Annotated in this window: 83 protein-coding genes and 1 tRNA gene (1 of these 84 cut by a window edge); 33 read left to right on the top strand and 51 right to left on the bottom strand. The window is 58.3% G+C overall.

The annotated features are described in order from the left end of the window. Positions 1-81: 81 nt before the first annotated feature. Positions 82-1,758, top strand: coding sequence for a glycosyl hydrolase family 18 protein (locus tag OOT55_RS13820; protein ID WP_265366433.1), 1,677 nt, complete (start codon positions 82-84; stop codon positions 1,756-1,758). 46 nt (positions 1,759-1,804) lie between these two features. Here OOT55_RS13820 and OOT55_RS13825 read toward each other — a convergent pair whose 3' ends face one another. From OOT55_RS13825 to OOT55_RS13840, 4 genes are all read right to left on the bottom strand, one after another. After that, complete coding sequence (locus OOT55_RS13825; RefSeq protein WP_265366434.1) at positions 1,805-3,097, bottom strand: hypothetical protein; 1,293 nt, start codon at positions 3,095-3,097, stop codon at positions 1,805-1,807. 92 nt (positions 3,098-3,189) lie between these two features. After that, positions 3,190-4,197, bottom strand: coding sequence for a GNAT family N-acetyltransferase (locus OOT55_RS13830; RefSeq protein WP_265366435.1), 1,008 nt, complete (start codon positions 4,195-4,197; stop codon positions 3,190-3,192). 94 nt (positions 4,198-4,291) lie between these two features. Further along, positions 4,292-6,121 carry a glutamine--fructose-6-phosphate transaminase (isomerizing) gene (gene glmS / locus OOT55_RS13835; RefSeq protein WP_265366436.1) on the bottom strand — a complete coding sequence of 610 codons (1,830 nt, stop codon included), beginning with the start codon at positions 6,119-6,121 and terminating at the stop codon, positions 4,292-4,294. 184 nt (positions 6,122-6,305) lie between these two features. After that, positions 6,306-7,070 (bottom strand): DeoR/GlpR family DNA-binding transcription regulator, encoded by a 765-nt coding sequence (locus OOT55_RS13840; RefSeq protein ID WP_265366437.1) that lies wholly within the window; start codon positions 7,068-7,070, stop codon positions 6,306-6,308. 191 nt (positions 7,071-7,261) lie between these two features. Between OOT55_RS13840 and OOT55_RS13845 the strand changes: the two genes are divergently transcribed. Next, positions 7,262-8,773 (top strand): tryptophan halogenase family protein, encoded by a 1,512-nt coding sequence (locus OOT55_RS13845; protein ID WP_265366438.1) that lies wholly within the window; start codon positions 7,262-7,264, stop codon positions 8,771-8,773. Between the two features lie 25 nt (positions 8,774-8,798). Here OOT55_RS13845 and OOT55_RS13850 read toward each other — a convergent pair whose 3' ends face one another. From OOT55_RS13850 to mnmG, 21 genes are all read right to left on the bottom strand, one after another. After that, positions 8,799-10,334, bottom strand: coding sequence for a tryptophan halogenase family protein (locus OOT55_RS13850; RefSeq protein ID WP_265366439.1), 1,536 nt, complete (start codon positions 10,332-10,334; stop codon positions 8,799-8,801). A 63-nt stretch (positions 10,335-10,397) separates the two neighbouring features. Continuing rightward, positions 10,398-13,463, bottom strand: coding sequence for a TonB-dependent receptor (locus OOT55_RS13855; RefSeq protein ID WP_265366440.1), 3,066 nt, complete (start codon positions 13,461-13,463; stop codon positions 10,398-10,400). Between the two features lie 141 nt (positions 13,464-13,604). Next, positions 13,605-16,178: a family 20 glycosylhydrolase gene (locus tag OOT55_RS13860; protein ID WP_265366441.1), complete on the bottom strand. Its 2,574-nt coding sequence runs from the start codon at positions 16,176-16,178 to the stop codon at positions 13,605-13,607. 92 nt (positions 16,179-16,270) lie between these two features. Continuing rightward, a complete protein-coding gene (locus OOT55_RS13865; RefSeq protein ID WP_265366442.1) occupies positions 16,271-17,602 on the bottom strand; it encodes a phospholipase D-like domain-containing protein in 1,332 nt (443 codons plus the stop codon). Between the two features lie 325 nt (positions 17,603-17,927). Next, positions 17,928-18,809 (bottom strand): hypothetical protein, encoded by an 882-nt coding sequence (locus OOT55_RS13870; protein WP_265366443.1) that lies wholly within the window; start codon positions 18,807-18,809, stop codon positions 17,928-17,930. Positions 18,810-19,052: 243 nt separating this feature from the next. Further along, positions 19,053-19,682, bottom strand: a complete 630-nt coding sequence (locus tag OOT55_RS13875) for a hypothetical protein (protein ID WP_265366444.1) — start codon at positions 19,680-19,682, stop codon at positions 19,053-19,055. A gap of 148 nt (positions 19,683-19,830) precedes the next feature. Further along, on the bottom strand, positions 19,831-21,198 hold the full coding sequence (gene glmU / locus OOT55_RS13880) for a bifunctional UDP-N-acetylglucosamine diphosphorylase/glucosamine-1-phosphate N-acetyltransferase GlmU (RefSeq protein WP_265366445.1): 1,368 nt from the start codon (positions 21,196-21,198) through the stop codon (positions 19,831-19,833). Positions 21,199-21,323: 125 nt separating this feature from the next. Beyond that, complete coding sequence (locus OOT55_RS13885; RefSeq protein ID WP_265366446.1) at positions 21,324-21,755, bottom strand: F0F1 ATP synthase subunit epsilon; 432 nt, start codon at positions 21,753-21,755, stop codon at positions 21,324-21,326. 54 nt (positions 21,756-21,809) lie between these two features. Next, on the bottom strand, positions 21,810-23,195 hold the full coding sequence (atpD, locus tag OOT55_RS13890) for a F0F1 ATP synthase subunit beta (RefSeq protein ID WP_265366447.1): 1,386 nt from the start codon (positions 23,193-23,195) through the stop codon (positions 21,810-21,812). 103 nt (positions 23,196-23,298) lie between these two features. Beyond that, the gene (gene atpG / locus OOT55_RS13895; protein WP_265366448.1) at positions 23,299-24,165 is read right to left on the bottom strand and encodes a F0F1 ATP synthase subunit gamma; all 867 of its coding nucleotides are present in this window, start codon (positions 24,163-24,165) and stop codon (positions 23,299-23,301) included. 52 nt (positions 24,166-24,217) lie between these two features. Then, positions 24,218-25,762, bottom strand: a complete 1,545-nt coding sequence (gene atpA, locus OOT55_RS13900) for a F0F1 ATP synthase subunit alpha (protein WP_265366449.1) — start codon at positions 25,760-25,762, stop codon at positions 24,218-24,220. Positions 25,763-25,778: 16 nt separating this feature from the next. Further along, positions 25,779-26,315, bottom strand: a complete 537-nt coding sequence (locus OOT55_RS13905; protein WP_265366450.1) for a F0F1 ATP synthase subunit delta — start codon at positions 26,313-26,315, stop codon at positions 25,779-25,781. A 12-nt stretch (positions 26,316-26,327) separates the two neighbouring features. After that, complete coding sequence (locus tag OOT55_RS13910) at positions 26,328-26,798, bottom strand: F0F1 ATP synthase subunit B (protein ID WP_265366451.1); 471 nt, start codon at positions 26,796-26,798, stop codon at positions 26,328-26,330. Between the two features lie 97 nt (positions 26,799-26,895). Next, entirely contained in the window at positions 26,896-27,132 is a 237-nt protein-coding gene (atpE, locus tag OOT55_RS13915) for a F0F1 ATP synthase subunit C (protein WP_024461771.1), read from the bottom strand. Between the two features lie 48 nt (positions 27,133-27,180). Then, on the bottom strand, positions 27,181-28,113 hold the full coding sequence (gene atpB / locus OOT55_RS13920; RefSeq protein WP_265366452.1) for a F0F1 ATP synthase subunit A: 933 nt from the start codon (positions 28,111-28,113) through the stop codon (positions 27,181-27,183). A 28-nt stretch (positions 28,114-28,141) separates the two neighbouring features. Next, complete coding sequence (locus OOT55_RS13925) at positions 28,142-28,558, bottom strand: ATP synthase subunit I (RefSeq protein ID WP_265366453.1); 417 nt, start codon at positions 28,556-28,558, stop codon at positions 28,142-28,144. Between the two features lie 171 nt (positions 28,559-28,729). Then, a complete protein-coding gene (locus OOT55_RS13930) occupies positions 28,730-29,632 on the bottom strand; it encodes a ParB/RepB/Spo0J family partition protein (RefSeq protein WP_265366454.1) in 903 nt (300 codons plus the stop codon). Between the two features lie 45 nt (positions 29,633-29,677). Continuing rightward, complete coding sequence (locus OOT55_RS13935; protein ID WP_265366455.1) at positions 29,678-30,478, bottom strand: ParA family protein; 801 nt, start codon at positions 30,476-30,478, stop codon at positions 29,678-29,680. A 152-nt stretch (positions 30,479-30,630) separates the two neighbouring features. Then, a complete protein-coding gene (locus OOT55_RS13940) occupies positions 30,631-31,374 on the bottom strand; it encodes a hypothetical protein (protein ID WP_265366456.1) in 744 nt (247 codons plus the stop codon). A 343-nt stretch (positions 31,375-31,717) separates the two neighbouring features. Next, entirely contained in the window at positions 31,718-32,362 is a 645-nt protein-coding gene (gene rsmG, locus OOT55_RS13945) for a 16S rRNA (guanine(527)-N(7))-methyltransferase RsmG (protein ID WP_265366457.1), read from the bottom strand. Next, positions 32,359-34,254: a tRNA uridine-5-carboxymethylaminomethyl(34) synthesis enzyme MnmG gene (gene mnmG / locus OOT55_RS13950; RefSeq protein WP_265366458.1), complete on the bottom strand. Its 1,896-nt coding sequence runs from the start codon at positions 34,252-34,254 to the stop codon at positions 32,359-32,361. Before mnmG ends, rsmG begins: the two co-directional genes overlap by 4 nt. Positions 34,255-34,850: 596 nt before the next feature. Here mnmG and OOT55_RS13955 point away from each other — a divergent pair. After that, a tRNA-Thr gene (locus OOT55_RS13955) sits at positions 34,851-34,926 on the top strand. Between the two features lie 35 nt (positions 34,927-34,961). After that, positions 34,962-35,522: a DUF924 family protein gene (locus tag OOT55_RS13960; protein ID WP_265366459.1), complete on the top strand. Its 561-nt coding sequence runs from the start codon at positions 34,962-34,964 to the stop codon at positions 35,520-35,522. 5 nt (positions 35,523-35,527) lie between these two features. Here the strand turns inward: OOT55_RS13960 and mnmE are convergent, their stop codons facing one another. Genes mnmE through rpmH form a run of 5 tightly spaced genes read right to left on the bottom strand, consistent with a single transcriptional unit; the run spans position 35,528 to position 39,403 of the window. After that, positions 35,528-36,892, bottom strand: coding sequence for a tRNA uridine-5-carboxymethylaminomethyl(34) synthesis GTPase MnmE (gene mnmE, locus OOT55_RS13965; RefSeq protein WP_416140962.1), 1,365 nt, complete (start codon positions 36,890-36,892; stop codon positions 35,528-35,530). Positions 36,893-36,895: 3 nt separating this feature from the next. Then, positions 36,896-38,584 carry a membrane protein insertase YidC gene (gene yidC, locus OOT55_RS13970; RefSeq protein WP_265366460.1) on the bottom strand — a complete coding sequence of 563 codons (1,689 nt, stop codon included), beginning with the start codon at positions 38,582-38,584 and terminating at the stop codon, positions 36,896-36,898. A gap of 2 nt (positions 38,585-38,586) precedes the next feature. Further along, positions 38,587-38,835 (bottom strand): membrane protein insertion efficiency factor YidD, encoded by a 249-nt coding sequence (gene yidD / locus OOT55_RS13975; protein WP_265366461.1) that lies wholly within the window; start codon positions 38,833-38,835, stop codon positions 38,587-38,589. A 4-nt stretch (positions 38,836-38,839) separates the two neighbouring features. After that, positions 38,840-39,223 carry a ribonuclease P protein component gene (rnpA, locus tag OOT55_RS13980; RefSeq protein WP_265366462.1) on the bottom strand — a complete coding sequence of 128 codons (384 nt, stop codon included), beginning with the start codon at positions 39,221-39,223 and terminating at the stop codon, positions 38,840-38,842. A 45-nt stretch (positions 39,224-39,268) separates the two neighbouring features. After that, positions 39,269-39,403, bottom strand: coding sequence for a 50S ribosomal protein L34 (rpmH, locus tag OOT55_RS13985; protein WP_024461782.1), 135 nt, complete (start codon positions 39,401-39,403; stop codon positions 39,269-39,271). 375 nt (positions 39,404-39,778) lie between these two features. On the opposite strand from rpmH, the gene dnaA reads away from it, so the two are divergent. From dnaA to OOT55_RS14010, 5 genes are all read left to right on the top strand, one after another. Then, a complete protein-coding gene (gene dnaA / locus OOT55_RS13990) occupies positions 39,779-41,323 on the top strand; it encodes a chromosomal replication initiator protein DnaA (protein WP_265366463.1) in 1,545 nt (514 codons plus the stop codon). Positions 41,324-41,384: 61 nt separating this feature from the next. Next, positions 41,385-42,488 carry a DNA polymerase III subunit beta gene (gene dnaN, locus OOT55_RS13995; protein ID WP_265366464.1) on the top strand — a complete coding sequence of 368 codons (1,104 nt, stop codon included), beginning with the start codon at positions 41,385-41,387 and terminating at the stop codon, positions 42,486-42,488. 22 nt (positions 42,489-42,510) lie between these two features. Next, entirely contained in the window at positions 42,511-43,620 is a 1,110-nt protein-coding gene (recF, locus tag OOT55_RS14000; RefSeq protein WP_265366465.1) for a DNA replication/repair protein RecF, read from the top strand. A gap of 15 nt (positions 43,621-43,635) precedes the next feature. Then, positions 43,636-46,056: a DNA topoisomerase (ATP-hydrolyzing) subunit B gene (gene gyrB, locus OOT55_RS14005; RefSeq protein ID WP_265366466.1), complete on the top strand. Its 2,421-nt coding sequence runs from the start codon at positions 43,636-43,638 to the stop codon at positions 46,054-46,056. Between the two features lie 293 nt (positions 46,057-46,349). Continuing rightward, entirely contained in the window at positions 46,350-48,287 is a 1,938-nt protein-coding gene (locus OOT55_RS14010; protein WP_265366467.1) for a sialate O-acetylesterase, read from the top strand. 17 nt (positions 48,288-48,304) lie between these two features. Here OOT55_RS14010 and OOT55_RS14015 read toward each other — a convergent pair whose 3' ends face one another. Continuing rightward, a complete protein-coding gene (locus tag OOT55_RS14015; RefSeq protein ID WP_265366468.1) occupies positions 48,305-48,775 on the bottom strand; it encodes an Lrp/AsnC family transcriptional regulator in 471 nt (156 codons plus the stop codon). Between the two features lie 276 nt (positions 48,776-49,051). Between OOT55_RS14015 and leuA the strand changes: the two genes are divergently transcribed. The 7 genes from leuA to ltrA all read left to right on the top strand — a co-directional run bounded on the left by leuA (position 49,052) and on the right by ltrA (position 64,140). Further along, positions 49,052-50,725: a 2-isopropylmalate synthase gene (leuA, locus tag OOT55_RS14020; RefSeq protein WP_265366469.1), complete on the top strand. Its 1,674-nt coding sequence runs from the start codon at positions 49,052-49,054 to the stop codon at positions 50,723-50,725. Between the two features lie 258 nt (positions 50,726-50,983). After that, the gene (locus OOT55_RS14025; protein ID WP_265366470.1) at positions 50,984-53,755 is read left to right on the top strand and encodes a TonB-dependent receptor; all 2,772 of its coding nucleotides are present in this window, start codon (positions 50,984-50,986) and stop codon (positions 53,753-53,755) included. A gap of 116 nt (positions 53,756-53,871) precedes the next feature. Continuing rightward, positions 53,872-55,644, top strand: a complete 1,773-nt coding sequence (locus OOT55_RS14030) for a diguanylate cyclase (protein ID WP_265366471.1) — start codon at positions 53,872-53,874, stop codon at positions 55,642-55,644. A gap of 51 nt (positions 55,645-55,695) precedes the next feature. Then, the gene (locus OOT55_RS14035; RefSeq protein WP_265366472.1) at positions 55,696-55,950 is read left to right on the top strand and encodes a YidH family protein; all 255 of its coding nucleotides are present in this window, start codon (positions 55,696-55,698) and stop codon (positions 55,948-55,950) included. A gap of 576 nt (positions 55,951-56,526) precedes the next feature. Beyond that, entirely contained in the window at positions 56,527-59,796 is a 3,270-nt protein-coding gene (locus OOT55_RS14040; RefSeq protein WP_265366473.1) for a TonB-dependent receptor, read from the top strand. A gap of 84 nt (positions 59,797-59,880) precedes the next feature. Next, positions 59,881-62,220, top strand: coding sequence for a hypothetical protein (locus OOT55_RS14045; protein ID WP_265366474.1), 2,340 nt, complete (start codon positions 59,881-59,883; stop codon positions 62,218-62,220). A 531-nt stretch (positions 62,221-62,751) separates the two neighbouring features. Continuing rightward, the gene (gene ltrA / locus OOT55_RS14050; protein ID WP_265366475.1) at positions 62,752-64,140 is read left to right on the top strand and encodes a group II intron reverse transcriptase/maturase; all 1,389 of its coding nucleotides are present in this window, start codon (positions 62,752-62,754) and stop codon (positions 64,138-64,140) included. 83 nt (positions 64,141-64,223) lie between these two features. Here the strand turns inward: ltrA and OOT55_RS14055 are convergent, their stop codons facing one another. After that, entirely contained in the window at positions 64,224-65,147 is a 924-nt protein-coding gene (locus OOT55_RS14055; RefSeq protein ID WP_265366476.1) for a sugar phosphate isomerase/epimerase family protein, read from the bottom strand. Between the two features lie 157 nt (positions 65,148-65,304). Between OOT55_RS14055 and OOT55_RS14060 the strand changes: the two genes are divergently transcribed. Both OOT55_RS14060 and OOT55_RS14065 read left to right on the top strand, forming a co-directional pair. Beyond that, complete coding sequence (locus OOT55_RS14060; RefSeq protein ID WP_265366477.1) at positions 65,305-67,026, top strand: GMC oxidoreductase; 1,722 nt, start codon at positions 65,305-65,307, stop codon at positions 67,024-67,026. Between the two features lie 9 nt (positions 67,027-67,035). After that, positions 67,036-67,587, top strand: coding sequence for a gluconate 2-dehydrogenase subunit 3 family protein (locus OOT55_RS14065; RefSeq protein ID WP_265366478.1), 552 nt, complete (start codon positions 67,036-67,038; stop codon positions 67,585-67,587). Here the strand turns inward: OOT55_RS14065 and OOT55_RS14070 are convergent. Beyond that, positions 67,576-68,517 (bottom strand): alpha/beta hydrolase-fold protein, encoded by a 942-nt coding sequence (locus tag OOT55_RS14070; protein ID WP_265366479.1) that lies wholly within the window; start codon positions 68,515-68,517, stop codon positions 67,576-67,578. The two genes, OOT55_RS14065 and OOT55_RS14070, sit on opposite strands and share 12 nt — an antisense overlap. Positions 68,518-68,650: 133 nt before the next feature. On the opposite strand from OOT55_RS14070, the gene OOT55_RS14075 reads away from it, so the two are divergent. The 3 genes from OOT55_RS14075 to OOT55_RS14085 all read left to right on the top strand — a co-directional run bounded on the left by OOT55_RS14075 (position 68,651) and on the right by OOT55_RS14085 (position 73,579). Next, positions 68,651-69,973 carry a GGDEF domain-containing protein gene (locus OOT55_RS14075; RefSeq protein WP_265366480.1) on the top strand — a complete coding sequence of 441 codons (1,323 nt, stop codon included), beginning with the start codon at positions 68,651-68,653 and terminating at the stop codon, positions 69,971-69,973. A 315-nt stretch (positions 69,974-70,288) separates the two neighbouring features. Continuing rightward, on the top strand, positions 70,289-72,268 hold the full coding sequence (locus tag OOT55_RS14080; protein ID WP_265366481.1) for a pectate lyase family protein: 1,980 nt from the start codon (positions 70,289-70,291) through the stop codon (positions 72,266-72,268). A gap of 126 nt (positions 72,269-72,394) precedes the next feature. Next, positions 72,395-73,579 carry a pectate lyase family protein gene (locus OOT55_RS14085; RefSeq protein ID WP_265366482.1) on the top strand — a complete coding sequence of 395 codons (1,185 nt, stop codon included), beginning with the start codon at positions 72,395-72,397 and terminating at the stop codon, positions 73,577-73,579. A gap of 44 nt (positions 73,580-73,623) precedes the next feature. Here OOT55_RS14085 and OOT55_RS14090 read toward each other — a convergent pair whose 3' ends face one another. The 5 genes from OOT55_RS14090 to def form a co-directional block, all read right to left on the bottom strand. After that, the gene (locus OOT55_RS14090) at positions 73,624-75,069 is read right to left on the bottom strand and encodes a TrkH family potassium uptake protein (protein WP_265366483.1); all 1,446 of its coding nucleotides are present in this window, start codon (positions 75,067-75,069) and stop codon (positions 73,624-73,626) included. Positions 75,070-75,082: 13 nt separating this feature from the next. Next, the gene (trkA, locus tag OOT55_RS14095; protein ID WP_265366484.1) at positions 75,083-76,471 is read right to left on the bottom strand and encodes a Trk system potassium transporter TrkA; all 1,389 of its coding nucleotides are present in this window, start codon (positions 76,469-76,471) and stop codon (positions 75,083-75,085) included. Between the two features lie 91 nt (positions 76,472-76,562). Then, positions 76,563-77,879 (bottom strand): 16S rRNA (cytosine(967)-C(5))-methyltransferase RsmB, encoded by a 1,317-nt coding sequence (rsmB, locus tag OOT55_RS14100; RefSeq protein ID WP_265366485.1) that lies wholly within the window; start codon positions 77,877-77,879, stop codon positions 76,563-76,565. Beyond that, positions 77,876-78,862, bottom strand: coding sequence for a methionyl-tRNA formyltransferase (fmt, locus tag OOT55_RS14105; protein WP_265366486.1), 987 nt, complete (start codon positions 78,860-78,862; stop codon positions 77,876-77,878). Before fmt ends, rsmB begins: the two co-directional genes overlap by 4 nt. A 30-nt stretch (positions 78,863-78,892) precedes the next feature. Next, positions 78,893-79,402 carry a peptide deformylase gene (gene def, locus OOT55_RS14110; protein ID WP_265366487.1) on the bottom strand — a complete coding sequence of 170 codons (510 nt, stop codon included), beginning with the start codon at positions 79,400-79,402 and terminating at the stop codon, positions 78,893-78,895. Between the two features lie 284 nt (positions 79,403-79,686). Between def and OOT55_RS14115 the strand changes: the two genes are divergently transcribed. From OOT55_RS14115 to OOT55_RS14130, 4 genes are all read left to right on the top strand, one after another. Next, a complete protein-coding gene (locus OOT55_RS14115; protein WP_265366488.1) occupies positions 79,687-80,721 on the top strand; it encodes a LysM peptidoglycan-binding domain-containing protein in 1,035 nt (344 codons plus the stop codon). 86 nt (positions 80,722-80,807) lie between these two features. Continuing rightward, positions 80,808-81,944 carry a DNA-processing protein DprA gene (dprA, locus tag OOT55_RS14120; protein WP_265366489.1) on the top strand — a complete coding sequence of 379 codons (1,137 nt, stop codon included), beginning with the start codon at positions 80,808-80,810 and terminating at the stop codon, positions 81,942-81,944. A gap of 57 nt (positions 81,945-82,001) precedes the next feature. After that, complete coding sequence (locus OOT55_RS14125) at positions 82,002-82,574, top strand: L-threonylcarbamoyladenylate synthase (protein WP_265366490.1); 573 nt, start codon at positions 82,002-82,004, stop codon at positions 82,572-82,574. Positions 82,575-82,702: 128 nt separating this feature from the next. Next, positions 82,703-86,284 carry a family 16 glycoside hydrolase gene (locus OOT55_RS14130; RefSeq protein ID WP_265366491.1) on the top strand — a complete coding sequence of 1,194 codons (3,582 nt, stop codon included), beginning with the start codon at positions 82,703-82,705 and terminating at the stop codon, positions 86,282-86,284. 277 nt (positions 86,285-86,561) lie between these two features. Here OOT55_RS14130 and OOT55_RS14135 read toward each other — a convergent pair whose 3' ends face one another. Beyond that, on the bottom strand, positions 86,562-87,665 hold the full coding sequence (locus OOT55_RS14135) for a Gfo/Idh/MocA family protein (protein ID WP_265366492.1): 1,104 nt from the start codon (positions 87,663-87,665) through the stop codon (positions 86,562-86,564). 345 nt (positions 87,666-88,010) lie between these two features. Between OOT55_RS14135 and hemF the strand changes: the two genes are divergently transcribed. The 7 genes from hemF (at position 88,011) to OOT55_RS14170 (ending at position 96,019) form a co-directional block, all read left to right on the top strand. Continuing rightward, complete coding sequence (gene hemF, locus OOT55_RS14140; RefSeq protein ID WP_265366493.1) at positions 88,011-88,931, top strand: oxygen-dependent coproporphyrinogen oxidase; 921 nt, start codon at positions 88,011-88,013, stop codon at positions 88,929-88,931. A gap of 18 nt (positions 88,932-88,949) precedes the next feature. Beyond that, positions 88,950-89,786: a shikimate dehydrogenase gene (aroE, locus tag OOT55_RS14145; RefSeq protein ID WP_265366494.1), complete on the top strand. Its 837-nt coding sequence runs from the start codon at positions 88,950-88,952 to the stop codon at positions 89,784-89,786. Positions 89,787-89,880: 94 nt separating this feature from the next. Then, a complete protein-coding gene (locus OOT55_RS14150; RefSeq protein ID WP_265366495.1) occupies positions 89,881-90,606 on the top strand; it encodes a FadR/GntR family transcriptional regulator in 726 nt (241 codons plus the stop codon). A 27-nt stretch (positions 90,607-90,633) separates the two neighbouring features. Further along, the gene (locus OOT55_RS14155) at positions 90,634-92,373 is read left to right on the top strand and encodes an IlvD/Edd family dehydratase (RefSeq protein WP_265366496.1); all 1,740 of its coding nucleotides are present in this window, start codon (positions 90,634-90,636) and stop codon (positions 92,371-92,373) included. Beyond that, complete coding sequence (locus tag OOT55_RS14160; RefSeq protein WP_265366497.1) at positions 92,373-93,140, top strand: SDR family NAD(P)-dependent oxidoreductase; 768 nt, start codon at positions 92,373-92,375, stop codon at positions 93,138-93,140. Before OOT55_RS14155 ends, OOT55_RS14160 begins: the two co-directional genes overlap by 1 nt. Before the next feature lie 389 nt (positions 93,141-93,529). Then, positions 93,530-95,104: a sodium/sugar symporter gene (locus tag OOT55_RS14165; RefSeq protein WP_265366498.1), complete on the top strand. Its 1,575-nt coding sequence runs from the start codon at positions 93,530-93,532 to the stop codon at positions 95,102-95,104. A gap of 3 nt (positions 95,105-95,107) precedes the next feature. Beyond that, positions 95,108-96,019 (top strand): SMP-30/gluconolactonase/LRE family protein, encoded by a 912-nt coding sequence (locus tag OOT55_RS14170; RefSeq protein WP_265366499.1) that lies wholly within the window; start codon positions 95,108-95,110, stop codon positions 96,017-96,019. 74 nt (positions 96,020-96,093) lie between these two features. On the opposite strand, the gene OOT55_RS14175 is transcribed toward OOT55_RS14170, so the two are convergent. The 7 genes from OOT55_RS14175 to OOT55_RS14205 form a co-directional block, all read right to left on the bottom strand. Further along, positions 96,094-97,599: a YifB family Mg chelatase-like AAA ATPase gene (locus OOT55_RS14175; RefSeq protein WP_265366500.1), complete on the bottom strand. Its 1,506-nt coding sequence runs from the start codon at positions 97,597-97,599 to the stop codon at positions 96,094-96,096. Positions 97,600-97,707: 108 nt separating this feature from the next. Further along, positions 97,708-99,096 (bottom strand): DUF1552 domain-containing protein, encoded by a 1,389-nt coding sequence (locus OOT55_RS14180; protein ID WP_265366501.1) that lies wholly within the window; start codon positions 99,094-99,096, stop codon positions 97,708-97,710. Between the two features lie 15 nt (positions 99,097-99,111). Next, positions 99,112-104,775 (bottom strand): PQQ-dependent sugar dehydrogenase, encoded by a 5,664-nt coding sequence (locus tag OOT55_RS14185; protein ID WP_265366502.1) that lies wholly within the window; start codon positions 104,773-104,775, stop codon positions 99,112-99,114. 482 nt (positions 104,776-105,257) lie between these two features. After that, positions 105,258-105,494 carry an accessory factor UbiK family protein gene (locus tag OOT55_RS14190; RefSeq protein ID WP_265366503.1) on the bottom strand — a complete coding sequence of 79 codons (237 nt, stop codon included), beginning with the start codon at positions 105,492-105,494 and terminating at the stop codon, positions 105,258-105,260. A 56-nt stretch (positions 105,495-105,550) separates the two neighbouring features. Further along, on the bottom strand, positions 105,551-106,372 hold the full coding sequence (locus OOT55_RS14195) for an ABC transporter permease (RefSeq protein ID WP_265366504.1): 822 nt from the start codon (positions 106,370-106,372) through the stop codon (positions 105,551-105,553). Then, positions 106,369-107,349 (bottom strand): ATP-binding cassette domain-containing protein, encoded by a 981-nt coding sequence (locus OOT55_RS14200; protein WP_265366505.1) that lies wholly within the window; start codon positions 107,347-107,349, stop codon positions 106,369-106,371. The genes OOT55_RS14195 and OOT55_RS14200 overlap by 4 nt, the downstream gene beginning before the upstream one ends. A gap of 79 nt (positions 107,350-107,428) precedes the next feature. Beyond that, a complete protein-coding gene (locus OOT55_RS14205; protein WP_265366506.1) occupies positions 107,429-109,129 on the bottom strand; it encodes an EAL domain-containing protein in 1,701 nt (566 codons plus the stop codon). A 351-nt stretch (positions 109,130-109,480) separates the two neighbouring features. Here OOT55_RS14205 and rep point away from each other — a divergent pair, with 351 nt between their 5' ends. Beyond that, on the top strand, positions 109,481-111,490 hold the full coding sequence (gene rep / locus OOT55_RS14210; RefSeq protein WP_265366507.1) for a DNA helicase Rep: 2,010 nt from the start codon (positions 109,481-109,483) through the stop codon (positions 111,488-111,490). Positions 111,491-111,631: 141 nt separating this feature from the next. Here the strand turns inward: rep and OOT55_RS14215 are convergent, their stop codons facing one another. From OOT55_RS14215 to OOT55_RS14235, 5 genes are all read right to left on the bottom strand, one after another. Next, positions 111,632-112,063, bottom strand: a complete 432-nt coding sequence (locus tag OOT55_RS14215; protein ID WP_265366508.1) for a c-type cytochrome — start codon at positions 112,061-112,063, stop codon at positions 111,632-111,634. 126 nt (positions 112,064-112,189) lie between these two features. After that, on the bottom strand, positions 112,190-112,879 hold the full coding sequence (locus OOT55_RS14220) for a DUF3313 family protein (RefSeq protein WP_265366509.1): 690 nt from the start codon (positions 112,877-112,879) through the stop codon (positions 112,190-112,192). An 86-nt stretch (positions 112,880-112,965) separates the two neighbouring features. Continuing rightward, positions 112,966-114,354 (bottom strand): alanine/glycine:cation symporter family protein, encoded by a 1,389-nt coding sequence (locus tag OOT55_RS14225; RefSeq protein WP_416141006.1) that lies wholly within the window; start codon positions 114,352-114,354, stop codon positions 112,966-112,968. After that, positions 114,354-114,578 carry a DUF2007 domain-containing protein gene (locus OOT55_RS14230; RefSeq protein WP_265366511.1) on the bottom strand — a complete coding sequence of 75 codons (225 nt, stop codon included), beginning with the start codon at positions 114,576-114,578 and terminating at the stop codon, positions 114,354-114,356. The genes OOT55_RS14225 and OOT55_RS14230 overlap by 1 nt, the downstream gene beginning before the upstream one ends. 26 nt (positions 114,579-114,604) lie before the next feature. Further along, positions 114,605-115,343, bottom strand: the 3' portion of a protein-coding gene (locus tag OOT55_RS14235) for a sensor domain-containing diguanylate cyclase (RefSeq protein WP_265366512.1). 338 nt of this gene lie beyond the right edge of the window; the window shows 739 of its 1,077 coding nt (coding positions 339-1,077); the start codon falls outside the window, past its right edge — the gene reads right to left on this strand; the stop codon is at positions 114,605-114,607.

Consider the following 115,343-nt stretch of genomic DNA (forward strand, 5'->3'; position numbering starts at 1 on the left):
TCGATGTCCCTCTGCTCTCAACCGGTCCAACGACGGCCCGGCCGCATATCCCTTGAACCATAACAATCCGGGAGTTTCTGCATGAAAATCCGTCTACTTTTGATCATTCTGGCCCTGGGAGGCCTGGCGGCCACCCCAGCACTGGCCTATGACTGCTCCTCCGTGCCGGCCTACGCGCCGGATGCGACCTACGACAGCGGCGACCTCGCCCGAAACCTGGGCAATGCCTATCAATGCGATGTCGGTGGCTGGTGCTCCACTGGCGGGGCCTATGCACCCGGTGAGGGTTGGGCCTGGGAAGAGGCCTGGAGTCTGCTGGGTCAATGCGATGGCGACAGTTCCAGCTCCAGCAGTTCGCTCAGTTCCAGCGCTTCATCCTCCAGTAGCGCCGCTACCGGTGAAGGCTGTGAGGGACTGGACACCTGGAACGCCAACAGCGTCTACACCCAGGATGACCGGGTTGAATACAACGTTGTCGAGTATCGGGCGCGCTGGTGGACTCAGGGGGATAACCCCGAACAATCCGGCGACTGGGGCGTCTGGGAAAATCTGGGCGCCTGTGAACCGGCCTCTTCCAGCAGCTCATCGGAGTCCAGCAGCAATTCCAGCTCGGAGTCGAGCAGCAGTTCCTCCAGCAGCAGCGCCCCCGGCAACGGTGACGAGCTGGTGGTGGGCTATTTCACCCAGTGGGGCATTTACGACCGCAACTACCACGTGAAGAACATCCACACCAGCGGCTCCGCCGAGAAACTCACTCATATCGTGTACGCCTTCGGCAACGTCCAGAATGGTCAGTGCGTGGTGGGCGACTCCTATGCGGACTACGACCGGGCCTATGGCGCCGAGGAAAGTGTGGACGGGGTGGCCGACACCTGGGAGCAGGGCGCCTTGCGCGGCAACTTCGGGCAACTCAAACGGTTGAAGGAAATGTACCCGCACATCAAGGTGCTCTGGTCCTTTGGCGGCTGGACCTGGTCCGGCGGTTTTGGCGAGGCGGCCCAGAATCCGCAGCAGTTCGCTCAATCCTGCCATGACCTGGTGTTTGACCCCCGCTGGGACGGCGTGTTTGACGGTATCGACATCGACTGGGAGTACCCCAACGAATGCGGCCTGACCTGTGACAACAGCGGCTTTGATGCCTACCGGGAACTGATGCAGGCGCTGCGCAGCGAGTTTGGTGACCAGTTGGTGACCGCCGCCATCGGCGCGGGTGAAGCCAAGCTGAACGCGGCCGATTACGGTGGCGCCGCCCAGTACCTGGACTTCTATATGCTGATGACCTACGACTACTTCGGAGCCTGGGAAGCCCAGGGGCCCACCGCGCCACACTCACCGTTGAACAGCTACAGCGGCATTCCGCAGGCCGGCTTCCACAGCGACAACAGTGTGCAGATCCTCAAGGGACTGGGTGTGCCGGACGAAAAGATCCTGCTCGGCATCGGTTTCTACGGCCGGGGCTGGACGGGCGTCAGCCAGGCGGCCCCGGGTGGCTCCGCCAGCGGTGCGGCCAATGGGACCTATGAGAGTGGCATTGAGGATTACAAGGTCCTGAAAAACACCTGCCCGGCCACCGGTACCGTCGCCGGTACCGCCTATGCCCACTGCGGCGATGACTGGTGGAGCTACGACACCCCGGCCACCATTCAGGACAAGATGAACTACCTGAAACAACAGGGGCTCGGCGGCGCCTTCTTCTGGGAGCTCAGTGGCGATACCGAAGACGGTGAATTGATCGACGCGATCGACAGCGGACTATAGTTGAGTCATCCGCTTGTGAGAGTAGACAGCAGCCCCCGGCTGCTGTCTATTTCTCCCTGAGGTAGGCCTCTTCAATATCGGCATAATCAACCGGTTGAATGACGTAGCCCCCATTCTGAAAACGTTGAAGCTGCAGCCGGTCCTCCCCCACCGAATACACCACCCCCTCCAGGATGTGTCCGTTGGTGAGTCGAAGTTCCACCGTGGCATTGGCGGCGTTACGCAGTGTCTCAATGGTAATCCGACCTTCATCGTCTTGCGCGGGACCACCAGCATCAGTCGCCTGCTCCGCTTCACTGTCCGAATCAACGGCCCGCTCCCGTCGCGCTTCCCGCCAGGCTTCCGCTTCGGCCTCATCCATGACCGACAGGTCCAGCCGGTTCATTGACCCCTGATTCACCGATAGCTCCATGGGCAGGTAATAGAGCATCAGCTCCGTCGACAGGCCACTGAGGTCTTCAGCTTGCAGGCTTCCGCCGGGTTTGATCTGCAGGCGGAATTGATCCGGATTGGACAGGAATTCCCGATAGGCATCAACCATGGTCGGCCCGGCCGTCAAACCAAACTGATGCCAGATGTCCTGCCAGGCGCTCAGATGTTGGGCAAGAAAGGCCTCCCGTTCCAGCCCGGTTTCTTCGGTGCAGAAATCCAACACACGCCGGGCATAGCCCTTGTCCTGATAATCGATCATCACGCTCAGAAGTTGGGCATTGGGCATGGCCATCGCAACGGCCGGCGCATGACGTGACGGTGCGCCAAGAGAAAAGTCCATCTCAACCCGCGTGTTGTTCATTTCCCGCATCAGGGTATCGACGGTCACGCTGAGGAGCTCTCCATCACCCACCAGCCGATAGTCCACCCGCGTGTCCATCACAAACTCGGAATAGCCCATTTTCACAATATCCAGAGCGCTGAAACCGGTCCGACCACCACAGCCAGCGGCGGCGAACGCATCGGTCACGCCCGGGTTCCCGGATTGAGTGACGCCGGACAGGGGGATGCGGATGCCGTCAAACGACACACCCAAACGGGTAGGCAATAGCTGCTCTCGTGCGTCCATGGCCAACCGGTGGACTCCCATGAGTCCACCGGTATGCAGGGAAGCCCGGTCGATGCTGACAGCGCTGGGCATTCCGGGTACCCGCAACTGAATATCCTCCACGCGAATATCGCCAGACAGGCCGATGACCACCTCCCGATACTCCAGGTTGCCACCCATCTGGCCCAACAGACGGGCGGCACTCTCCACCCGCTTCTCCACTTGCCGCTCGTAGTAGTAATGACCGCCAAGCGCTGCGGTCGCTACAATCAGTAATAATCCTATGAGTATTCGCTTCATAATATTCCCTGCGTGTTACACCCTGTCAGTAAATGGACCCTGTACTTTAATCGGGCCTGCGCTTTTGTGCCGAGACTCCCATCACTGCCTGATCATAAAAAGTACCGGTGTAACAATAAACCGGCACACACCGTCCAGAGCGCCAGGCTGAACATCGGCAGGACAATCATCACCCGTACGGTAACGGAGGCCGTTCCCGTCTTCCGGTCAAGATAGGAGGGAATGGAAGGCAACATGCCGGCCAGCGCGTCATCAAAGCGGCGCAGATTCTTTTTATGGTGATTCAGGAACGCGAGCCCCGACTTCAACTTCAGATAAAACATTATATTAACGACAAACCCGAAGACCACCAACACACTGACAATCCAGTTGTTGGTGGTGGTTGGATCCCGCTCCAGCAAGAATGCGAATGCGGTGAGCATCGCGGTCATAAACGTGACCAACATACCCAGCTTGGTCCAGTTCAGGTTGTCCTCATGCATATAGAGGTTGACCGTCCCCTGTTCTTTCTCGATCAGATGCTGCACCAGCTCTGAACGGTCCACTTGCGCCATGCGAGTCTGGGGTCGGGTACCGGTTTTGGAGTAAAACCAGATTGAGCGGGTGCGGGTCACGCCATCGTAGTCGGCTGGGGGGAGCAGATCCCACAAATGGCCGAAGCCCAGCTTGCGATGGTACTCGATCGATTTGGTGTTCAGGGGCTCGTTGACTACCGCGGCGAGCGCCAGATCGGTATCCATTTCCTCAAAGAGCTTTTGGTACAGTGCCGAGGCGGCGCCACGCACCTCGCCGCTGCTGCAGATCTGCTTGATCAGGGTAAACGGCTCAATCACGGAATAGCGCAAGCACGAATTGATCACCTCTTCCGGCTTGATCGATTCGCTTTTATAAGCCAGCAGAAATCCACCCAGCTTACCGTCTTCCTCGGCTACCCAGAAGTATTCCGCACTATCCACATAAGCTTTGTAAACATCGAGGGAAAAGTTGGAAATCAGAAAACCGGTATTTTCCGGGTCTTTCAGATTCTCCAGCAGAAACCGCTCGGCAAGCGCATGCAGCGCCGGCACATCATCGTACGTGGCCCGTCGTATTGTGATCATACTGCTGTCTACCTCTGCGTTATTGTTGGAGAGCCGAACCATCAAAGTGACACTTGATGATTCGGCTCTCCCCAGAATCCACAAAAGCGACAGGTTACTCGACCGTCACACTCTTCGCCAGGTTGCGCGGCTGATCCACGTCGGTGCCTTTGATGATGGCCACGTAGTAGCTCAGCAACTGCAGGGGCAGGGTGTAGAGAATCGGCGCCAGCCAGGGGTGGCAGTGGGGAACGTTGATGACCCGCATGGTCTCGTCCGAGGCGAAGCTGGCTTCTACATCGGCGAACACATAGAGGATGCCTCCGCGGGCACGGACTTCTTCAACGTTGGATTTGAGTTTTTCCAGCAGCTCATTGTTCGGTGCGACCACAATAATGGGCATTTGGGCGTCGATCAACGCCAGGGGGCCGTGCTTGAGTTCGCCGGCGGCGTAGGCTTCGGCGTGAATGTAGGAAATTTCTTTGAGTTTGAGCGCACCCTCCATCGCAATCGGGTACTGATCGCCCCGGCCGAGGAACAGCGCATGATGTTTGTCGGCAAACTCCTCGGCCAGATCTTCAATACGCTCCGCGAGCGACAGTGACTCTTCGAGCTTGGCCGGCAGACCTTTCAGGGCCTGAACCATATCGGCCTGCTGTTCGGCGCTCAGGCCGTTGTATTTGCCCAATGCCAGCACCAGCATCGCCAGGCCCACCAGTTGGGTGGTGAACGCTTTGGTGGAGGCCACACCGATCTCCGCACCGGCGCGGGTCATAAAAGCCAGGTCGGATTCGCGCACCAGGGAGGAGCCCGCCACGTTGCAGATGGTCAGGCTGCCGAGATAACCCAGTTCCTTGGCGAGGCGCAGAGCGGCGAGGGTGTCGGCGGTTTCGCCGGACTGGCTGATGGTGACCACCAGGCTGTCGGGCTGGACCACAGATTTTCGGTAACGGAATTCACTGGCGATTTCCACGTTGCAGGAGACATTCGCGAGGGATTCCAGCCAATAGCGGGCGACCATGGCCGAATGGTAGCTGGTACCACAGGCAACGATCTGGACGTGTTTCACTTTCTTCAGCAGCTCGGCAGCACCGTTGCCGAAGGTTTCGTCCAGTACGCTCTCTTTGCCCAGACGGCCTTCGAGGGTGTTGGTCACCGCGTGGGGCTGCTCGTAAATTTCCTTGAGCATGAAGTGACGGTATTGGCCTTTGTCGCCGGCGTCGTAGCTGACGGTGGACTCATGCTCTTCGCGCTCAACGGCGTTGCCGTCTTTATCAAAGATGCGCACGCTGGCGCGGGTGATTTCCGCCACGTCACCTTCTTCCAGGAAGATAAACCGACGGGTCACCGGCAACAGGGCCAGCTGGTCCGAGGCGATAAAGTTTTCGCCGATGCCCAGGCCGATCACCAGCGGGCTGCCGGAGCGGGCCACCACCAGGCGCTCGGCGTCGTTGGCGTCCATCAGGACGGTGCCGTAGGCGCCGTCAAGCTGTTTCACGGCCTTCTGCACGGCACTCAGCAGATCGCCGGTTTCTTTCCGCGTTTGGTGCACCAGATGGGCAATGACTTCGGTATCGGTCTGGGAGTCAAACCGGTAGCCGTCGGCTTCGAGCTGCTTCTTGAGCGCACTGTGATTCTCGATGATGCCATTGTGCACGACGGCCAGTTGATCGTTGGAGACGTGTGGGTGGGCGTTGCGCTCGCTCGGTTCGCCATGGGTGGCCCAGCGGGTGTGGGCAATGCCGGTACCGCCCGGGGTTGGGCTGGCGGCCACGGCGTCGGCCAGTTCTTTGACTTTGCCCAGCCGGCGCAGGCGTTTGAGTTCGCCGTTGTTGACCACGGCCACACCAGCGGAGTCATAGCCCCGATACTCGAGGCGCCGAAGGCCTTCGACCAGAATATCCACCACATCCCGCTGCGCTACGGCGCCTACGATGCCACACATAATTTTTCTCCTTTGAGAAAATTCTAAATTCGTTTTGGGGGTAGGAGTTGGGTAAGGCCTTCACGGACACGCCGTGAATACGTCCCTGTAGGCTCGACGCCGGAATCCCGCCGGCGACGGTCCGTGAAGGCCTTACCCAACTCCTGTCACGTATTTCAATTCTTAAAACTTTCCTTTGTCGGTTTCAGGAAGCCCGGATAACATCGACTCCCAAGGTCTCCAAACGTTGTTTTGCCTCATCAGGGAAATCCGAATCCGTTACCAGATACGCAATCCGCTCCCAGGGCAATTCCAGGTTGTGGATCTTCCGACCCAATTTATCCGACTCCGCCATCACGATGACCTCTCGGGCCACCTCGGCCATTACCTGGCTCAGGCTGTACAGCTCATTAAAAGTGGTGGTCCCGCGCTCCAGGTCCAGGCCATCGGCGCCAATAAACAACTGGTCAAAGTTGTAGGAGCGCAGCACCTGTTCGGCCAACTGCCCCTGAAACCCCTCGGACTGCGGATCCCAGGTGCCACCGGTCATCAGCAGGGTGGGTTCGTTTTCCAGCTCACGCAGGGCGTTGGCGATGTTCAGAGAGTTGGTCATCACCACCAGCCCCTGCTTGTGGGACAGCTCCGGCAGCAGGGCGGCGGTGGTGGTGCCACTGTCGATGATGATGCGATTGTGGTCCAGAATCAGGTCCGCCGCGGCTTTGGCCATGGACTGCTTTCGTTCCGAAACTTTTTCGGTGCCCGGATCGACGATCATTTCCTGGGGCAGGGGCACGGCGCCGCCGTAGCGGCGCAGCAGCAGGCCATTGTCTTCCAGGGCCGCCAGGTCCTTGCGTACTGTCACCTCGGAGGTACCAAAGTGCTGGGCCAAGTGCTCGACACTGACCTCACCCGCCTGGGTGAGCATGTCGATAATGGCGCGTCGGCGCTGTTGGGTGTTGCGTTTGTTCATCCTGGACGCTCTTGATAAAACTTTTGAAACGAAAGGTATTTTAATACAACGAAAGTTATATGCAAGACATCTTTCGGAGCGGAATTCCCCCTCCTGACGGAAGGCGAGCGGCTTCGATCGAAAAGACAACGTTGTTTCAGAGTTGGCGAGTCTGTGTCTATAATGCAGACTGACTTCAGACGGGGAGCACCATGGGCAATTCAGCGGTCAATCAGGTCGTCATTCTCGGGGGTGGCACCGCGGGCTGGATGGCGGCCGCCAGCCTGGCACGTTACTTCGAGGGGCGACAGGCTCAGATCACTCTGGTGGAGTCGGCGGATATCGGTACCGTGGGCGTGGGGGAGGCGACCATTCCCAGTATCCGGGACTTCAATGCCTCGCTCGGCGTTGATGAACGGGATTTCATCCGTGCCACCGATGCCACGTTCAAGCTGGGCATCGAGTTCTGTGATTGGCGAGCCCCCGGCTCGGCGTTCTTTCATCCTTTTGCCGACTTTGGTCAGCCTCTGAACGGCGTGGCATTTCACCACTACCTCAACCGATTGCGAGGCGACGACCTCGGCCACTCACTCGAAGATCATTGCTTTGCGGTGCAACTGGCCCGCCGAGGCCGTTTCGCTCAGCCCCACGAGCAACCACCCACCCCATTGGCCGACTACGGCTACGCCTACCATTTCGATGCGGGACGCTATGCCAGTTTTCTGCGCCGGTATGCGGAAGCCCGGGGCGTTATTCGCCGCGAAGGGAAAGTGACGCATGTGGAGCAGGACCCGAACAACGGGTTTATCACCGCACTGCACCTGGACGACGGGGGACGCGCCGAAGCTCAGCTTTTTATCGACTGCTCCGGCTTCCGGGGCGTGCTCATTGAGCAGACCCTGCAGGCCGGCCATGAAGACTGGCGGCAGTGGTTACCCTGCGACAGTGCGATTGCGGCGCCCGGTGCGGCGATGGCGGAGCCGCCCCCCTACACCCGCTGCACCGCGCTTGACGCGGGTTGGCAGTGGCGTATTCCCCTCCAGTCCCGCACCGGCAACGGGTACGTGTACAGCCAGGCGTTTGTCTCGGATGAGCAGGCCAAACAGACACTTTTGAAGCAAATGGCCGAATCACCCCTGAAGGATCCTAAAACATTCCGCTTTGTTGCGGGCCCCCGGAAATCCATCTGGGAAAAGAACTGTTTTGCACTGGGATTGGCGTCCGGTTTTCTTGAACCTCTGGAGAGCACCAGCATCTCGCTGATTCAGACCGGTATTGCCAAGCTGCTGCGCCTGTTCCCGGAGTCGGGTTTCCATGAAGTCGACCGGGCCGAAGCCAACCGCCAGCACCACCACGAATTTGAACGTATCCGCGATTTTCTGGTACTGCATTACAAAACCACACAGCGGACGGATACCCCATTCTGGCGGCACTGCCAGGCCATGCCGATACCGGACTCGCTGGCCCATAAGCTGGAGCTGTTCAGGCATCGCGGTGAGCTGGTCAAGATGGAGCCGGAGGCATTTGAACCCGACAGTTGGTTGGCCATCTATTCCGGCATGGGTGTACAGCCGACACACTACGACATTCGGGCGAATAAGGTACCAGAGACCACGCTGACCGATGAGCTGGGCAAAATGCGCGCGATGATAACGCAGGCGGCGGAGCAGGCGCCTTCCCACAGCGCATTTATCCGTCAACACGAACTGGACCGTCAATCTTGAGGATCAGAGAAGATCCGGATTTTGGTCAGCCGGTGCGGTTCAGCGATTGCAGATAATCGTTGTGGGTCGGCGCCTGGGCGACCGCGTCGGCCACTGACTGACGCATTGCTTTCAGGGCCTCCTTCAGGTACTGAAGGTCCAGACGATCCACCCCCGGGTGATAACGCTCGGGCAAAACGCCCAATCCGGAATAAATGGCCAGCCAGCTTGCCGGGCCAAAGATTTCAGCGCGATAGCGAAGCAGCTCACCGTGCGCCCGGAATGCGTCCACCTTCTCCCGCAAGGTGTCCGGTATTGGCATTGCGCGGCAACGCTCCCAGAAGGGTGAGTCCGTTCGACCATTCAGCTTGTAATGCAGGATGATGAAGTCCCTGACCCGCTCATACTCCAGTGCGGTGTCTTCATTGAACCGGTCTGTTTCAGCCTGTGTGTACCAGGGTTTTTGAAACGCCCGACGAATTTTGTGGATGGCGGTTTCCACCAGGGCAATACTGGTACTCTCCAGCGGCTCGAGAAAGCCCGCTGACAGACCGACCGCGATACAGTTCCGGTTCCAGGCACGCCGACGTCGACCGGCCGTGAATCGGAAGGGTTTAGGGTCGTTCAAAAGCGGACCGTCTATATGATCAACCAGCGTTGAAGTGGCCTCGTCATCGCTAACGTGGTCGCTGCAGTATACATAGCCGTTTCCCTGTCGCGTTTGCAACGGAATTCGCCACTGCCATCCGGCCGTCTGGGCGCGGCTGACCGTGTAGGGTGGTGCCTCACCGAATCGTTCACTTTGAACCGCCACCGCCCGATCACAGTGCAACCATTCGCTCCAGTCACAGTAACCGGTGTTCAGGGTCTGCTCGATCAATAGCGCACGGAAGCCGGAACAGTCGATAAACAGGTCACCACCGACGACGTTACCCGAATCCAGATACAGCGCCTCGATATCGCCTGTCTCAGGATGCTGTCTGACCGACTCGATTCTGGCATCCAGCCTCTCTACGCCATGACGCTCGGCGTAACCCCTCATCAGGCGCCCGAAGGCCGCAGCATCAAAATGCAGCGCCCAATCAAATACCGATAGCTCTGATGGAGGTTGGGGAGAAGGAGGCGTAAAGCGTTGGCGGCGAGCCAACTGCAACCCCAGCGAGTAATCCGCCAACTCAGAGGTATCACCGTGCTGACGAAGCTTCAGCCAATAGTGGTGAAAGTCGATGCCGTTGGCTTTTTGTCCGAACACACCAAAAGGGTGAATGAAGTCACTGCCGGGTTCTCGCCACTGTTCAAACTGAATGCCCAGTTTGACGGTGGCTTGCGTCGCGCGCATCACCTCGGTATCGGTCATGCCGAGATCCGCATAAAACTGGCGCAGGGTTGGAATGGTTGCCTCCCCGACACCCACGGTTCCAATATCCGAGGATTCCACCAGGGTTATTCGGATGTCCGTTTTACGGAAGTGCCGGGCCAGACGGGCCGCCGTCATCCAGCCAGCGGTACCCCCACCGACAATAACCAGCTGCTTGAGTGTGTGCCGGATCACCGAAACCTCCTCAACGGAAAAAACCGCCACGATCACTCGCGGCGGCACAACGATCGGGCCTCCATGCCCTTACTGAGTCAGATGACACCCAACTTAAAATGTGTAACGCGCACCCAGTGCCCAGCGAGCCTCGTAGATATTCTGGAAGGCCTTCTGGTCTTCAAATTCCAGGTAGGTCTGCTGGAATTCCTCGGTGATGTTGGAACCGTTCACGTACAACGCCAACTCATCGGTCACATCCCAGGTCACGTTCAGGTCGAGCTGACCGTAATCATCCTGGTACAGCGCCTGTTCGGCCAAGGCCGGGCCGCCGACGCTGATCAGGCGGGGCGAGCGGAAGTTATAGGCCAGGCGGGCTGACAGATAGTTGTTTTCAAACCAGCCGACAATGTTGTAAGTGTCCTCGGAGTTATTGACGAACGGCAGTTCTTTGCCTTCCACACCAACCGCGTCTTGCGAACTCTCGGACAAGGTATAGTTGACGTCAAAACCGAAATTCTCCAGCGCACCGGCCGTGAAATCACCGAAGGCCACTTTGGCGGCGAGTTCCAGACCATTGACCTTGCCACCCGTGCCCTGAACCGGCGCGGTGAACTCCCAGGGACCGCGACGAATGCCATCGGCGTCGGGCTCGTCAATGATCACGGTACCGCTCTGGACAAAACTGTCAATTTCAATCTGGAACAGGGTTGCGCTCAGCACCGAAGCATCCCCCGCATACCATTCCGCTGACAGATCGTAATTTTTCGCCCGTGTCGGATCCAGCTCCGGGTTACCACTCAGAGAGCCACCGGTCACTCGCATGCACTGGCAGTCGTCATTGAATACTCGCCCGACGCTTTTCGCACCCCCCCAGGTCAACAGATCCAGCGGTTGCATCGTTTCGCCATAACCCAAGCGGAACTTGAGGGTATCGGTGGCATCCCAGGCAACGTTCAGGCTGGGTAGCACGTCAGTGTAACTGCGGCGCGTGACGACATCACCGATATCGTAGCTCACCCCCGAGTGCGGCACACCGCCACCGACTTCGTTCTGAACCACGGTCAGATCGGTTTCGACAACTTTGACACCCAGGTTACCGGTGATGTCATCACCTACGGCGAAGTTGGCCTGTGCAAAATAGCTGAACTCATCCAGACCGACGCTGTAGGACTGACCTGGCTGGGGGAAACGGATCTGCTCCCCGAAGACACTCTCCTGATAGGCAAGAGTATCGTCCAGGGCACGGGGATCCACCGCCCACACACCCGGTACACCGGAAACCGGACCAAGGTCATCCACCCAGACGATGTCGTTGTACTGATCGATCGCGATCGGGGGAATCAGGGTGTAGTTTTCGAAGACCTGATTGCCATCGTCGTCCAGTACCGGGTCGCCGTTCTCGTCGACCAGGAACTCACCCTGCTGTCTGTCCGGATCACATTCACTGGTACCGGCGAACTGGTCCACCGCCTTCCACTGGGCTTGACACCCGGTATCATCAAACTCCGCGAAGTACGAGAACACTTCGTGCTCCACCGTTCGCTCGCTTTGACGCAGACCGAAATCAACACTGGTGATGAAGGGACTGTCGGAGAACTCGTAGTTCCAGCGGGTACTGAAGGTGTTCATTTCACCTTCATCATTGGTGTTGTTTTCCGAGGACATGGCGCCGACATGATAGGCTCGGGGATCCGCCATGTAGTCGGCAACGCTCATTTCTCCAAGGCCGCCACTGACGGTCTGGTCAAAGCCGGTGAATACCGGATGCTCGCCAGAGGCATCGTAGCCAATCAGGAAGTCACTGTCCTCGATACTGTAGGGTGAATATTGAACAAAGCAGCCACCATCTTCACCGACGGCGGTACCGGGCACGGCGTTGTCTCCGGTACAGTCACCCGCCGGCCTCAGGCCGCCAGGTCCGGTGACCAGTGTGCCCTGATCAATACTCATCAGGTCACCTTCCACATAACCGTGGCGCATCTTCGCCTCGGCAGTCGCTCGGGTAACCCGGACCTGACCGGTCAGTGCGCCACCGTTATCGAAGTTCAATTCGGCGCTACTGTTGTTGGACTCTTCTTCGTTGTAGTTCACCTGACTGAACGACTGCAACCGGTAGGGCCTCGCTTCAAACGCGTTTACCGTACCCCACTCCTGTCCGTTGTAATCAAAGCGGTCACGAACCAGGCTGCCTTCCTGGGCAAACGCGTAGTTATTGAACGTCTGCCAGCGGTTGTTGTGAGACATGCCGGCCCGCCGGTTCCAGCGATCCTGCTTGCTGTAAAAGTGATCAACCACCAGCTCAACCCCTTCGGACAGCCGAGCCTGGAAGGACAGGTTCAGGCCATCGCGCTGGCGTTCTTCAACTTTGTTGAAAGCGGCAAAACCCTGAGGTACCACGTGGTACACATCCTGATTAACAGGAGGTGCGCCCCAGGTGTAGTTGTTGTTCGCCGCACCGATACCGCCGTTTTCAGAGGTATCGAAGTAACCGTTGTAGTCCGTCGCCAGGTTCTTCTCGGTGGTCACGGCGCTGACCAGAAAGCCAACGTTGTCATTGTTCCACCCAATCAGACCGCTGACCGTGGGATCGGTCTCCTCACTGATGGAACCGCGATCCACTTCGACCGACGCCGATGCGGTAAAGCCGCTATCGAGATCAAACGGACGGCGGGTTTTCAGATCCACGGTGCCGGAAATACCCAGGGTGCTCAGAGTGGCCAGCGGCGATTTATATACGTCGGCGCCGGAAAACAACTGGGAGGGGAGGTCACCAAAGTCGGCGCCGGAGGAGTCAATGGTGGTGGCACTCAGAAAGGTTTCACCGTTGAGCGAGGTGGCAACATTGGCCAGGCCGCGAATCTGGACCGGACCACCTTCACCGGCGGTGCGCTCCACCTGAATACCGGGAATCCGCTGGAGGGAGTCGGCGATGGTGACATCCGGCAGCTTACCGATGTCTTCGGCGGAAATGGCATCGACGACCGAGGCCGCATCACGTTTGGTGTTCACCGCGTTGAGCTGGGAGGCGTACACGCCGGTGACCACAATTTCTTCCAGCATGGGCTCATCCTGCGCCTGCACCAATGCGGGTGCGATCAGCAGTGATGAAATGCTGGATGCGAGCAGGGTTTTTCTGAAACCCTTGGGTTTATTGAATGCTTTGCTGCGAGTTTCCATGACGACCTCCTAACGGATCTTATGTTGTTTTGATGGACGTTGTTGGTACTACGGTTTTCTAGCCTATGCTCTTTTTACGCCCAACGGGACAACGTTGTCAAACACTTTTTTGTAAAAAGTTGTTCCGCTACCACCCGCCGGTCAATCCAGGCGGGTGGAGCGACTGACGTTGTTGTCCAGACGGGTGCGCAACATCACCGGTGCCTGTTCAGCCGATACCGACGGCTGGAAGACTTGCCAATCCAGACCATTGGTGCTGACCTCGACTGTCAGGCCGGGCAGGGCGGTATTCACCTGCAATTGGCCGTTTTCCCACCGGGCACCCGGAGGGGCCAGATACGCCTGGACACCGGCTTCGGCGAGGCGCGGTAATTCGCGCTCCGCCAGGGTTCGGGCGAACACCGCAAATTCCCGGGCGCGGGCCTCGGCACTGGAAGAGTCTCCTTCCCATTCGGCTCTGTGCCAAGCGCGCTCGGCCAAGGCGAGCAGGCGGGGGTAGACCATGCGCTCGAGCTGCTCCGGGGTACGGATGGTTTCGGTCCAGACCTGGCCCTGAATGCCGAGGATGTTGTCCGGTTGTTTCAGGGGCGGCAGGGCGCGCCCCACTAGCGCCTCGAGGTTGTCGATGGGCGCGCCATTGCGGGTGGTGTTGGCGTTGGCATAGAGGTGTTCGGGCATGTATCCGAACACTTTGCGGGTATCGGTGTACCGGGTCGCCCAGTAGTAGCCACGCTCTTCGGGGTGTGCCTCGTAGGGATGATCGAAATAGAGGTGAGTACCGTGGGAGAGCACCACTTCATAGCCGGCGTTCGCCAGGCGGTAGGCCCGGTCGGCCACGCCCCATTCCCAGATGTTATCCCAGGCGTTGGCGATGACCCGATCGTTGTCAAACTGGCTCCGATTGAACGGATTGTTCGCGTCGTACATCAGGCCGTCTTCCCAGCCCGCGAGGGCCAGGCCCCGCTTTTTCGCCAGGGCGGCAACGCGGCTGACAAAGTAGGGCTTCAGATCTGCAACACCGGCAACGCCTTCGCGCTCGGCAATCAGATCCCGACAGGCGGGGGAGCCAGTCCAGGAGCCTTTGCCCACCTCATCGCCCCCCATATGGAAGATGTTCAGCTTGAGGCCGGCATCCCGGTACATCTGCTGCAGCTCGTACATCACCTTGTCCACAAAGGCATAGCTGGAGTCCAGGCAGACGTCGATGGAGTTGTCGGTGTAGTTCTGCACGGTCATGTAATCCGAGGTGTCTTCGGGGTGAGACAGCAGGTACTGGCGAGCGGCCTCCGGTTGTTCCGCAGCCATCAAACGGCGGTAACGGGCGTCCATGGACTGGATGGCCGCCCGGGCATGACCGGGCATATCAATTTCGGGGATGACTTCAATGTGCCGCGCGGCGGCGTACTCGAGAATCTCGATAAAGTCGTCCCGGGTGTAATAACCATTGCCACTGCCACTTTTATGCGGCCCCGTGCCCAGTTGGGTGAGCAGGCACTCGGTCTCTTCCGGATCAAAGCAGCGTTCACCTCCCACCTCGGTCAATTCGGGCAGGCCGGGGATTTCCAGGCGCCAGCCTTCGTCCTCGGTCAGGTGCAGATGCAGCTTGTTGAGCTTGTAGCGGCCCATCTGTTCGATCAGGCGCAGGGTCACGGCCTGGCCGTGGAAGTTGCGGCCCATGTCGTAGTGCATCCCCCGCCAACCGGCGCGGGGCGCATCGAGCACGGTGAGATTGGGCAGGGTGACCGAATCGCTGTTCATGGTCGCCGGCAAGAGTTTCAATAAACTCTGCAGGCCATAGAAGGCACCGGCATTGTCCCGACCGGTGATGCGGATCTGGTCGTCGTCGATTTCCAGCCGGTAGCTTTCCGCCTGTTCCGGCAGATCGGTATCCTCAGACGCCACCCTCAGGCTGATTCTGGGGCCCGAGACCGACTCATGGTCCGCCGCACGCGGGAATTCAGCATTGAACAGCGTCGAGAGCTGCTCCGCCAGGTAGTCAGCCTCTGAGCTCAGACGACCGGCGTAGTGAATGGTCCAGTCCGGCGAGAGAGTCGCGCTGCCCCAATGGGTTTCCAGGGACAGCGGTTTGGGAATGATGCGCTGGCGCACCGCCTGATCGGACACCCGCTGCGAGTGGATGGCGCGGTTGCGTTCGTAGCGGCGCTCGGCGGTGGCAATCGGCACCTGATCCTGGGCCGAGCGACGCTGCTGGGCCTCCCGGTCGAATACATCGACAAAGCGGCTCATGTCTTCGGTGTCGGTATTGACAAACACCGCAGGTTCGCTACCCGGGCGATGAATAAAGGCGCGGGGCATAAAATCGGTATAGGCCGCCATGGCCGAGGAGGGTTCATAGAACAGCTCCAGGGACTCTCCCGGGGCGAGGCCCGGGAAGTCCTCGGTCGGCGCAACCCGGTGTAAATCCCCCTGGACATGGGTCAAATGCAGGCCGGACACGGTGGTGTCACTCACCCGACGCACCGAGTGGAAATACAACCGCCAGTCACCGGTCCCCTCCGGCAGTGCCACGTCGGAACGGTTGTGCAGCCGGATTCGCGCTTCCGGGCCATCTTCACCGATGTTGCTGACCACGGCAAAACGCCATTCGGTCTGGGCCGCAAATGCCTTCAATTGGGCGTCGCTGAGCGGTTGGGCAAGGCTGCCCACACTGGCAAAAAGCGCGACTGACAGGAGCAGGACGGTACGTACTATCATTATTGATCTCCACTTGGGGCATGGTCCAAGATGGAGCATAGCTTACAACGGACAACGTTGTCTAACTAATTATGGATTCTTTCCTGGTTAGGTCAGAAAGTGCTTATCCCAGTTGCCTCCATGGTTCGATACAGCAGTCGGGGCCACAGACTTTCATCGGCGTAGGCAGCGTAATCCAGGCTGTACTGCTTTCCGGATCGGTTATGCCAACGGTCATCAAACCACTGGGCGGCCGCGGTTAACGGCTCAGAGTCGGAAGATCCCCGCAGTACGACACTGGTTTCGAGATTCAGGTTGTGCAGGTTGCGGCGAGTGAAATTGGTGGAGCCCAACAACATCCGTGCCTGGCTCCGGGTGTCTTGATGCATCAGCCATTTGGAGTGGCACTGCTCACCGTGTGTGTCACACCACCGCACCTGTACCCCGGCGTTGACCAGCTCGTGGGCGACCGGGCGGTTGGGCACGCCATTTTTTTCGCGCCCGAAAGCGTCTTTGTTCGGGTCGAGCAACACCCGTACGTTGACGCCGCGCTGGGCGGCCTCCTGCAGAGCCCGAGCCAGGTGTCGATCCGATAAATAGAACATCGCCAGGTCCAACCGCTCCCCCGCGGCTGCGCCATTGATGATGTCCAGAGCGGCTCGCTCGACAGCACGCTCGGTCACCACCTGGACCGACAGAGGAGAACCGGCGACCTCAACGGTGGGTCGATCCAGGGACGGCCTAGGCTCGGGTCCGTCCGAGAAGGCAAGCACGGCGGCTTCACTGTCCAGCAGGTCCCACGCCGCCGGACCACCGAAGCGCAAGGCGACATTGCCGTGGGCGCTGCTTCCGTCGTGGGGGTTGGCGGATGTGACCAAGGCGGTCAGCTCGTTATTCTGATCGGCGATGATCAGTTTGCGATGGTTGGCCTTGAAGTTGATCAACGCCAGGTAACTGCGCAGAGACACCCGGCCCTCCCCAAACGGATTGGGTAAAGTATCCGTTTCGGTGTTTCCCCAGGGCTGAATAAAGGGACGCCAGAACGCGGAGTAGAGGGGATTGCTGTCGCGCAGCCTGGTGAGGTCGGTCAGGGTCACCGAGATGCCGGCGGCCTCCAACCGTTGGAAGTGAGGGGAGGGCAGACCACCGTACAAGGTATTCAGGGGATCGCTGATCACCAGAACCTGAATCTCTGGGTGACGGCGTTTTTGGGCGATAAGCCGGTCGGTCAGCTCGTCGGACAGCGCCCGGTGCGTGTCGGTCATCTGCCCCTGGTAGGCATTGAACAGAAACATGTCCACGAGAATGAACCGTTCCGCCTGAGCGACCAGACGGAAGACCTCGTCAAAAATTCGCTGCTCGGTCTGTCGCTCCCCCTGCGGACCGATATAAGTCCGATCGGCCAGAAACTGGACCCGGGTCGCCCCTCGGGCGGGCGCTTCCATGTTAATTCCGCTGGGCAGGGGTTTTAGAAACCCGTAAGAACCAACAATAAAAGCGAATAAAATCGCTACGGAAATCAACCAAAAAATAGATCGACAAACCTTAAAGCTTCTACGTTCTAACAAGTCCACTTAGTATTTCCATAATAAAGGGGTTCCAGTTAGACATCATATTTTCAAAAAACTATTACATTGGAAGTAATGTGGCATGAAAGAAAAAACAAGAAGCAGTAATCAGATCAAAATCTACTCGGATAGAACCGGCTACGTAATACACCATTATAATTTAGCTAGCTTCACTTTGAAGTTTGTCAATCCTAACTATTGGTCAACCTAGAAACTTTCTTAATCTTGTCTGACCAGACTTATTTTTTAGCGATCTTGCTAGAGCTTGCAACTCCTCACCTTCAATTTTAAGGCCACTGTCTTCAACCAAAAACCTAGCTAAATTGTACGCTGATTTTTCAATATTACTATCCTGCCGGCGTTCCAAATCGGTTATAATACTTTCAATTCCTTCACCTTCTCTTTCTCTGATCTCTTTTTTGAAGTCATTATATATATTTTTCGGAATCCATATAACATTTTCATCCAACACATTCTTTATATAATTATTAAAATCCTGTTGGGAGTAGTTGTCAGGTGCCCAATCAGGAGTTCCAACCCTTGAATACAAATTCCCCACCAGCCATCCAAGCTTTGATCTGAAAGTAGGTTCCAGCTGCACGGTTTTCGCGTCAAGACACTTCTCATAGTGTTCATTTGCTCTAATTGCTATTGATAGATGAAGAAAAGTACAACTATCCTCATATAATTTCATTTTTTGATCGGATTTCAGGAAAAAGTAATCTTTATGGTTGTTATTCATGAGGACTCTAAGAAAATCTGTGATCTTTTGTCGTTTACTTTCACTGCAAAAACTATCGCCTTGAAATTTAGTAACACTATTTTTCCCGAGCTCCCTAGACAGCACATCACTTAAAGGTCGGACGGCAGCTAACGTAATGTAGTTAGAAGAGCACTTATTTCCATTTCTTTTGACAAGATCACAACTTTGAGTAAGTACTTGGAAGTGCGTGTAATTTTCACTATTTGAATAGTGAGGATGTACTTGATTAAGCAAACTGTCTAAAGCTGGGGTTTTCGACAGAACATCCCCTTGCTTTAGACAGCTTTTATCTACAGATTCTGAGTAAGTGAAATGAACCATCGACTTCCACTTTATAATATTCTAATTTAAAAAGCGTTCGATATTTTTTTGTTCAAAGCCTTTAGACGATCAGCCTTTCTTTTACTGTTAGTTGATTTGAATACCTCAGAATATTCAATAGAAGAAGTTACTTGAATATCAGTTTCGCTGCTAGAAGGAAAATCGTCGTAGTATTTTGGAATAAAGTAATTGGTATCTTCACTCATAAAGTAGTCATTTGTGTTTTCTAAAATCGAAATAGAATTAGTCGTCTTCATTTACAAGCTCCCTTAACAGTCTTTGTGTTGAGTTATAATATTCGTCAATAATGTCGCTTGTTAGATACTTTGCACACTCTCCTGGAGTATGAGAGTCATGATGGAAATTAAAATTTATTACCACCAAATCATCTTTGTAAACTGTTTTTAAATTTAGTACCACATCGTTGCTGAATCTTAAAGATCTTGAGATTTCAATTATTTCAGCCTCATACTGACTTTCTATAATACCACTATCATCAGTTTTAAACTCATCAACAGTTACCAGTTGATCGCCTTGATACTCAAAACCAAAATTAACTCCCATCCCGTTGATTGGAGTGTGAATTAAAAGCTCTAAGGTTTTCTTTGCAACTTCCCCAACCTTCTTAAGATCATCAACGCTATCCAGACTATCGCCATTACATGCAAAACGTAATGTTTTGGTAGTGGCCTCCAATAGGATATTTTCAAATTCTATTCGGGGTGGCAACTGGGTATTACCTACAGGATACAAAAAAGATATCTCGGAGCTGGTGTTCTCACATAGATTCTCAGAGATCCAGTTTTGAGTAAAAATTTGTGGATTCCACCCACCAGCTAAAACCACTGAAAAAGAGTTCTTTATTGCGGACATTGTTTACTATGCTCTCTTTGAGCTAGGGAGATTCAAAACCCCTTTATATAACTTTTAGTTATATAAAGGGGTTTTGATTTCCTAGCATTTAACCATACTTTAACAAGAGGAACCATCTAGACTAAACGACACGTCAGTTGGTTCCTCGTTACTTTCGAATGGGTCTCTGCCAGCCCTGAATGTTGCGCTGGCGGCCGCGGGCAATCGCCAACTCTTCATCGGGAACGTCTTTGGTGATGATCGACCCGGCACCCACCGTCGTGTTCTTGCCCAACTTGACCGGCGCCACCAGCGCGCTGTTGGAACCGATAAAAGCATTGTCCCCGATTTCCGTGAGGAATTTGTTGACCCCGTCGTAGTTACAGGTAATCGTGCCGGCGCCGACATTCACACCGGAGCCGACCTTGCTGTCGCCGATGTAGCTCAGGTGATTGACCTTGCTGCCCTCGCCAATGGTGGCTTTCTTGACTTCCACAAAGTTGCCGATCTTGGCGCCGTCAGCCAGCAGAGTACCGGGGCGCAGACGGGCGAAAGGCCCGATGGCGCAGTTGCTGGACACGCGTGCCCCCTCGATGACCGAGTTGGCTTTGACTTCAGTACCAGCCCCAATCACGCAGTCTTTCAGGTAACAGTTGGGTTCAAGGTGAACGCCATCTTCCAGCATGACTTCGCCTTCAAACACGCAGTTCACGTCAATCACGACGTCGCGACCGACGGTGATCCTGCCGCGGCAGTCAAACCGCGCCGGGTCCATCAGAGTCACCCCCTGAACCATCAATTCCTCGGCCTGAAGGCGTTGGTAGTAGCGCTCCAGAGCCGCCTGTTGCTGGCGATTGTTGATGCCTTCCACTTCCTCCGGGGTGTCCGGTTGAGCGGCATGAATCGTCAGCCCACTTCGCCGAGCCATGGCGATAATGTCGGTCAGATAGTATTCGCCCTGGGCGTTGTCGTTGCTCAGTGCGGGCAACCATTCGCGCAAGTGCTTCGCCTTGGCGGCCATGATGCCGGTATTGATTTCGGTGATTTTTCGCTGCGTCTCGCTGGCGTCCTTGTATTCGACAATGGCTTCCACTTGGCCATTCTGGTCGCGCAGGATTCGCCCGTAGGCACCGGGGTCTGGCAGATTGACGGTGAGTAGCCCGATGGTGGTGTCGGATACCGCCTGAGCCAGTTTTTCAAGCGTCGCGGCCCGGGTCAGGGGCACATCACCATACAGAATCAGTACCGTGGCGTCGTCCCGGAAATGGGGCAGGGCCTGCAGAACGGCATGCCCGGTGCCGAGCTGTTCGGTTTGGGCAACAAAGCGGATGTCGTCGGCCGCCATGCGGGCCTCCACCTGTTCGGCGCCGTGGCCAACCACCACCAGAATCTGGTCACTCCCCAGCGCCCGGGCGCTATCGATCACATGCTGTACCAACGGGCGGCCACCCACGGGATGAAGCACCTTGGGCAGATTGGAACGCATCCGGGTGCCTTTACCGGCAGCGAGAATCACGATATCGAGTGGGGTGGTCATGACGCTACTCCTTCAACAAACCGTTGATCAGGATACTACTGAGAAAATTCTTTGTGGCCAGGACGCAAAAAAAGGGCGGCCGATCAGCCACCCTTTTCTGTTGCCAATGCCATACACGGCGAGGCCTACTTGTTGCTGCCCAACTTCTTGCGAATGGACTGCAGAGTACGCAATTGAGCGGCGGCTTCCGCCAACTGAATCGCCGCCTTGGAGTAGTCGATCTCGCCAGACTGGTTGGTGAGCTCTTTCTGGGCGGCTTCTTTGGCTTCCTGGGCGGCTGCTTCATCCATATCATCGGCGCGCAGGGCGGTATCCGCCAACACGGTGACGTGGTAAGGCTGCACTTCCAGATAGCCACCGGAAACGTAGTAAATCTCTTCCTCACCATTGTCCTTGACGATGCGCACCGGGCCCGGCTCCAGGCCGGTCAGCAAAGGAGCGTGACCATAGGTCACACCCAGGTCACCCAGTGAACCGGTGGCCACGATCATCTTCACCAACCCGGAGAAGATTTCCCGCTCTGCACTGACAATATCGCAGTGAACTGTCATAGCCATATTTCTGCCTCTAACGCTTCAGGGCCAGTGGCCCGGCACTGCCGGGCCGGCGGGTTACTTTTTCTTGGCCTTGTTGGCTTTCTCGATGGCTTCTTCGATGGTGCCAACCATGTAGAACGCCTGCTCCGGCAGATCATCGTACTCGCCGTCGAGAATGCCTTTAAAGCTGCGAATGGTGTCCTTGAGGGACACGTAAACGCCCGGAGAACCGGTGAACACTTCGGCCACGTGGAACGGCTGGGACAGGAAACGCTCGATTTTACGGGCCCGGGATACGATCAGCTTGTCCTCTTCTGACAGCTCATCCATACCCAGAATGGCGATGATGTCCTTCAGCTCTTTGTAGCGCTGCAGTACGGTCTGAACACCGCGAGCCACTTCGTAGTGCTCCTGGCCAATGATCAGCGGATCCAACTGACGAGAGGTGGAGTCCAGCGGGTCAATGGCCGGATAAATACCCTTGGAGGCAATATCCCGGCTGAGTACAACAGTGGAGTCCAGGTGGGCAAAGGTGGTCGCCGGAGACGGGTCAGTCAGGTCGTCCGCGGGTACGTATACGGCCTGTACCGAGGTAATGGAGCCGGTCTTGGTGGAGGTAATACGCTCCTGCAGAACACCCATCTCTTCAGCCAGGGTCGGCTGATAACCTACCGCGGATGGCATACGACCCAGCAGCGCCGATACTTCGGTACCCGCCAGGGTGTAGCGGTAGATGTTGTCGATAAACAGCAGAACGTCCTTACCTTCGTCACGGAACTTCTCGGCCATGGTCAGGCCGGTCAGTGCAACACGCAGACGGTTACCCGGTGGCTCGTTCATCTGGCCGTAAACCATCGCTACCTTGTCCACAACCTTGGAGTCGGTCATTTCGTGGTAGAAGTCGTTACCTTCACGGGTACGCTCACCCACACCGGCAAATACCGACAGACCGGAGTGCTCTTTGGCGATGTTGTTGATCAGTTCCATCATGTTCACGGTCTTGCCCACACCGGCACCACCGAACAGACCAACCTTACCGCCCTTGGCGAACGGGCATACCAGGTCGATCACCTTGATGCCGGTTTCCAGCAGCTCGTTGGACGCGGCCAGTTCTTCGTAAGCCGGGGCATCGCGGTGAATCTGCATGCGCTCGTCTTCACCGATGGGGCCGGCCTCATCAATCGGGTCGCCCAGTACGTTCATGATACGACCCAGGGTTTTCTGGCCCACCGGAACCTTGATCGGCTCCTTGGTGTTGCTCACATCCAGACCACGACGCAGACCTTCAGAGGAGCCCAGGGCAATGGTGCGTACCACGCCGTCGCCCAGTTGCTGCTGCACTTCCAGAGTCAGGTCTTGCTCGGTGACTTTCAGTGCATCATAGATTTGCGGCACGGCATCGCGCGGGAATTCCACGTCGATCACGGCGCCGATAATTTGTACGATACGTCCGCTACTCATTTCCGGTTCCTCTTGGTTTCAGATCCGGCCGACTGTCAGTGAATGACGAGGGCAGCCTGAGACTGAAGGTTTTAACTCAAAAAAGGGTTCTCAGCTCTGGGCCTTAAGAGGCCACGGCGGCGGCACCGCCCACAATTTCCGACAGCTCCTGGGTAATCGCGGCCTGACGGGCTTTGTTGTACACCAGTTGCAGGTCACTGATCAGGTCGCCGGCATTGTCGGTGGCGCTCTTCATGGCCACCATACGCGCGGCCTGCTCACAGGCGCCGTTTTCAACCACGGCCTGATACACCTGAGACTCGATATAACGAATCAGCAGACCGTCGAGCAGTTGCTCGGCGTCCGGCTCGTACAGGTAATCCCAGTGGTGCTGAAGTTTTTCGTCTTCCTCGGCCACCAGCGGCAACAGCTGCTGAACTTCAGGTTGCTGAGTCATGGTGTTGATGAATTCGTTACCGACCAGGTAGAGCTTGTCGATCTTGCCTTCGCCAAACGCATCCAGCATGACCTTGACGCTGCCAATCAGGGAAGCGACGGTCGGCGCCTCACCCAGATCACGAGCGCTGGCTACCACATTGCCGCCATGGCTGTTGAAAAACGCACCGGCTTTGGCACCCAGCAAGCACAGATCCACTGCGACACCCTGGTCGGACCAGGACTTCATGGACTTCAGTGCCGCCTTGAACACATTGATGTTCAGGCCACCACACAGGCCGCGATCACTGGAGACAATGATGTAACCAACCCGTTTGACCTCGCGCTCTTCCATATAGCGGTTTTTGTATTCCGGATTGGCGTTGGCCAGGTGACCGACCACGGCACGCATACGCTGGGCGTAGGGCTTGCCCCGCTCCATGCGTTCCTGAGCTTTACGCATCTTACTCGCGGCGACCATTTCCATCGCGCTGGTAATTTTCTGCGTGCTTTTAATGCTCGAAATCTGCGTCCGAATCTCTTTTGCGCCTGCCATACTCAAAGGCCCTCAAGCGTGAATGAAGCGGTGCCTTGCGGCACCGCCGGTCTTACCAGGTCTGAGTGGATTTGAACTTGTCCACCAGGGCTTTCATCTTGCCTTGCAGCTCATCGTTCCAGTTGCCGGTTTCGTTGATTTCTTTCAACAGGTCGGCACCTTCACTTTCAGCGTAGGAGAGCAGGGCGTGTTCAAAGTCCAGAACCTTGTTGACTTCCACGTCTTGCAGATAGCCTTCGTTGGCACAGAACAGAACCAGAGCCATCTGGGCAATACTCATCGGCGAATACTGGTTCTGCTTCATCAGTTCGGTCACGCGTTCACCGTGTTCCAACTGAGCCTTGGTGGCCTCATCCAGGTCAGAGGCAAACTGGGAGAAAGCCGCCAGTTCGCGATACTGAGCCAGAGCGGTACGAATACCACCGGACAGTTTCTTGATCACTTTGGTCTGTGCGGAACCACCCACACGGGATACCGAGATACCCGCGTTCATCGCCGGTCGGATACCGGAGTTGAACATGGAGGTTTCCAGGAAGATCTGACCGTCGGTAATGGAGATCACGTTCGTGGGTACGAACGCCGATACGTCACCGGCCTGGGTTTCAATGATCGGCAGCGCGGTCAGAGAGCCGGTTTTGCCTTTCACTTCACCATTGGTGAACTTCTCGACGTAATCGGCACTGACTCGTGCAGCGCGCTCGAGCAGACGCGAGTGCAGGTAGAATACATCACCCGGGTAGGCTTCACGGCCCGGCGGACGACGCAGCAGCAGGGAGATCTGGCGGTAGGCCCAGGCCTGCTTGGTCAGGTCATCATAAATGATCAGTGCGTCCTGACCGCGATCGCGGTAGTACTCACCAATGGTACAACCGGCGAAGGCCGCCAGGTATTGCATGGCCGCCGGATCCGATGCGGTGGCAGCCACCACAACGGTGTGATCCATGGCGCCATGCTCTTCCAGCTTGCGAACCACGGACGCAATGGAGGAGGCCTTCTGGCCAATGGCCACGTAGATACACTTAATGCCGGAGTCTTTCTGGTTGATGATGGCGTCCACCGCAATGGCGGATTTACCGATCTGACGGTCACCAATGATCAACTCACGCTGACCGCGGCCGATCGGCACCATGGAGTCAACCGCTTTCAGACCCAGTTGAACCGGCTGGTCAACGGACTGACGCCAGATAACACCGGGAGCCACTTTTTCAATGGCGTCGGTTTCTTTGGTGTCGACCGGACCCTTACCATCGATCGGGTTACCCAGTGCGTCGATAACGCGGCCTTCCAGCTCGGGGCCTACCGGCACCTCCAGAATACGACCGGTGCACTTACAGGTCTGGCCTTCGGCCACACCCAGGTAGTCGCCCAGAATTACCGCACCGACGGAGTCGCGCTCCAGGTTCAGTGCCATACCGAAACGACCGCCTTCAAATTCGATCATCTCGCCGTACATCACGTCCATCAGGCCGTGGATACGCACGATGCCGTCGGACACGGAAACCACCGTGCCCTGGTTGCGGGCTTCGGCGGACACATCGAGTTTGTCGATGCGCTGCTTGATAATGTCGCTAATCTCGGATGGATTCAGCTGCTGCATGCTTTTTTCCTCAATCCTACGAATTGATTGCTTTGGCGAGTTTTTCTAACCGACCGCGCATCGAGCCGTCGATGACCAAATCACCTGCTTTAACGATAACGCCCGCCAGAAGCTTCTCGTCGACCTGGGCCCGGACGCTGATTTTGCGCTTGAGCTTGTCGCTGAGTGCCTGAGCCAGTTTTTCCTGCTCCGCGTCCGCCAACTTGAAGGCGGTCGTCAGCTCGACATCCACCGACTGTTCCTGGGCGTGCTTGAACGCCTCGAACAGTTGTTGAATTTCCGGCAACAAAATCAGACGCTTGTTCTGGGCCAGAAGCTGAACATAGTTGCGCACTGGCTGGCTCAGTTCGTCACCGCAGGCCTCGATCAGAACATCGGCCTGTTGTTGGGCCGACAGTGACGGTGACGCGATCCGCTCGGCCATGGTGCCGTATTGGCTGGCGCCGGCCAGAGTCGCCAGTTGCTGGGCCCAACCGCTCAGATCCTGCGCTTCCAGCGCGTATTGAAACGCGGCTTTGGCATAGGGTCGGGCGAGGGTAGTCAGTTCAGCCACAGTTCACCTCACTTAAAGATTGGCAGCCAGTTTGTCGATCATGGACTTGTGCTTGGATTCGTCAATTTCCGCTTCCAGCACTTTCTGTGCACCGAGCAAAGCCAGCTGGGACACTTGGCCACGCAGTTTCTCTTTGGCACGGTTCACTTCCTGCTCCACTTCGGCTTCGGCCGCTGACCGGATACGCTCGGCTTCTACCCGAGCCTGGTCTTTGGCTTCTTCAACAAGCTTGGCGGCGCGCTTATTGGCGGACTCGACGATACCGGCCGCTTCCTGTTTGGCGTCGCGCAGGGTCTTGGCGGCTTTTTCTTTCGCCAATTCCAGATCCTTGTCGGCGCGATCCGCGGCGGCCAGGCCATCCGCAATGCGCTTCTGACGCTCGGCCATTGCGTCGGTGATGAACGGCCACACGTACTTCATGCAGAACAGCACGAAGAAAATAAACGCGATGGACTGTCCGATTAGGGTCAAATTAATGTTCACGCCGATAACCTCTGTTCCAGTAACGCTTTTGGCTTTAACCGTGTGCAATCACAACCGGTGATGCACACGGATCGGGTTTCTGGGAGTTCGCGAGGTCTTACGCCAGGCCCGGTACGGTAACGAACAGGATGTACATGGCGATACCCACACCGATCATCGGAACGGCGTCCAACAGACCGGCGATCAGGAACATCTTGCCCTGCAGCATCGGAGCCAGCTCCGGCTGACGCGCAGAACCTTCCAGCAGCTTACCGCCCAACAGAGCAAAGCCAATGGCAGTACCCAGTGCGCCCAGGCCAATCAACAGTGCAACAGCAATCAGTGCCATACCCATGGTAGTTCTCCTCAGTTTTAAAAAAAGATAAGTGAGTTGTTCAAAACGTTAGTGCGTAAACTGGTCTTCGTCTTCCACATGGTGCGCCATGGCCATGTACACAATGGTCAACACCATGAATACGAAAGCCTGCAGGGTAATCACCAGAATGTGGAAAACCGCCCAACCCCACTGCAACAGGCCGCCGAAAATACCAATGATCAGGCCGGCCGAGTACATGGTGGCAATCAGGATAAAGATCATTTCACCCGCGTAGAGGTTGCCGAACAGTCGAAGCCCAAGGGAAATCGGCTTGGCAATCAGGGCGATGGACTCCAATGCAAAGTTGATTGGAATCAGAAACAGGTTCACATACCACTTGTCAGTATGGAACGGGTGCAGGGTGAGCTCTTTGACAAAACCCATGAAACCTTTCTTGACGATACTGAAGCCGATCATCAACAGGAAGACAGTGAAGCCCATGGACAGGGTGATGTTCGGATCGGTGGTGGGCACGATCTTGAAGTAGAAGTGACTGTCGCCGGCGATCCACATGGCCAGGGAGGGAATCCAGTCCACCGGCACCAGGTCCATCAGGTTCATCAGGAACACCCAGACAAAAATGGTCAGGGCGAGCGGGGCGATCATGGCGTTTTTGTGTTGGAAGCCGTCTTTGACGGTTTTATCGATGAACTCGATGATGATTTCAACAAAATTCAGCAGGCCGGTGGGCACACCCGAGTGGGCTTTTTTGGCCGCCCAGCGGAAGATACCAATAAACACCAGACCGAGCCCGATGGACCAGGCCATGGAGTCGAGGTGAATGGCGTTGAACCCCATGGCGGACATGGCTTCGGAACATTTCGCCACCGTCCAGCCGGTGGTTTCCTGCACCTGGTATCCGTCACAATAGGAGCCTTCTGGCAACTTGCCATAGGTCCAGTTGGTCAGGTGGTGCTGAATATACTCGGTAGTTGTGGGAGTGTACTCTTCCGCTGCCATCCAAATAGTCTCTTTGTGTGAGTTCAACCTAGCCCTGGTGACGCGCCAGGGTGCGGGCGGTAACCAGACTGGCGCCCAGGTGTGCACCGACAAATGCGATAAAAAATGCCGCCAGATGAATCTCTTTCACCTGCATAAACACAGCCGCGAACAGTGCCGCCGTGAGTAAAAACTTGATGGTTTCCGCCCGGTAAATGGCCTGTACTGCGGCCCCGGACTGCCGGGCGCCGCCCACGCGACGAAAACTGTACCAGGCAAAACAGGCGCCGGGGAGGGCACTGACCGCAATCCCCCAGAGCACTGACAGACCCAGCCGGGTCTCAAACAGCCACACCCCGACGGCTGCGCTCAGAAGCAGCATCCAGAACAGCAGCAGGCGCGAAAGGACCGGAGGCCGGGCAATCGACGTTGTGCGGCGCTGTCGTGATGGCGTGGTGTTTATCAAAAGCTCGTCTGTTCGACCAGAGTGTCCAGCCCAGACGCCAAGCGACCGGGCCGCAGCATTATAGGGATAAAGCCCCCCCGCTTCAACCAACGAAAAAGCGATTTCTGACGCCGCCCGTCGCCCAATTGATCCAATATTGCAGCCTCGCGTCTTTTGGTGCCAGATCAGCGATCACTTGATATGGGCGAGAATACCGTCGAGCTCATCCAGATTATTGTAATTGATCACCAACTTGCCCTTACCCTTGGCCGTGTGCTGAATATTCACACCTGCTCCCAGAGTTTCGGACAGTTGCTCCTCCAGGCGACGGATATCCGCCGAGGGCGCTGCGGGCTTCACGGTGTTCTTGTGCTTCTGTTCCTGAAGATTGCGCACCAGGGTCTCGGTCTGACGGACCGATAGCGCCTTACCGACGACCTGTCGGGCGGCGACTCGCTGATCTTCGGGTTCCAGAGTGAGTAGCGCGCGGGCGTGACCCATCTCGAGGTCGCCATGTTCGAGCATGGTTTTGACCTCTTCGGTCAGGGCGATCAGGCGCAACAGATTGGTCACGGTAGTCCGGGATTTCCCCACGGCCTGGGCCACTTCGCCCTGGGTCAGTTCGAACTCCTCCTGCAACCGCTTCAGCGCCATGGCCTCTTCGATCGGGTTGAGGTCTTCGCGCTGGATGTTTTCAATCAACGCCATCGCAATGGCGGCTTCATCCGGCACATCCCGGATGACGGCCGGAATCTTGTCCAGGCCGGCCAGTTGAGTAGCCCGCCAGCGACGCTCCCCGGCAATGATTTCGTATTTATCCGGTGCGACCAGACGAACCACAATGGGCTGCATGACGCCCTGGGCCCTGATGGAGTCCGCCAATTCTTCCAGCGCTTCCGGGTGCATATCCCGGCGGGGTTGGTAGCGGCCTCGCTGGATTTTTTCCACGGGAATGTGGGCCAGCCGGCCGTCCGCTAACGCTTCCTCGACGGCCTGGGGCGAATCCGGAGTGGGTGTGTCCGCCGGAGCCGGCGTCACGCCTGCCCCCAAAAGGGCATCCAAGCCTTTACCTAAGCCTTTGCGTTTTCCCGCCATTACCTTGCCCTGCTGATGGTTTGCTGTAATTCAGTGAAGTTCGAGTCAGGAGTGCGCTGCCTGTGCGGCCGCCTTCTCTTCGTTTTCGTTGCGTCGGATAATCTCGCCCGCCAGCGCCAGATAGGCAATCGCGCCCTTGGACTGGCGATCATAGCTGAGCACTGGCTGACCGTAACTGGGCGCTTCGGCCAGACGCACATTTCGCGGAATGCAGGTCCGGTAGAGCCGATCACCGAAGTGCTGGGACAACTGAGCGGACACGTCATTGGTGAGGCTGTTGCGCGGGTCGTACATGGTGCGCAGCAGGCCTTCGATTTTCAGATTGGGGTTCAGGACTTGCTGAATCCGGCCTATGGTATTCATCAGGGCCGAGAGTCCTTCCAGCGCATAGTATTCGCACTGCATGGGGATTACCACGCCATCGCAGGCGGTCAGCGCGTTGACGGTGAGCATATTGAGCGAGGGTGGACAGTCGATGATGATGTAATCAAACTCGTCTTTGATCGGCTGCAGGCCTTCCCAGAGCAGGCGCTCTTTGCCGTCGAGGGATAACATTTCCACTTCCGCCGCGGTGAGATCACCATTGGCGGGCAGAAGCTTGAACTGACCCGATTCGGAAGTCTGTAGGCACTCGCGGGCACTGGCCTGACGGGTGAGTACGTCGTAAATGGTCAGCTCCAGCTCGCTTTTGTCGACTCCGCTGCCCATGGTGGCGTTGCCCTGGGGATCCAGGTCCACCAGCAGGACGCGTTTTTTCGTCGCCACCAGGGAGGCGGCCAGGTTGACGCAGGTGGTGGTTTTGCCCACCCCGCCTTTCTGGTTGGCTACCGCGTAGATTCGGGTCAAAGCGTTATCCTTTGGATTATTCGAGAAACAGGATCAAAGCCGGGTATTGTGTGGCAAGCGAGGGCTGGGGACAAGTCCGGATGTGAACGTAAAGCGTCGAGGAGGTGTCGCGACCGACTCTGAGAGGAAGCCTGCTTCCCGGACCCAGGTATTCAGGGGGTACTGACATCTCCCAGGAGATCGACCGTTTTGTCTCTTCCGAGATACCAGGTCGCGATCCCAGACTCTACCGAGTAATTGCCCAGGAAAGTCGCGTAATTCAACCCTTCATCTCCTTGGATCACAGCAGTCTGAAGCCGCTTGTAAACCTCCATCATGGCGTCAGGAGACCTGATATCAACGTCTATCCGACAGCGGACCGACCGACATTCAATCGATTTGATGGGCGTTCCCGAAAGAATCTCGTCGTTAGCGAACACTTCGTACAACGCCGTTTCATAATCGTAGGCCCAAAGGCCATCGACCGGCTCTTCCTCGAACACTTGCTCCAGATGATCGCTGACTCCGCGTTCGCTGTCCATCAGACCTTTTTCCTCAACGGTCTCATTGAAAGATTCGCGCATTTGGGAAACTTCTTCTTTCGAACCAAACTTTTCTATCAGTTTTTGGTGATCCATCGAACTCGGCTCAGTGCGGCTGATCGCCCCTTGACTACTGACCTGCTGGATGGGGTTTTCCTCAACCATACGGGGCTTATCAAACGCCGGTAGACTACTCCGCTCCAATGATCGTATTTCCAGCGGTTGTTCAAGTAGGGGGGCCAAATACCCGTCATCCCTATCAGTTACAGTCTCCGAACCACCTTTCTCGTTCATAAGGAAAAAAGCGACCGCCATCGCGACGAGCATCCCCGACAGGGCAACAAAAAAGTGATTAGGGGGAAAAACCGCTTTCATTATCAATCACCGCTCGCTCAATACGATTACAGACCTAAAAAGAGAGAACTCGTTCACACCCCATAAAGCGAGACTGCATTGCAACTGTTGTGCCGTCACTTCCACGTAAAGCCCAAACTTCCGTTATACACGAAACAGTTCCGTCAGGGGTCTGATAATTGTTAATGATTCTTTCAACCAAGTGCCATTTAGCGGCATGAGCTAACGATGACGAAAAGCAAATTGAGAAAAGGAATATAGCAGCAATTATTTTATTTAACTTACGCATAATTTTTACCTCCATGTAAGTGAATATTTTTAGTAAATAAACAAAATTCGATTGGATCAAATTATTATCTTCTGGTCAACTGACTGCCTTCCGCAACTCAAGAACACATCGACTCCCGCCCACACCCGGCACTGCCAGAGTTTGGTGGGATACCAAAGTGACGCGCCCTTCAATTTCCGCCAATTCCGCCTCGGGATAAACGCCTTTCATGGCCATAAACAGGCCTTCTGGTGCGAGTAAGTGCTCACATCCGGATACCATATCCGCCAAACTGGCAAAGGCACGGCTGATCACGATGTCGAAGGGTTGGTCGGGCCGGAACTGTTCGACGCGGCGGTTTTCCACCGCGACGTTGTTCAGCTTAAGCAGAGTCTTGACGTGGAACAGGAACCGGGTTTTCTTGCCGTTGCTGTCGAGCAGGGTGATCTGGCAATCGGGTAAAGCGATGGCCAGGGGGATACCGGGCAGGCCGCCGCCGGTACCCACGTCGATCAGCCGCCGGGGGGTTCTGGCCTGCACATGGGCCAGTACGCTCAGACTGTCGAGCAGGTGCCGGTCGAGCATGGCGTCGATGTCGCGCACGGCGGACAGGTTGTAGGCCCGGTTCCACTTGTGGAACTCCTGCAGGTAAGTCAGCAGCTGCTCCGTTTGAGTCTCAGTAATGGCAAGGCCCAGCTCGGCAATGCCCGCTTTCAACCGGGCCTTCAGGGGGTCGCTCATGAGGCTTGGGAGGTCTCCCGCTGCAAAAGGCCGCGCTTTTTCAGGTGAATCAGCAGCAGTGACACCGCTGCCGGAGTCACGCCCGGTATGCGCGAGGCGCGCGCCAGGGTTTCAGGACGGGCGGCACTCAGTTTCTGCTTCACTTCGTTGGACAGGCCCTCGACCTTGTCAAAATCGAATTCGGTCGGGATCAGGGTCTGTTCGTGGGCGCGCAGGCGATTGATTTCGTCCTGCTGCCGATCGATGTAACCGGAGTACTTGGCATCAATTTCTACCTGCAGCGCGACGCGCTCGTCCGCCACCGGCTCGCCTTTCAGGGCCGCCACATCCGGATAATTCAACTGCGGGCGCTTGAGCAATTCAAACAGGCTGTATTCCCGGTTGAGCGGGGCGTCAATTTTACTTTCCAGCGCCTTGGCGGCGTCGGAACCGGCCTGAACCCAGGTGGTTTTCAGACGTTCCTGTTCGCGGGCGATCCCGTCGCGCTGTTCGCAAAACTGCGCCCAGTGATCATCAGCGATCAGGCCCATGGCCCGCGCCTGCTCGGTCAGACGCAGATCGGCATTGTCTTCGCGCAGCAGCAGGCGATATTCCGCCCGGCTGGTGAACATCCGGTAGGGCTCCTGGGTGCCCATGGTGATCAGGTCGTCGACCAGCACGCCGATGTAGGCTTCATCGCGGCGTGGGCACCAGGCGTCGAGATCCCGGGCGCGGCGGGCGGCGTTGATGCCCGCGAGCAGCCCCTGGGCGCCGGCTTCCTCGTAGCCGGTGGTGCCGTTGATCTGCCCGGCAAAGTACAGGCCTGAAATGGCCTTGGTTTCCAGGCTGTAATTCAGGTCCTGGGGATTGAAGTAATCGTATTCAATCGCATAGCCCGGGCGGGTGATGTGGGCGTTTTCAAAGCCTTTGATCGAACGCACCAGTTCCAGTTGCACATCGAACGGCAGACTGGTGGAAATGCCATTGGGGTAGAGCTCCCGGGTGTTCAGACCCTCGGGCTCGATAAAGACCTGGTGCGAGGATTTGTCCGCAAACCGATGGATTTTGTCTTCGATCGACGGGCAGTAGCGCGGGCCAATCCCCTCGATCACTCCGGAATACATGGGGGAGCGGTCCAGCCCGCCACGGATGATGTCGTGGGTGCGCTCGTTGGTATGGGTGATCCAGCAGCACACCTGCTGTGGGTGCCAGTCCCGTGAGCCCCGGGCGGACATGACCGGTCTGGGCTCGTCGCCCCATTGCTCCTGAAGCTCACTGAAATCCACACTTTTGGCATCGATTCGCGGCGGGGTGCCGGTTTTCAGGCGATCAACGCGCAGAGGCAGCTCCCGCAAGCGGGCCGCCAGAGTCTGTGCCGGCGGATCACCCGCGCGGCCACCGGCATGGTTTTCCAGACCAATGTGAATCTTGCCGCCAAGGAAGGTCCCGGTCGTCAACACCACGGTAGGCGCCAGAAATTTCAATCCCATCTGGGTGACGACGCCCTCGACGGTGTCACCGTTGACGATCAGATCATCGGCCGCCTGTTGAAAAATACTCAGGTTCGGCTGGTTCTCGAGTTGGTTGCGGATCGCGCTTTTGTACAGTGCGCGATCGGCCTGTGCTCGGGTGGCTCGAACGGCGGGTCCTTTGCGGGAGTTCAATACCCGAAACTGGATACCGGCGCGGTCGGTTGCCATGGCCATGGCGCCACCCAGGGCATCAATTTCTTTCACCAGGTGGCTTTTCCCGATCCCACCAATGGCCGGATTACAGGACATCTGCCCCAGAGTATCGACGTTGTGGGTGAGCAACAGGGTTTTACAGCCCATACGAGCGGCCGCCAGACAGGCTTCGGTGCCGGCGTGACCGCCGCCGATGACGATGACGTCAAAGCGCTCGGGGTAAATCATAGCTGGAGGCCTCCGGGGCCGTACCGGTGAAAATGGGCGAGCATTATAGGGCCTGAATCGGATTTGTACAAAAGTTGTTCAGTTTCTAAACAAATGCAAAATAATCAGTTATACAGATAAGTATTAAGTAATTAAGTTAATAGATAAGTTAGTTAAGTATTTAATGCTGTTACTACTAATGGTGAGCGACAATTCTGTGTAGAAGTCCGGAAACTGTTTATCTAACAAAGACTTAGCGTGATAGTAACCCACGGGACAAAGCGCGGGTAACGGGCTGACAAGCTGACCGCAAGCTGGTGACGAAAAGGCAAGTTATACAGAAAATCCGGAATGGCCGAGTTATCCCCAATTTCATCGCCAGCTTTTACCCCCAGGCGTTCACAGGGTTATCCCCAAGACTTCAGTGAATTCACGGTAAATCAATCAGTTATGGGTGAAACCTGTGAACAAGTGTGGATAACCGTTGTAAGTTTACCCTATTGATGGATCTCCAGCTGTGGATAACTGTTGTCCACAGTTGTGTGTAAGTGGGCGATTGGCGTTTTGCGCTGTCGGGGATTGAATACCGCCTCCGGCTACTATTAAATAAATCCAGCGCCGCAATAGCTCAGTCGGCAGAGCAACTGATTCGTAATCAGTAGGTCGGAGGTTCGATTCCTCTTTGCGGCACCACCCGATTCACCGTCATTGACTCCATAGGAGAGGCCATGTCATCCGCCAATGCACGACCGGACGCCGAGGCGGTGTACCAGTTCTGGTTTCAGGAACTGACGTCCAGGCAGTGGTTTACGAAGGATCCCGCGCTGGACGAGACAATTGGTGCCCGGTTTGGACACCTTTTGGAGCAGGCGAAGTGTGGCGAGCTATGGGCTTGGCGAGACACGCCAGAAGGTCGGCTGGCGGAGGTGATCGTGCTCGATCAGTTCTCCCGCAATATTTACCGGGAGCGTCCGGAGGCCTTTGCCCAAGACGCCCTGGCGCTGGTGTTGGCGCAGGAAGCGGTCCGGCAGGGGGCGGATCAGGCCCTGGAGCCTCAGGCCAGGGCCTTCCTATATATGCCTTATATGCACAGCGAGTCGCGGGCGATTCATCAGGAGGCGCTGAAACTGTTTGATCAGCCTGGATTGGAGTACAACCTCAAGTTTGAGATTCGCCACTGGGAGATCATTGAGCGATTCGGGCGTTACCCTCATCGCAATGAGATACTCGGGCGGAAAAGTACGAAAGAGGAATTGAGGTTCTTGCAGGAACCCGGATCGTCCTTCTGAAGCTTTTATTTGCCGATACAGAAGGATGAGAAGATGCGCCCCAGCAAGTCGTCGGGAGTAAACTGACCGGTGATTTCACTCAGGCATTCCTGGGCCTGACGCAGATCCTCGGCGAGCAGTTCCCCGGCGGCGTGGAGCTGCAGTTGCTCCCAGCCATTGTCCAGCGCAGCCCGAGCTCTTTCCAGGGCATCGAGGTGACGGCGCCGGGCGGTAAAGGTGCTCTCGCCCGCGTCTTCAAAACCCATGACGGTTTTCAGGTGCTGCTTCAGCGCATCGACTCCGGCCCCGCTGGCGGCACTGATGGCCAGACAGACCGGGGCCTCGTGACGCACGCCTGGCGGCTCGCCGGTCAGATCAATTTTGTTGCGAATCAACGTCAGCTTGTCGGGGTCCGGTAATTGCTGGACAAACTCCGGCCAAAGCGCGGCCGGATCGGTCACGTCGGTGCTCTGGCTGTCCACCAGCAAGAGGATTCGATCGGCGCGGTGAATTTCCTGCCAGGCCCGCTCCACACCGATTTTCTCCACCTCGTCCGGGGTGTCCCTGAGACCGGCGGTATCGATAATGTGCAGGGGCATACCATCGATGTGGATATGCTCGCGCAGTACGTCCCGAGTGGTGCCTTCAATATGGGTGACAATGGCACTGTCCCGACCGGAGAGGGCATTGAGCAGGCTGGATTTACCCGCATTGGGTTTACCCGCAATCACCACATTCATCCCGTCGCGCAACAGTGTGCCCTGGCGCGCTTGGGCAAACACAGCGTCCAGCCGCTGGCGAATGTCGGCAAGGTCGCCGGCCACTTTGCCATCACTGAGAAAGTCGATTTCTTCCTCGGGAAAGTCAATGGCGGCCTCCACGTAGATGCGCAGGGCAATCAGGGCTTCCACCAACTCATTGACCTTGTGCGAGAAAGCGCCTTGGAGTGAGTGCAGGGCACTGCGGGCGGCCTGCTCGCTGGAGGCGTCTATGAGGTCCGCAATGGCTTCGGCCTGGGCAAGGTCCAGTTTGTCGTTGAGGAAGGCGCGCTCGGAAAATTCCCCGGGGCGGGCCAGTCGGGCGCCCCGCTCGCAGGCACTGCGCAACAGCCAGTCGAGAATGACGGGACCCCCGTGTCCCTGCAGTTCGACGACGTCCTCGCCGGTGAAGGAGTGGGGGCCCGGGAAAAACAGTGCAATGCCCTGATCCAACGCTTCGCCCTGGGTATTGAGAAACGGGAGGTAATGGGCGTGGCGGGGTTTGAGGGGCTGGGCGGTGATCTGTTCGCCAATAGCGCGCGCCTTGGGGCCCGACAGGCGAATGATACCGACACCACCGCGACCGGTGGCGGTGGCGATGGCGGCGATGGTGTCGGTGGGGGTCAGGTCCACGAGTTAGCTTTTTACTCCTTCGCGTTCAATCTGACGGGTAATAATGTACTGCTGGGTAATGGACAGGGTATTGTTGGTTACCCAGTACAGCACCAGACCCGCCGGGAAGAACAGGAACAGGAAGGTGAACACAATGGGCATCAACTGCATGATTTTCGCCTGAGTCGGATCCGGCGGCGTCGGGTTCAGCTTGAACTGAATGAACATGGTCAGACCCATAAGCAATGGCAGGACATAGTAGGGGTCTTTGACTGACAGATCCTGAATCCACAGGAAGAAGGGCGCATGACGCAGCTCGACACTTTCCATCAGTACCCAGTACAGCGCCAGGAACACCGGCATCTGGATCAGAATGGGCAGGCAGCCCCCCAGCGGGTTCACTTTTTCCTTTTTATAGAGCTTCATCAACTCCTGGGACATTTTCTGGCGATCGTCGCCGTAGCGTTCTTTCAGCTCCGCCATTTTCGGGCTCAGCTTGCGCATTTTCGCCATGGACCTGTAGCTGGTGGCGCTTAGCTTGAAGAATGCTGCCTTAATTATAATTGTCAAAGCAATAATTGCGAGCCCCCAGTTGTTCAGGAAGCCGTGCAACCAGTCCAGCACGGTGAACAGAGGCTTGGCAATCCACCACAGCCAACCGTAGTCGACGGTGAGGTCCAGGTAGGGTGAGATGGTCTCCAGCTTCTGGGTGTCTTTGGGACCGGTGTAGAACTGGGCGGAGATCTGGCCTTGAGTACCGGGCGCTACTTCGGTGCTCGGGCTGGTGAAACCGAGCAGGTACATGTCGCGGTTTCCCAGTTGACGAAGGTGGTAGTTATGGGTTTTTTCCGCGTCCGGAATCCAGGCGCTGACAAAATAATGCTGGACCATGGCGACCCAACCACCTTCTTTCTGGGTTTTGAAGGTCTGTTCGCTCAGGTCATCAAAATCCAGTTTTTTGTACTTTTCCTCATCGGTGGTGATCGCGGCACCCAAAAACGGGTTGAGGGCGAAGAGTCCGCCCGGTCCGGCGCCGGCAGCGGAACTGTCGCGCTTGATCTGTCCGTAGAGGTTGGCCTGCCAGGGCTCGTCGCTCTGGTTATCGACCAGGTAGTCGAGTCTGACCAGGTACTCACCACGCTCGAAGGTGTATCGCTTGGTGATGGTCACGTCACCCTGTTGATAGGTCAGGTCGACCTGCAGTTGGTCCGCGCCGTCTGCCAGTTGGTATTGCTGCTGACTGGACTGAAAGACGGGCCGTTCGCCGTCCCGGGTGTCGGTAGCATTGCGCCCCACCAAACCACTTTGCGCGACATAGGTTTGTGCGTCGGTGTTGTTGAGCAGCACATAGGGTTCGTCGGGTTTATTCAGGCGGGCGTAATGCTGACGTAGGGCCGAGTACACCAGGTCGCCGCCGCGGGGATCGATTTCCACGATCAGGGTATCGGTTTCCACGCGAATGGGCTGGCGTGCGGCGTTGTTTTGGCTGGGCACCTCGACATCGTTGGCCGTGTCTCCCGGAGCCGAGGGCAGTTCGCTCGCGGTATCGGTTGCGTCCGGAATATCGTTGTCGTTCTCAGGGGAAGAGGTCTGCTCCGAACGGGGTTGACTGGACTGTTCGGCGAGGCTCTCCTGGAAGTCGTTGTAGCGGATAACCAGAGTGAACACGACGGCGCACATGGCCGTGATTAACAGGGTTTTTTGCCAATCCATCTTTATTTACTGCCATCAGTAGGGTGTGAGTGATTGGGGTGGGCCGGAACAGGATCCTCGCCCCCGGGATGCCACGGGTGGCATTTTAATAGTCGGCGAACGGTCAGATAACCCCCGCGAAGAACACCGTGACGGGCAATGGCCTCCTCGGCGTAGTGGGAGCAGCTTGGATAGAAACGGCACTGATTGCCTACCCAGGGACTGAGTAGATAACGGTAGAGCCAAATCAGTCGAAGTGCCAGCCAACGCATGGGGTCAACCTGTCGATTCGGGGGTGGACGCCGCCAGGGCTTTGCGGGCAATGCGCAACCACTGTCGGTCCAGCTGATCGATAAGGGTGCGATTATCCAGACTGTCCATACCCTTTCGCGCCAATACAATAACATCAATACCGGAAAAGGTCGGTGGTTGGCGGCGAAAAGTTTCCCGAATGAGGCGTTTCATCCGATTGCGTTCGGTGGCCAGACGGATGTGTTTTTTGGCGATGATTAACCCGAGGCGAGCAGAGGAGTGCTCATTGGGCCGTGCCAGTATCAGGAAATGCTTGTGGGAGGCGCGAAACGGGGCGTCCGCAAAAACCGCTTGAAAGTCGTCAGAGGTAAGCAGCCGGTGTGCTTTGGGGAAAGCCTGGGAAGCCACTTAACTCTGACAACTAAAAACGGTGCAGCGCAAAGGCGGGCACGTTTATACGGCCAGAGCCTTGCGACCTTTGGCACGACGACGAGCCAGTACAGCGCGACCGTTTTTGGTGGCCATGCGAGCACGGAAACCGTGGGTGCGCTTACGCTTCAGTACGCTGGGCTGAAATGTTCTTTTCATGGAAGTAACCTGCCGTTCGAATTCCTGGTAAACCCGCACCTGGCGGGAAAAGAGGCGCGATTTTATAGAAAATCGAGGCTAAAGGCAACGGATTGGTGGGGGTTTCTCGGTATTTCTCCCGATAAAGCGGTAAATTTGCGGTTATTCCTGTTTATGAGGTGCTTGTCAATAGGTTAACAACAGGATATCCACAGGTATTGGTTAATAAATGATCGGTTTTGGTGGTCGTATCTGTGGGTAAAGGTAGAGCAAGCGTTCAGATAACTTATTGAAAAGACACTGTTAATAATAAAAATTATGCAGAAAAAAAGATTCCCGGACTGTGGATAACTACATTTATAGAGAGTACACTAGCTTCCGTTTTTTTGGATAATAATGCACCGGGGGGAAGGGGTTTTGCCGGAATCTGTTTGGAAACTTTGCGCGTCGAGTTTACAGGATGAGCTGCCTCCCCAGCAGTTCAACACCTGGATACGGCCGCTGCAAATTGATGCCAGCGCGGAAACCGGACAACTTCGGCTCTTGGCGCCCAATCGGTTTGTCTGCGATTGGGTGAATGAGAAGTTTCTGCATCGTATCCGCGAGCTTGTCGAGGACTTCCAGTCGGGTCAGGCTCTCAGTGTTGAGGTGGGTATAGGCCCTCGGCCTGGTGGTGTCGGCGCTCGACGTCCGGCCAATCAGTCTGCCGCTGCGTCCGTCTATCCTCAGGGGCAACCCGGCACGGGTGCGTCTTTCAGTGGCGGGGACAGGGGGGCGGCGTCGGACTCGCTCGCGTTTGGTCGCGCCGGCGGGTCAGCGCCCGAAGAGACTCGAGGGGGCGGCGGGGTTGAACCGCCGCCCAGATCAGAGCCCTCACCCCCGGTCAATAGCACAGTCGAGGTTGAGGGGGCGCTAAAGCACAACAACAACCTCAATCGCACCTTCAATTTCACCAGCTTCGTGGAAGGCAAGTCCAACCAGTTGGGTCTGGCTGCGGCTCGACAGGTCGCGGAAAATCCCGGTGGTTCCTACAATCCGCTGTTCATCTATGGCGGTGTAGGACTGGGTAAAACCCACCTGATGCAGGCGGTTGGCAATGCTCTGGTGGATAAAAATCCGAATGCCAAGGTGATTTACCTTCACTCGGAGCGGTTCGTTGCGGATATGGTCAAGGCGTTGCAGCTCAACGCCATCAACGACTTTAAACGCTACTATCGTTCGGTGGATGCGCTACTGATTGATGACATCCAGTTTTTTGCCGGCAAGGAACGCTCCCAGGAAGAATTTTTCCATACCTTCAATTCGCTGCTTGAAGGTGGCCAGCAGATTATTCTCACCTGTGACCGTTACCCCAAAGAAATCAACGGCCTGGAGGAGCGCCTCAAGAGTCGGTTCGGTTGGGGGTTGACGGTCGCGGTAGAGCCGCCGGAGCTTGAGACCCGGGTGGCGATTCTGATGAAAAAGGCCGATCAGAGTCACGTCGATCTGCCTCATGAAGCGGCGTTTTTTATTGCCCAGAGGATCCGCTCCAACGTGCGTGAGCTGGAAGGCGCCTTGAAGCGGGTTGTGGCGAATGCCCAGTTCACCGGAAGGCCTATTGACGTGGACCTGGTGCGTGAAGCCCTCAAGGACCTGCTCGCCTTGCAGGACAAGCAGGTGGGCATAGATAATATCCAGAGGGTGGTGGGCGAGTACTACAAGATCAAGCTGAACGACTTGCTGTCCAAGCGGCGCAGCCGGTCGGTGGCTCGTCCCCGTCAGGTGGCCATGGCCCTGGCGAAGGAACTGACGAACCACAGCCTGCCGGAAATTGGCGAGGCGTTTGGAGGTCGGGATCACACCACCGTCTTGCACGCCTGTCGCAAAATAAAACAGATGCAGGAAGAGGATGCGGATATCCGGGAGGATATGAAGAATCTGCTGCGCTCCCTGACGACTTGATTGTTCACCGTGAATCTCTGATTCAGGAAAACGCCTAACAGGAATAACAGGAAGAGACCCAATGAAATTTGTCGTGTCCCGCGAAGCTTTGTTGAAGCCCCTGCAACTGGTGGGAGGGGTGGTTGAGCGCCGTCAAACACTGCCGGTGTTGTCGAATGTATTAATGGTGATTGATGGTGAACAGCTGTCTCTGACCGGTACCGATCTCGAGGTGGAAATCGTTGCCCGAGTGGCCCTGGAAGCGCCTGCTGACGCCGGGGAAGTCACGGTACCCGCCCGCAAGTTGGTTGATATTTGCCGGTCTCTTCCAGAGGGAGCGAGCATTGAGTTTGCTCAAGATGAGCAGCGGATGGTGGTCAAAAGCGGACGCAGCCGGTTCACCTTGTCGACCTTGCCGGCCAGCGATTTTCCCAATGTGGAAGACGGCCCGAGCGATCTGCAGTTTGCCTGTCCTCAGCGTGAGATCAAACGATTGATCGAGCGAACCGCATTTGCCATGGCCCAACAGGACGTTCGTTATTACCTCAATGGTATGTTGTGGGAGGTCAAAGAAGGCCAGTTACGGGCGGTGGCGACGGATGGGCACCGCATGGCGATGTGTACCCGCCCCGTGCCGGTGAGCGTCCAGGATACCATCCAGGCCATTCTGCCGCGTAAAGGGGTATTGGAGTTGTCCCGCCTGGTGGATGATATCGACGCTACCGTTGACGTCACCCTGAGCGCTAACCATATCCGGGTGGCCACGGGTGATTACACCTTCACTTCCAAGTTGGTGGATGGCAAGTTTCCGGATTACGAGCGAGTCTTGCCCCGCGGTGGGGATAAGGTAGTGTTTGGTCCGCGCTCTGAGTTGAAGCAGGCCTTTGGACGCACCGCGATCCTGTCTAATGAGAAGTACCGCGGTGTACGCTTGTTGCTGGACGATGGGGTAATGACCATTGTGGCCAACAACCCGGAGCAGGAAGAGGCGGAAGAGCAGGTCGCGGTGGATTACAGCGGCGACTCTCTGGAAATGGGGTTCAATGTCAGCTACCTGCAGGACGTGGCGAACGTTATTTCAGCCGATCACATCAAAATGACCCTGTCTGACGCCAACAGCAGCGCTCTGCTGGAGGAGCCCGAAGATGGAGACTCGCTGTACGTCGTAATGCCGATGCGCCTCTGATAGAGGCGTTTCGGCGCCCTTTATGTCTGTTTCCCGCCTGAGTATCCAATCTTTGCGAAATCTGGAGAGCGTGAGCCTGACTCCCTCTCCACGTACCAATCTCATCTACGGCCAGAATGGTTCCGGCAAAACCAGTGTGCTGGAGGCGGTTCATATTCTCGCCCTGGGCCGGTCATTCAGAAGCCACAAGCATAAGCCGCTGATTCAGTGGGGCAGGGAGCAATTTACGGTGTTTGCCGAAATCCAGTATCAGGGAAGCTGTGTTCCGGTCGGACTGCAGCGTTCCCTGAACGGGGAGGTCAGCTTCAAAGTGAATGGTAGAGCGGTCAGTTCATTGGCTGAGCTGGCGTCAGTGCTGCCGCTTCAGGTGATAGATGCCCATACATTTCTGTTGCTGGAAGGGAGCCCGAAAGTCCGCCGACAGTTCATGGACTGGTTGGTGTTCCACGTGGAACCTTCCTTCTTTCCCGCCTGGAAGGCCGCACAGCGCTGTCTGAAACAACGCAATAGCCTGTTGCGACGTGATAGAATAGAAACCAGTGAGTTGAGCGTTTGGGACCGAGAATTGTCCAATTTGACTCAACAGATCCACGAGTGTCGCGAGAGAGCCATAGAGCGTTTTCGGCCGGTATTTCTCACGTTGCTCGAAGAGTTTATTCGCATCCCCGGCGTCAGCCTGACCTACCAAAGAGGGTGGGATAAAAACCGCTCCTACCAGGAAGTGCTTGCGGATAACTTCGAACGGGACCGCCATATGGGGTATACCCAATCCGGCAGTCATCGGGCTGACCTTCGAATTAATGTTGAAGGGCAACCCGCTGGGGATGTTCTGTCTCGAGGCCAGCAAAAACTGGTGGTCTGTGCACTAAAGATTGCGCAGGGCTATGTGTACGCACAGGAAACGGGCGGACGTTGTATATATTTGGTCGACGACCTGCCGGCAGAGCTTGATGCCGACCACCGAGCCACCCTGGTGAACTGGTTGGACAAGCTGGAGACCCAGGTCTTTATCACCGGTGTTGATAAGCCGTCGCTACTGGCGGATTGGCAAGACCGGCCAGAAGCTATAACCAGAGTGTTCCACGTGGAACAGGGCACTGTCACCGCGGACGTGAATACCGAACAGCAGTGAAATCGGAGCTAGTTTATGTCAGAAGAGAAAAATTACGACTCGTCCAGTATTAAGGTCCTCAAGGGCTTGGACGCGGTCCGCAAACGGCCCGGTATGTACATCGGCGACACGGACGATGGTTCCGGCCTGCATCATATGGTGTTTGAGATCGTGGATAACTCCATTGACGAGGCGTTGGCCGGGCACTGTTCGGAAATTCGCGTTGTTATCCACCCGGATGAAACCGTATCGGTGTCTGATAACGGTCGCGGTATCCCTACCGAAATGCACGAAGAGGGCGTGTCGGCGGCCGAGGTCATCATGACCGTCCTCCATGCTGGTGGTAAGTTTGATGACAACACCTATAAAGTGTCCGGTGGTCTCCACGGTGTGGGGGTATCGGTGGTGAACGCGCTGTCTGAAGACCTGAAGCTGACCATTCGTCGCGGTGGCAAGGTCCATGAACAGGTTTATCACCACGGGGTACCCCAGTCGCCATTGGCGGTCGTGGGTGAAACCGACAGCTCGGGCACGGAGATCCACTTCAAGCCGTCTGCGGAGACCTTTACCAACATCAAGTTCGAATACGACCTTCTGGCAAAGCGCCTGAGGGAACTGTCGTTCCTGAACTCCGGTGTGAGGATTGTCCTGAAGGATGAGCGCTCCGGTAAGGAAGAGGTTTACCAGTACGAGGGTGGCCTGAAGGCCTTTGTGGAGCACCTCAACGCCAATAAAACGCCGATCAACAAGACGGTCCATATCGTCTCCGCTGAGCGGGAAGACGGTATTGGAGTCGAAATTGCCCTCCAGTGGAACGACTCGTTTCAGGAAAACCTGTTCTGCTACACCAACAACATTCCCCAGCGTGACGGCGGCACCCACCTGGCGGGCTTCCGGGCGGCGCTGACCCGTACCCTTAACGCTTATATTGAGCGTGAAGGCCTGTCCGCCAAGGCCAAGGTAGCCACCACCGGTGATGATGCCCGGGAAGGTTTGACGGCCATTATTTCCGTGAAGGTGCCTGACCCGAAATTCTCTTCCCAGACCAAAGACAAACTGGTGTCCTCGGAGGTAAAGACCGCCGTCGAGCAGGAAATGAACCAGATCTTTGGTGAGTATCTGCTGGAAAACCCGAACGAAGCCAAGGCGGTCGTGAGCAAGATGATCGATGCCGCCCGCGCCCGTGAGGCGGCCCGTAAGGCCCGGGAGATGACCCGTCGCAAGGGGGCTCTGGATATTGCCGGTCTGCCCGGCAAGCTGGCGGACTGCCAGGAGAAAGATCCCGCGCTGTCGGAAGTCTACCTGGTGGAGGGTGATTCCGCCGGCGGCTCTGCCAAGCAGGGCAGGGCGCGCAAGACACAGGCGATTCTGCCCCTGAAGGGTAAGATCCTGAACGTTGAGAAGGCCCGGTTTGATAAAATGCTGTCCAGCGCGGAGGTGGGTACGCTCATCACCGCCCTGGGGTGCGGCATTGGCAAACAGGAGTTCGATCCGGACAAGCTGCGTTATCACCGCATTATCATCATGACGGATGCCGACGTGGATGGTTCTCACATCCGCACCCTGTTGCTGACCTTCTTCTTCCGTCAGATGCGCGAGCTGATTGAGCGGGGCCACGTCTACATCGCCCAGCCGCCGCTGTATAAAATCAGCAAGGGCAAGTTTGAGCAGTACCTGAAGGATGAAGCGGCGCTGACCGCGTTTTTGACCCAGTCCGCCCTGGAAGGCGCCAGCCTGCACGTCAACGCTGATGCCCCGGGTATCAGCGGTGAAGGGCTGGAGAAGCTGGTGTACGAGTACCGCTCCGTTATGGACACTATTGAGCGCCTGTCCCGTCTGTATCCACGCGAGATTCTTGAGCAGATGGTGTACCTGCCGTCCCTGACGCCGGAGCATCTGACTGACCAGGGACATATCCAGCAGTGGTGCGATCAATTGCTGGCCCGTTTGAGCCTGGATACCCGCGACGGCAGTCAACGGTATCTGATCACCGTGCGGGAAGACACCGAGCGCCACCTGTTTCTGCCGCAGATCGAAATCATCGCCCACGGTCTGTCACACCACTATCCGTTCACCCATGAGTTCTTCCACTCCGGTGAATACAAAGCGATCATGTCCCTGGGCGAGAAACTGGTTACCCTGATTGAGGACGGCGCCTATATCCAGCGTGGTGAAAAAACCCAGGCCATCAGCAGTTTCGATCAAGGTCTGGAGTGGTTGATGAAAGAGTCCCGCAAAGGCTACAACGTCCAGCGCTATAAGGGGTTGGGTGAAATGAACCCTGAGCAGTTGTGGGATACCACCATGAACCCGGAAACCCGGCGTATGCTGAGGGTGACCGTGCAGGATGCCATTGCCGCCGATCAGATCTTTACCACCCTGATGGGTGACCATGTGGAGCCGCGCCGAGAGTTCATTGAATCCAATGCACTGGCGGTCGCGAATCTGGACGTTTAAAAATCAACCTCAACTCCCAGTGATCTTCGTAGAAAACGGCGGGTAGAATCTCTACCCGCCGTTTTTTTTAGGGTGACTGATTGTTTATTCGGGTCGTTTCAACAAGATCGCTGTGGGGCGCACTCGATCCACGGCGTCGCATTGTCTTCTTCCGCTCCACCGTTGTGTTTTAGTGCGAAGGGACGTGTTGAGGTGGTGTAAAGAGACAGCCTTGTTATAATCAGTACGACTATAACGGTCTGGTCCTTGATGTGTACCGGTGCCACCTTTAATTCCAGGAGAGATCAATAACGATGAAATACCCGATTGGAGCATTTGTGATTGGGGCGGCGCTCAGTAGTGCTGCCGTTCAGGCCGAGGTGACCCTGCCGCGCTTGATCAGCGATGGCATGGTACTTCAACGAGACACGGAAATCCGGGTATGGGGCTGGGCCGATCCGGACGAGGCAGTGAGTGTTCACTTTCAGGGTTTCACGTGGCAAACCGTGACCGCCGACGACGGGCGCTGGCAGCTGACCTTGCCAGAAATGAAAGCCGGCGGCCCCTATGAGCTGACGGTCAAAGGTGAGAACACCCTCACCTTGGAGAATGTTCTGGTGGGGGACGTGTGGCTCGCCTCCGGTCAGTCCAATATGGAGCTGACCATGGCCCGGACCAAACCGCTCTACGCCGAGGAAATGGCCGAAGCCAATTGTCCCGAGATCCGCTTTTTTGAAGTCCCTGACCGCTATCAATTCAAACACCCCGAGCCGGATCTGGACGGCGGTGAATGGCTGTCGGTGTCTCCCGAAACCCTGCCGGGTATTTCCGCAGTGGGTTACTTTTTCGCCAAGGACCTGCATCAGCAATATGACGTTCCGGTGGGTGTGATCAATGCGGCTCTGGGAGGATCACCGGCCGAAGCCTGGTTGAGTGAATCCGCCCTGAAAGCCTTTCCCCATCACCTGGAAGAAGCCAAGCGCTGGCGGGATGATGACCTGATCGAGCAGGTCAGCTCGGCGGATAACGCCCGAGGTCAACAGTGGCGTGAGCGTCGGGATGAACTGGACCCCGGTTTCAAGAACGGTGACGCCCTCTGGGCCAAGCCGGATCTGGACGACAGCGACTGGGAGACAGTGACGCTGCCCGGGTTCTGGGGTGAGGAGGGCAAGGCTAACGGCGTCTGGTGGCTGCGCAAAACCATTACCTTGCCGGAGGACTGGGCCGGTGAAGCGGCCTTTCTGGAAGTGGGCCGTCTGGTGGACGCCGATGTCACCTACCTCAATGGCGAGCGGGTGGGACAAACCGGCTACCAATACCCTCCGCGCTGGTACGAGGTGCCCGAAGGCCTGCTCAAGGCGGGTGAAAACGTATTGACCGTGCGCCTGACCAGTGAAAACGGTCGCCCGGGTTTTGTGGAAGACAAACCCTATGAGCTGCGCCGGGAAGATGACGTCATCGATCTGACCGGTGAGTGGAAGGTCAAGCAGGGCGCGCAATTGGACAACCTGGATCCGCCCACCTTCATCCGCTGGAAACCCATGGGGTTGTACAACGGCATGATTGCACCGCTGACCGATTACGCCATCAAGGGCGTCATCTGGTACCAGGGCGAATCCAATGTCGGCCGTGAAGCGGAGTACAACGAATCCTTCCCCGCCGTGATCAACGAGTGGCGTCGTCAGTGGGAGCAACCCGACCAGCCTTTCCTTTTTGTGCAATTGGCGAATTATCTAGAAGATCGGGATGAGCCGGTGGACAGTGACTGGGCCCGCTTGCGCGAAGCGCAATTGAACACCTTGCGTGTCCCCCACACCGGGATGGCGGTCGCCATCGACGTCGGTGAGTGGAACGATATTCACCCGCTGGACAAACGGACGGTGGGCGAACGGCTGTCATTGGCGGCGCAGGCGGTAGCCTATGGCGATGATCTGGTGGCCTCTGGCCCGATCTATACCGGAATGGAGGTCGAGGGCCGCCTGGTCCACCTGAACTTTGATCATACCGGCTCGGGCCTCGCATCCTGCAACGGTGAACCCCTGGCCGAGTTTGCCATCGCCGGTGAAGACCGCGAATTTGTCTGGGCCGATGCACGCATCGAGGGTGATACCGTGATGGTACAGAGCGCTGAGGTTCGCCGGCCGGTGGCGGTGCGCTATGCCTGGGCGGACAATCCGGATCAGGCCAACCTGTGCAATCGCGAAGGTCTGCCGGCGAGCCCCTTCCGGACCGACGACTGGCCTCGGGAGTAATCGCTCACTAACCGGGTTTATTCCACGGGCAGGGCGGTGCTGTTAATCGGACTTTTCAACACGAAGGACGAATGCACACCGCTCACTCCCTCGATCCGTGTCAGTTTCTGCAGCAGAAACTGCTGGTAGGCATCCATATCCCGCACAATCACCTTGAGCAGGTAGTCCGCAGTCTGGCCGGTGATCAGATGACATTCGAGCACTTCCGGATAGGTGGCAATCGTGTCTTCAAAGGCGGTAAACCGGTCCGGGGTGTGCTTGTCCATACTGATTTCGATAAACGCCATCAGGTTGAGCCCCAGTTTGCGAGCGTTCAGTAGCGCCACGTAGCCATCAATCAGCCCGTCTTCTTCCATCTGCTTCACCCGTCGCAGGCAGGGCGAGGGTGAGAGGCTGATGGCCTCCGCCAATTCCTGGTTGGTGATGCGCCCGCGATGTTGCAGGGTGTCGAGGATCATGCGGTCGTAACGGTCGAGTTTATTGGCCATAGGGGTACGATATTCGGTTCATGTTTGTTTTTTTGGCATAAAATGCCAAAACCTGTTCTATCCGGGTCATCTTAGCAATTTATTGGCGACCTGTAAGCCATATACTATCCCCAATGCCTGATAACGGACGAGCGGCGGGCCACAAGCCCACCCCGGGGATGTCTCTCACTGCCACCCGCAGCGTTCCGACTCCCACTGAACAGCCTACCCGGCTGCCTGTCACCGCTCTCCTCGGGCAACCTTTTGAACTGATGTTTGTGCCAATGGAGCCGAGCCATGATTGCCAACCCCGCCAAGAAGTACCGTCGTTTCGAGCCGATTCAGCTCCCGGACCGTCAATGGCCCAATAAGGTCATTGAGCAGCCGCCGATCTGGATGAGCACCGACCTGCGCGATGGCAATCAGGCCCTGATCGACCCGATGAACGTGGACACCAAGCTGCGCCTGTTCAAAGCGCTGGTGTCGATCGGCTTCAAGGAAATCGAAGTGGGTTTTCCCTCGGCCTCCGACACCGATTTCAACTTTGTACGTCGCCTGATCGAGGAAGATCACATTCCCGATGATGTCACCATTGAGGTGCTTACCCAGGCGCGGCAGGATCTGATTGCCCGCACCGTGGAATCGCTCAAAGGGGCGCGTCGGGCCATCGTGCATATGTACAACCCCGTGGCGCCGGCGTTCCGCCGGATCGTCTACAAGACCGACAAGGCCGGCGTCAAAGAGATTGCCGAGCGCGGTACCCGCTGGGTGAAAGAACTCACCGAAGCCCAGCCGGGCACCGAATGGGTGTACCAGTATTCGCCTGAAGTGTTCTCCAGTACCGAAGTGGAGTTTGCCAAAGAGGTGTGCGATGCGGTTTCCGCCATCTGGCAGCCAACGCCCGAGCGCAAGATGATTTTCAATCTGCCCGCGACGGTGGAAATGTCCACACCCAATACCTACGCCGATCAGATCGAGTGGATGCATCGCAACCTCAATCATCGCGAGAGTATCATTCTGAGTGTGCACCCGCACAACGATCGGGGTACCGCCGTGGCGGCGGCCGAGTTGGCGGTCATGGCCGGGGCCGACCGGGTGGAAGGCTGTCTGTTCGGCAACGGCGAACGCACCGGCAATGTGGATTTGGTGACTTTGGCCATGAACCTCTACTCCCAGGGCATTCACCCGGGCCTGGATTTCACCGACATTGACCAGATCCGTCAGTTGGCCGAAGAGTGCACCCAGCTTCCGGTTCACCCGCGCCACCCCTATGCGGGCGAGCTGGTGTTCACCGCTTTCTCCGGTTCACACCAGGACGCTATCAAGAAGGGCTTTGCGGTGCAGGATCCGGAGGGCTATTGGGAGGTCCCTTATCTGCCCATTGACCCGGCCGACCTCAACCGCAGCTACGATGCCGTGGTTCGGGTGAACAGTCAGTCAGGCAAGGGGGGCGTCAGCTTCCTGCTTCAGCAGCAGGCCGGCTATGAGTTGCCCCGTCGTCTGCAGATCGAGTTCAGCGGCGTGGTCCAGAAAGTCAGTGACACCTCGGGCAAAGAGGTGGCCAGTGGCGATATCTACAAGCTGTTTGATCAGGAGTACCTGCAGGTCAACGCCCCGTATGTGTATACCAGCAGTCGGGTCAGCGACGGCGAAGACGGGGTGGTGAACACCCTGATTCTGGGCAAATACCAGGGTCGGGAAGTGGAGTTGACCGGTACCGGCAATGGCCCGATTGATGCCGCCGCCAAGGCCCTCGGTGAACACGCGGGTCAGACCATTACGGTGGTGGACTATCACGAGCACGGTCTGGGCGCCGGCTCCGATGTGGCTGCCGTGTGCTATGTGGAAGTGAAAGTGGGTGATCACAAACCGGTGTTTGGCGTCGGGCAGGACAAGAACATCGTTGCGGCCGCCATCAAAGCCCTGATTAACGGCGTGAACCGGGACCTGGGGATGACCGCCGCGCAATAACTGGCGCAACAGGGTTCAACGCTTTTGAAACCAGGCCGACTAGCGGCCTGGTTTTTTTATCCCTCTGTGGCTGCTGGCGTGCTGTTACACCCGCCAACAGGCCGTTTTTTGTGACAAACCGCAAGTAAAGTCGCCTAATTTGCGTCGAACCCTTTACCCCATGTAACACCTGTGCCATTATTTGATTGCGCAACCATTTTGGCTGTCGCACCATTACAATAACCCTGTTCTAACAATAAACATTGAGGGAGTTTGAGAATGAAAGCATTCCACCTGAGCCCGCTTGCTCTGGCACTGGCTGCTGCAGCCATGCCGGCTGCCCACGCCCAAGACGAAGGCGCGGGCGCCCTGGAAGAAGTGGTTGTCACCGGCTTCCGCCAGAGTCTGGAACGCGCGCTGGACATCAAGCGCGATTCCGCCAACAACGTCGAAACCATTGTCGCCGAAGACATGGGTAAAATGCCCGACCTGAACCTGGCCGAGTCCCTGCAACGGGTCCCCGGTGTGGCCATCACCCGCGAAGGCGGTGAGGGTCGCAGCATCACCGTGCGCGGCCTGAGCCCGGACTTCACCCGCAGTACCCTGAACGGTATGGAAGTGCCCGGCAGTGCCGGCGGCCTGGACTCCTCCGGCGGCGTCAACCGCGGCCGCTCCATGGACTTCAACATCTTTGCCTCCGAACTGTTCAACCGCATCGATATTCACAAGTCGCCCAAGGCGTCGGTGGAAGAGGGCGGTCTGGCCAGTACCGTGGAGCTGTTTACCGCCAAGCCGTTTGATAACCCCGGCCTGAACGCCAGCGTCAGCGGCCAGTTCACCGTGGATAACGTCGCCAGTGAGTCCGACCCGCGCTTCGCCGCGCTGGTGAGCAACACCTTTATGGACGACACTGTCGGGGTGCTGTTCTCGGTGGCCCATTCCACCCGTACCGTGCGTCAGGAAGGTTTCGGCACCGTGCGCTATACCTCGCCGTTTGCCAACGGTCAGAGCTGGGCGGACACCAGCGGTACCACCATCAACGGCACACCCGACCCGGACACCAACCACCCCGAATACACTCAGGGTGACGATCCACTCGACTACATGTGGACCCCGCGTCTGCCGCGGATGGACTACTTCGGCAACACCCAGGACCGCACCGGGGTGACCGCCGCCTTCCAGTTCCGCCCCACTGATCGCCTGGAACTGGGTCTGGACATTGTCGGCTCCGAGCTGTCCAATGACCGTGAGTCCTACAACTACTTCGCCCAGTTCCGGAACACCTTCGATGAAATCACACCCACCAGTGTGACCCTGGATGCCGCCGGCCGTCAGATCGTCGCCGGTACCTTCCAGAACGTGACCCCGCGTTCGGAAAGCCGTGGCCAGTTCTCGGAAACCACGTTCCTGCAGACCGTGTTCTCCGGTAAGTACGATCTGAGCGATCGCACCGTGCTGAGCTTCATGCTGGGTAACGCCAACTCCGAGCACGATGAAGAACAGTACCGTTTCAACCTGACCGCCTCGGAAGGTCACGACTTCACCTTTGACTTCGGCGCGGACTCCAACATCGCCGAGATGAGCTACGGGTTCGACATCCTGGAGCCATCGAACTACTTCTTCTCCGGCCCGACGCTGCGCAAAGACGTGGTGGACCGTGACAACACCACCTTCCGTCTGGATCTGGAAACCGAGCAGGGCGGTGCCGTGTTCAAAACCGGCTTTATCTACAACGACCGGGAAGTGGACTCACTGCGCTACAACCCGACCGAAGGCACCATCGACGCGCCGGATGAAGTGACCCCGGATCTGGCCACCTCGCTGACCGGCATCGGCATTGATGACTTTGCCAGCGGCCTGGATGCGCCCGGCGGCTTTCCGCGCGACTTCCTGATCGCCCACTTCGACAACACCATTGAAGCCTACGGCGCGGGTCAGTTTACCCCGGTACCGGTGGACGCCTCCTCCTGGAACGTGCAGGAAGAGACCATGGGCCTGTACGGTGAAGTGGACTTTGAAACCCGCGTGTTTGACCGCCCGTTGCGGGTGAACACCGGCCTGCGGATCGCCCGGACCTTCATGACCTCCAGCGGTGCCACCGAAGACCCGGTCACCGGCGAGGCGATCCTGCTGTCCGAGGACAATGCCTACACCGACGTACTTCCGTCGACCAACATCGTGTGGGAAATTGAAGAAGACCTGCTGCTGCGCGCCAACATCTCCCGCAACATCACCCGTCCGGGGCTGGGCAGCCTGTCCCCCACCGTGACCGGTGTGACCCCGATCAACGGCAACATCAGCCGGGGTAACCCGGACCTGGATCCGATGCGCGCCAGCGCCGTGGATCTGGGGCTGGAGTGGTATTTCGACAGCGAAGCGCTGCTGGCGGTGACCCTGTTCCACAAAGACATCGAAAGCTTCATCAGCGGTGACGAAGTGGAAGGACCGCTCAGTCCGGAGCTGCGCCAGATCGTATCCAACTACCCGGCCTACGATCCGGACTCTCCGCTGTTTGAGCCCAACGCCGTGGACATCAACGGTTCGGCCTGGTTTACCTCCCAGCCGGTCAATGGCGATGGTGCCCAGCTCGATGGGGTGGAGATCGCGTACCAGCAGCCGTTTACCTTCCTGCCGGCGCCGTTCGACAACCTGGGTATGATTGCCAACTACACCTATGTGAGCTCCGAGGCGAATTTCGGTTCGGTGGTGAGCACTCTGCCGGGTCTGTCGGAGGACAGCTACAACTTCACGCTGTACTACGAAACCGATCGCTACGGCATCCGTGGTTCCATCAACGGGCGGGATGATTACATCACCAGCCCCAATGGCAGCAACGGCAACGCCCAGGAAGCGACCACCGGCCCGACCCGTCTGGACATGTCGGCGTTCTACAACATCACCGATGATCTGAAGGTGACGCTGGAAGGCATCAACATGACCAACGAGACCGAGCGGTTGTACACCACCGGTCCGCTGGGGGATATGAACCTGGTGCGAGAGTACAACACCACCGGCCGTGAGGTTTACCTCGGCCTGCGTTACAGCTACTGACCCCGGATGGCTCGCCGTGAGGTGAGCCGGGTTGAAGCGGATGGGCGCCACCCTCTGGGGTGGCGCTTTTTTTTCGCCTATACTGCCGGTATCAGCACCGTTAACTTGGCTCCTGCATGATCAAACACTGTACAACAACCGTGGCGAAAACCCGGCCGCGGCCGTCCCTGTTTTGGCCCATCCTGCTATTGGCGTGTGCGAGTGTTCAGGCGCTGGAGCCGGGAATAGCGCTGGAGGGTCTGACCCTACAACCACTGGTAGAACAGACGGAGTTTCGTTCCGCTGACCGGGATGCCACGCTTGAAAACATTCGGGAAGACGGTGGCTTTCAAGCGTTGCACCGAACCGATATCAATCAGGGCATATCAGGACGGGCTTTCTGGTTGCGCACCCGACTGGTCAATACCCGCGATGACCCCGCGTCCTGGATACTGGTCCACAAAACCTCCTACCTCGATCACATCGAACTGTATACTCGCGATAAGAGCGAGCGCGACTTCAAACGCACCCACCTGTCCGACCGGGTGCCCTTTGACGAACGTCCGATTGATTACCGCACGCTGGCGTTTTCGGGCCAAACATCGGGCGAAAGCTACACGGATATTTACCTGAAGGTTTACTACGACAAGCCGGATTCGGTCAGCCTGGAGTTCACCTTGTATTCTCCCGAGGCGTTCGCTCAAGCGGTCCAGCGCGAGAATCTGTGGTTCGGTGCCTACTATGGCGCTTTGGGCGTCATGCTTTTTCTGGCGTTGATTATCGGAGTATTGCTTCGAAGACCGAGTGTGTTCATTTACGCTGCCCTGTTATTGGCAACGGGTTGGAAATGGACCCTGTTGAACGGGTTCGGATTCCAGTATCTATGGCCCAACAGTATTTACGGACACAACGAGGGATTCCATATTGCCTTTTTGCTGTTCGCTATTTGTGCCACTCAATTTTCCAAGTCGTTTCTGAACACCCGAATCCACTTTCCACTCGGGCACCGTTTGCTGCAAGTCATCCAGTTTGTTGCCCTGGCAGGAATAGCGGTGCGCCTGATGGGGGCTTACGAACCGGCGTTACACATTGCGTTTATTACCCTGGCGGTCATTGCGTTCATACTCCCGATCATTGGTGCCCATGCGTGGTACAACGGCCTGCGCTATGCGCGTTGGTACTTTCTGGCCTGGTTGATCTATTCGGTCAGCCTTCTGTTAACGTTGGCCAGTGCCTATCTGAATATCGTTCCCAATGGCATGTATGCGTTGACCCTACTGCAGGTCGGAAGCCTCCTGGAAGCGGTGTTTCTTACCGTCGCGTTGACAGAACGGTTGTTGAATCTGGAAACCGAACGACGCAACGCGCTGGCATTGGCCAATCAGGATCCGCTGACCGGCTTGGGTAACCGGAGGCTGTTGCAGAGCGAGTACGAACGTTTTATCGAGAGTGACACCGCCGAGCGCAAGCCCATGTATCTGATCATGATTGACCTGGATCATTTTAAACAGATCAATGATCACCATGGTCATGATGCCGGGGACCAGGTATTGAGAGAAGTGGCACGGCTACTTCGGGCACATTGCCGGGACACCGATGTCTGTATTCGTTACGGGGGTGAAGAGTTCGCTCTGCTGGTCAGAACCGATACCGCTCAGTCAGCACGGGCCATTGCCGAACGGGTACGGGAAGAATTCGCCGGCACACCGACCCTCTATGACGGCCAATCAATTGCGCATACACTCAGTTGTGGCATCACACCGGTACAGCGCCACGGTCAGGCGCTGAGCGTCAATGAGATGATGAAATACGCCGACCAGGCTCTGTATGAAGGCAAAGCGGCTGGCCGTAATTGCACGGTCATCTATCGCGACAGCCTGTCAAATCCAGCACTTCAAACCATTCAATGAGTCTGTGGTCCATGATTGAAATACTAAGGAATTTGCCTCAGGAGGTATTCAGTGAGTGACACGGATCTGCGAGATCATCTTGCGGTTGAACGAACGCACCTGGCCAATGAGCGGACCTTGCTGTCATACATTCGCACGGCGCTATCCGTCATCATCGGCGGTGGCGTCGTCCTGCAGTTCCTGCCGGAACAGCCGGTACTCAGGGTGCTGGCCTGGGTGGCCATTTTTGGTGGATTGGTCATGGCGGGGATTGGTATTTACCGGTTTTTGAAAGTCCGGCGGGAAATTCCCCGAGTGCAGCCTTGACGATAACCCATATCCTCCGTTTGTTGTTAATCGTGGGATAGGACGTTATCCGATGTGCGACTTTGCGATGATCAGAATTACATCGCTCGGGTTTTTTGGGAATGAGTGCAATCACCGAAGAATTCCAGCCTGAAGCATCACGTTACCCATTCAGATGCCTCGGTTCATGGTGCAATTATCGTTTTGATGTATGGAATTTCGTTAGGCTACCTGACCTAATAAAGCGCAAAATGGCGAAAAATAACTGGCGCATAGAACCACAATTTATTAGAAGGCGACTGTTAGTAATACTTGGCTCTTTAGCGAAAAATCGCCCAACTTGGCCTTGAATTGTGCCACCGCCTGTGCAAAGATCTTTGGGTAACGCTCAAAAAAAGTCTGTAAAACCTACCACAATCAACCATTTAAACAGACAGATTGAGTGCGAATAAAAATCCGAAAACGCAGTACAGGACAATCCGTACAGACACGTACTTTAAAACATCAATCGGATTCAAAAGCGGCGTCAGTCCGTCTGAATCACAGAAAAACGCTTCAACCTAAATAAATTAAAAAGTAGTAGTCGAGGGAGACAAAATGTTTCATAAACGTATGCTGTCACTGGCGGTGTCGCTGGTGGCTGGTGGTTCCCTGCCCCTTGTTGCCCATGCTCAGGATGATCAGGCTGCCGAGCCCATGCTGGAAGAAATTGTGGTCCAGGGGGTGCGTCAGGCCGAACTGAACGCTCGCGAGATGGAGCGCAACAAAGACATTTTCAGCTCCGTCATTTCTCAGGACGACGCCGGTAACTTCGCCGACCAGAACGTGGCCGAAGCCCTGCAACGTCTGCCGGGTGTGACGCTGCAGAAAAACGATGGTCAGGGCGAGTTCGTCAACATCCGTGGTATGGGCGCCGGGTTTGTCGGCGTCAGCATGAACAACTCGGAAATGGCCAGCGCCAGCGGCGACGGCCGTGCCGTCGGTTTGAACACCATTCCTGCCGACCTGATGGGTTCCATTGAAGTCTTCAAATCTCTGACCCCGGATATGGATCTGAACTCCATCGCCGGTCGGGTCAACGTAAATTCCGTGACTGCGTTCGATCGTGGTGAGGACACCCTGAGACTTACTCTTCAAGGATCCCAGCACGAGCAGCGCGGGGAGTTCTCGCCCAAAGCGACATTAATCGGCACCAAAATGTTTGCCGATGACACTATTGGTCTTGCAGTTTCTTTCTCCCACGAAGAGCGTGGAACCGAGGTAAATCAGATAACCAACGAGGCGGGCCTTCGCTACATTCGCCCAGCCCGTCCGGGTATTGGTCCCAGCAGTGAGTTTGATGGGAATGAATTTACCTCCCGCGATTATGCCGATAACTACTTCTACAACTTTGAAGATGAAGACACACTCGGTGCCGATCCGTACGTGACATTGCCCCGAATGTTGACCCCCAACAATTTCGAGATCCGACAAGACGAAAGTGTGCGTACCCGAAGTGCCGCCACGGTGGATCTTGGGTGGCGCCCGGGTACTGACCACGAGTACAACCTTCGCGTAGCGCGCACGGATTACACTGACGAAGAGCTGACCCTGCGAGAGTACTACAACTTCGGCGCGGGTGATGAACGGTATGTCAGTTATGTAAACCCTGATTTCGAACCTAACCTGGAAGCTGATCTACCCTATACCGGCCTGTTCGCTGTCGGTAACGCCGACTTGCAGCACCGTATTTATATTCAGGAAGCCAAAGACGAGAACACCACGATTACCCTCGACGGTAAGAACATCTTCAACGACTCTTGGACGTTGGATTACGAGTATCATATATCCAATAGCGAGCGAACCAATCCTGACGACCGTCGTATCCAGTTTAGAAAACGCTATCTCCCGATGATTGGGCAACTGGACAAAGAAAACATTACCGCCCGAATTATTGCCAACAGCCAACTTCGTTTCCTGGCGGACTCACAGGACAATCCCTATCCAGCCTCGGGTATTCCGGGCACCAATGGATACAGTGGACAGCGTCCCTACGTACTGGGAGAGCGTTACCAGCCAGGTATGGATTACGACAACCTGTATCTGGAAGACGGCTTGCGGGAAGACGATCTCACCCAGTATGAAGTCAACCTTGAGAAAGAGTTTTTCGATGGTTGGCTGAACTACGTCAAGGGCGGCGTTCTGATGAAGGAGCGTGAGCGTAACCGTGAACGTGTGGCTTTGAGTGTAGCACCCTTCGATTACCCTGACGGCTGTGAAGGGGACCGAGAATGTCTTGATTGGTCGAACACAAGCATCGGCTTGGCAGATTTCGAAACCTACACGCCACGAAATCCGCGGTTTGACCACGATTTTGTGACGGTTGATCAGGCGGAAACCGTCATTGCGGCGACTCGCCGTATCCCTGAATGGTTGGACCCTCTTCGGTCCGGTGCTGCCAGCAACAGCCAAAACTATCGGCTATTTGAAGATAGTCAGGAAGCTTACCTGATGGCCGAGTTCCAGGTTGCCGATAACGCGACACTGATTGCCGGCGCACGTTATGTGAATACCGAATTTGGCTCTACCGGTTACCTGACCATGCGCCATGATCGCTTCCAGCAAGATGAAGGTTTTGTGCGTGACATCGTCATGCCACTGACCGATCCTGATGGCGGTGAGTTCGTCACCAATGAATACGACGGAATCTACCCCGGTGCTCACCTTCGTTGGGACGTGACGGACAACTTACTGGCCCGGGCCTCCATCTGGACCAGCTATACACGGCCGAGTTTCGGTGAAGCTGCTGCGCGGGCCGAGTTCAGCGATCGCGTCAAACTCTGCCGCGAGACACCTCTGAATGAAGGCACCAACAACGAACGCGAACGTTGCAGTGACAATATTCAGGGTGAGCTGGGTATTCAGCCGACTCCGGGTGATGATGGTTTCGTTCGGGACATTGCTGAAACCCTCTCTTTGGCGCCCGGCGGTAACGCACTTGAATTGGGTAATACCGATCTGGTCGCCATGGAGGCCACCAACTTTGACGCGTCTCTGAGCTGGTACGGCCCCAATGGACATTTCTTTGAGGCGGCCGTTTTCTATAAAGACATCACCGATTATGTGGTCGATGTTCGCGGCCTGAGCCTGGCTCGCAGTGAGCTGCCCGAAAACGTCCGTTCTGCCCTGGATCAGCTGGATTCATCGGATGGTGGTTTGCCGACCTATGAGAACTTTACTCAGAATATTTTCCAGATCGGCGAGGACTTCACCTTCCACAATGTGGATACCACCATTAACGGTGAATCGGCGATGGTCTATGGTCTCGAGTTGAGCTATTCGAGATTCTTTGACAATGGTCTGTTCGTCAACTCCAACCTGACCTTGCTGGACAGTGAGGCCGACGCGGGCGAAACAGTCCGAGCCGACAAGACCGCCATGCCCAATCAGGCGGATGTGACGGCTAACCTGACCCTGGGTTGGGAGAATGAGTTTTTCTCTGCTCGTGTGATCGGGAACATGCGCAGCGAAATCCTGACGCAGATCGGTACCTGTTCACAAGCAGACATCGATCGCGACAACGAGTGGGCCCGGGTCAATACGGCCGGTGCGGAAGGGGCTCTGGATGGTGCTGCGGGAGACGGCACCGTCTATACAGAGTACTGCCAGCGCTGGGCGGACGTGTTTCACGATGACGTGACCGGTGTAGACGTAAAGTTGACCTACAACCTGACACCGGAAATCAAATTCTACCTGGATGTCCTGAATGTCACGGAGCATGTTGACGTGTTCTATTACCGAGGCGACCAGTACTCTAACGGTAATGTACTGGAGTTCTCTGAAGGGCTTGGCCGTACCTATCAGGCGGGCGTAAACATTCGCTTCTGATAAGTAGGGTGCTTGATGCACCGCTTCCCATGAAGTGGTGCATGAATTGAAAGATCCTTAAATAAAAACGTAGGAGATCAACCAATGAACACTAACCTGAAGTTATTGGCCGCGCTGATCATGGGCGGTGCCCTGGCAGCCTGCGGCGGTTCCAGTAGCGATGACGGCCCGAACAACAGCAGTTCCTCGGCGAGCAGCACCTCCAGTAGCAGTTCGTCCAGTGATGGAGTGGATTGCGAAGCCAATCCGTTTGACCCGGCTTGTATTGAAGAAGATCCGGTCACCGAGATTGATATTACCAATGAAGACATTCCCCTTCATGAAACCTTTGCGGTAACGGGAGAAGGGAACCAGGTCGCGCAGTTCTACTCTACCGACTACAAAGAACTCAATACCGCGGGTGCCAATGAAGATTATGTGGACGACCATCCATCGTTCTATTACCCGACCTGCTGCTTCTGGGAAACTGACGAGGAAACCGGCGAGCCGACCGGAAATCTGGTCCCAGATATTGACGTGCGTCAATACGTGGGTATCGACGCTGATGGTAATGGCTACTTTGCATTCTCCAACGCCCGTTGGAGCATTGGTCAGCTGCAGCCGGACATCGTCTCTGATGAAGAATCTGAAGATAACGATGCCAAGAGCAAAACCACCAACGCGCCGGTTGGCAGCAGTTGGGGTGAACTGGACTTGAGTGTCCCATACCGCATATCTTTCTGCCTGAAGGATTCCGGACTGGCTGGAGCGGGCACTGGTGGTAACCTGGAAGTCTACGTGGATAACAACTCCGGTGGTAACCAGGGTCACTCGATCCACGGCAACCAGTCTCTCCTGATGCGGACTGAAGCTGCGGCACTATCGGCCGGTAATCGTGTCGTTATCGACGTTCCCGGAGATGTACGTCTCCAGGATAATAATGGCGACCAAGTTGACCTGATCAGCACCACTGCAGAAGTTTACGGTACTGAGAACTCCTTCCTGCAAATGCGAGTGAGTTCTGGCGGTTATGTGGTCATCAGCGACCTTATGATTGAGCACCAGGATAATCTGGTCGGCGACTACACGCCTTGTGAAGCCGACGAATCTCTGTTCACTCCACCGCTGCCGGAAGGTTATGCGTTCCCGGGTCTGCCCCTGAACGAAGACTTTGACGATATCACCAAAGAGCAACTGATCGGTGACGGTGAAGATATTGCCGGTGAGTTCATGGCGATTTCTTCCGATCTGACCATTCCGTTCTACAAGTTCAATAGCACCGGTCGTCTGGCCATTACCGAAACGGGTGAGCTGCACATCAGCAACAACCGTTTCACCATGGGCTTCGCCGGCGTTGAGAACACCGCTGAGGGTGATACCGAGGTAGCGGGTGATATCGACCTCAGCGAGCCTTACACCCTGACTCTGGAAATCGCTGAGCGTCCTGCCAGCGACGAAGGCCGCTTGCAGGTGTTGGTTGACAACAGCACGACCGGCTCTGCCAACTCAATACATGGCGAGAACTCGGTACTGCTGGGCACCACGTGGGGTCTGCTGGGAACCGGTACTCTGGAAATCAATGTTCCGGGTGACGTGTTGCTGAACAACGAACCCGTACTGGATGAAAATGGTGATCCCGTAACCATTGATACGCACGTCGGTACCGCAACCTCCTTCCTGCAGATCTGGTGCCCGTCTGACTGTGGCGCTGATATCGAATCCGAAGGCTTCGGCGTGAAGTTCGATAGCATTATGCTGGATAATCAGGATGACGGTGGTGATCCCAATGCCATCTGGACCGCTGATGCCTATGTTCTTGCTGGTGGCACTACAGATGCAGAAGGTACAGTAGATGCAGAGACAGAAAACTCCGTCACGATTACGGCTACTGGTGGTAAGTCGGACTCAAGCTCTGACTTGAATATGTTCTTTGCCGGACAGCAGATTGAAATGAGCGACTTCGCTTACACCGCTCGTATCGCCAGTGTATCAGGAGCAGATGTTGGTGTTGGTAATAGCTATCGGTTCGGTATTATGGCTATCGCAGACCTCACGGCTGCTGGTTCTTTGGCAAATGTTGCGCCTTGGGCTGCGGCTGGCTTCTATGCTAACAGCGATCCGGTAGAGCTTATCGGTACTCGTTCTAATATGAAAGAGAACGGTGAACGTACTCGCAGCAACATACCAGAGCTTGAAGTCGGTCATTACGTCCGTATCGAAATCTTCGATGATGCTGAAGGCAAGCGCGTACGTCGCTGCGTTTCGCCAGACGGCGTGACCTGGACTGCTGTAAATAGTACCAATGATTTCTCAGCAACCGCAGAGACTGACAGCTGGTACTACGGTGTATGGGCGGCTCCCGGTGAGAATAATGTCACTATGGAAGTCGACAACATCAGCGTTGAAGCGTACGAGACTGATTGTGAAAGCCTGAATCCGGCTTGATTATCAGTTAGTACGGTAAGGTGAACAAAAAAACCTCCGGCGTAAAAACCGGAGGTTTTTTTATGGGTGCGCCAGGCATGGCGCGTAGCGCCTTGACTGGCGCTGTTCCGGTACACATGGTGGTGGCCGGATGACTTGGAGGTGCAAGTCCTCTGTGGGCCCGACAAGGGGAACCACTAGCTGATCGGCAAGGGTGTTCACCGCGAGGTGAAATCTGAAGGAAGCCGTAGGCAAAGCACTGGCCCGACGAACAGAAATCGCATACGAGGCGGCCGCCGTGGGTGAGGAGGCCCATATCTCCAAAGCCCCATACTTGTCCGGAAACGGTGGACGTAGATGCGGCGGGCATAAGTGTGAAGGTCACGCGTCTTACCCTGGGAAGTCTGGCTTTCTGCCACTGTGCTACTGACCTCGTGAGGGGTGGGGATGGGAAGCCAGAACTCAGCCGGGGCCATAGTAGGTGCGTCACCGCGTACTGAAGGGCCGAACATGGTTAGCCGCCAGTAGGCGGTGAGTGCTCGCGATGTGCTTATGAAGACAGAAGCGACCCGGATGGGTCAGGACATTCAGGAGGGGGTCGGACGGTATCCGATCGGTACTGAAGTCCGTGTCGAAGCAGACGCGGTGGCTCACTCGTGGACGAACGCGGAGCCGAACACGCTAATGGAACAGGTGCTATCGCGCCCGAACCTGATGCGTGCGTATCAGCGGGTGGTCTCCAACAAGGGCGCGGCCGGGGTCGACCAGATGCCGGTGAGCGCTCTAAAGAGCCATCTGCAACAGCACTGGCCAACGCTGCGCAAGCGGCTGCTGGCCGGAGATTACCAGCCTCAACCCGTGCGCCGGATCAGTATCCCCAAGCCACAAGGCGGGGAGCGGGTACTGGGTATCCCGACGGTGCAGGATCGTCTGATCCAGCAGGCGCTTCATCAGGTGCTGAGCCCGAGGCTCGATCCGAACTTCTCGGATCACAGCTACGGGTTCCGCCCTGGGCGAAGCCCCCATCAGGCGGTCAAGGCGATGCAAAAGCACATTAATGAAGGCCGCCGCTGGGTGGTCGATCTGGATCTGGAGAAGTTCTTCGACCGGGTCAATCACGATGTGCTGATGAGCCTGTTGGCCCGACGCCTCTCCGACCGACGAATACTCACCTTGATCCGCCGCTACCTCAACGCCGGTATGCTGGACGGTGGGCTGGTCAGCCCGAGACGGGAGGGGACGCCGCAAGGCGGCCCCCTCTCGCCCTTGCTCTCCAATGTGCTTCTGACCGAACTGGACCGGGAGCTGGAGCGCCGGGGACACCGGTTCTGCCGCTACGCGGACGACTGTAACATCTACGTTCGCAGTGAAAGAGCCGGCCATCGGGTCATGGCCAGTATCACCCGCTACCTGGAGCAGCGTCTGCGCCTGAGGGTGAACACGGACAAGAGCGCCGTGGATCGCCCCTGGCGTCGAAGCTATCTGGGCTACAGCGTGAGCTGGCATAAGCAGGTGCGGTTGAGGGTTGCACCTAAAAGCCTGAAGCGCCACCAGGCCAAGCTGCGTCAGTTGCTCAGAGGCGCGCGGGGTCGCTCGTTGCGAACGACGATCGAGCGGCTGAATCCGGTGTTGCGAGGTTGGGCGAATTACTACCGCCTGACGGACTCGAAACGCCCGGTGGAGGCCCTCGATGGTTGGATACGCCGACGACTGCGCCTGATCCTCTGGCGACAATGGAAACGGGTGGTCACCCGGGCCCGGAACCTGATGCGACTGGGCTTGACAGAGCAACGGGCCTGGATCAGTGCGACCAACGGTCGTGGCCCTTGGTGGAACAGTGGGGCGTCTCACATGAACGCCGCGCTGCCCAAAAAGGTGTTCGACCGACTGTCTCTGGTAAGCTTGCTGGATACGATGAATCGGCTTCCGAGCCAATCATGAACCGCCGTGGTACGGAACCGTATGCCCGGTGGTGTGAGAGGACGGGGGAGGCAACTCCCCCTCCTACTCGATCCGAACGAAAATCAACTGGCCTTGATAGACCGTAACAAATCCCGCGTCAGAATAATCCCTTCCGCTTCCGAGTGCTTATCGCCCTCATACTCAACGCCCACCCAGCCGCTGTAACCCACGGCCATGACGATATCCATCATCCGATGAAAGTCGATGGTGGTTTCATTACCCTGATCATCAAACGCATAGCTTTTCGCGCTCACCGCCTTGGCATAAGGCATCAGCTCGCGCACGCCCTGATACTTGTCGTAGCTCTCGCCGGTGTCGCGATTGATGGTGAAGTTGCCGAAGTCGGGCAGGGTGCCCACCCGTGGGTGGTTGGCGGTTTCCATTACCTGGCTCAGCCAGCGGGCGTTGGAGGACAGGCCGCCATGGTTTTCCACCAGCACGTTCAGGCCCAGGGGTTCACAGTACTCCGCCAGCTTGACCAGGCCATCGGCCGCGCGCTCGCGCTGCTCGTCGTAACTGCCCTGGCTCTGGGCGTTCACCCGGATGGAATGGCAACCCAGGGCGTGGGCGGCGTCGGCCCATTTTTTGTGGTTGTCCACGGTCTGCTGCCGATCGGCTTCGGTGGGGGCACCCAGGGCGCCTTCGCCGTCGATCATGATCAGCAGGCTACGCACGCCCTCATTGTCCGCCCGTTGGCGCAGGTTCTGGACCAGGGCGTCGGACAGGTTCTCCTTATAGAACTGGTTGACGTACTCGACACCGCCAATCTCGAATTCCTGGCGGGCGATGGCCGCGAAGTCCATGGGGTTGGCGTCACCGCTGAAGAAGCGGCGGTGCAGGGACCACTGTGCCAGGGAGATATCGAAGGTATTGCGTTTGCCGATCAGGTTGCCACATCCGGGCAGTGTGGAGGCCGCTGCAACGGCGGCACCGAGGGCGGCGGCGCCTTTCAGGAATTGGCGGCGGCCTGGCTGTATCCGGTCCATAAGTCCTCACTTTATTGTCGATTTTGAATGGTTGGGTCAGTCTAGCGAGCATTTTTTGACCGTGCAACCGGTTTCATTTGGTGCACAGGTGGGTAATAATGGCTCGCCAGCGGGGGCAGTGTACCCCGAAATCGATCAATAACGATAAGGTGTGGTTATGGCAACAACCAAGGTCAGTGCGACCATTCTGGGGGCGGGAGAGCCGTCTCATACCTACGATGCCATCGTCATCGGCTCTGGTATTTCCGGGGGCTGGGCCGCAAAAGAGCTGTGTGAGCAGGGCTTGCAGACGCTGGTATTGGAGCGTGGTGGGCATATCGAGCACATTGAAGATTACCCGACCGCCCACAAGGAGGCCTGGGATCTGCCCCTGTTCGGGGAGATGTCCGCAGAGTTCAGAGCCGCCAACCCGGTGTTGTCGCGCTGCTACGCGGTCAATCAGGCGACCGCCCATCACTTTGTCAAAGACGCCGAGCATCCCTACCAGCAGCGCAAACCCTTTGACTGGATTCGCGGTTATCAGGTCGGTGGCAAGTCGCTGATGTGGGCGCGCTGGGTGCAGCGCTGGAGCGATTTCGACTTCGAGAGCAATGCCCGCAATGGCGTCGGTGTGGACTGGCCCATCCGCTATCAGGACCTTGCCCCCTGGTACAGTTACGTGGAAAAGTTCGCCGGTATCAGTGGCAACCGCGACGGCCTGCCGCAGATTCCGGATGGGGAATTTCTGCCGCCGATGGAAATGAATGCGGTGGAGAAACACTTCAAGCAGTCCATCGAAAGCCAGTTCCCCAATCGGCATCTGGTGATGTCCCGCACCGCCAACCTGTCGCAACCCCACAAGGGTCGCGGGCCCTGCATGTACCGGGCCCGTTGTGCCCGGGGCTGCCCGTTCACCGGCTATTTCAGCAGCAACGGGGTAACCCTGCCGGCCGCGGCGGCCACCGGCAACCTGACCATGCGTCCACACTCGGTGGTGCATTCCATCATTTATGACGAGCAGAAACAGCGTGCGACCGGCGTCCGGGTGATCGACGCCGAAACCAAGGCGGTGACCGAATATTTCGCGCGCATCATTTTCGTCAATGCCAGCACGCTCAACACTACGCTGATTCTGAAGAACTCAACTTCCGAACGCTTCCCCAACGGTCTGGGTAACGACAGTGGGGTGCTGGGTCACTACCTGATGGATCACAATTATCGCGCCCGGGCGAGTGCCGAGGTGGAGGGGCTGGAAGACCGTTACTATTACGGCCGTCGCCCCACCGGCACTTATCTGCCCCGGTTCCGGAATATTTTTGACGACAAGCAGGATCAGTACATCGGCGGTTTCTCCTACTCGGTGGGTGCCTACCGGGCCCAGGGCAACGTTGATGAAGGGGATGCCCCTTTGGGTGCCGAGTTCAAACACAAGATGAGTGAGGTGGGCCCCTGGCGGATCAATATGACCGGTATGGGGGAGTTTCTGCCGCGCTTTGACAACAAAGTGACCCTGAGCAAGGACCAGACCGATGCCTGGGGCATGCCACTGCTGAATATGGACTGTGATTACTCGGACAACGAGCACCATATGACCCGGGACATTCGTGACAGCGCCGCCGAGATGCTGGAAAAAGCCGGCTACAAGAACATTCAGACCGTTGACAGTGAGCAGGCCCCGGGGCTCGCCATTCACGAAATGGGCACCGCCCGCATGGGGCGGGACCCCAAAACCTCCATGCTCAATGGCCACAACCAGTTACACGCGGTGCCCAATGTATTTGTGACCGACGGTGCCTGCATGACCTCGTCCGCCTGCCAGAACCCGTCCCTGACCTATATGGCGTTGACGGCCCGGGCCGCGCACTACGCGGTGGATCAACTCAATAAACGCAATCTTTAAGGGGGCGAGATGAATCGCAGACAGGCATTACACACGATGATGGGTGCTTTGGGTCTGGTATCGGCCACCCAGGTGTTCGGTGCGTCCGCGTTTTTGAGTGGCGCATTACCTACGGCCGTTCAACCCGTGCTGGCGGAACCGGAGGTGGCACTGCTCAGTGACCTCGGTGAGACCATTCTGCCCACCACCGAGGATTCACCCGGCGCGAGGGCCGCGGGTATCGGCGCCTTTATGCAGGCGATGGTCAGCGGTTACTACACGCCGGCGGAGCAGCAGGTGTTTCTGCGGGGGCTGGCCGATCTGCAGCAGCGCAGCCAGGCGTTGTTCAATACCGATGCTCGCTCGCTGACACCGGATCAGCGAGCGCAATTGCTATTGACGCTGGAGCAGGACAGCGACGCCGACTATTACCGGATGATCAAGCAGTTGACCATTTGGGGCTATTTTGCCTCGGAGGTGGGTGCCAAGCAGGCATTGCGCTTCGCACCCATTCCCGGCCGTCATGAGGGAGACGTGAAAATTGATCCCGGCACCAAGGCCTGGGCCAACTTACTCTCCTGAGGGTTCGTTCGCCAACGAATGTTCCAGTAACCAGCGGTACAGGTCCTCGCTGCGGTACACCCGGGTCCAGGCGTCATGACCCATGTCCTCGTGGTTGGTAAAGCGCACCGAAGGGTGTCCGAGCTTTTCCAGCTCGTTCAGCCCGGGATAAAAATGCTCAATGGTGACGACGGGATCACGTCCGGCAGCGAACGCCCACAGGGGAAGCTGATGTTCCGCAATGGGCGCCATCAGGTCGGGATGGCCCCAGCCCACCACCGGGCTGATGGCCGCAAAGCGTTCCGGGTGACGGCTGGCCATATACCAGGTGCCGAAACCACCGTAGCTCAGGCCACTGAGGTATACCCGTCGCTCATCCACCCGGTAGTTGGCCTCGATCCGATCGAGCATCATGATCAGGTCGTCTTCAATACGATCCCAACCGTTGGGGAGGGTGGCGGGAATGTCGTCCATGGAAGCGGGCGCGGGCACGCCATTCATGGGTTCGGGCGTCGGGAAATCCGCCGGGCGGGGCGGTACCCCCTCGGCCAACCGCCGGGGTATCTGAGACGGGTCCCGGTTGCGCAGGTAGTCCGCGTGCTCATCCATCCCGAACATGGGTAGCTGGGGTACGATCATGATAAACGGCAAGCCCCGTTTCTGGATCCACGCTTCGTACAGTGGGCCGTGGGCCAGCACATAGTCCAGCTCGTCCCGGCCATTGCCCCGCTCACCGTTGCCGTGCAGAAACATCAGAACCGGCCACTCTTTCCCGGCATCCGTTTCATACCCTTCGGGTAAATACACAAAAAACTGCCGCTCGCTGCCATCCAGAGCGCTGGTAAACTCCAGGCGCTTCAGCTGGGGTTCGGAGCGCTCGGATTGGCCGTGGGGTTGAAGGCTGCAGGCCGCCAGCAGCCAAAAGCAAAAAGACAGAGTTATGAATCGCATGGTATGACCTCAATTATGGTTATAACTACTGGCTAACCATAGCAGAATAGTCTGATAAATGGCCTGGCAAGTCGCCCAAAGAAACAGGTTGCTTGCTACAATTGGCGCAATATTCAACAAAAATGGCGCCGCCATGTCTCCCAGTCGCTCGCTGTACTTTTTACTGATCGCCATCGCCATCACCCTGTTGGCCGTGGCCGCTCACCCGCTGATCCCCGAGCGGCAGCATTCACTGGTGCCCCAGGCGGACAGCCCCATCATTCTTGCACCCTATGGTGACGCCATGCAGGGCGGGCCAAGTCATTCGGAGTGGGTGGGGCCGGAAGAGGATTACCACTGGCGCTGCCGGGTCGAGCCCGAGGGCGATTACGTGTTCTGCGGCATCAACCTCCTGTTATCCGAGGACAACCTGCATGGGCTGGATATAACCGATTTCGAGGCTTTTGAATTGCAACTGGAGACCCCGGGGCATAATCAGGACGTGCAGTTCTTTATGCGCCACTTTGATGAGCGCTACTCCAACCCGGACGACAACAATAGTTCACAATTCAACAAGTTCGACATCAAGGCGGGAGAGTTGGGTGGAACCCTGAGGATCGGTTTTGACGAACTGTCTCTGGCGGACTGGTGGAGTCGTGACCGTGACTTGCCGCGAGAGTTGCGGCGTCCCGCGTTTCACAATGTTATCGCCGTGGGTATCGGCTATGCCCAGCACCTTGAGCCCGGCAACTACGACGTGATCATCAAGGAGGCGAGTTTTGTCGGTGAGTGGGTGTCCGCTGCCAACTGGTACCTGAGTATTCTGCTGGTCTGGCTGGTGGGGCTGGGTGCCTGGGGAGTCCATCGGTTGGTTCTGCTGTCCCGGATCACCCGGCGCCACCGTCGGCAACTGGATGTCCTCTCCAATCGCAATGCGCAGTTGAAAGAGGAAACCGACCGTTACAAGCAACTGTCTACCCGTGATCCGCTTACCGGAGCCTACAATCGTTATGGCTTTGAACAGCGCCTGTCACAGATGATTCACCAGAACGAGTATCAGCCCATCTCGTTGATTCTGCTGGATGTGGACCACTTCAAAACCTTCAATGATACCTACGGCCACGATGCCGGGGACAAGGTCTTGCGCCAGTTGGTGAACCTGCTCGATCAGCACACCCGCAAGCAGGACGTGCTCTGCCGCTGGGGCGGCGAGGAATTTCTGCTCTTGTGCCCCAATACGGATGCCACGAATGCGGTGATCCTGGCCGAAAAGATCCGGCATCTGGTCTCCGAAGCCCGCATCGAAATGGATGAAAAGATACGCCTGACCGCCAGTTTCGGTGTCTGTCAGATCCGCGCGGGTGAGCCCTATATCGATGCCTTTATCCGCACCGATCGGGCGCTCTATCAGGCGAAGGATCAGGGGCGCAACCGGGTGATGTTGTGCCCGGAAGCCATGGGTGCAGAATTGGTCTGATCAGCCACCTGGCGTAAACGATTACACAAAAAATCAGGCAGATCCCCCGAGCACTATAACCTGTCCGGCGTAAGCCACATATGCTCGATGAGTACCGGTTACATTCGGTGACGCCGCCCCCTCATAAACGCTTGACGTTCACCCCTTAGCGTTTCATATTCATCCCATAAGTTCGTATTTCAACACACGTAAAGCCACTGTAAACCCGTGTCGTTTTGGTGGTATGCTCAAAAAATAGGCGATTGGTGAGAAGGTCGCCGGATACGTATTTTCAATAATTATTAAACGCAGTAACCGAAGTGAGAGTAATCAACCATGACTATCAACAAGCTTGCCCTTGTTGCGGCCATCAGTACGCTCCTGGCCGCCTGTGGGGGCTCCGACTCCGACAATCCCCCTTCTTCCAGCTCGTCCTCAAGCTCGAGTAGCAGCTCCAGCTCGTCTTCCTCATCCAGTGGACCCAACGAGTATGATGGCGACTGGACCTCCTGCGAACGCTTGAATACCCCTCAAGGCTTCGCCACCCTGGGCGATGGCGTAACCGGCGGTGCCGATGTGGGTGCGGGTAACCACGAAGTCGGTGTGGTCACTGGCGCACAATTGCAGAACGTATTGACTGACGAACAGTACGCCGATCTGCCGCTGACGATTTATATTGATGATCTGATCACCTGGGACAATTCCAACGGCGGCATCAAAGTACGGCGGAGTGATGTGACCATTGTGGGTCGTACTGAAAGCGCAGGCTTTGAAGGTGTGGGCCTGGAACTGAGTCACGGCGCGAGCAATATCATCATCCGCAATCTGGAAATGCGCTACGTCCCTCAGGCCAATGGCACCGGCGACCTGATCAATCTGGATGGCCGAGATGGCGCGGTCACCAATGTCTGGATTGACCACAACGAGTTGTACAACAGCCGCCAAGCGCCAGAGGAAGCCGGCTGTGGTCTGGATGAAGACTGCAACAAGGATTACTACGACGAGCTGGTCAGTGGCCGCGGTGCGGTTCAGAACGTGACCATCTCCTACAATTACATGCACGATAGTTGGAAGACGTCGCTCTGGGGTTCGTCCGACAGTCCGGAAGAGGACGCCGGTCGCACAATCACGTTCCACCACAACTATTGGCACAACGTGAACTCGCGCTTGCCGCTGTTCCGCTACGGCAACGCCCATGTGTTTAACAACTATTACCACAATGTGGATGGTTCGGCGATCAATGCCCGAATGGGTGCGGAGATTCGCGTTGATGGCAATGTATTTGAGAACGTGAGCCATCCCATTACCTCCCAGTTCAGTGAAGAGCGCGGTTACTGGGATGTGGATGACAATATTTTTGAAAATGTCTCGGCGAGTGGAAGTTGTCCGACAACGGGCAGCGAATGTCGTGGCGCTCATGAAGAGTCCACCACTGCGTATATTCCGGGCTATGTGTACGACATCATGCCGGCCTCCGACGTTCGGGATTACGTGCTCGACTACGCCGGGTTGGGTGTGATTGACGAATGCCTTGACCTGCCGGAGCCCGATGGTGGCAATGATGCCCCCGAGTTCAATACCGATCCCCAGGAACCACCGGCCGCCTGGAGCGTGTTCGATGGTGAACTGGCGCCGGATGCCGATGGTTCCATCGCGCTGGAAGCGGGCGGCAACGCCAGCTTTGAACTGGGTGGCGATACGGATATGGATTACTTCGCCGTCAACGGCGATGGAACCATCGATATCGACACCACCAGTGATGTCAATCTGCGCCATCACGCCACGTTGCGCGGTGTCTTGCCGGAAGGGTATCCCAAGCATCTGACCGTTGTTGCCCGCGTGCAGGGTTACAACGAAGACAGTAGGCTGCTCGAGATTGAAACCGCCTTTGCCGATGAAGGTGAAGCGGGAAGTCGTTTGAAAACCCTGCTCCGAAATCAGGAGGGCGCGGTGGGTATCCAGTTGGAAGATGCCGATCCGGTCAACGACAACTCACCGGATTATTACGACCAGTTGGATATGACGGTGTACCACACCTACCAGATCAGCGTGACCATGAACAGTGCAACGCGCGGTAACGTTCGTATTTTCGTGGATGGTAACGACGAGCCGGTCATCAGCCTGCTGGATGTTCAGATGCGGGCTGCCAGTAGTGCCGGCGACAACTTTGTCCGCATCGGCGATGGCGGTGGTCACCCCTACAAGAGCAAGATAGATTGGCTGGTCTGGACCACGGAATCCGATTACCTGCCCAGTGACCTGAAAGGTTCCTTGCCCGAAGGGCTGGGAGACATCACCGGCTACGAAGCCGAATAACCTGTACTGAACTTGTTTCGGGCATGCCGTTGCCCGAGACCACAACAGGAACCCCGCTGTACGAGTGTCTGGCACTGCGACAGCGGGGTTTTTTTACAGCAAAAATAAAATAAAAGTGAGAGAACCATGAAAACAACCCATCCATTACTTTATCTACTGCTGGCACTGACGTTATCCGCCTGCGGCGGCTCGGGCAGCGACGAAGGCGGCAGCGATCCATCGAACAGCTCCGCATCCTCGAGTAGTGAGGAAAATAATAGCGGAAACAGCGAGAGCAGCATGCAAAGCTCCAGCACCGTGAGTTCCTCCAGCTCGTCCAGTGCCAGCTCTGATGATGAGCTACCCGATGGAGGACGGTTGTCCTGTGAGCAGGCCAATCAGGTCCAGGGTTTTGCCTCGCTGGGTGAAGGCACCACGGGCGGTTCTGGAGGCGATGAAGTGACGGTGAGCACCGGCGCCGAGTTGGCGTCGGCGCTGGACAACAAGGGCAGCCAACCGCTGATTATTTATGTGGACGGCACCATCACGCCGGAGAACTCTCCGGACGACAAATTCAGCATCAAGGATATGAACGATGTGTCGATCATTGGCGTGGGCAGCAATGCGTTGTTTGATGGTATTGGTATCAAAATCTGGCGAGCGAACAATATTATTGTGCGCAATCTGACCATGCGCTACGTCAGTATCGGTGACAAAGACCACATCAGCCTGGAGGGGCCGGCCGGTCATGTCTGGATAGACCACAATACCTTTTACAATGACCTGGATACGGACAAGGACTTTTACGACGAACTGGTCAGTGGCAAAAAGAACGTGGACAACGTGACGATTTCCTACAACGTTCTACGGGACAGCTGGAAAACCTCGTTGTGGGGCAGCAGCGACTCGGACAGTGCGCACCGAAGGGTAACCTTCCATGGTAACCATTGGCTCAATGCCAATTCGCGGTTACCTCTGTTCCGGTTTGGTGAAGGCCATATTTTCAACAATCATTATGAAGGCGTGATCAGTACCGGCATCAACTCGCGAATGGGTGCGACCATCAAGATCGATGGCAATCTCTTTGAAGATTCGAAGAACCCGATCGGTTCCTGGTTCAGTGACGAGATCGGTTATTGGGATCTGGGTGAGAATCTGTTTGTGAATGTCGAGTGGGTTGCGGCCTCCGGTGGCGATGTGACGGCGGGACCGGATCCGGAGTCCACCGTCAGTTACGAGCCGCCTTACGGTTACACCCTGGTTCCACTGGAAACGGTGGCGGATCACGTGGCGGTCAATGCCGGTGCAGGAGTCATCACCGACTGTCTGTAAGGTTATCCGCGCGTCCAGGGTTGAGCGGGCCGAGCCCGCTCAACTCATCGACGCCAGAACATGGGGCTGAACAGCACCAGCAGGGTAAAGACTTCCAGGCGCCCCAGGAGCATGGCAAAGGTCAGAATCCATTTGGCCGGGTCGCTGATCGCGCCGTAGTTGCTGGCCACATCCCCCATACCAGGACCCAGGTTGGTAATGCAGGCGCCCACTGCGGAAAAAGCGGTTTCCAGATCCAGGCCGGTCATCAACAGTGCCAGAAACATGACGATGTAAGTCACCACATACATCGCAAAAAATCCCCACACGGCTTCAATGACTCGATCGGGCACGCTGATCTTTCCGACTTTGACCGGAATGACGGCGTTGGGATGAATCAGTCGATTCACCTCTCGCACGCCCTGTTTGTACAGTAGCAGTACCCGAATCATTTTCATACCGCCTCCGGTAGAGCTGGCGCAACCGCCGAGGAAGGCGAGTATAAACAGCATGTAAGGCAGAAAAGATGGCCACAGGTTGAAGTCCGATGCGAACCCCGCGGTGGTCAACGTCGACGCCAGGTTGTAAATTCCAAGCACCAGGCTGTCGGTGAATGCGAGGGTCTCTGACGCATATAGGTAGGACACCGTAACGATGCTGCCGAACACGATCCAGCCGAAATAAAAGCGGAACTCCGCGTCCTGCATGTAGTGCCACAAGCTCTTGTCGCGCCAGGCAATAAAGTGCAGCGCGAAGTTCGCTCCGGCCAGCACCATGAACACCGAACAGATCAACAGGATGGCCGGGCTGTCGTAGTAGCGTAGGCTCTCGTCGTGGCTGGAGAAACCACCATTGGCCACGGTGGAAAAGCTGTGGCCGAGCGACTCAAACCACGTCATGCCAGCGAGCTTGTAAGCCAGAAAACAGGTAATGGTAAAGCCCACGTAAATCAGAAACAGTGCCTTGGCGGTTTCGGTAATACGCGGCGTCAGTTTGTTGTCCTTTACCGGCCCGGGCGCCTCGGCCCGGTACAGCTGCATACCCCCGATGCCCAACAGCGGCAGAATCGCTACCGCGATCACAATAATCCCGATGCCCCCCAACCATTGGAGTTGGTGGCGGTAATACAGAATGGAGGGGGGCAGGGCGTCCAGTCCACTGATGACCGTCGCGCCGGTGGTGGTCAGGCCCGAGAGGGATTCAAAAATGGCGTCGGTAACGGACAGGTCCAGCCCCATGGAAAAGTACAGCGGAATGGCCCCGAAGGAACCGAGCACAAACCAGAACAGGGCGGTGATCAAAAAACCGTCCCGGGTTCTCAGGTCCTGATGCTGTCCGCGCACCGGCAACCAGGTGGCCGCACCGGCACCAAAGGTGATGACAAAGCCGATCAGGAAGGTCAGATAATTCTGGTCGTGAAACCAGAGCGAGACGCTGATGGGCACCAACAGCGTCAGGCTGAACAGCATCAGCAGTACGCCCAGAACCCGTGCGATGGTGGCAAATTGCATGGCCGTCCCGAAGCTAGAAGAAGGTGAAGCCGACCTGGAAGAGCTTTTCCAGGTCGCGAATATGCTGCTTGTGCAGCAGGAACACAATCACGTGATCGCCCGGCTCCACCACCAGGTGGTCGTGGGCAATCAATACCTCACTGGTCTCATCGTCTTTTTCCCGCACGATGGCCCCGATGTTGGCACCCTCGGGCAGATCGATATCTTCCAGTGCCCGGCCCACCACTTTGGAAGACTGGCTGTCGCCGTGAGCGATCAGTTCAATGGCTTCCGCCGCGCCGCGCCGCAAGGAATGAACGTTGACCATGTCGCCCCGGCGCACGTGGGTCAGCAGACTGCCGATGGTGGTGGTCTGGGGCGAGATGGCGATATCGATTTCCCCGCCCTGCACGAGGTCCACGTAAGCAGGGTTATTGATCAGTGCCATGACCTTACGGGCACCGAGGCGTTTGGCCAGCATCGAGGACATGATGTTGGCTTCATCGTCATTGGTCAGGGCCAGAAACACATCGGTGTCTTCAATGTTTTCATCGAGCAGCAGGTCCTGATCCGAGGCATTGCCCTGAAGCACGATGCTGCGTTCGAGCTGCTCGGAGAGCTGTCGGCAGCGCCGCTCATTGTGCTCCACCACGCGAACGCTATAGCGGCCCTCCAGCTTTTTGGCCAGCCGCAAACCGATGTTCCCACCGCCAGCGATCATCACGCGCTTGTAGGCGGTTTCCAGCCGGCGCAGTTCGCTCATCACCGCGCGAATATCGTTTTTTCCGGCAATAAAAAAGACTTCGTCATCCGCCTCAATGACGGTGGAACCGTGAGGTACGATGGCGCGATTGCGCCGATAGATGGCCGCCACCCGGGTATCCACATTGGGCATGTGCTGACGCAGAAAGCGCAACTCCTGGCCGACCAGGGGGCCGCCGTGATACGCCTTGACCGCCACCAGCTGGGCCTTGCCGTTGGCAAAGTCAAGCACCTGCAGGGCGCCGGGCTGCTCAATCAGACGAAAGATATAATCCGAGACCAGTTGTTCCGGACTGATCAATACGTCGATGGGGATGGCGGTGTCGGTAAACAGCTTGTCGTAAGTCAGGTAGGCGTTGGAGCGCACCCGGGCAATTTTGGTGGGCGTGCGGAACAGGCTGTGCGCCACCTGGCAGGCGACCATATTGATTTCATCATTACTGGTGACCGCCACCAGTAGGTCGGCATCTTCGATGCCGGCCTGCACCAGTACGTCCGGGTGAGAGCCTTCACCGGTCACCACACCGATATCAATCCGGTCGCGCAGCTCCCGCAGACGCACCTCGTTGGTGTCGATCACCGTGATGTCGTTGGCTTCGCTGGCCAAGTGCTCGGCCAGGCTGCCGCCGACTTGTCCGGCGCCAAGAATAATGATTTTCATAGGCTAGCTTGAGTCCCCTGACTTCGCGCCTCGTCGTCCGGCGCGATCGCTTCACGCGCTCAGGCAGTGTGACGGAAAGCCGTATTCTGCCTTAAACGCGGTCGTTTTTCTTCCCGATCTTGTGCAGTCGGGCGTAATAGAATCCGTCGTGGCCATTGTCCCGGGGCAGGAGTTGGCGCCCACATGGCTGCTCGAGCCCCCAGTCCACCTCGAGTGTTTCGCACTGGGCGTCCGGATGTTGCCGCACAAAAGCCTCCACTACCCGGGTATTTTCCTCCGGCAGAATCGAGCAGGTGGCATAGACCAACACGCCGCCGGGTTTCAGAGTGGACCACAAGGCGCTCAACAGGCGCCCCTGCAAAGCGCTCAACCGGTCGATGTCGGCGGCCGAGCGCAGCACTTTAATATCTGGCTGACGGCGGATGATGCCCGTGGCCGAGCAGGGCGCATCGAGCAGAATGCGGTCAAAGGCGGTGCCGTCCCACCAGTGGTCGGGTTGGCCGGCATCGCCGCAGCGCAAGGTGGCCTGCTTCCGTAGGCGGTCGAGATTCTCCTGCACCCGACCCAATCGGCGCGCATCGCTGTCCAGGGCGACCACTTCGGACAGGCCCGGCTCGGTTTCCAGTATGTGTCCGGTTTTCCCGCCGGGGGCGCTACAGGCGTCCAGCACCCGCTGTCCGGGCCTGAGCTCAAGCAGCTCGGCACTGAACTGGGCCGCTTCGTCCTGGACGCTGACGCCGCCGATTTCAAAGCCGGGTAAGGCCGTTACCTGGCAGGGCGTCTGGAGGGTGATCCCGACCGGGCTGAAGGGGGTGAGGCTGGCCTCGATATCCTGGTCGCGCAACTGCGCCAGGTAGTCCTCCCGGGCAGCGTAGGCCGGGTTCACCCGAAGGGTCAGGGGCGGGTGGCCATTATTGGCTGCGATGATGGCGTCCGTCTGCTCGGGCCAGTGATGGCGCAATCGTTTAAGCAACCAGTCGGGATGAGCGGTGGTAAATCGGTCATCATCCGCCAGTGCGGTATCAAGTGCCTCTTGTTCGCGTTGAAATCGCCGTAATACCCCATTGACCAGGCCTTTTGCCCAGGGTTTTTTCAGCTCGCGGGTGCTTTCCACGGTGGCGCCGATCGCCGCATGATCGGGAATTCGGGTGTATAGCTGCTGGTAGAGCCCGAGCAGCAGCAGCGCCTGAATGTCCCCGTCTTTGGGTTTCAGCGGTTTGTCCAGCAATTGACCCAGGTAGGCATTCAGGCGGGGATACCAGCGGCAGGTCCCGTAGGTGAGTTCCTGTAACAGTGGGGCGTCGCGCTCGGGTACCCGGCTCTGGTAATCCGGCAGCAGGCTCGCCAGGGAGCCCTGCTGGCGCAGCAGGTCGGCCAGTAGTTTGGCGGCGGCCGTGCGCACCTTCATACGCCGGGCTCCGGTCGGGCCAGCACTTCGCCCGGGGTGAACAGATCGGCCCGGCCGCGCAGTAGTTCGGCCACCGGCAGGGCTTTTTTCCCGGGTAATTGCAGGCGGGTCAGCTGTAGTTGGCCTTCCCCGCAGGCCACGCCGATACCGGCTTCGCTCACCGACAGCACGGTTCCGGGGGCTTCCGGACCGTCGTGGGCGACTGCCCTGGCTTCCCAGACCCGAAAACTGTCGGTCGACTCGGCGCGGCGGGTGTGGCAGATCGGGAAGGGATTGAACGCCCGCACTCGTCGGGCCAGCTCAATGGCCGGGCGAGCCCAGTCCAACGCCGCTTCGGCCTTGGTGATCTTGGGGGCGTAAGTGCTCTGGGTGTCATCCTGTGCTTCTGGCTGGGCACAGCCCTGGACTAACTGTTCCAGAGCTGTCATCAGCGCGGGGCCGCCCAGTTCGGCCAGCCGATCGTGCAGTGCCCCGGCGGTGTCATCGGGACCGATGGGGCAGTGGGCTTTGACCAGCATGTCGCCGGTATCCAGGCCCACATCCATCTGCATGATGGTGACGCCGGATTCGGCATCGCCGGCCTCTATGGCGCGCTGAATGGGCGCTGCACCCCGCCAGCGGGGCAACAGCGAGGCGTGCACGTTGATGCAACCCAGGCGCGGCGTATCGAGCACGGCTTTTGGCAGCAGCAGGCCGTAGGCCACCACCACCATGATGTCCGCGTTCAGGGCGGCCAGCTCGGCCTGGGCCGGCTCGGACTTCAGGGTTTCCGGCTGGAATACCGGTAAGTGGTGTTCCAGGGCCAGGGTTTTGACCGGGCTGGCATGCAACTTTTTGCCCCGCCCGGCGGGTCGGTCGGGCTGTGTGTAAACACCCACTAACTGGTGTGGCCCCGCCAGAAGAGTGCGCAGGTGGTGAGCGGCAAAATCGGGGGTGCCCGCGAAGACAATCCGCAGGCCGCCGGAGGAATCAGAGTCGGACATGAGGCTCGATGAGGTTGTGGCGGGCCGCAATCAGGCCCGCAGTCGGTGTTGTTTTTCCAGCTTCTTGCGAATGCGCTGACGTTTGACCGGGGAGATGTAATCCACAAACAGCTTGCCGTTCAGATGGTCCAGCTCGTGCTGAATACACACCGCCAGCAGTCCGTCCGGTTCCAGCTCAAAGGGTTTGCCGTCCCGATCCAGCGCGTTCACCCGCACCTTCTCCGGGCGCTCAACGGTCTCGTAAAAGCCCGGAATGGACAGGCAGCCCTCGTCATAGGGGCGCAGGGTCTCTTCATCCAGAACCGTGACTTCCGGGTTGATGAACACCATCGGCTGGCTCTGATCTTCGCTCACGTCGATGACCACGACCCGTTCGTGTACGTTCACCTGAGACGCCGCCAGACCCACGCCGGGCGCGGCGTACATGGTCTCGAACATGTCGTCCACCAATCGGCGGATGCGGTCGTCTACCTGGGTGACCGGCTTGGCCACGGTGCGCAGACGAGGGTCGGGAAATTCCAGAATCTCGAGTTTCGCCATAATCTTTGTGACAAACCTCTAGTAAAAGGAGAAAAAGCGTTGCTAACATGATGATCACACAGCGTTTACTTGCTATGCTTCGAGTAGCGCGCGGGTTTACGCCGCCAATAATGACGACAGCCTCCACACGTGTTGTCAGCACTGTGTCAGGATTATAACCGGTATGGGCCTTTTTACCCTAATTCAATAGGTACAGATGCACCTTGGGGATCCCGATGGGATCATCGAAGCGGGCGAAAGGGTTCCAAAGCACTCCCGGGCCTAACAATACAGGATCGGTTTCTATGAAAAAGTTGATGCTGGGGCTCCTGCTGGTCCCGCTGTTCGCCATGTTGAGCTGGGCGGATGAGGCCGCGTTCCGGAGTGACCATCCGGACGAGTACATTGTCCAGAAAGGCGATACGCTCTGGGATATTTCCAACCGATTCCTCCAGACCCCCTGGTTGTGGCCGGAAATCTGGCATGTCAACCAGCAAATTGAGAACCCCCACCTGATTTACCCCGGGGATGTCATTACTCTGGTTTATATCGATGGTGAGCCCCGGCTGACCGTGGACCGTCCGGTGAAGCTGGCTCCGGGCGAGACCAGGCTCAGTCCGAGTGTCCGGGTGTTGCCCCGCGACGAGGCCATCAGCACCATCCCGCTCGACCGGATCAACAGCTTCCTCTCGCGCAGCCGGATTGTCTCGGAAGAGGAGCTTGAAGCGGCGCCCTACATGGTGGCCGGCCCCGAGAAGCGGATCATTGTGGGCGAGGGCGATTACGCCTATGCGCGCGGTGACTTCGAAACGGACATGACCAATTATGGGGTGTACCGCAAAGAGGAGCACTTCCGCGACCCGATCACCGGTGAATACCTGGGCACCCACGCCCAGAATATCGGCACGGTTCGCGTTGGGAATGCCGACGAGGACATTACCCGTGTCCAGGTGCTGACCTCCCGGGAAGAAATCCGTATGGGAGATCGGCTGTTGCCCAGTGAGGAGCGCACGATCGAATCCAACTTTTACCCCAGCGCGCCGGATAATGAAATCAACGCACTGATCCTTGCCGTAGAAGGCGGAGTGAGCCAGGTCGGCAAGCTGGATGTGGTGATGGTCAACAAGGGCGACCGCGAAGGGCTGTTGGTGGGAAATGTTCTGGCGGTACACAAACGCGGTGAGGTCACCCGCGACCCGGTGACCGGAGAGCGGATTACTCTGCCGGATGAGCGCGCTGGCCTGGTGATGATTTTCCGCACCTTTGAGAAAATGAGTCTGGCTCTGGTATTGGAAGCCGAGCGCCCACTGGCCGTAAACGACAAACTGCTCAACCCCTGATTCAGCCCCTGGTTCAACCTGGACCGGATTGCTAGACCGCGCGGCCCGCCTCCCGGGCCGCGCATCATGGATGACACGAGGACCTCATGGAAGAACATCATTTTTCCCACCTGCTATTGCAACGACTACCCGGCGCTGGTGCCGCCAAGCGCGCTCGCCTGCTGGAACACTTTGGCTCTGCCGGAGCGGTGATTGAAGCCTCCCGCGACGCGCTCAAAGGCTGGCTGGACCCGGAAGCCTGTGCGGCGCTGGGCGATTACCAGCGAAATCCCAAAGGCTGTGCCCTGGCCCAAAGTGCGCGAAAGGATCTGGACTGGTTGGCGGAGCATCCCGAAGTCCAGGTGCTCAGTCTGGAAGATGAGGATTATCCACCGCTGCTACGGGAAATCCGCCGGGCACCCCCGCTGCTTTTTGTCCGCGGCTCCGTAACCGCCCTGAGCATGCCGCAGATCGCCATGGTCGGAAGCCGGAATCCGTCTACCGGGGGGCGCGATAACGCCCGCCAGTTCGCCGCCTTTCTGGCGGGGCGGGGCTTTGCCATTACCAGTGGGCTGGCCATGGGGGTTGATGGCTTCGCCCACGCCGGCGCACTGGATGTGGAGGGCGTTACCATCGGTGTGATCGGCACTGGAATTGATCGCGTCTACCCGGCCCGGCACCGTCAATTGGCGGAAGATATTGTCGCCAACGGCGGCGCCGTCGTGTCGGAATTCCCGTTGCGGGCCAGTCCCCAGCCTTCGAACTTTCCCCAGCGCAACCGGATCATCAGTGGTCTGAGCGGTGGTACCCTGGTGGTGGAGGCGGCCCTGAAGAGCGGCTCCCTGATCACCGCCCGCTACGCCCTGCAACAGAACCGGGAAGTCTTCGCCATCCCCGGGTCCATCCACAACCCCCTGGCCCGGGGTTGTCACCGCCTGATTCGCGAGGGCGCGACCCTGGTGGAAACCGCGCGGGATATTGTCGAGCAGCTTGGCGGTTACCTGGGGTATCAGAGCGACCTGTTCAGCGCCTCTTCGGAAGCGTCTCTGGAACTGACAGACAAAGAACAGCGGGTACTCGAAGCGCTGGGACACGATCCGAGAGATCTTGATTCACTGGCGGACGACAGTGACATCGAAGTGGGGGAGTTGTCGGCACTGCTGATTGGTTTGCAACTGAAGGGCGCGATCACCGAAACCGCGGCGGGTTTTGAGCGAACAGCCTTGGCGAATCTGTGCGATTAGGCCCCTTTTCAGTAAACTACGTCCTTTCGACGTCCCTATAGAGAGGATTCGCCCCCGATGAGCACCACTTTTCCCTGGAGCACCAACCCCCGCATTCAGCGTGCGGCCAAGCGCATGCGTGCCGGAGGCGTGGTCGCCTATCCCACCGAGGCGGTCTGGGGCTTGGGTTGCGATCCCAACAACGCTGAGGCTGTGGCGCGCTTGTTGGCGCTGAAGAGCCGCCCCTGGGAAAAGGGTTTGATTCTGGTTGCGGCCCGCATCGAACAGTTCGCGCCTCTGGTGGAGCGGCTGGATAAGGGGTTGCAAAAACAGTTGCGGGAGACCTGGCCGGGGCCGGTGACCTGGTTGGTGCCCACCGCCGGCCTGGTGCCGGAGTGGATCAGCGGACGCTTCGAGTCGGTGGCGCTGCGGGTCACCGACCATCCGGTGGCCGCGGGCCTGAGCCTCGCCTTCGGCGGCCCGATCGTGTCCACCTCCGCCAACCCGGCCGGCAAACCTTCCGCCCGCTCCGCACTGGAGGTCCGCCGTTATTTCAAAGACCGGCTGGATGACATTACCCCCGGTCGGGTTGGCAACCGAACTCAACCCTCTCAAATCCGCGACTTGATCACCGGGAATATTCTTCGCTGAAACGGCTCTGCATACGTATTCAATCGATTGCAAAAGGTGTATTGTGGTATTTTCGGCCACTTTCCCCGAACTCGGCCCGCTCCCTCCGGGCGTCGCCGATCGATCGAATAACGTAAACGGAGCGCCCCATGAAACGCCCTTATACCCTCCAACGCACCGCACTGCTGGCGACGGCACTGGGCAGCCTGCTGCTCACCCAGGCCTGCCAGAAAACTGAACCGGAGCCTGAATTCCAGGCCGCCAGCCCGGCGACGCTGGAGGGCGACATGATTGCCTTTCGCTCCACACTGGATAACCGGGCTCGCATGCTGACCGTGCGTCAGCCCGATGACATCAAGCTGGCGTACGATGTGGAAACCGGCAACCTGCATCAGGCCTGGCGGGGCACGGTGCACTTTACCGGCGCGGTCTTCGATACCCGGCACGGCCCTCAGCCCGTCTCCGAGGGCGATCTCTACCTGACCCAGGATGCCCGGTGGCAGACCGAAGGGGCCAGCGTTCAGTATGGCGGCCACCGTTACTCCGGGGAGCAGTTGGCGCTGCGCTACGACGTTGAGGGTGACGGCTGGAGTGCCACGGTCTGGGAAAAGCCCAGCGCCCGTCTCGAGGAACAGAACCTGATCATCACCCGGGAGTTCGCCGTCAATGGTCTGCCCAAAGGGCTGGGCCTGACCCTGACCGACCTGGCTGAGGCCGCGGACCAGACACTGGTCGGCAGCGGTGAATGGCAGGGCAGTCAGACCCTGCGCCTGAAAAACGGCGTCACCCGGGTGCAGCGTACCTTTACCGACCCGACCCGGGTCGAGCGACCGGATGAAGCGGGCGAAGGCGACCACCCCGGCCAGACCCTGGTTGAGGGCAGCGACTGCGCCGCCTGTCACAACCCGGAAATCAAGACAGTCGGCCCCTCCTACCAGTCCATTGCCGAACGCTACGACAATACCCCCGAGAACCGGACCATGCTGGCCGAGAAGATCATTCTCGGGGGCGCCGGCAATTGGGGTGATGTGCCCATGAGTCCGCACCCGGACCTCAGCCAGGAAGACGCTGAGCAGATGGTCGACTACATTTTCTCCCTGCAGGAAGAAACGGAGGGAGAAACCCGCTGGAATCTGGACCAGCCAGCCACCGATACACTGGAACTGGTGGCAGAGACCCCTGCTGACGCCACGGGAAATGGTGCGCTGGTGTACCGCCACCGTTTCAGTGGCGATCAACCCAATATCGAAAGTCTGCGCGGCACGGCCCCATCCGAAGTGGCCCGGATTTCGCGCATTCACTTCCCGGACAAGGCTTCTTTCAAGCCGCTGGATTTACGTTTCGCCTTGCAGGTAAAAACGCACCTGAAAGTGGACGAGGCGCTGGAAACCGAGTTGCGCCTGATCAGTGACGATGGCGCAGTGGTGTACCTGAACGACGAGCTGCTGATCGACAGCTGGGGCTTCCATGGTCCCGAGCCGGAAGATGCCAGCGTTACCCTTGAGCCAGGGCTCCACGCACTGGAGGTGATTCACTTCCAGAGTCACGGCGGCGCGACCCTGTCGATGCAGTGGCGCAACCCCGAAACCGGCGAGTTTGAAATCATTCCGGCGGAGATGTTGCAGATTCAGGCCGCCGATCGCCGGGACGTGGTGCCGGTGATTACCGATCCGGAACGGGTCAAAACCATCCCCGGGGACCAGACCAAAGTCGCCGGCGTACACCCCGCCTTCGATCGCTTCCAGGCCCGCCCGGACGAGTTTGAACCCATGGTCGGCGGCATTGATTTTCTGCCCGATGGCCGGATGGTCATCACCACCTGGGATCCGGAAGGCTCGGTGTATATCGTCAGCGACTATGACAAGGGCCCGGAACAGGCCAGCGTCAAACGTATCGCCCGGGGCCTGGCCGAACCGCTCGGCGTGAAGGTCGTGGACGGTGATATCTACGTGCTGCAAAAACAGGAACTGACCCGTCTTGAAGATGTGAATGGCGATGAGGTCATCGACGTCTATCACTCGGTATCCGCAGACTGGTCAGTAACGGACAACTTCCATGAATTTGCTTTTGGTCTGGAATACGAGGACGGCCACTTCTACGGTACTCTGGCCACCGCGATTCTCTCTGGCGGTGCCAGTGCTGATCCCCAGGCGCCGGATCGTGGCAAGGCCATCAAAATCCGCAAAACCGACGGGCAGGTGGAGTTCGTTGCCCACGGCCTGCGCACGCCGAACGGTATTGGCTTTGGTGTGGATGGCGAGCTGTTCATTGCCGATAACCAGGGCGACTGGTTGCCCTCCAGCAAAATCGTCGAACTGACGCCGGGGGCCTGGTATGGCTCGCGCTCGGTGGACTTCGAAGGTACCGCCGACCTGACCGAAACCAAACCGGTGGTCTGGCTGCCCCAGGACGAAATCGGCAATTCCCCCAGTGAGCCGGCACCACTGAATGTCGGCCCTTACCAGAATCAGATGATCCACGGCGAAGTGACCCACGGCGGCATCAAGCGGGTGTATGCCGAGCGGGTGAACGGCCGCTTGCAAGGTGCCGTGTTCCGCTTTATCCAGGGGCTGGAAGCCGGGGTCAACCGCCTCGACTGGGCACCGGACGGTTCACTGATCGTCGGTGGCGTCGGCAACCCGGGCAACTGGGCCGATGGTGAAAAACAGTGGTACGGACTGGAGCGTCTGGTCTACAACGGCGAGACCGCCTTCGAGATGCTCAGCGTCAGCGCCCGCTCCGACGGCTTTGTGATCGAGTTTACCGAGCCGGTGAAGGCGGGCCAGAATATCAGCCCAGAAGATTTTGAGATTCTTCAGTGGTATTACGAGCCCACCGCCGAGTATGGCGGTCCGAAAAAGAACGTCACCGAGTTGCCGGTGGAGGGCTTTGCCCTGTCGGAGGACCGCAAGCGGGTGAGCTTCAAGCTCGGCGGACTCAAGCCCGACCATGTGGTGTATTTCCGCATCGCCCGGCCCTTTGTCAGTGAGACCGACAACAGCCTGTGGACCACGGAAGCCTGGTACACCCTCAACGCCATTCCGGAAGACCAACCGGTGGCGCTCGAGGGTCGTCAGCCCCAGCACAATCAACTGACCGAGACCGAGCAGGCCGAAGGTTGGGAGCTGCTCTTTGATGGCAAAACCCTCAACGGCTTGCGCAACTACAATGCCGAGACCCTGGGTGAGCGCTGGGTGGTGGACGATGGTGCCCTGCATATGCAGGCCAACGATGGTCGCCCCGGTGGGGATGTGGTGATCACCGACGAACCTCTGGCAAGCTTCGAGCTGTACCTGGAGTGGAAGCTGGCGCGCAATGGCAATAGCGGCATCATCTACAGTGTGGATGAGTCACCGGAGTTGGAGGCGCCCTATATGAGTGGTCCGGAGTACCAACTGCTGGATAACATCGGCCACCCGGACAGTGAAATCTATACCCATCGGGCCGCCGATCTTTATGACCTGATTGCCGCCACGCCGGTCACCGTGAACCCGGCCGGCGAGTGGAACCGCACCCGTCTGGTGGTGGATGACGGACGTATCGAGCACTGGCTCAATGGCTTTAAAGTGGTGGAAACCGAGATGGGTACGCCGGAATGGGAGGCGATGATCGCCGAGAGCAAGTTTGCCGACTGGGAAGCCTTTGCGGCAACTCCGGAGGGGCATGTGGTTCTCCAGGATCACGACGACCCGGTGTGGTTCCGTAACATCAAGTTGCGGGAATTACCGTAAGGTGGACAAGCGACTTCGTAGGTAATGCTCCGCCTGGGTATACCCTTGTGAGACGCGCCGTAAACCCATGATGTGCATGGACGCACGAATGCCGCGATGGCATGGATGCCATAGAGCGGCCCATGGGGGCTCGATCACCCGCCGGCCCCCTTCGCGCTCCCGGCGCTTCGGGACACTTCCCACATCCATGTGGGGCGTCCAAGGCGGGTGACGGTCTCACAAGGGTATACCCAGCCTCCGCAGTGCCTATGTAACGTTTCGGGAACTAGCAAGTGAGTTATAACTCAATCCGCTTACCATCCTCCCGGGCGGATCTGAAAATGGCCTGGACAATGCGAATATCCCGCAAGCCTTCTTCGCCGGGCACCATGACCGGCATGTCCTGCAAAATGGCCCGGGCATCGTCGTCCATCTGCGCGGCCTGTTGGTTGGCGATGGGCTTATCCAGTTTCCTGCCATCGGTGGTGGCGCCCTGCACTCCGTTGTAATTGGACATGGGCCGCAGGTAATAGGAACCCTCCGCGCAGGTCACCTCCAGCTTATTGCCCGGCTTCACAAAACTGGTCATACACTCGGCCACCGCGCCGCCCGGAAACTCCAGGGTAAAGTGCGTCGTGGAATCCACCTCGGTAAACACCTCCGGGTGGGTAATCTCATGGCGGCCGGATACCGCAATGGGCTCTACCCCCGCCGCGTAACGCGACCCGTTAAGCGGGTAGACGCCCATATCGTACATGGCACCACCGCCCATCTCGGCACGCATCCGCCAGTTGTCCGGCGAGCGATTTTCGCCACCGGAGTAGGCCGCCACCGCCTCAATGCGCTCAATCGCCCCGTAGGGTTTGTCCCTGGCAAACTGCATCACCGTCTGGGTATTCGGCTCGTGCTGCATCCGGTAGCCGATACTCAACTTCACCTTATTCTTCCGGCAGGCATCAATGATCTCCTGACACTCGGCTTCATCCATCGCCATCGGCTTCTCACACCACACATGCTTCCCCGCATTAGCGCCGATCACCGAATACTTCTTGTGCAGACTCGTGGGCGTCACCACGTAAATCACATCAATATCCGGGTTATCCGCGATGGTGTGCATGTTCTCGTAGTTGTACACATTGGCGTCCTTGATGCCGTACTTCTCCTGCCATTCAGGAATTTTCTCCGGGCTGCCGGTGACAATCCCGCGCAGTTCGCAGTATTGGGTCAGTTGCAGTGCGGGCGCCAATTGGGTGCGGCTGTAGTTACCCAGACCGACCAGGGCGACACCCAACTTGCGGGTGGGACTGCCGAGCAGGTGGGGTGACCAGCCGGAAGAGAGCAGGGCGGTTGAGGCGCCTAGGCCTTGCAGGAAGCGGCGGCGGTTGAAGTTGGGGTGGGGCATGGTGGAAACCTCCGGGTTGGGTTACGGCGGGTGCGGCCTTTGGCCTTACCCGCCCTACGCAAAGTAACGCAGATAACGCAGAATATGGCACTGAGGTTTGCGGTGGGGTATACCGTTTCAAGACCGTGGAGCGGGGGACCCGCGATGCGAGCCCCCAGGGAGGGGTTCACGGCGTGTCTTGAAACGGTATACCCCACCGCAAACCGGACGTGATGAAGACCAACGCCACTGACCTGTTAAGTTACATTCGACCATAACCCAGTTTAGATCACTCTGGCCATGAATTTCGCCTCCTTGGGTTCGGGCGCGTACAATAGGTCCTCAATCGACAGTGCGAGACGTCACATGCCCACCGAAAATACCCCCGACAAACAGGCCGTCAAAGACTACCTGCTCGGACTCCAGGACCGCATCTGCGCCGAACTGGAAACCGAAGATGGCGGTGCGCGGTTCCTCCAGGATGAATGGCAGCGCGAACAGGGCGGGGGTGGCCGCTCCCGCGTGCTGACCGAAGGCAACGCCATCGAAAAAGGTGGCGTCAACTTCTCCCACGTCTTCGGCGACCAGATGCCCGCCTCCGCCACCGCCCATCGGCCCGAACTGGCCGGGCGCTCCTTCGAAGCCATGGGCGTCTCCCTGGTCATCCACCCCAACAACCCCTACGCCCCCACCAGCCACGCCAATGTGCGCTTCTTTATTGCCGAAAAACCCGGCGCCGAACCCGTCTGGTGGTTTGGAGGCGGCTACGACCTCACCCCCTACTACGGCAGCGACGACGACTGCCGTCACTGGCACCGCACCGCCAAAGACGCCCTCGACCCCCACGGCGACAACCTTTACCCCTTTTTCAAAAAATGGTGCGATGACTACTTTTTCCTGAAACATCGCGACGAACCCCGGGGTATTGGCGGCCTGTTCTTCGACGACTTCAATGAGCTGGGCTTCGAGCGCAGCTTCGCGGTGATGCGCGCCGTGGGCGACAGCTACCTGCCCGCTTACCGCCCGATTCTTGCCCGGCGCAAGGACACCGACTACGGGGAGCGCGAGCGTCGCTTCCAGCTTTATCGGCGGGGGCGTTATGTCGAATTCAATTTGGTGTATGATCGCGGCACACTCTTTGGTTTGCAGACCGGGGGGCGCACGGAATCCATTCTCATGTCCCTGCCGCCCCTGGTGCGCTGGGATTACGACTGGCAACCGGAGCCAGGCAGCGCCGAAGCGGCGCTCACAGAACACTATCTGCAGGCCAGAGACTGGATCGAATAACAAGAGCTGGAAGGTTGTATGACAGACGCTTATGCCGTATTCGGCGATCCCATCGCCCAGAGCAAATCCCCCTATATTCATCGCCAGTTTGCAGAGCAGACCGGGGAGGATATCGCCTACACCAAACAACAGGTGGCCGAAAAAGACTTCGAGCAGGCCGCCGATACGTTTTTTGCCAACGGCGGCAAGGGCCTGAACATTACCGCCCCGGACAAGCTCGCGGCCTATGGTTACGCCGCGCGTCTGACCCCCCGCGCCCGCCGGGCGGGCGCCGTGAATACCCTGGTTCGCCAGGCGGATGGCACCTTGCTGGGTGATACCACCGACGGTATCGGTATGGTCAACGATATGCACAACCTCGGCTGGGAGATCGCTGGCAAGCGGGTGCTGATTCTCGGCGCTGGCGGCGCAGTGCGGGGCGTGCTCCAGCCCCTGCTGGAGCAGCAGCCCGGCTCCCTGACACTGGCCAACCGCACCGTCCACAAAGCGGAACAACTGGCCAAAGGGTTTGCCGATCTGGGCGTGATTGAACCGCTGGGATACGAAGCCCTGAGCGGACGTCAGTTTGACCTGGTGATCAACGGCACCTCCGCCAGCTTTGGCGGCGAACTGCCACCCCTGCCGGATGAGCTGCTGGCCGAGGGCGCGGCCTGTTACGACATGATGTACGCCGCCGAATCCACACTGTTTCTGCAGTGGGCCGAAGCCCACGGCGCGGCCAAGCTGGCTGACGGTCTGGGCATGCTGGTGGGCCAGGCGGCGGAATCCTTCTACCTCTGGCGCCAGGTGCGACCGGAAGTGGTTCCGGTGATTACCGCGTTGCGCCGGAGCCTGGCCACCAAAAAAGGGGCCTAAGCCCGGTCCGCTTTGCTGTAAGATAAATAGCATTTATGGTCGGTGCGGCGCGCCGGAGCGTATACCCGACTTTTCAACCACAGCGAGCAAGGTAATGAGCAGACTAGAGGCCGGCCGAAACCTTACCCATCAGGTAACCTACCAACTCGGCGCGGCGATTGTGCGCGGTGAGTACAGCGTCAATGACCCGCTGCCCACCGAGGCAGAATTGTGCGAGCAGTTCGATATCAGTCGCAGCGTCGTACGCGAGGCGGTGAAAATGCTCACCGCCAAAGGGCTGATTTCCTCCCGGCCCCGCCAGGGCATCCGGGTGCAGCCCAACCATCGCTGGAACATGTTTGACGAAGATGTCCTGGAGTGGACCCTGAGCAGCCGACCCTCCCTGTCGCTGCTACGTGAGTTCACGGAGCTGCGCATCGGCATTGAGCCCGAGGCGGCCATCCTCGCCGCCCGGAAACAGAACCGGGAGCGGATTGCCGATATTGAAAAAGCGCTCTTGCGCATGGAAGCCGCCGAGCGGGGCCACGATGACCCCCTGGAGGCGGACATCGCCTTCCACTCGGCCATTTTGCTGGCCAGCGAGAACCGTTTTTTTATTCAGCTGCGCAACTTCATTCAGACCGCGTTGCGGGTCAGTATTGCCTCCACCAACCAGATGAAAGGCGTTTCGGTGGCCAGCGAAGCCGACCACCGGACGGTGTACGAGGCGATTGCGAAGGGTGATGTGGAGGGCGCGGGGAAAGCCGCCGTGGCCCTGCTGGAGGAAGCGCTCCAACTGATTGATGCCGCCATTGCGGCTCGTCGCACCGAAACCGCCTGATGTTCATGGCTGCAGGAACGATCCCCTATGTCTGATCCCGATGCACCGCGCAAGCCCCGGCGCAGCGCCCAGAGTTACGGCAAACTGGATAAAGACGGCTTTATCCACCGCTCCTGGATGAAGAATCAGGGGCTGCCGGACCACGTGTTCGACGGTCGGCCGGTGATCGGTATCTGCAATACCTGGTCGGAACTCACCCCCTGCAACAGTGGCCTGCGAGAGCTGGCCGAGTACGTCAAACGCGGCGTCTGGGAAGCGGGCGGATTGCCGTTGGAGTTCCCCGCCATGAGCCTGGGGGAAACCCAGATGCGGCCCACCGCGATGCTGTTCCGCAACCTGCTGGCCATGGAAGTGGAAGAGTCCATTCGCGGCAACCCCATTGATGGCGTGGTGCTACTTGGGGGGTGTGACAAAACCACCCCCGCCCAGATCATGGGTGCCGCCAGCGTCAATCTGCCCACGGTGGTGGTTTCCTCCGGCCCTATGCTCAATGGCAAGTTCCGCGGGCAGGATATTGGCTCGGGCACGGATGTCTGGAAATATTCCGAGGCGGTACGCGCCGGGCAGATGAGCATCGATGACTTTATCGCCGCCGAAAGCGGCATGTCCCGCAGCCGGGGCGTGTGCATGACCATGGGCACCGCCTCCACCGTGTCCAGTCTCACCGAGGCCATGGGACTGAGCTTGCCCTGGAACGGCACCCTGCCCGCCGTGGATGCCCGTCGCCAGACGCTGGCCCATCTCACCGGGAGACGCATTGTCGAGTTGGTAGAGCAGGACGTCCGCCTCGCCGATATTCTGACCCGCGACGCATTGGAGAACGCGATCGTGGTCAACGCGGCCATCGGTGGTTCCACCAACGCGGTGGTGCACCTGCTGGCTATTGCCGGGCGACTGGGTATCGATCTGACGCTCGATGACTTCGATCAGCTCAGTAGGGACGTTCCACTGCTGGTGGATTTGATGCCCTCGGGGCGCTTCCTGATGGAAGATTTTCACTATGCCGGTGGCCTGCCTGCCCTCATGGCGCGTATCAAGGACAGGTTGCACACCAGTGCGGTGACTGTCTCGGGTGTTGCCCTGGGGGACCAGATTACTGGCGCGCAATGTTACAATGACGACGTTATCCGGCCGCTGGACAACCCGGTGAACCCGGATTCCGGCATCTGGGTACTCAAGGGAAACCTGTGTCCCAGGGGCGCCATCATCAAGCCCAATGCGGCGACGCCGGCGCTGTTGGAGCACACCGGGCGGGCCGTGGTGTTCGAGAGCATCGAGGATTACAAGGCGCGCATTGACGACCCGGATCTGGACGTGGATGAGCACTCGGTACTGGTGCTCAAGGGCTGTGGCCCCAAGGGCTATCCCGGCATGCCGGAAGTGGGCAATATGGCGCTTCCGAAGAAGTTGCTGGCGCAAGGCGTGCGGGACATGCTGCGAATCTCGGATGCCCGCATGAGCGGGACCGCGTTCGGGTCGGTGATCCTCCACGTCGCGCCTGAATCCAGCGCCGGCGGTCCCCTGGCCGTGGTGCGTAATGGCGATGAGATTGCATTCAGTGGCAAAAACCGTAGTCTATCGCTCAGGATCAGCGACGCCGAGCTGGCGCAGCGGCTGGCCGAGTGGCAGGATAATCGGCCGGGGCCGGGTTACACGCGCGGCTACGCCAAGCTATACATTGATACCGTGCTCCAGGCCGATCAGGGCGTCGATCTGGACTTTTTGAGGGGCGCCAGCGGCGACCAGGTGGACCGGGAATCGCATTAATGACTGAATACACCCGCTATGCCAGTCTCGCTCACCGCTCGGTATTCATTACCGGAGGGGCGACCGGAATCGGCGCTTGCCTGGTGGAAGCGTTTGCCGCGCAAGGCAGCAATGTCGCCTTTGTCGACCTCAATGAGGACGCCGGCAACCAGTTGGTCGAGCGAGTGCGCACTGAACACGATGCCCAGGTGGTGTTTCGCCGCTGCGATGTCACCCGAATTGACGAACTGCGCGCTGCCATTCGCGCTCTCGCGGAGGAGTGTGGTGACTTCACTGTGCTGGTGAACAACGTCGCCAATGATCAACGCTACGACCCCCGTTATCTGTCCGAGCAAGCCTGGTACAACAGCCTGGCGGTCAATCTGCACCCGGCGTTTTTCGCCGCCCAGACGATTCAGCCCCTGATGGCCCGTCAGGGCGGTGGGGTGATCATCAATTTCAGCTCCATCAACGCCCTGTTCGGGCCGAGCAAGCTGCCCAGTTACAACACCGCCAAAGCGGCCCTGCTGGGGCTGACCAAGTCCCTGGCCCGGGATTTCGGCTCGGACAAGATCCGGGTAAACGCGATTGTGCCCGGCTGGGTAATCACCGAGCGTCAGCTCAACAAGTGGCTCACGCCGGAGGCGGAAGCCTGGTGGATGGATCAGGTGTGTCTGAAAGAGCGGATTCTTCCGGAAGATGTCGCCAATCTCACCCTGTTTCTCGCCTCGGACGACGCCCGCATGATCACCGGCCAGAAGTTCGTGATCGACGGTGGGCGGTTGTAGCCTGGGAATCGGTGGATGACGGGGCTGCGGCAGGGGAGGTCGGCTGTGAGGTGCACTGTTCTCGGACCGTGGAGCCGGGGACCGGCGATCCGAGCCTACAGGGACGTATTCACGGCGTGTCCGAGAACAGTGCACCTCACAGCGGACCGGGCGTGATGTCGGCTTAAAACGTTCAGATTCCCACTTTTCCGCCTGAAATCCCGATATCGGCACTCGCAGTCGATGCGGATTATCCGCATAATAGCCGCTCGAAAAATTCCGGCGGAATCCGTGCATTCATCGGCAATACTCTTCGGCGTACCTCCCAACAGAACGCAGGGCGGCGAAGCGGGCGTAGGGGCGCTCACACCGCACCCGCCGGACAATAATCACATAATATGGAGTGCAACATGAGCTTGTCACCAATTGATATAACAACTTTTGCCGTCTACTGCGTGCTCCTGGTGGGCATTGCCTGGTGGGTGTCCCGGGAGAAAGCCGGGCACGAAAAAAACTCTACGGACTACTTCCTCGCGGGTAAGTCCTTGCCCTGGTGGGCCATTGGCGCTTCGCTGATTGCGGCGAACATTTCCGCCGAGCAGATTATCGGTATGTCCGGCTCCGGCTTCGCCATCGGGCTGGGCATCGCCTCCTACGAGTGGATGGCGGCCATCACCCTGTTGATCATCGGTAAGTATTTCCTGCCGATTTTTCTGGAAAAGGGCATCAGCACCATGCCCCAGTTTCTGGAGCAGCGCTATGACAGCCGGGTGCGCACGGTCATGGCCATCTTCTGGCTCGCGCTCTATACCTTTGTGAATCTGACCTCCATTCTGTGGTTGGGCGCCCTGGCGATCAACGCCATCACCGGCCTGGATCTGGTCTACGGTCTGGGTTTCCTGGCGGTGTTCTCCATCGGATACTCCATTTACGGTGGTCTCAAGGCGGTCGCCCTGACCGACATCATCCAGGTGGTGTTGCTGATTATTGGTGGTCTGATGGTTTCCTTTCTGGCGCTGGACCAGATCGCCGAAAATGCCGGCGGTTCCGGTGCTTTCCAGGGCTTCTCCATCATGCTGGCGGAGATACCCGAAAAGTTCGATATGATCCTGGACCCGAGCAATGAGCACTACATCAGCCTGCCGGGTATTTCCGTGTTGGTTGGTGGCCTGTGGATCATGAACCTGTCCTATTGGGGCTTTAACCAGTACATCACCCAGCGCACCCTGGCCGCCAAGAGCCTGGCCGAAGCGCAGAAGGGCATCGCTTTTGCTGCTTACCTGAAAATCCTGATGCCGCTGATTGTGGTACTGCCCGGTATGGCCGCCGCAATGCTCAAGCCGGATCTCGCCCAACCGGACCAGGCCTACCCGGAAATGATGAAGCTGGTACCGCAAGGCCTGCTCGGCATCACCTTCGCCGCCCTGGTGGCCGCGATTGCCTCGTCCCTGGGTTCCATGGTGAACAGTATTTCCACCATCTTCACCATGGACATCTACAGCAAGATGATCAACCAGAACGCCAGTGAGCACAAAAAGGTCATTATCGGCCGCTCCGTCGCCTGCCTGGCCATGCTGATTGCCGTGATCATCGCCCGTCCGCTGCTGGGCAACTTCCCCCAGGCGTTCCAGTTCATTCAGGAGTTCACCGGTTTCTTCACCCCGGGTATTGTCACCATCTTCCTGCTGGGCTTTTTCTGGAAGCGCGCGACGGCGACTTCGGCACTGGTAGCGGCCATTGCCTCGGTGGTGCTCTCCGCGCTGTTCTGGAAGTTCATGCCCGGCCTGCCGTTTATTGATCGGGTGGGCATCGTGTTTATCGCCTGTGTGGTGTTGGCCATTGTGATCACCCTGCTTAGTGGCGCCAAAGAACAGAGCAATGCGATTCATCTGGACAATATCGATTTCAGCACCCGTACCAGCTTCAATGTGCTGAGCCTCGGTGTCGTTCTGATCCTGATCGTGCTGTACAGCGTCTGGTGGTAAGCCGTGCGGCAACCGCAATGGATTAAAAGCCTGCCGGTGGGCAATGTTCTGGGGGAAGGGGTGCTCTGGCACCCCGACCAGCAGTCCCTCTGGTGGACCGATATCCACGGATGTCGACTGTACCGCTACCATCCCGGCACGGACGCCCTGACCGAGTGGTCCACACCCGAACGGCTCACCGCCTTCGGGTTTGTGGCGTCGTCGCAAGCCTCTTCGCAAGCCCCCCAGACCCTGATCGTCAGCTTCGACCAGGGCTTTGCCCTGTACACCCCGGAGACCGGTGACTGCCACTGGCTGGCCCACCCCGAGGCGGATAAACCGGGCAACCGGTTCAACGATGGTAAGGTGGATCGACAGGGACGCTTCTGGGCGGGCTCCATGGTGGAGCGGGGTGACCCGCTGGCGGATGAGGACGGCGGTGCGCTCTATTGCTGGACCGGCGAAGGTCAGATCCAGCCGCACCTGCGGGGCCTGGGCATCAGCAATGGCCTGTGCTGGAGCCCCGACAGTTGCACCGCTTATCTGTCCGATTCCGCCCGGGGTGTCTATTACGCCTACGACTTTGAACCCCACAGCGGCAGCTTCAGTAACCGACGGGTGTTTGCCCTGGCACCTGAGGGCAATGGCCATGACGGCAGTTGTGTGGATGCCGGGGGCAATATCTGGAACGCCCTGTTCGGGGGCGGCCAAGTGCTGTGCTACTCCCCCGAGGGAGAGGTATTGCTCAAGCTGGATGTACCGGTCAGTCAGCCCACCTGCGTGGCTTTTGGTGGTCCGGATCTGTCCTGGTTATGTGTCACCACCGCGCGGGAAAACCTGTCGGAAGCGCAGTTGGCCCGAGAGCCCGAGGCGGGGAATCTGTTGATTTACCAGACCGACGTGAAGGGGTTACCGGTGGATTTCTTTCGGGAGTAGATTAGCGGGTTTTTACGGCGGATAAGGCCGGAGGCCGCATCCGCCGTTACCCAACGTTCTACTTCCTGGGCACGTTATCCCTTGCGCCGATCCAACGTCCGATACCCCAACGCCTCACTGATATGCACCGTTTCCAGAGACTCACTCCCCGACATGTCGGCAAGTGTCCGTGCCACTTTCAAAACACGATGATACGCCCGACTCGATAACCCGAGCTTTTCAATCGCATCCTCCAGGAGGTTTTTATTGGCCGGCGTCAGTGCGCACACCCGCTCCAGCTCGGGCACACTCAACTGATGGTTGGCTTTGCCCTGCCGGTCCAATTGACGCTGGCGGGCGGCGATGACCCGCTCGCGCACGACGGTACTGCGCTCACCTTCACCTTTGCTCTGCAGCTCCCCGCGCTTCAGTAAACGCACCGGTACATGCATATCAATGCGATCCAGTAATGGTCCGGAGATCTTGTCCCGGTAGCGGCGAATCTGATCCGGGGTGCAGGTGCAGTCGCCCTCGGCTGCACCGTGGTAACCGCAGGGGCAGGGGTTCATGGCCGCGACCAATTGAAAACGGGCCGGGTAGACGGCCTGAGCCCGGGCGCGGGAAATACGCACTTCGCCACTTTCCAGAGGCTCGCGCAGCACTTCGAGGACATGCCGATGAAACTCCGGCAATTCGTCCAGAAACAACACCCCGCTGTGGGCCAGAGAAATCTCCCCCGGGCGCGGATTGGAACCGCCGCCCACCAGCGCAATCGCCGAGGCGGTGTGGTGGGGCGACCGGAAGGGACGCACCCGATTGCTGTGACTGCCGGCCCCGGGGGCCACCGAATACACCGCCGCCACATCCAGCCGCTCACGATTCTCCAGGGGTGGCAGTATGCCCGGCAGACGACTGGCAAGCATGGTTTTGCCGGTGCCCGGCGGGCCATACATCAACAGGTTATGGCCGCCGCTGGCCGCGACCTCCAGAGCCCGTTTGGCCTGTACCTGGCCTTTGACATCGCTCAGGTCGAAATCCAGGGTCGGTTCTTCGGTGGTATCGGCTGGCCCCTCGGCCTGGGGCAAGCGCTCCCGCTGATGCAAATGCGCGCATACCGAGAGCAGGTTTTTCGCAGAGAACACGGCGGTGGAATCACATAGCGCGGCTTCGTCAGCGTTGTCGGCGGCGATCACCAGATGCCGTCCGGCATCGCTGGCGGCCAGCGCCGCGGGCAGGGCACCGGTGACCGGACGCAGCTCGCCGGACAGGGCCAGCTCGCCCATAAACTCACAACCGCTCAGGCTGTCTTCGGGAATCTGACCGGAGGCGGCCAGAATGCCGAGGGCTATCGGTAGGTCAAAACGACCACCTTCTTTGGGAAGGTCCGCGGGTGCGAGATTGACGGTAATCCGTCGGGCGGGAAATTCCAGATGGCTGTTGAGAATGGCGCTGCGCACCCGGTCCTTGCTTTCTTTCACGGCGGTTTCGGGCAGGCCTACCATATTGAGTGCGGGTAGGCCGTTGGAGAGATGAACTTCGACGGTAACCAGTGGGGCCTGGACCCCGAGTTTTGCGCGTGAATAGACTACGGCGAGCGACATGAGCAATCCTTGCGTGTGTGGGTGTATTTCGAGAAGAAATATACCTTACCGAGCCCTGTTGAAAAAGGAACCGCGTTCCGTTTTTTAGGATCGCTATACCCCGGAGCGTTACACCACGCCTCCGCTCCAGTGAGGTTCGGGTAAGTTGTCGACGCCCATTAGCCGCGCAACATCGCCAAACAGGTCGTGGGTGCCGAAGCGGCGGTAGCCGTTGTTGATGCCGTCGCCGCAGTTGATCACCCGGCCCATGGACAGCGCCCCGCCGGCGCCGCCTGCGAGAGTCACCGCACCGGCGGCGCCGCCGTGTTTGGAGCCGTCGCCCACTTCGGAGAACATCACCACCAGGGTATCGCTCAGCAAACCGGCCGCCTCCAGTTGTTCCAGTGTGTAGGCCAGCAGGGAGTGGTACCAACGTACTTGGGCAGTGTGGGGCACGTCCCCCGGGCGGTGGGAAGCGCTGTGACTGGAGAACTCGTTGTACCAACGGGTGATCGGGGTGACCTCGCCGCCGTTCTCGGTGGCCTTGATGCCCTGGTCCATGGCCTGCTGGGCCATCTGCCAACACTCATCGAAGGAATAGTTGACCAGGTTGCCGTTTTCATCGCCCTTGGACAGTTGCAGGGTAGCGACCCGGTGCAGGCCACAGGAGAAAGCACCCACCACATTGTCGATCTGTGCCCGGCACAGGGTTGGAAACTGTTGCCACTCGTCCGCCGACAATTGCTGTTCCGCCATGGCGTAGGGGTCAGCGGGTTTGTCGGTGCTGAGGGCGCAGTCCCCCAGTTGCGTGGCCGAGAGGTTTTTCAGGCGCACCAGCGCTTCCCGGTGGCGAGTGAGCTTATCCTGTCGCGCTTGCGATAGGGTGGCGTCTTCAAGCTGGTCAAAATCCGAAAGCAGGGTGTCGTACATGGCCTGCAGTTGCGGGTCCGGTTCGTCGCCACCGCCGTCCCCTACCCGCAGTGCCAGTTTGTCGGCCACGTCTTTCGGGTCGTTGTTGGGGATAGGCCTTTGGGTGGTTGTGTAACCCCGAGGCTTGGAGATCATGATGTCGGACTTGGGACCGGTGCGCACACCCAGGCTCAGGACGCCTTCATCGCCGAGCTGTTCGGCAATCAGGTGGTCGATGCTGGCACTGTCGGTGCCGATCTGGTTGTTGCCGGTGAGGATGCCGCGCATGTCATTGTAGTGGGCGCCAGCGCCCTGACCGATGTCCAGGGTCAGATTCTGCAACACGGTCAGATTCTGGTGCCAGGGTGAGAGTGGCCCCAGCCCGAAACTCAGTTCCTGGGAGCCGGCGATACTGCCCTCGCCATGGGTCGGGCGCCAGTTGTAAGGCACCACGCCGTTGGGGTAGTAGAGAAACAGTACCCGCTGCGCCAGGCCCTCGGCGGCGAAGACTTTCTGGCCGAACAGTTGGCTGGCAAAGGGTAACAACAATCCGCCTTTGGCCAGGGACATCAGAAACCGGCGACGCGATCGATTGGTCAGTGTGTTCATGGTGGTCACTCCCTCTTATCGACGCTGAATGAAACTGTCGGACAGTGCCAGGTCGCGCAGCATGTCGCGCATGCCACCGCCGTTGCGCAGGTCCTGACTGAAAGTCTGGATATTGAGCTCGTCGTTATCGCCGGATTCTTCCCGGCCCACCACGTAGCGGTAGAACTGCCGGGCAAAACAGGCCTCGCCCTGACCGCTTTCGGCAATCAGTTGTGCCAGCTCGGGTATCGAGTGGTAGGTCACCGCCTCGCTGTCCGGGTCAAGGGTCGTCTCCGGAGAGTAGAGGCTTTTGATTGAACCGGAGGCGTCGATCTCTTCGGTCTCACCGTTGCCCAGGGTCTCCATGGCCCGGTACAGACCCTGGCTGTCGAAGCGCTCAAAGCCAAAACCCACGCCGTCGATAAACTGGTGGCAGGCGGCGCAGGCCGGATCATTGGTGTGCCGCTCGGTGGCGTCCCTGTTGCTGTCGGAATCTTCAAATTCGACGTTGAAGTCCGCCGCGGCCGGTGGTGGAAACTCCTGACACATCAAGCTTTCCCGGACATAGACGCCGCGCTTGATGGGCGAGGGGTTGACGGTGTTGGTGCGTGAGGCCAGGAAGCTGGCGTGGCCGAGCAGGCCGGCACCCAGGCGGGGGTCCTCGCCGTCGTAGGCGCGCTCGGACCAGCCGCCGCTGGTGGTGTCGGGCAGGCCGTAGTGCTCGGCCACCAGATCATTGGCCTGGGTGTAGGGGGCGAGCAGCAGTTCGGCGTAGGGCGCGTTGGACTCAATGTTGGCGAGCACAAAGCGCACGGTTTCCTCTTTGAGCGCCTCAACCAGGTCCGGGTTGTCGATGCCCGGGAAGCCGTACTGGTTGTTGATCAGCCAGCCGCTGATAAAACGGCGCAGGCCGCGCTCGGTACGCGGATCATCCAGCACGTGATCGACGGCTTCGGACAGATTGAATGCGTCATCCTCCGCCATGGCGAGCAGGGTATCGTCCGGAGTGGTGGCCCAGAAGATGTAGGCCAGGGAGGTCACCGTCTCGTAGGCATCCAGTGCATAGAGGCCGGTTTCACCGTCCGGTTGGCCCAACTCGGAACGGTACATGAAGTGCGGTGACATCAACAGCGCCTGCAGGGCCCGACGTCCGCCGTCGTCGTTGTCGTACAGGGCCGCGTAGTTGTCCACTTCGGTCTGGGTCAGTGGACGACGGAACAGTCGCTTGCCGAACGCTTCGACGGCACAGGCCGCGTCATCACACTGTTCGGCCAGCCCCATAAAGGTGTAGCGGGTGATCGCCTGCTCGGCGATCTCGCTGGCCACCAACTGGTAGCCCAGGGTGCGGTCGTAGCCCGCGGAGAGATAGGAGGCGGTGGTGAAGTTGCGGTAGCGACCATCGGCGGGGACGGTATCCATCAGCGCCGCCGAGAAGTTGATATTGAACAGATCGCGCACGCTGTTGAGGTATTCCGCTTTGGTGAGCAGGCGCAGGTTTCGGCTGTCCAGCGTGCCCTCGCCGCAGTTGCCGTCGGTGCACAGAGACGGCTGCCAGGCGTCGGCAAGTACCAGCCGGGCGATTTCGAAGGCGCAGTCACCGCTCTGTTCGCCGTCGCAGGCGCCGGGATTGTCCATGGGCATGAAGTCGGCGATGTAGCTGGCCAGAAGATCCTGATTCCAGGTGTCGTCCAGAGCGTTGATGGCACCGGCCACGCCGCCTTCGCCGTTGTCACCATGACAGCTCTGGCAGTGCTGGCCATAGAAATCCCGGCCAGCCTGGTAGTCATCTTCCTGACCGGCAAACAGTGCCTGGATCGAGACGTTGTGAGCGGGCATCACCAGCTCGATGTCGGCGGCGGCCGGGTTGCCGACCACATAGGCGCGGCCTTCGCCCTGCCATCCGGAAAACTCGGTGCCGAGCGGAGGCTCGTGGGCGGCGATGGTCACTACCGTGCCGGGGGTGAAGTCGCGCTCGGCGTTCTCGGTGCTGCCGCCGATTACCGACAGCCGATAGGTTTCGCCGCCGGTGTCACCCTGGGTGTTCCAGGGTTCCCACTGTCCGTCGCTGTAGCTGGCGGATTCCTGGATGTCGTTGAGGTCACCGGTCTGGGCGCCGGCGCCGTTGTTGAAAATCACGTTCAACTGGCCCTCGGGCAGGGCGTCCGGGTCTTGATGGTAGACCCACCAGCCGCCGTCATCCGGCCCGTTCATTGGCTCGCCCGGCCAGTCGTGCAGCGGTTGGTCCTCTCCCGCACCGCTGGTCCAGAGGTAAATATTGACGGTCTCCCAGTCGTTGGGGTTGTCGTAGCGCAGGGACAGAGCGGCGTTCGCTTCGGTGAGGGTGGTTTGCGCACTGAACTCGTCCAGAGTGGCGCGCACGGTGGCCTCACCCGGAGCCAGGCGTTGCACCAGGCCGGTGTCCGACACCGACACAGCGTCGCCGCCACTGATCACCTGCCATTGAACCTCGGCGTGGACATGAATTTTGGTGTTGTTGGGTCCCAGACCGTAGGCCACCAGTTGTTGCTGATCGGTGAGTGCGGTGGTCTCCGGGGAGATGGCCAATCCGGTCAGGGAGGTGTCGGTGGAAACCACCTCGATCTCCAGGCTGGTCGATTGCCCGTCGCTGCTCAGGGTGACGCTGGCGGCGCCGGCTCGGAGGGCGCTGAGGGTGATCTGATTGCCTTCGATGGTTTCTACCGAAAGCACCGATTCATCACTGACATCGACGCTGTCGATGCTTGAGACGGGTGCGGTGAAGCCATTGTCGTAGCGTGCCTCGACGCTGAGTGTCAGGGTGTCGTCCGGGTTGACCCGAGTGTCGCCGAGCAGACGCAAATCGGTCTGTTGGGCATCGACGGCATCGATCCATTCGGCAAACAGGGCGTCCGCCTCCGGGTTGGTGTAACGGGTGCCTTTGGGCATGCGGTTGCCGTCGGTGACCTGATACAGATGAATCAGGCTTTCGCGGTGATCGAAGGGTTTGATTCGGTATTTGCCGCCGGTGGTCTGGACGTTGAGCAGGCGCATGTCGTCCAGCGGCTGGTCGTAACGCAGGTCCATAAAATCGCTGTTGTGGCAGTGTGCGCAGTTGGTGTCGAGGTAGGCTTTGGCACGTGCTTCGAGCGAGGCACTGTCGTCGTCCAGGCCGGCAAACGTGGCGTGCTGCTCGGCTGCACCGATGTCGGTATCGAACAGCCCGATCCGGTTGAAAATATCCAACTGGTTGTCACCCTCGTCACTGAACGAACGGTTCAACTGACGGGAGTGCAACGCCAGGGGTTCGCGACTGCCATTGCCCACATGACAGGAGCCGCAGTCGGCCGAGGCGCGCACGGTGCGAGTGCGTCCCTCGGCATCGGTGTTGTCGAGGGTCTGTGTTTCGGTCACGCGTGTGGCCTCAGTGCCCTCGGGGTTCCAGTGATAATTCACCGCCTGCCAGGTGCCGTTCGCCTGACGAAACAGAATTGCCGTGGTAAAGGGGCGTTCTTCGCCATCAGCGTCGGTGATGCATTTATGTTTGATCAGCACCGAACCGGTGGGCAGTTCCCACTGTTCGGTGTCGGCGAAGGCGATGGTTTCGTCGTTAGGGATGTGTAAGAAGTGTTGTACCGTCGCGCCGTCGAACCAGCCGTCGGTGTTGACCTTATAGGGGATGACGCCACTTTCCGGTACCAGGGGCGAAAGACTCTGAAACAATCCGGTGGCCGATAGCGTGTCGGGCAAGGCGACGCTGTCGGCGGCGTCGTCCACTAACCGATAAATGGTGGAGTTTCCTCCGAACTCGACACCGTAGGTGGATACCAACAATTCGTCGCCGTACAGGTCGGTACCAAAGGAGGCGATGTTTTCCGGGAAGGCATCGCTGACCAGGGTTTTGGCTTCACCGTCGGCCATGGCCCAGATTTTTTTGGTGACGTAGTCACCGAACACAAAGCGTCCGTTCAGGCCCGGCAACTGATTGCCCCGATAGACCAGACCGCCAATGATGGAGTAACCGGTTGGGTGTTCGTACCCTTCGATGGGCGGTTCAAAATCCGTGGCGCACTCCTTGAGTGGATCGCCTCCGAGTTCGCCCCGGTTGTTCAACCCTTCGCACACCGGCCAGCCGTAATTCTTTCCGGGCTCCACACGGTTCACTTCCTCGTAACCGGATTGCCCGACTTCGGTTTCCCACAAGGTGTAGGGTGCTTCGGTGTCAAAGGCCCAACGCCAGGGGTTGCGGTGCCCGTAGGACCAGATTTCCGGACGGAACCCGGGCTGATCCACAAACGGATTGTCCGCGGGCACGCGATAGTATTTTCCGTTTTCAGGCTCGGTCAGTGGCTCGATCCGAATGAAGCTGCCGAGCAGATTACTGGTGACCTGAGCGTTGTTGTTGGTACGCGGATCTTCGGCGAACGAGGTGGTGGCGCTGTGACCGTAAGCGCCGTCGCCGATGCCCAGATACAGATAACCTTCCTCGGGATGAAATTGCATCATGCCACCCTTGTGATCCGGGCCGGGTTGTTCAATGCGCAGCAGTTCCCGGGCGGAGTCTTCCAGCACGGCAGAGGGATTGGCCGGATCATCGATGGTCCAGCGCTCAAGCACGGCATCGCCGTACTGACCGTTGGGGGTGCGTTCGTTATCGTCCGTGCCCTGAATGTAGTACAGGTAGATAAAACCGTTATTGGTGTAGTCCGGATCCAGGGCCATGCTGAGCAGACCCTGCTCGTGATAATTTTTGACCTGATCTTCGATGTTGATCAGAGAGCGAACCTGATCGGGCGTTACCTCGGAGTCGTCGGGAAAGGCGTAGATCTGCCCGGCCTTGTCGACCATCATCATCAGGCCACTGACCGGGTCGGGCAGGGTCATCACCGGCGAGGCAAACTGATCAATCAATCCGGGGTAGGCGATTTCAAAACGGTAGTTGCCTTCGGACACATTACCTTCCACCGGAAAACCGTGAGGTTGTGCCAGTTGCGGGCGTTGATCGAGATCGTCCGGGGTTTGGCCGACCGGATCAGGGGCATTGTCATCGTCGGACACACCACAGGCGACGAAACTCTGCCACTGGTTGTCGGCGTAGCAGGGCTCGGCATCAAACAGAAGGTCAGCGGTTTGTGCCGCGCCGTTATCGTTGAAAATAATGTTCAGTGTGTCCGGCAGAGTGTCTCCGGTTAGCCACTGACTGAAGTCGAGGCAGTAAAACCCGTTCTCTTCGGTCATGGGCTCTCCGGGCCACTCTGTGCCTCCGGTGAGCGCATCGTTGGGCGATGGGTTCCAGAAGTACAGGTGGGGATTGACGTAGTCGCCGGCGTTATCAAAGCACACCCGGGTGTTCTTGGTCGGCGTGTTATCAGAGTCATCATTCGCGGCGCTGACGGTAATGGATTGGTTGGCATCATTGAATGCAATTCGATAGGTGCCGGCGCCATCGGTAATGGGGTAGTCCTCAGCGGGATAGGCTTGATCCCAATTCTGATAACGACTGACTTTGAAACGAGGGTTATCGCCGCCGAAGGTCTGGGTGGTTTCCCATTGGCCGCTTTCGGCGTTGTAACTCATGGGGGTGAGTCCCCAGTCATTGGGCGTGCCGCGAAAATAGGCGTTGGACCACTCCTGCGCGAGCGCGGTGTGAAAGCTGCCGAAAAGCAGAGCGCCAATACCGAGCGCCATCGCCTTGTTTACCACAAGTCTATGGATGCTGAACATAAAGGTCTTTCCGTTTTTGACGGTAAAAAAATTATTATCGTTAGTGTGAATTTTTTCGTCCGTGTCTGACTGCAATCCGTGTTGGCGTCTTGCCCACGGGGTCAGAACCGTTTGCCCGGGAGCGGGCGTTACCTCATCGGTTTATTATTTGAATTGGGTTGCAAGCCCGGCGCCGATACCGCGTTTGGAGGGAGTGGCGTTCGCTGGGAACGCGACTATCAGAGACTTCACATTCGGCGTTGTTTGCGTATTTACATCAACGGATGTTTGGAGGAAGTCTAGAGACGGATTCATGACGGTGGCAATATGAATACGTATGCAGCACCGCCGAATGGTCATAAAGGCGGGAGTGAATCACAGTGTTAATGGGAGCTTAGATCGGAGAAGCTCCGGGTTTCGGGGCGAGCACGCCCCGGGTTCCCCGGTGGCGGAGTTTGGCGGGATTGTTGGATTGTGCTTCACTCCGAAGCGTCGGACCGATCCTACCTACGGGAGGAATTTTCCAGCTCGGCGAGTTGTTTTTCCAGCTGCTCCAGGCGCTCGCGGGTGCGCTGGAGCACGGCGGTCTGGGCGTCGAACTCCTCTCGGGTGACCAGATCCATTTTCCCGAGCGCCGACTGTACGGCGGCTTTGATTTCCTGCTTGGGAAGCATGTCCTGCAAACCGGGCAATTTGCGGTCAATTTCCTGAAAGAATTTCTGGGCAAAGTCGTTAATCATGGAGTCGCTCGAGCACGCTGCGGAAAACCCCAGTGTAGCGCGTCGGTTAGCGGCTGTCAGTGCTTGCGATGGTACAGGCGCATCGCCAAGGGGCCGAAGGTGAGGGTCAGTAGCGCGGGGGTGAGCAGGGCTATGCCCAGTGACAATGCCGCCAGCTCACCCGCCATGGCGCCGCGCAGGGCGGTAACCAGATGGGAGACCGGGTTCAGTGCCACCAGGGTCTGGAGCAGTTCCGGCATGGTGGCCGGGTCCACATAGATGTTGGACACAAAGGTCAGAGGCATGAGCACGAGCCAGCTCAGGGTCATGACTGCGCCGGGGGTGCGCAGCAGCAGGCCCAGAACGGTGAAAATCCAGCCCAGTCCAAAACCAAAAATGTTCAGCAGCAAAAGCGACAGCACCACGCCGACAACACCCTGTTCCGGGCGATAGCCAAGCAGCAGTCCAATCAGAACCACGATCAGCGAGGCGCCGGTGTAGCGCAGGATATCGCCAAGCATGGCGCCGACCAGAGGTGCGGGTGCCCAGATGGGTAGGGATTTGAACCGGTCGTATACGCCCTTGGACAGGTCCCCGTTGAGGGTGACACCGGTGTAAATGGAGGTAAACACCACGGTCTGAGCCAGAATGCCGGGCAACAGGTACTGCAGGTAGTCACCGGTGGAACCGGCCAGGGCACCGCCGAAGAGGTAGGTAAACATGACCGTGAACATGATGGGCGTGACCAGCACATCAAACATCTGCTCCGGGACATACTTGATCTTGAGAAGCGCGCGCCAGCCAAACGCGATGGTGCAGGCCATGGCTCCGGCGGGGGCGGGGCGCTCGAGTACACGGATATGCCGGGCGAGGGTGCGGGCGGTGGAAGATCCACTCATTGGGAGGCTTCCTCCGGATCGTTCTGGGGGCTTACGGTGTGCCCGGTCAGGGCCAGAAAGACTTCGTCAAGGCTGGGCTGCCCCATGGAAAAGCTATTCAACCCGATGCCCGCCTGGGGCAGCTCGGCCAGTGCCCGGGTGGCCTCGGAGCTGTCTGAAAGTTGAACCGTCAGACTCGCCGGATCGGCTTCCAGGTGCACCAGGCTGTCGAGATGACCGGCCAGGATCAGCTGTGCCTGTTCCCGCTGGGCCGGGTCGGTCAGTTGCAGATGCAGTACGTTGCTACCGACTGAGGCTTTGAGCTCCCGACTGGTGCCTTCGGCAATGACGGCCCCCTGGTCGATGACCGCGATGCGTTCGGCGAGTTGGTCGGCTTCCTCCAGATACTGGGTCGTGAGTAGCACGGTGGTGCCATCGTCCACCAGCCCGCGCACGATGTCCCACACCTGATTGCGGGAGCGCGGATCCAGACCGGTGGTGGGTTCATCCAGAAACAGCAGATCTGGCGTGATGATCAGAGAGGCGGCAATATCCAGGCGGCGACGCATGCCCCCGGAATAGGTTTTTACCTGTCGCCGCGCGGCATCCTGAAGGTCGAACGCCTTGAGTAACGAGTCTGCGCGAACGCGGCCGCCGAGCCAACTGAAGCCCTGCAGCCGGGCCAGTAGGGTCAGGTTTTCCCGGCCGGAGAGATCCTCGTCCACCGAGGCAAACTGTCCGGTCAGGCTGATGCGGGCGCGGACCTGCTCTGCCTGCTGGACCAGGTCGTGCCCCAGTACCCGGGCTTCGCCACCGCTGGGTGGCAGTAAGGTCGAGAGCATGCGCACGGTGGTGGTTTTGCCGGCGCCGTTGGGGCCGAGTAGGCCGTAGACACTGCCGCGCTTTACCTGGAGGTCGATCCCGCGTACGGCGAGGGTGCTACCAAAGGCCTTGCGCAGCCCTCGGGTTTCGATGGCAAAGTCGGGTGTCGAATCCATGAAGTCGGGTCCTTCGATGACGCTGTTGCTTAAAGGGGGAAAGCTAGCATGATCGTCGGTGGCAAACTGTGAGAAATTGTTATGCGATGCTGTGCCATTGCTTGACGGTGCGGCACACCTTGTCCACCGGCTGGGGAGCGCAGAACAGATAGCCCTGCATCTGGTCACAGCCTGCGGCTTGTAGCCAGTCGCGTTGCGCCTGGGTTTCCACACTTTCGGCGATGACCACTTTGCCCAGATTGTGCGCCAGGTTGATCATGGCGCGCACCAGTCGCTGATCCTCTTCGTTATGACTGAGCGCGGCCAGAAACCGGGAGTCAATTTTCACGGCCCGAATGGGCAGGCGTTGCAGGTGCAGGAAGGAGCAGCTACCACTGCCAAACTGGTCCAGTGAGAACTCCAGTCCCAGATGCGATAGGGGGCGCATGCACAGGCTGACCAGATCGAGGTTGTCCATCAGGCTGGCTTCGGTGAGCTCGAATTCCAGGTGACAGCCCGGAACGTCGATCTGGTTCAGCGTGCCCGCCAGGCGGTGCACCAGTTGTTCATCGCGAAACTGGCGTACCGATAGATTGACGGCCATTCGCAAATCCAGTTGACACTCGCTTTGCAGCAGGCGCAGATCCTCGCAGGCGCGCTCCACGATCCAGTAGCCAATGTCGTTGATCAGGCCGGTATCCTCGGCGACATTGATGAATTCCTTGGCGTCCAGCAGACCGCGCTCCGGGTGTTGCCAGCGCAGCAGGGCCTCCATGGCGACGATGGCTCCGGTATTGAGGTCGATGCGGGGCTGATATTCCAGGCTGAGCTGGTTCAACCGAAGGGCGGCCCGCAGGTCGGACTCCATCCGCAGTTGCAGGCGCACCGCCTTGTTCATCGCTTCGGTAAAAAAGCGGTAGCTGCTGTCATCCTGCTGTTTGGCCTGGTACATGGCCATGTCGGCATTCTTGAGCAGACTGTCGGCGTCGCGGCCGGCGTCCGGGTAGACCGCGATGCCGATGCTGCAGCCGATACGCATCTCGTAACCACCGATGTGATAAGGGGCGCCGATACGTTCGATGATTTTTTCCGCCACATGGGCGATGTTGGCGCCATTATCGGTATTTTCCAGCAACAGGGTGAACTCGTCGCCCCCCATGCGGGCCACCGAGTCGCTGCGGCGCATGCACTCCTTGAGGCGATCGGCGCACACCCGGATCATGGCGTCACCGGTGTCGTGACCAAAGCTGTCATTGACCTGTTTGAAGCCGTTCAGGTCAATAAACATCAGGGCGAACTGGCCCTGATCCCGGTCCGCCAGACGGATGGCGTGCTCGAGCCGGTCGCGAAACAGGATGCGATTGGGAATGTCGGTGAGGGTATCGTAGTGGGCCAGGCGACTCAGGTGCTGTTCGGTGCGTTTACGCTCTATGGCGTAGCGTAAGGTGCGCTCCAGGAGTTGAGTATCAATATGACCCTTGATCAGGTAATCCGCCGCGCCGGCGCGAATGGCTTCGCGATCGACTTCGGTTTCCATCTCGCTGGTCATGACCACGATCGGCGTGGTGCAGGCCTGGGTTTTGGCGGCGGTCAGCAGATCCTGGGCGGTGTCGCCGTCCCAGTAATAGTCCAGTAATACCAGATCGTAATCGTCGCCAAAAATGGCGGGCAAAGCGCCATCGAGCCGGTCGTGCCAGACCAGCTGATAATCGGTGTGGTGAATCTTTGACAGCAGGTCGGCCAGTAACAGGTACTCGCCCTCCTCGCGGTCAATAAAGAGGATCTTTACGATTCTGTCCATTGCCCAATTCCATGGTTCCTTTGGTATCGTTGGGGGCATCGCAGGGATTCATTGCGTTCAACCTTGACGCCACCGACCCGGCCGCGCGAGGCGATCGGGTTCTTGTTGATTATGACCCAATACTTATCAACCCTGACGGATCACACAGCATGAAGAAATCCGCGCCAATACAGGACTTTACACCACCTATACCCCATAATAAACCACTTTCGCGCGGAGCCAATGACCGCTGGCGCACTCGTGTCGGGCGGTGCGTCGGGGGCGCTTGCGCGCCGGTCGGGCCCTGATACAATGCCGGCCCCCTGTGTCAGCCACGCCTGATAATGCCACGCACTGAATTGGTGAGGTACTGTGCCCAAGCTCAACCCCCGTCAGAGAGAAGCCGTACACTATATTGATGGCCCCTGTCTGGTACTGGCCGGGGCGGGCAGTGGCAAAACCAGTGTGATCACCCGCAAGATCGCCTACCTGATCGAGCAGTGCGACCTGCCGGCCCGCCACATCGCCGCCCTGACCTTTACCAACAAGGCCGCCCGGGAAATGAAGGAGCGGGTCAGCTCGCTGGTCAAAGGCAGCGCCGCGAAGGGGTTGACCGTCTCCACGTTCCATAATTTGGGCCTGAATATCATTCGTCGGGAGTATAAAGCCCTGGGGTTTAAACCCGGATTTTCGATATTCGACGCCGAAGATGCCCGGGCCCTGCTCAAGGAGCTGTTGCTCAAAGACGGTGAATTGGACAGCGATCACCTCAACCGGGTTCAGCATCAGATTTCCAACTGGAAGAACGACCTGACCGATCCGGCCGAGGTATTGGCCATGGCCCAGAGCCCGGGCGAGCAGACCATCGCCCGGGTTTACGAGCGCTACAACCAGGCGCTCAAGGCCTACAACGCCGTGGATTTCGACGACCTGATCCTGATTCCGGTGCGTCTGTTCCAGGACCACCCGGACATCCTCGCCCGCTGGCAGCGCAAGATCCGCTACTTGCTGGTGGACGAATACCAGGACACCAACTCCAGCCAGTACCTGCTGGTCAAGTTGATTGTGGGTGTGCGCGGCTCGCTCACCGTGGTAGGGGACGACGACCAGTCGATCTACGCCTGGCGCGGCGCCCGGCCGGAGAACATGAGCCTGCTCAAGCAGGACTTCCCGGCCCTGAATGTGATCAAGCTGGAACAGAACTACCGCTCCACCAGCCGCATCCTGAAAGTGGCCAACCACCTGATTGCCCACAACCCCCACGAATTCGACAAGGCACTGTGGAGTGAAATGGGGATGGGGGATCCGATCCGGGTGATCCGCTGTGCCAATGAAGAGGCGGAAGCCGAGCGGGTGGCCACCGAAATTCTCACCAGTCGGCTGCGCTACCAGCGCAAGTTCCGCGACTACGCGGTGCTGTACCGGGGCAACCACCAGGCCCGGCTGCTGGAAATCAAACTGCAGCAACATCAGATTCCCTACAAAATCAGCGGTGGCTCGTCCTTCTTCTCCAAAACGGAAATCAAGGATGTGATGGCCTATTTGCGCCTGCTGGTCAATCCGGATGATGACAACGCCTTTTTGCGGGTGATCAACACCCCCCGTCGCCAGATCGGCACCAGCACCCTGGAAACCCTCGGGCGCTACGCCACCGAGCGCCACATCGGGTTGTTCAGCGCAGTGAATGAGCTGGGCCTGGAAAGTCAGCTCAACGACAAGGCGCTGGAGCGGTTGCGCCGGTTTGTGCACTGGATGGAAGGCATTCATCAGCGTTCCCACGGGGATAACCCCATCGGTGCCATCCGGGAAATGCTCGAAGACATGGATTACGAAGCCTGGCTGCACCAGAACGCCAGTACCCCCAAGGCCGCCGAGCGGCGTTGGGAAAACGTCCAGTATCTGGTCGAGTCTCTGGGCAAAACCCTGGAGCCGGGCGATGACGACGATGAGACCACCATCAAGGAAGCCATCGCCAAGCTGGTGTTGCGGGACCTGCTCGAGCGCCAGGAAGAAGAGGACGAACTCGACCAGGTGCAACTGCTCACCCTCCACGCGTCCAAGGGGCTGGAGTTTCCGCACGTGTTCATGGTGGGTCTGGAGGAAGACCTGCTGCCGCACCGGAACAGTATTGAAGATGGCAATATCGAGGAAGAGCGACGCCTGACCTATGTCGGCATCACCCGCGCCCAGAAAACCCTGACCATGACGCTGGCCCACAAGCGCAAGCAGTTCGGGGAAATCTTTGAAACCACACCCAGCCGGTTTCTGGAGGAATTACCGCCGGAGGATGTGGAGAGCGAAGGATTCGGTGAGCTCAGCCCGGAGAAGAATGTCGCCAAGGGCGAAGAGACGCTGAGCAGCTTGTTGGGGATGTTTGATTGAGGGTGTGGTGCCGAGGCTTTGGTGAATGACGCTTCGCTCCAATGCGTCGGACCGATCCACACCTTGCGGGCCGAGCGGAGTGTGACTTCCGTAGGGTGGATAAGGGGCAAAGCCCCGTCATCCACCGCTACCCGAGTCGACTTAACTGCTTTCTTCAACCATGTAATCGACGGTCGCCTGAATCTCTTCGTCAGAGCAATCGCTGCACAAGCCCATGGCCGGCATGGCATTGAAACCGTTGATGGCGTGGTCGTACAGTGTTTCGGAGCCCTTCTCAATGCGGCTGGCCCAATCATCGGCAGAGCCCAGCACTGGCGCACCGGACACGCCGGCGTCATGGCAGGTGGCGCAGGCCGAGCCGTAAATTTCTTCACCGGAGCGCGGTTCGCCACTGCTGGCACTGGCCACGGGCGCTGCCGCGCAGTCGTCACCGGCCATACACACCTTACCCACCGGGGCCAGGCGGCTTTCGATTTGTTTGGTCACGTTATTGGACTGAGCCACCGCCAGAGCGGAGAGCAGACCCAGACTGACAGCCAACAACAGGCCGATGCGTTTCTTCACTAGACTCACGGTGCTTCATCCTCGTTGTGAGAGGCAGTGCCTCTTTGGACTATTTGGGGCGATCACCGGGCAGACCCGGCTGATCGCGAGGGCGCATTATAGCCAGAAACCGTCGCTCAGGTGAACCGAAGACGGTCAGTCGGCGGGCTCGGGCACGGCCCCGGCGATCAGCAGGTAAACGGCCAGATTGCGGGTCCAGCGGTCCATCAGGCGACTGAAGTGGCGGTAATTGGTGACCCGGTTGGTCCATTCCATGGCTTGTCCGGCCAGGTTCTGGGTTTCCCGGTGGTCGATGAACTGGGCCAGCACCTTACCATTGGGGTCCACCAGCACCAGATCAAACGTGGCGTTGCCGGCTTCCCGCGTGTAATACCGGGTGATGGCGGGTTCACTGAGATCCGGGGCGTAGATGTTCAGGTTGCGCAGGGTCGGGCGGAAAATCACGTCGGCCTCTTCCCGGTTGGTCGTGATGGTGACACCGGTCTGCTCACTCAGCCCTTCGCGCAGCGCTTCGTCCAGAAAGCGACCGTAATCTTCGTAGATGCGATCCAGGTCCCGTTGAGTGTAGTCTCCACGTCGGTCGCGCAGCCAATAGTCGCTCAGCGCGACTTCGCTCGGTTCAATGTAGATGGTTGTTATCCGGGGCAGGCGCTCGCCGGGGGGGAGAAACACATGATCAAAATTGCCGGGTTGAGCCGAGCGCAATGAGTCGTCTGCCAGCGGCAGGGGCGAGTGTTGGGCGCAGGCGCCCAGCCAGAATGTCGCGACGGCCAGCAGTGCAGCCTTCGACCAGAAACGGAATGAGATAACGCGCCGATGTGTCATACAGACCTCCCCAATCCCACAGCAGTGATTACGCCATACTACGTCGGTTAGACGTCGCCCAGGGTGTATTGTTGCGTAAAAAACCGTTATGAATTTGTAGAAGCCGGCGCATGGTCGCCGTTGCGATGCCGGGCGAAGTAATCCCGGGCGGCCCGGTTCACTCGGGGGGCGAGCAGCAAGGCGGATACCATGGTGGGGATGGCCATGGTGGCATAGAGCCCGTCGATCAGCCCGATCACCGCGCGCAGGCTGACCACGCTGCCGAGCACCACCAGGGTGGCGTAAATCCAGATGTAATGATGTTGATGTTGGGCGCCGATCAGAAAGCCCAGACATTTGCTGCCGTAATACCAGAAGGTGAACACCGTGCTCAATGACAGCAGGGTGACCACCAGTACCAGCAGGTAGGCGCCGACGCCGGGAAAGGCGGTCTCAAAGGCCTCGGCGGTGAGTGTCACACCGTCAATACTGCCGTCCACTTCCCAGGTCCCGGTCACCAGTATGGCCAGCGCCGTGCAGGTGCACACCAGCAGGGTGTCGATCACCGGGCCCATCATCGCCACCAGGCCCTCGCGAATGGGTTCCCTGGTTTTGGCGGCGCCGTGGGCCATGGACTCGGTGCCGATCCCCGCTTCGTTGGAGAAGGCGCCCCGGCGCACGCCCATCAGAATGACGGTACCGATGGCGCCACCGGCGGCGGCCTCACCGCTGAAGGCGTCGGTGACGATCAGGTGCAGTGCGGCGGGAATTTCACCCAGGTATTGCGTCAGCAACAACAGGGTCATGCCCAGGTAAAGCAGGACCATGACGGGCACCATTCTCAGGGTGACTTTTCCCACGCGTTGAACATGCCCGGTGATGACCAACAGAACCAGGGCGGCGATGATAAGCCCCAGGGTGAGATCGAAGGTAAAGTGGCTGTTTTCACTGGCGAGCCCGGCAGGAATGGCCACCACATCGCGCAGGATCTGCACCAGTTGGTTGACCTGGAAGGCGGGCATGGTGCCCATCAACCCGGCGACGGCGAACAGCGCGGCGAGCGGCCACCAGCGTTTGCCCAAGCCTTCGCGAACGACGTACATGGGGCCGCCCTGGAGCTGCCCGCGGCTGTCTTTACCGCGAAACATGACGGCGAGGGAGCAGGTGTAAAATTTGGTGGCCACGCCGATGACGGCGGTGACCCACATCCAGAAGATGGCGCCGGGGCCGCCCATGGTGAGGGCCAGGGCGACGCCGGCAATGTTGCCGAGGCCCAGGGTGCCGGAGAGGGCGGTGCTCAGTGCCTGGGCGTGGGGGATGTCGCCTTCATCGTCGTGGTGGTCGTAGCGGCCACTGAGGATTTGCAGGGCGTGTTTAAAGTGCCGGTAGGGGAGGCCACGGGAGTAGGCGACGAAGAAAACGCCGCCCCCGACCAACAGTATTACCAGGGGCATGCCCCACATGAAGTTCGCAAATGCTGTAAATGCCGCTTCCATCATTCTGCTGCAAATTCCCCCGCCTCGTACCGTGCCAACACCTGCTTGGCCTGTTCAAACTGTGCTTCGTGCACCCACAGGGATACGGTGCTGGCCGCGGGCAGCTCACCGGCGGCTCCGGGTAAATATTCACCACGGATTTCGCACTCAATGCCCTCGGATTCGAGCAGCCCCTGAACCAGATGCGCCTCGATGTTGTTTTCCGGTAAATAGACCTCTTGCATGGCGCTCTCCTGTGGTGGATAGGGTTTCAGTCGGCGATGACCAACTGGTTATGTCCCTGGGTTTTGGCCTGGTACATGGCCAGGTCGGCCTCCCGGAGCAGTTCGCTCACCGGGTGCTCGCCCTGTCTGGACAGGGCCGCGCCTACGCTGGTGTAGACGGTGTAGGCGCGGCCATTGATTTCAAAGGGGGTGCGGAACAGGGCGAGAATTTTTTCACCCAGTGCCGCCGTGCTGGCTCGGGCGATTGCCGGTTCCCGGCCCAGAAACTGGGACACCACCACGAATTCATCGCCCCCGTAGCGGGCAATGGTATCGCTGTCGCGCAGGTGCTCCCGCAGGCGATCCGCCACCGCCACCAATAGCTGGTCGCCGCCATCGTGACCTTCAGTGTCGTTGATCTGTTTGAAATTGTCCAAGTCGAGGAAGAAAACCGCGCATTGCTCCCGTTGACGGCTGGCATTCGCCAGTGCCTGGGTGAGGCGGTCGTTCATCAGGCGGCGGTTGGGCAGGTCGGTGAGCGGGTCGTAGAAGGCCATTTCCCAGACGGTCTGCTCGGCTTTTTTCCGCTCGTTGATATTGCGCCCGGAGCCCTGAGCCCCCGCAAAGTCCCCTTCGGGTGTAAAGAAGACCCGGATGGCCACTTCGGTCCATATCCGGTGCCCCCGTTTGTGGCGCTGGGCCAGCTCGGCGACGGTGTCGACGTAGTTTCGGTGTTCACCGCGTTTGGCGGCGGCTACCAGTTTTTGCTGCAATTGCAGGGTAAAC

This window comes from Marinimicrobium sp. C6131 (assembly GCF_026153455.1).
GTDB lineage: Bacteria > Pseudomonadota > Gammaproteobacteria > Pseudomonadales > Cellvibrionaceae > Marinimicrobium.

Excerpts from the sequence above, each read along its gene's own strand:
- OOT55_RS13820 (WP_265366433.1), top strand. The coding sequence starts at position 82 with ATGAAAATCCGTCTACTTTTGATCATTCTGGCCCTGGGAGGCCTGGCG.
- OOT55_RS13825 (WP_265366434.1), bottom strand. The coding sequence starts at position 3,097 with ATGAAGCGAATACTCATAGGATTATTACTGATTGTAGCGACCGCAGCG.
- OOT55_RS13830 (WP_265366435.1), bottom strand. The coding sequence starts at position 4,197 with ATGATCACAATACGACGGGCCACGTACGATGATGTGCCGGCGCTGCAT.
- glmS (WP_265366436.1), bottom strand. The coding sequence starts at position 6,121 with ATGTGTGGCATCGTAGGCGCCGTAGCGCAGCGGGATGTGGTGGATATT.
- OOT55_RS13840 (WP_265366437.1), bottom strand. The coding sequence starts at position 7,070 with ATGAACAAACGCAACACCCAACAGCGCCGACGCGCCATTATCGACATG.
- OOT55_RS13845 (WP_265366438.1), top strand. The coding sequence starts at position 7,262 with ATGGGCAATTCAGCGGTCAATCAGGTCGTCATTCTCGGGGGTGGCACC.
- OOT55_RS13855 (WP_265366440.1), bottom strand. The coding sequence starts at position 13,463 with ATGGAAACTCGCAGCAAAGCATTCAATAAACCCAAGGGTTTCAGAAAA.
- OOT55_RS13860 (WP_265366441.1), bottom strand. The coding sequence starts at position 16,178 with ATGATAGTACGTACCGTCCTGCTCCTGTCAGTCGCGCTTTTTGCCAGT.
- OOT55_RS13865 (WP_265366442.1), bottom strand. The coding sequence starts at position 17,602 with ATGGAAGCGCCCGCCCGAGGGGCGACCCGGGTCCAGTTTCTGGCCGAT.
- OOT55_RS13870 (WP_265366443.1), bottom strand. The coding sequence starts at position 18,809 with ATGGTTCATTTCACTTACTCAGAATCTGTAGATAAAAGCTGTCTAAAG.
- OOT55_RS13875 (WP_265366444.1), bottom strand. The coding sequence starts at position 19,682 with ATGTCCGCAATAAAGAACTCTTTTTCAGTGGTTTTAGCTGGTGGGTGG.
- glmU (WP_265366445.1), bottom strand. The coding sequence starts at position 21,198 with ATGACCACCCCACTCGATATCGTGATTCTCGCTGCCGGTAAAGGCACC.
- OOT55_RS13885 (WP_265366446.1), bottom strand. The coding sequence starts at position 21,755 with ATGGCTATGACAGTTCACTGCGATATTGTCAGTGCAGAGCGGGAAATC.
- atpD (WP_265366447.1), bottom strand. The coding sequence starts at position 23,195 with ATGAGTAGCGGACGTATCGTACAAATTATCGGCGCCGTGATCGACGTG.
- atpG (WP_265366448.1), bottom strand. The coding sequence starts at position 24,165 with ATGGCAGGCGCAAAAGAGATTCGGACGCAGATTTCGAGCATTAAAAGC.
- atpA (WP_265366449.1), bottom strand. The coding sequence starts at position 25,762 with ATGCAGCAGCTGAATCCATCCGAGATTAGCGACATTATCAAGCAGCGC.
- atpE (WP_024461771.1), bottom strand. The coding sequence starts at position 27,132 with ATGGGTATGGCACTGATTGCTGTTGCACTGTTGATTGGCCTGGGCGCA.
- atpB (WP_265366452.1), bottom strand. The coding sequence starts at position 28,113 with ATGGCAGCGGAAGAGTACACTCCCACAACTACCGAGTATATTCAGCAC.
- OOT55_RS13930 (WP_265366454.1), bottom strand. The coding sequence starts at position 29,632 with ATGGCGGGAAAACGCAAAGGCTTAGGTAAAGGCTTGGATGCCCTTTTG.
- OOT55_RS13940 (WP_265366456.1), bottom strand. The coding sequence starts at position 31,374 with ATGAAAGCGGTTTTTCCCCCTAATCACTTTTTTGTTGCCCTGTCGGGG.
- rsmG (WP_265366457.1), bottom strand. The coding sequence starts at position 32,362 with ATGAGCGACCCCCTGAAGGCCCGGTTGAAAGCGGGCATTGCCGAGCTG.
- mnmG (WP_265366458.1), bottom strand. The coding sequence starts at position 34,254 with ATGATTTACCCCGAGCGCTTTGACGTCATCGTCATCGGCGGCGGTCAC.
- OOT55_RS13960 (WP_265366459.1), top strand. The coding sequence starts at position 34,962 with ATGTCATCCGCCAATGCACGACCGGACGCCGAGGCGGTGTACCAGTTC.
- yidC (WP_265366460.1), bottom strand. The coding sequence starts at position 38,584 with ATGGATTGGCAAAAAACCCTGTTAATCACGGCCATGTGCGCCGTCGTG.
- yidD (WP_265366461.1), bottom strand. The coding sequence starts at position 38,835 with ATGCGTTGGCTGGCACTTCGACTGATTTGGCTCTACCGTTATCTACTC.
- rpmH (WP_024461782.1), bottom strand. The coding sequence starts at position 39,403 with ATGAAAAGAACATTTCAGCCCAGCGTACTGAAGCGTAAGCGCACCCAC.
- dnaA (WP_265366463.1), top strand. The coding sequence starts at position 39,779 with ATGCACCGGGGGGAAGGGGTTTTGCCGGAATCTGTTTGGAAACTTTGC.
- dnaN (WP_265366464.1), top strand. The coding sequence starts at position 41,385 with ATGAAATTTGTCGTGTCCCGCGAAGCTTTGTTGAAGCCCCTGCAACTG.
- recF (WP_265366465.1), top strand. The coding sequence starts at position 42,511 with ATGTCTGTTTCCCGCCTGAGTATCCAATCTTTGCGAAATCTGGAGAGC.
- gyrB (WP_265366466.1), top strand. The coding sequence starts at position 43,636 with ATGTCAGAAGAGAAAAATTACGACTCGTCCAGTATTAAGGTCCTCAAG.
- OOT55_RS14010 (WP_265366467.1), top strand. The coding sequence starts at position 46,350 with ATGAAATACCCGATTGGAGCATTTGTGATTGGGGCGGCGCTCAGTAGT.
- OOT55_RS14015 (WP_265366468.1), bottom strand. The coding sequence starts at position 48,775 with ATGGCCAATAAACTCGACCGTTACGACCGCATGATCCTCGACACCCTG.
- leuA (WP_265366469.1), top strand. The coding sequence starts at position 49,052 with ATGATTGCCAACCCCGCCAAGAAGTACCGTCGTTTCGAGCCGATTCAG.
- OOT55_RS14025 (WP_265366470.1), top strand. The coding sequence starts at position 50,984 with ATGAAAGCATTCCACCTGAGCCCGCTTGCTCTGGCACTGGCTGCTGCA.
- OOT55_RS14030 (WP_265366471.1), top strand. The coding sequence starts at position 53,872 with ATGATCAAACACTGTACAACAACCGTGGCGAAAACCCGGCCGCGGCCG.
- OOT55_RS14040 (WP_265366473.1), top strand. The coding sequence starts at position 56,527 with ATGTTTCATAAACGTATGCTGTCACTGGCGGTGTCGCTGGTGGCTGGT.
- OOT55_RS14045 (WP_265366474.1), top strand. The coding sequence starts at position 59,881 with ATGAACACTAACCTGAAGTTATTGGCCGCGCTGATCATGGGCGGTGCC.
- ltrA (WP_265366475.1), top strand. The coding sequence starts at position 62,752 with ATGAAGACAGAAGCGACCCGGATGGGTCAGGACATTCAGGAGGGGGTC.
- OOT55_RS14055 (WP_265366476.1), bottom strand. The coding sequence starts at position 65,147 with ATGGACCGGATACAGCCAGGCCGCCGCCAATTCCTGAAAGGCGCCGCC.
- OOT55_RS14060 (WP_265366477.1), top strand. The coding sequence starts at position 65,305 with ATGGCAACAACCAAGGTCAGTGCGACCATTCTGGGGGCGGGAGAGCCG.
- OOT55_RS14065 (WP_265366478.1), top strand. The coding sequence starts at position 67,036 with ATGAATCGCAGACAGGCATTACACACGATGATGGGTGCTTTGGGTCTG.
- OOT55_RS14070 (WP_265366479.1), bottom strand. The coding sequence starts at position 68,517 with ATGCGATTCATAACTCTGTCTTTTTGCTTTTGGCTGCTGGCGGCCTGC.
- OOT55_RS14075 (WP_265366480.1), top strand. The coding sequence starts at position 68,651 with ATGTCTCCCAGTCGCTCGCTGTACTTTTTACTGATCGCCATCGCCATC.
- OOT55_RS14080 (WP_265366481.1), top strand. The coding sequence starts at position 70,289 with ATGACTATCAACAAGCTTGCCCTTGTTGCGGCCATCAGTACGCTCCTG.
- OOT55_RS14085 (WP_265366482.1), top strand. The coding sequence starts at position 72,395 with ATGAAAACAACCCATCCATTACTTTATCTACTGCTGGCACTGACGTTA.
- OOT55_RS14090 (WP_265366483.1), bottom strand. The coding sequence starts at position 75,069 with ATGCAATTTGCCACCATCGCACGGGTTCTGGGCGTACTGCTGATGCTG.
- trkA (WP_265366484.1), bottom strand. The coding sequence starts at position 76,471 with ATGAAAATCATTATTCTTGGCGCCGGACAAGTCGGCGGCAGCCTGGCC.
- rsmB (WP_265366485.1), bottom strand. The coding sequence starts at position 77,879 with ATGAAGGTGCGCACGGCCGCCGCCAAACTACTGGCCGACCTGCTGCGC.
- fmt (WP_265366486.1), bottom strand. The coding sequence starts at position 78,862 with ATGTCCGACTCTGATTCCTCCGGCGGCCTGCGGATTGTCTTCGCGGGC.
- def (WP_265366487.1), bottom strand. The coding sequence starts at position 79,402 with ATGGCGAAACTCGAGATTCTGGAATTTCCCGACCCTCGTCTGCGCACC.
- OOT55_RS14115 (WP_265366488.1), top strand. The coding sequence starts at position 79,687 with ATGAAAAAGTTGATGCTGGGGCTCCTGCTGGTCCCGCTGTTCGCCATG.
- dprA (WP_265366489.1), top strand. The coding sequence starts at position 80,808 with ATGGAAGAACATCATTTTTCCCACCTGCTATTGCAACGACTACCCGGC.
- OOT55_RS14125 (WP_265366490.1), top strand. The coding sequence starts at position 82,002 with ATGAGCACCACTTTTCCCTGGAGCACCAACCCCCGCATTCAGCGTGCG.
- OOT55_RS14130 (WP_265366491.1), top strand. The coding sequence starts at position 82,703 with ATGAAACGCCCTTATACCCTCCAACGCACCGCACTGCTGGCGACGGCA.
- OOT55_RS14135 (WP_265366492.1), bottom strand. The coding sequence starts at position 87,665 with ATGCCCCACCCCAACTTCAACCGCCGCCGCTTCCTGCAAGGCCTAGGC.
- hemF (WP_265366493.1), top strand. The coding sequence starts at position 88,011 with ATGCCCACCGAAAATACCCCCGACAAACAGGCCGTCAAAGACTACCTG.
- aroE (WP_265366494.1), top strand. The coding sequence starts at position 88,950 with ATGACAGACGCTTATGCCGTATTCGGCGATCCCATCGCCCAGAGCAAA.
- OOT55_RS14150 (WP_265366495.1), top strand. The coding sequence starts at position 89,881 with ATGAGCAGACTAGAGGCCGGCCGAAACCTTACCCATCAGGTAACCTAC.
- OOT55_RS14155 (WP_265366496.1), top strand. The coding sequence starts at position 90,634 with ATGTCTGATCCCGATGCACCGCGCAAGCCCCGGCGCAGCGCCCAGAGT.
- OOT55_RS14160 (WP_265366497.1), top strand. The coding sequence starts at position 92,373 with ATGACTGAATACACCCGCTATGCCAGTCTCGCTCACCGCTCGGTATTC.
- OOT55_RS14165 (WP_265366498.1), top strand. The coding sequence starts at position 93,530 with ATGAGCTTGTCACCAATTGATATAACAACTTTTGCCGTCTACTGCGTG.
- OOT55_RS14175 (WP_265366500.1), bottom strand. The coding sequence starts at position 97,599 with ATGTCGCTCGCCGTAGTCTATTCACGCGCAAAACTCGGGGTCCAGGCC.
- OOT55_RS14180 (WP_265366501.1), bottom strand. The coding sequence starts at position 99,096 with ATGAACACACTGACCAATCGATCGCGTCGCCGGTTTCTGATGTCCCTG.
- OOT55_RS14185 (WP_265366502.1), bottom strand. The coding sequence starts at position 104,775 with ATGTTCAGCATCCATAGACTTGTGGTAAACAAGGCGATGGCGCTCGGT.
- OOT55_RS14190 (WP_265366503.1), bottom strand. The coding sequence starts at position 105,494 with ATGATTAACGACTTTGCCCAGAAATTCTTTCAGGAAATTGACCGCAAA.
- OOT55_RS14195 (WP_265366504.1), bottom strand. The coding sequence starts at position 106,372 with ATGAGTGGATCTTCCACCGCCCGCACCCTCGCCCGGCATATCCGTGTA.
- OOT55_RS14200 (WP_265366505.1), bottom strand. The coding sequence starts at position 107,349 with ATGGATTCGACACCCGACTTTGCCATCGAAACCCGAGGGCTGCGCAAG.
- OOT55_RS14205 (WP_265366506.1), bottom strand. The coding sequence starts at position 109,129 with ATGGACAGAATCGTAAAGATCCTCTTTATTGACCGCGAGGAGGGCGAG.
- OOT55_RS14220 (WP_265366509.1), bottom strand. The coding sequence starts at position 112,879 with ATGACACATCGGCGCGTTATCTCATTCCGTTTCTGGTCGAAGGCTGCA.
- OOT55_RS14225 (WP_416141006.1), bottom strand. The coding sequence starts at position 114,354 with ATGGAAGCGGCATTTACAGCATTTGCGAACTTCATGTGGGGCATGCCC.
- OOT55_RS14230 (WP_265366511.1), bottom strand. The coding sequence starts at position 114,578 with ATGCAAGAGGTCTATTTACCGGAAAACAACATCGAGGCGCATCTGGTT.